This is a genomic window from uncultured Abiotrophia sp., assembly GCF_963520105.1.
In the GTDB taxonomy this organism is placed as follows: domain Bacteria; phylum Bacillota; class Bacilli; order Lactobacillales; family Aerococcaceae; genus Abiotrophia.
The window spans coordinates 519,043-634,385 of record NZ_CAUQPN010000001.1; the positions used below are offsets into that span (position 1 = coordinate 519,043).

Below are 115,343 nucleotides of genomic sequence, written 5' to 3' on the forward strand. Positions count from 1 at the left end.
AACCCAGTTAACCTCTACCTCTCAAGAACAAATGCAGGCCGAACAATTGATTCCAGTAGACCTAGTGACCAGTGTCCGTCATTACGCGCAGTTGACCAAGGAAGCGGGTTTGGATGGAGTCGTAGCCTCAGTACATGAAGCACCCCATATTCGGGAGGTTTGTGGTCAGGACTTTGCCATTGTCACGCCAGGTATACGCTTGGTAGGTGGTCATAGTCAGGATCAAAAGCGAATTGCTACACCGGAAGTTGCCCGACAACTAGGCTCAAGCCATATTGTGGTTGGTCGGCCGATTACGCTGGCTAGTGACCCGGTCGCCGTATATGATGGCATTTGTCAGAGCTTTTTGAAGTAAGAATAGGAGGATTTTCATGTCCAGTGCAAAAGAAATTGCCCAAGAATTATTAGCTATTAAAGCGGTCGCCTTACAGCCCCACCAGTACTTTACATGGACATCAGGTATTCAATCGCCAATCTATTGTGACAATCGCCTGACCATGTCCTATCCGTCAGTCCGTCGTAAGATTGCCCAGTCTTTAAGTCTGGTGATTAAGGAACATTATCCTCAGGTCCAAGTAGTAGCGGGGACAGCAACTGCTGGTATTCCCCACGCGGCTTGGGTCAGCGATTTGCTGGACTTGCCCATGGTTTATGTACGGGACTCTGCTAAAAAGCATGGTAAGACCAACCAGATTGAAGGGCACCTGGAGCCGGGAGTCAAGGTGGTCATCGTGGAAGACTTGATCTCGACTGGCTTATCCTCGCTCAAGGTGGCTCAAGCCCTAAAAGATGCAGGCTGTCAAGTGCTAGGTGTTGTTGCCATCTTTTCTTATGAGTTGACCAAGGCTCAGCAGGCCTTTGCTGAAGCTGGAGTAAGCTACCATACCCTAACCAATTATGACGCCTTAATCGAGGCGGCCCTGGAAGCTCAATATATCGAACAAGAAGACGTGGCTTCGCTCCTTGAATGGCGCCACACATTAGGAAATTAAACTTACATAAAAAGTAGGGTTGCAAAGCAACTCTGCTTTTTGCTTTGCCGAGGGGAAACTATATAAAATTCGTATATTAAGCCTTTAATATTCTAGTGACTAGACAAATTGACGATAAATTATAGTCTGTAAGCGTTGACTATGAAGTTTACCTTTTATTTTTTGGCCAAAATAGGGTATGATAATAGTTAGAGTGTTTTGAATGGAGGAACGTGTATGACACAGTTTGAATACCCCCTGAACCCGGATTGGACGACAGAGGAAATTATCACGGTCGTCGACTTTCTATCAGGGGTAGAGGCGGTCTACCAAAGTGGGGTCAAACTCAATTCTCTGTGGCCACGTTATCAAGCATTCAAGCAAATAGTGACCAGTATTGGCGAAGAAAAGCGACTAGATCGAGCTTTCCAGTCAGCTAGTGGTTATTCTATCTACCAGGTCGTTCGGCAAATGAAGTCTCTCAAGGATTCCTCAGCGAACAACCCCGTAGTGCGTATCAACATAGGAGGTTCAAATGGAAGATTTTAAGACAGTTCATGCCCATGTCTTGGTCTGGCTAGAAGAAGCCGCTGAGAATTTACGGCAATCACTCAAACGATCCCTTCAAGTGGATCAGAAAACAGGCGCCAGCGACTTAGTTACGGAGATGGATAAGGCGACAGAGGCATACTTTGTCGATAAGATTACCAGCCACTTCCCAGACCATCGCATCATTGGTGAGGAAGGCATGAGTCAAGGGACGGAAGATTTGGCCGGCATTGTTTGGGTCATTGACCCAATCGATGGGACCCTTAACTTCGTTAAGCAGAAAAATAACTTTGGCATTTTGATTGGGATATTCCAAGATGGTAAGCCATTAGCTGGCTACATTTACGATGTCATGAAACATGACCTTTATGCGGGGATTGTAGGCCAAGGTGCTACCCTCAACGGCCAGCCACTGGTGCCACTTAAGATTGACCGCCTGCAAGATTCTCTAGCAGTAGGGAACGTGGCCATGTTTACCCAAAACCGTTGCAATAGCCAACGCCTCTTAGAAAATGTCTTAGGCGTTCGGGCGCACGGTTCTGCTGCGCTTGAAGTTATCGAAGTCATTCGTGGTGAAGCGGCAGTTTACTTAAGTTTCAATTTAAGTCCTTGGGACTTTGCAGCTGGATGGGCAATCTGTGAGGCTATGGGCTTCAAGGCAACTAAGCCTGACGGCTCTCAACTATCCATTTTATCAGCCAGTCCTATTATTTTCGCGCATGACACTGTCCATGAAGAAGTCATCCGCGTTTTAGCAGAAAAAAAAGATCAGTTAGGAGAAATTAATGAATACGCGTAAGGATATCCGAAATATTGCTATTATTGCCCACGTCGACCACGGTAAAACAACACTGGTTGACGAGTTGCTCAAACAGTCCAACACCCTCGATGAGCGTGCTAAATTAGATGAGCGTGCCATGGACTCTAACGACATTGAAAAAGAACGTGGGATTACCATCTTGGCCAAAAACACTGCCGTAGATTATAAGGGGACCCGTATCAACATCTTGGACACCCCAGGTCACGCGGACTTCGGTGGCGAAGTAGAACGTATCATGAAAATGGTTGATGGGGTTATTCTGGTGGTGGATGCCTATGAAGGAACCATGCCACAAACTCGCTTTGTCTTGAAGAAAGCCTTAGAACAACACTTAGTACCGATTGTCGTTGTCAACAAGATTGACAAGCCTTCTGCTCGTCCTGAAGAAGTAGTAGATGAAGTCTTAGAGCTCTTCATCGAATTAGGGGCAGACGATGATCAATTGGAATTCCCTGTAGTATATGCTTCAGCCCTTAACGGGACTTCTAGTTTATCTGACAATCCAGCAGATCAAGAGCCATCCATGGATGCTATCTTTGACTCAGTCATTGAACATGTACCTGCTCCAGTTGATAACTCCGACCAACCATTACAATTCCAAGTTTCCCTCTTGGACTATAATGAATATGTGGGGCGTATTGGGATTGGCCGTATCTTCCGTGGGAAGATGAAAGTCGGCGACAATGTGAGCCTTATGAAGGTTGACGGCACTAGCAAGAACTTCCGTATTACCAAGATGTTTGGTTTCTTCGGTTTGGACCGTGTAGAAATTAACGAAGCTAAGGCAGGGGACTTAATTGCCTTATCAGGTATGGAAGATATCTTTGTCGGGGAGACCGTAGCAGATGCAGCGAACCCTGAAGCCCTGCCAATTCTCCACATTGACGAGCCAACCTTACAAATGACTTTCTTAACCAACAATTCACCATTTGCTGGTAAAGAAGGCAAGTACGTAACTTCACGTAACCTCCAAGATCGTCTCATGCAAGAATTGCAAACGGACGTATCCTTGCGCGTGGATCCAACCGACTCACCAGATGCTTTTATCGTGTCTGGTCGTGGGGAATTACACTTGGCTATCTTAATTGAGAACATGCGTCGTCAAGGTTATGAGTTCCAAGTATCACGTCCTAAGGTTATTCTTAAGGAAATCGATGGCAAGACTTGTGAGCCATTCGAACGTGTACAAATTGATACACCAGAAGAATATATGGGGGCGATTATTGAAGCCTTAGGTCAACGTAAGGCTGAAATGGCGGATATGGTAACCACAGGTAATGGTCAAATCCGTATGGTCTTCTCTGTGCCAGCTCGTGGCTTGATTGGTTTCTCTACTGAGTTCTTATCCATGACCCGTGGTTATGGGATTATGAACCATAGCTTCGATGACTATCAACCTGTTATTGATTCCAATATTGGGAACCGTCGTAACGGTGCCTTGGTTGCCCTTGAGGCAGGACAAGCCACCACTTATGGGATTATGAACTTAGAAGATCGTGGGACGATTTTTGTTAACCCAGGGACTGAAGTCTACGGTGGGATGATTATTGGGGAACATAACCGTGAGAACGACTTAACGGTTAATATCACCAAGGCTAAACAATTAACTAACATTCGTTCAGCAACCAAGGACCAAACCGCAGTGATTAAACGTCCACGTATTCTAACTCTAGAAGAATCTTTAGAGTTCATGGATGATGATGAATACTGTGAAGTAACACCTGAGAGCGTTCGTTTACGTAAGCAAATCCTTGACAAGGGTGCGCGTGAACGCGAAACCAAGAAAGCTAAGAAGGCCTAAGAGCTAAGTGCTTCAAGGGCAGCCTCCTAATCTGAGGAAGCTGCCCTGTGCCAATAGGAAAACTAGACTGAGAAGGGGGAGCATCATGTATAATTGGTACCAAGAAGGCTTTGTAGTCTTGCCGCAGGTCTTACTCAGCCATTATCAAGACTTAGGCTTGAGTCCAGAAACCTTTCTCCTAGTGACCACGATATTAGGTCAGAAGGATGGGGATTTGAGTCCTATGGCTGTTGTAGAACTGTGCTCGCAACATTACGGTTGGCAGTCTCATCAAGCCATGTCTCAACTATCTCTCTTAGCAGATCAAGGTTATCTCGTCTTTGAAATGGATGCTTCGGGCCAAGACCGTTTGAGTCTGGCACCACTTTTTGAACGACTAGACTCCTTTAATCCAGCAGCTAGTCAAAAACAGACGACTTCTAGTAATGAGACAGACCCAACAAGTGATCAGAAGCAGACCATGACGGCTAGTCAACTCATTCCTCTGGTGGAAGGGGAGTTTGGCCGTTCCCTGTCAGCACTCGAATATGAGACCTTGAATGGCTGGCTCAAGCAAGATGGCTATGCGCCTGATTTAATTCGTCTAGCAGTTAAGGAAGCCGTTTTGCGTCAAGCCCTCAGCCTTAAGTATATTGATCGCATTCTGATTAATTGGGAGCGCCATGGCTTGACCACTACTACTCAGGTTCAAGCCTATCTAGAAAGCCGCGATAAGGACCAGCCCAACAATCAAGAGGCGGTTTATGATCAGATTGATATTCCACTACTCTAAAGCATTGTAGAAGGAGAGAGAAGTATGGTTGAATCATTGAATAGCCGGGCAGACTTTGTGACAACTGCCAACTGGATGTCTGGTGGTGTTATGGGCCGCCATGGCCGTATTCTAGTTGGTAACAAGGCATTCGAATTCTATAACGACCGCAATCCTGCTGATTTCGTTCAGATTCCTTGGGGCGAAATTCGTCAGGTTCGGGCCATCATGCTGATGAAACGGGGCTTCATTCGTGGCTTCTTCATTGATACTAAGTCTGCTGGCACCTATCACTTTGTCGTCTCTAAGGCCGGCCAGACCCTTAAGGCCATGCGAAACTATTTGACGGAAGAACAACTGGTCAGAAATAAGCCAATCTTCTCCTTGGCCAAGCTTTGGAAAGAATGGCGCCACAAAAAAGAAAAGAAACAATAGGATCTCTAGCCCTCAGCTAAATGCTGAGGGTTTTGTTCATTATTTGAACTTTTTAAGCTAAAACCCTAGACATAAGAGAAGAAGTGGTTTATACTAGACTAAAGTTCAAAAAATGAACACAGAAAGAAGGGCTAAGATGAATGACTTAATGACCTTGCTGTATTACTTGAACCGAGAAGAAGCGGGCAGTCAACGTGATATGGCACAAGCGACTAACCTATCCCTAGGCAAAATTAATCTGATTCTCAAGCGACTTGATGAACAAGGATACATTGAGATTGAGCGTCAGGGGACGCGTAACCACTATCAAGTGACGGACAAGGGCTTGGCTTTGCTAGAGACTGGCTTGAAAGATGCAAATGCCCGTAAGATTCAGTTGGCTCAGGCCAAGGAGCAAATTCATCAGGCAGTCATTCTTGCTGCAGGCCAACCTCGTCATCTGGACCAACCCGTGCCACTCCTATCATTAGGGGACCATACCTTATTGGATCGGACCCTTCAAGTCTTACGAGATCAAGGAGTAGAGCGTTTTGTCTTGGTTGCTGGCTTCCAAGCTGACCTCTTGGCTCAACATGTTGCTGACATGCCTGATGTGACTCTAGTAGTCAATGAGGCTTATGCCCACACAGGAACCATGGCTTCTCTGGCCACGGCAGCTCCTCATATTGATGGCGACTTCTTCCTGATTGAGGGGGATTTACTCTTTGAAGTCCGTGGGATTAAGGGGCTGAATAAGGTCGCTAATGACTCCGCGATGTTGATTACCAGTGTGCGTGAGCAACATGATGAGGCCATGGTGGAATTGCGTGATGGCTATGTTTATAAGATGGGGAAGGATATTCACCAATTCAACCGTATTGACGGTGAAATGATTGGTCTATCAAAATTGTCCTATCCTTTCTACCTTAAGATGTTGGCCATTTATGCTGACAACCTTAATCCTTATGTTAACTATGAATATATTATGTTAGATGTTGCTCAAGACTACCGCTTGGGTTATCTTAAACTGGATGACTTCTTCTGGGGCGAAATTGATGATGCTAGTCAGGTTCATCATGTTCTTAAGCGCGTTTACCCACGTTTGGTTCGCAAGGAAGAACGGGCAGCTAAGCAAGAAGTGGAGCAGTTCTTGGCCGACCAGATGGATGCTAGCCCTGATGATATTGCGACCTTAGAGAGTGCTGGTGGTATGACTAACAAGAACTACAAGGTCACCCTCAAAGGCCAGCCTTATATCATTCGGATTGCCGGCAACGGGACGGAGAAGTTCATTAACCGTCCAGCTGAGAAATCCAATAGCCTATTAGCTCATATTCTGGGCTTAGATGCTGAGACCCTTTACTTTGACGAAGTGACAGGGACCAAGGTGTCAGCCTTCATTCCAGAGGCTGAGACCCTAAATGCTAATACGGCGACTTATCTTAACAATATGCGAATGACAACGGGACTCCTAAGACAGTTACATCAATCAGGATTAGACTTTGATAACCGTTTTGATGTTTTCGAGGAGATTGCCAAGTATGAGAGTTTTGTGGATGAAGTAGGGGCAGACTATTTTGACGGCTATCAGGCGACACGTCAGGAAGTTTTCCAATTACAGGAAGATTTGGCTGACTTACCAGTTCAAATAGTGCCATGTCACATTGACACAGTTCCAGAGAACTTTGTCAAAGGTGGAGACGGAAAGTCCTATCTCATTGACTGGGAGTACTCAGGTATGAATGACTTGGCCTGGGATTTAGCGGCCCATAGTCTAGAATGTGGCTTCAGCCAAGAGCAGGAAGACCGCTTCTTAAGCCTTTACTGTCAAGATAAAGAGGTGCCGGATAGCTTGAAGACCAAGCTCTTAATCTATCAAATTTGCCAAGACTTCCTCTGGTCAGTTTGGACCATCTTCAAGGAAAGTCGAGGCGATGATTTCGGAGACTATGGGATTGAACGTTACCGTCGTGCGCAAGCTAACCTAGCGCGCTACCATGCTCTAAAAAAGGAAGGATGAACTTAGATGAAAAATAAGGAAACAAGTGGCATTATTGCCGGTCTATTGTCAGGCCTTTTGTGGGGGGCAGATACCCATTATAATGGCGTTATTCTGATGATGTTACCCTTCACGCTAGTGGATCCAAGACTGGCTGGAGCCGCTCTCTTATTGGCCCTCTTCCATGATGGTTTTTCTGCCTTAATGATGACGGGGGAGTTGGTTCGTCAAGGGCAACTCAAGCAAACTTTCAAACAATTGACCAGCAAGAGTTCCTTTGTGGTCATGTTAGCCGCTGTTTTAGGTGGTCCTATGGGGATGCGGGCCTATCTCTATGCGGTAGATGCGATTGGGGCAGGCTTAACAGCAAGTATTTCCTCTATGTATCCAGTGGTTGCTGCTTTTTTAGGTATGTTAATTCTTAAGGAAAAGATAACTAAGCCAGTTTGGATTGGCTTGGGCTTGGCCGTGTTAGCGGTCTTAGGCGTGAGTCTGTCTGGTGATATGATGCAATCTAATGCCCAACTGATTGGCTTCTTAGTGGCCTTTCTCAGCGTAGTCGGCTGGTCCTTGGAGAGTGTGATTTGTTCCATTGGGATGAAGGAAGATTTGAATCCTAAGCAAGCTCTTTGGATTCGTCAATGCGTCTCTACTTTAGTTTATTTGGGCTTTATTACCTTCGAATCTGACTTGGTCTTTAGCGTGACGGCTGTTATTAGTCAGCCAGTTCTTTGGTTAATCTTGGGTGTTGCTGTCTTAGGCACATTGTCTTATTTGAATTTTTATCGCGCAATTGATACAATTGGTCCTGTAAAGGCTACTGCACTCAATATCTCATACGCTATTTGGGCCATTGTCTTCTCCATCTTGCTAGGAGGAGCTGAATTTAACCCAATTCTCTTGCTATCGGCGGCTTTGATGATTGTAAGCAGTGTCTTAGTTTCACAACACGAAGGAGCCTAAGCTATGAAAGCAATAATTCTCGCCGCTGGTATGGGAACTCGCTTGCGGCCAATCACCCTTACAACCCCTAAGTCCTTAATTGAAGTCGCTGGTACAAGCTTAATTGAGCGCCAGATTGAATTCTTGCGGGCTAAAGGGATTGAAGACATTATTGTTGTGACAGGGTACTTGGCTGAAAAATTTGATTTTCTGAAGGACCAGTATGGCGTGACCTTGATTCACAATGACCAATATGAAAGCTACAATAACTTCTACACCATGTACTTGGTCCGTCACTACTTGAGTGATGCCTATGTTATTGATGCCGATAACTTCCTAGTTGATAATTTCTTGTTATCGGCACCAGAAAGCTCCCTTTACTTTGGGGTAGCGAAAGAAGGCTTCAAGGATGAATGGGTCTTGCATTACCAGCGAGATGACCTTCGCGTAACGGCTATTACGGTAGAAAGTGGTCAAGGGCGGATTCTGTCTGGCGTCTCTTACTGGAGTGCCAAAGACGGCCAACATCTACAGCAACTGATTGAGCGCTACTACCAAGAAGCAGATTATGCCAATCTCTACTGGGATGATGTGGTCAAGGATAACCTAGCTGATTTAGATGTTCATGTTTATCCAATTGAAGGCCATCGGACCTTTGAAATTGATAGCCTAGAGGATTTAGAAGCGCTACGTTCGCAAATGGAAGCAAAAAATTAGCGAGAAGCCAGACAAGTGTCTGGCTTTTTTGTTTTGGATGTGTGATCATTTCTTAATAAAATGCTTAAGCTAACGACTTTTCCATGCGTGTCGATATAAGATGTGCTATAATAATTAGGATAGAAAGACACTTTACGATAGTGAGAAGGAGAGAGAGGCATGATTTATGCAGGTATTCTAGCAGGGGGCATTGGATCCAGAATGGGGATTCAAGATATGCCTAAGCAATTCCTCATGTTAGGCAATAAGCCCATTATTATTCATACCATCGAAAAATTCTTAGTAGTACCAGACATTGACCAAGTCTATGTAGCCGTTCATCCCAATTGGTTAGTCTACTTTAATGACTTGGTAAGCAAGCACTTGCCAGGCCATGAAGCTAAGATTAAATCCGTTGATGGGGGTGGGGATCGGAATGATAGTATCCTTAATATCATCGCAGACATTAAGGCGGCCGGTCCTGTCTCTGACCAAGCTATTTTAATAACTCATGATGCGGTACGTCCTTTTGTCTCTTACCGTATGATTCAAGACAACATCAAGGTCATGGCTGACTATGATGCGACTGATACAGTGGTCATGGCTAACGATACCATTGTGGAATCCCAAGACGGTAAGTCCATTAGTTCTATTCCTAATCGGGCTCACATGTTCCAAGGTCAGACACCTCAAACCTTCCGTATCAATCAGTTTGATAGACTCTTCGCTAGTCTAAGTCAAGACGAGCGTGAGATTTTAACCGATGCTTGCAAGGTCTTTGTCCTCAAAGGGAAAAGTGTTGGCCTAGTAAAAGGGGAGTACTCTAACTTAAAGATTACGACCGTGACCGATTTGAAGATTGCAGAAGCTATGTTGGGAGAGATCTAAAGTGATTAATCGCGTCTATCAGTTACTTCGCCCATACTTCTTCTCAGTTAAGTATGAAGATGTGTCGACAGACTTGGCTAAGCCAGTCGTGGTGCGTCCTAATTATATGGCCCTCTGCCATGCCGACCAACGCTATTACCAAGGTAAGCGTGCAGCCAAAGTACTCAAGCAAAAACTACCAATGGCCTTGATTCATGAGTGTTGCGGCATCGTCGTACGTGACGAAACCGGCACCTATCAAGTAGGGGATAAGGTCGTCATGATTCCCAATCAGCCACCGCAAGGTTTTGACCATTCAGGTGAGTTCTATGAGAACTATGTGGAAGGAACTCACTTCCTATCCAGTGGTTACGATGGTTTCATGCAGGAATTTGTGCATTTACCATTAGACCGCGTCGTGGGTTATCAAAGCATTCCAGATGTGGTAGCGGCGATGACCGAGTTTGTCTCGGTGGCGGCGCACGGGGCCCGTCGTTTTGACTCTATGGCCTTATCCAAGCGTGACCGAATCGTGGTCTGGGGATCAGGTTCGCTAGCTTTTGTCCAAGCTACTGTCTTAAGAGCTAAGTTTCCAGATGCTACGATTATTGTAGTAGGTAAAAACCACGATAAATTAAGACTTTTCAGCTTTGTAGATGAAGTCTATGAATTGCAAGATATTCCGGAAGATTTCAGCTTCGACCATGCCTTTGAGTGTGTGGGTGGCGATGCCAGTCAAGAAGCCATTCGTGACATTATTAAGTATATTAAACCTCAAGGAACGCTGATTTTAATGGGAGTTTCCGAGACGGAAGTGCCAGTCAATACCCGTGATGTCTTAGAAAAAGGGCTGACCTTAGTTGGTTCTTCTCGCTCGGGACGTGAGGACTTCCAATTGGCGGTGGCCTTAATGGAAAACCCACAAGTATCCTCAAGACTGCGGATGATTATCCACCAAGTAGGTGATTTAGAGGATATCAAGGATATCTATCAATTCTTCGAAGAAGACCGTAAAACACCATTTAAAACGGTGGCTAAGTGGAATATCTAGTGATTAATTAAAAGAAGGAGGGGTTAGATGGAACCCATTCAAGCTAAAAGCCTAGAAATGGCCCAATACTTTGTTGCCTTCTGCCAGAAGCATAATCTCTTATGCTACTTATGTGGTGGTGGCGCGATTGGGGCTTTGCGTCATCAGGGCTTTATTCCATGGGATGATGATTTAGACTTTTTTATGCCAAGGGAAGACTATGAACGTTTGACAGAACTCTGGCCCAAAGAGGCAGATTCGCGTTATTTTCTGTCGCGGTCTCATGAGGGCTATGTCGACCGTAACCTCTTCATCACGATTCGTGACCGCCAGACAACTTGCCTCAAGCCTTATCAAGCTGACTTAGACTTGCCTCATGGCCTAGCCTTAGATGTACTGCCTTTGGACTATGCACCGGCCTCAGCCTGGAAACGTAAGACCCAGAAGGTCTGGGCCTTAATCTATTCGCTCTTCTGCGCTCAAACCGTGCCTGAAAAGCATGGGGGCCTTTTGGCCTGGGGCAGTCGAGTGTTGCTAGGCCTAGTCCCAAGTTCTAAACTACGTTATAAGATCTGGTCATTAGCTCATAAAAAGATGACTAAGACCACTCGCCAAGAGGCGGCTTACCGTATTGAGTTGTGTTCCGGTCCTTACTATATGAGTAAGCTCTATCCAATCGAGGCCTTTGATCAAGCTGTTTTCAAGCCTTTTGAAGGGACGGAAATGCCCATTCCAGCAGGTTATGATGCCTATTTGACTGAGGCATTTGGCGACTATATGACGCCACCTCCTAGTCAGAATCAAAAGCCACATCACGATGCTTTATTGCTGGATTTGGAGCGTCCTTATACGGATTATGACCTCAAGACAGGTCAGCTGAAGTAGGGGGAACTCTCTAACTTAGCTATAGATTAACAGTTTTTAGCCAAATCAAGGCTGGCCAGAGGGTCAGCCTTTTTATGAGAAAGGATAATGTGAGTGTTACGCGATTTTTTTGCCTATTATAAGCCTTATAAGAAGCTCTTCATGATTGACTTTGGCTGCGCCGTAATTTCGGCTATGTTAGAGTTAACTTTTCCATTTGTTGTCAATCGGGTCATTGACACCATCTTACCAACAGGCCATTATCAGACGGTTATTTGGGTCTGCCTCTTGTTACTTGCCTTTTATCTCTTCAACATGGTGATGAAGTACATTGTAGTCTATCTGGGGCATAAGTTGGGTATTACCATTGAGACCGATATGCGACGTCAGCTTTTCCAATACTTCCAAAGTCAGTCCTTTGAGTATTTTGATAATAAGCAGACGGGGGAGCTCATGTCGCGACTAACCAGTGACTTGTTCGAAATCGGGGAGCTAGCCCATCATGGGCCTGAAGATTTATTCATTACCCTGATGAGTTTGGTGGGGGCTTTTTGGCTTATGCTGCAGGTCCATGAGCAATTAGCCATTGGGACAGTGATTCTGGTGCCAATCTTGGGAGTTGCGCTGGCTATCTTTAATAAGAAGATGGGACGTATTAATAGCCAAGTCTATCGTCAATTGGGAGAATTTAATGCCGGCTTATCCAACAGCCTCAGTGGCATCCGAGTTGTCAAGGCATTCGCCAATGAAGCCCATGAAGAAGAACGTTTTGAAGGACTTATTCAAGACTATCGCGAGAATAAACTTAAATTCTATCGAACCATGGCGGCTTCTAGTGCCTTTAACTATGTCTTAATGCGTATTATCACCTTAATTGCCTTGGTATCCGGGGCTTATTTCACCCTCAAAGGGGAGCTAACGACAGGCCAATTGGTAGGTTTTGTTCTTTTAGCTAATACCTTTGTTAAGCCGATTGAAAGTATTAATATCATGATTGAAACCTATCCCAAGGGTTTTGCCGGCTTCAAACGTTTCAGACAAGAGCTAGCTAAACCGGTGGCGGTTCAGGACCTGCCTGATGCCCAGCCAGCCCCACACTTCCAAGGACAAATTGATTATCGTAATGTAGAACTTGCCTATGAAGAGGGGCGTCCCGTTATTTCTCAATTAAACCTGTCCATTGCGCCCGGGGAGAGCGTGGCTTTAGTCGGTCCAAGTGGAGCAGGTAAGTCCAGTATGGTCAATCTCCTGCCGCGTTTTTATGATGTCACGTCGGGTCAAGTCTTGATAGATGGCAAGGACATTCGGGAATACACCTTGTCATCGCTCAGACAGCAGATAGGGATTGTTCAACAGGATGTTTTCTTGTTCGATGGGACTATTCGGGAGAATGTCCTCTATGGTCGTTTAGATGCTAGTGAGGCTGAGGTGGAAGAGGCCATTCGTGCGGCTAAACTAGATCAAGTCATCGAGCAATTACCTGATGGCTTGGATACTGCCATTGGGGAACGAGGTGTTCGCTTATCTGGTGGGCAAAAACAACGTTTGTCGATTGCGAGAATCTTCCTCAAGAATCCTTCCATACTAATCTTAGATGAGGCAACTAGCGCCTTAGATACGAAAACCGAGCAGTATATCCAACAGTCCTTTGATCAATTAGCCAAAGGTCGGACCAGTCTCGTGATTGCCCATCGCTTAGCTACCATTCAGCATGTAGATCGTATTGTGGTGGTGACTGAGGAGGGCGTGGTAGAATCCGGTAGCCACCAAGAACTATTGGCTTTAGATGGTCATTATGCGGCCCTTTATCGGGCCCAGTTCGCCTAAATAATAGGGCTTAGACTTAGTCAGCCAAATTTGCTATAATAAACAGAGTTACAATGAGGGAATGATGACATGAAGACCTTAGCAGTCACAGGATTAGAGAAAACCTATGGGACCAAAACCTTGTTGGCAGGCATCGACTTTGCCATTCGGACAGGGGATAGAATTGGCTTGATTGGACCTAACGGGACCGGTAAAAGTTCCTTCTTGAAGGTGCTAGCTGACCAAACCGACTATGACCAAGGGACGATTGACAAGCCAAAGGGTTATCACATAGCTTATTTGGCGCAGAATCCAGATTTAGATCCCAACCAGACTATTTTAGATACGGTCTTTGCGGGAGATACGCCAGAATTGAAACTCTTGCATGACTATGAGGTGGCCAATCTAGCCTTGTTGTCAGATCCTGACAATAGCCAGCTACAGGAAGCCTTTCAAACCATTACAGAAGCCATGAACCAAGCAGATGCTTGGCAGATTGAAGTCAAAGCTAAGACCGTCCTGACTCAATTAGGCCTTGTCAATCTCAATAAACGAGTGGGAGATTGTTCGGGCGGGGAGCAGAAAAGAATTGGGATTGCCCAGGTCCTCATTGCTGAACCCGATTTGCTTATCTTAGATGAGCCGACTAACCATCTGGATATCAATTCTGTGCAGTGGTTAGAAAAATACCTTGCTTCCTACAAAGGCGCACTACTCTTAGTCACCCATGATCGTTATTTCTTGGAACGAACCGTTAATAAGATTGTCGAGTTAAGACACGGGCGTTTCCGCGAATATAGTGGCAACTACCAAGCTTATTTAGAGAAAAAGGCAACTGAACTCGCGCTTGAAGAAAGAATGCAAGACAAGCAAGACAAGCTCTATCAAGCCGAACTGGCTTGGATGCGAAAGGGCGCCAAGGCTAGAACGACTAAACAGCAAGCCCGAATCGAGCGATTCGACCAATTAAAGGGAGAAATTGCTTCTCGCCAAGATAGCCAAGAGACCTCTGGCTTTGAATTTGATCAACAACGAATTGGCAATCAGGTTATAGAGTTGGAACAGGCGCGTATTGAAGTGGGGCAGCAAGTTGTCGTTCAAGACTATACTAAGCACTTCACCAAAGGCGAACGTATTGGGCTGATTGGTGCTAATGGGGTCGGCAAGACCACTTTCCTTAATACTTTGGCAGGCTATCATAACTTAGCGGCCGGGACTTTGAAGCTAGGCCAGACGGTTCGGCTAGCCTACTATCGCCAATTAGATCAAGATTTGCCGGGAGATATGCGGATTTTAGCCTATCTGACACAAATCGCCGATAACTTTGTCAGTCCTGATGGACGCACCAAAAGTGCAGCTCAGATGTTAGAGCAATTCAATTTCCCTCGGGTTAGTCATGGCTCTAGCATTTCCAGCCTGTCAGGGGGAGAAAAACGTCGGTTATATTTACTATCGCTCTTGATTCAGGAACCCAACGTCCTCTTCTTAGACGAGCCGACTAACGACCTAGATATTGATACCCTAACTGTCCTAGATGATTACTTAGCTCAATTTGAAGGGCTTGTCGTCGTGGTGTCTCACGACCGTTATTTCTTAGATAAGACAGTAGACCAGTACCTGATTTTAGAGGGGCAAGGGGCATATACCACCTATTGGGGCAGTTATTCTGACTACCTTGCCAAGGAGCAGACAGCCCCTGAAAAAGAAAAGGTAGCGCCCGCTCCAAGCATTAAACCAAAACGTGAACAGAAAAAGTTAAGCTATGAAGAGAAGAAGGAATGGGCAGGTATTGAAGCGGCAATTGAAAGCACTGAGAATCGCCTCAATCAGATTCAAGAAGACATGGAGGCCAACAGTCAAGATGCTAGCCAATTAATGAGTCTTCAAGAAGAATTGGAAGCGACCGAAGCCCATCTCTATCATCTTTATGAGCGATATGACTATTTAAGTGAATTGGCGCCATAAGACGCCGTAAGAGAAAAGGCAAGCAAAGGAGAAGCATATGCAACAATATCAAGAATTAGTCAAAAAAATCCTAGCAGAGGGTCATGTTAAAACTGACCGTACTGGGGTTGGGACCAAAAGTATTTTTGGTTATCAGATGCGCTTTGATTTGAGCCAAGGCTTTCCCATGGTAACGACTAAACGCGTTCCCTTTGGCTTGATTAAGAGCGAATTACTCTGGTTTTTACGCGGTGATACCAATGTCCGCTACTTACTAGAACACAATAATCACATTTGGGACGAGTGGGCCTTCAAACGCTATGTGGAGTCTCCTGACTATTATGGCCCTGATATGACTGATTTTGGTTTGCGTGCAGTCGCTGACCCAGACTTTAATGAAATCTACCAGCAGGAATTAGCAGCCTTTAATGAGCGAGTTTTGACTGATGATGACTTTGCTGAACGCTACGGTAATTTAGGCAATGTCTACGGTGCCCAATGGCGCTCTTGGCCTCTTCGAAATGGTGAGGCTTTGGACCAAATTAGCCAGCTCATTGACATGATTAAGCATTCTCCTGATTCTAGACGCCTAATTGTGTCAGCCTGGAACCCTGAGGATGTGCCTAGTATGGCTTTGCCACCTTGTCACACACTCTTCCAGTTTTATGTGCATGATGGCAAGTTATCCTGCCAGCTCTACCAACGTAGTGCTGATGTTTTCTTAGGTGTGCCTTTTAACATTGCTTCCTATGCGCTCTTAACCCATTTGATTGCCAAAGAATGTGGTCTAGAGGTGGGGGACTTTGTGCATACCTTGGGGGATGCTCATCTCTATCTCAATCATTTGGAGGCGGCGGAGACCCTCTTGAGCCGAGAGCCTAAACTACTGCCACAATTGGAAATTGACGATTTCGAGCAATTTGATCAAGTCTCTACTGACCAAATTCGACTACAAGGCTATGAGCCTTGGCCAACCATTAAGGCGCCGATTGCCGTCTAAAATATCCTTACATAGAAAGGAAGAGAAACACCATGCTGACTCTTGTATATGCCCAAGACCAAGCGGGCGGGATTGGTTATCAAAATCAACTGCCTTGGCACTTGCCCAATGATCTCAAGTTTTTTAAGCAAGTGACACTCGGTCATGCTATTTTGATGGGGCGCAAGACCTTTGAATCCATGGGCTGCCGTCTCTTACCAGGGCGGACTAGTTATGTATTGACTCGCCAAGAAGACTATAAGTCCGAAATTGAAGGCCTACACCGTGTTCATGACTTAGAAGAAATCAAAAGCTTGGCGCAAAATCAAGAAGTCATGGTCATCGGAGGCGCAGAAATTTTTGCTGCCATATTGCCTTTAGCAGACCGAGTGATTCGAACGCAGATTAAGGCAACTTTTCCAGCAGATACCTTTGTCACTGACCTAGATCAAGAACAGTGGCAATGTGTAGAAATTCAAGAAGGGCTCGTTGATGATAAAAATCAATATGCTTACCAATTTGAATGGTGGGTCCGTCGCTCCAAGGAGGGAAAATTATGCTAGGTTATCTTAATACATCAGTTTTTGCCAGCCATCATATTCCAGTTGGTTGTGGACATACCTTATATGTGGAAGAAGCAGGCAACCCTCAAGGGTGTCCAGTAGTCTTCTTGCACGGTGGTCCTGGTGGCCAGGTTGGGGAGACATCTCGACGTTTCTTCGACCCCGAATTCTATCGGATTGTTTTAGTAGATCAACGTGGATGTGGCAAAAGTCAGCCTTTCCTCTCGCTAGAAGCAAACACGGTTTTAGATAGCGTTGCGGACTTGGAGATTATTCGACAGACACTCGACATTGAGGACTGGCATGTATTTGGTGGTAGTTATGGCTCGACCTTGGCTTTGACCTATGCCATTCATCATGCAGAGCGGGTTAAGAGCTTGATACTGCGTGGAATTTTCTTGGGGCGCCAAGAAGATTTCGACTGGCTCTTCCAGTTTGGCGCTAGCGAGTTTTATCCTGAAGCCTTTGCCTTGTTTAGAGATTTTATCCCTCATGAAGAACAAGGTGATTTAGTAACAGCCTACTATCGGCGAATGATTGGGGAAGATCATGCCCTAGCAGAAGAAGCCATGAAACGTTGGAGTGCCTGGGAAGGATCCGTTATTACGCTACGACCAAATTTCCCAGCTCCGGATGCAGAGCTAGCGCCTGTTGACCGTTCACTCGGCCTACTTGAAGCCCATTATTTTGCTAACAAGATGTTCTGGGGAGAGGACAACTACATCCTCAATCGTGCCCATTTACTCAAGGATATTCCTATGTCAATCTTTCATGGCCGTTATGACGTCGATTGCCGTCCGAGTGGCGCTTATGCCTTAGCCCAGGCTTGTCCTCATGCTAAGTTCCAAATTGTCGAAGAAGCCGGCCATTCGCCTCAGGATGCACCACTCTTCGAGGCCTTATTGTCAGCTATGGAAGCTATTAAAATTGGGTAAACTTCGTAGAATGTGTAAAACGACCTTATAACAGGTCGTTTTTTTGTATTAGTAGAACTTTATCTTGAGTTTACCTTATTAATTCTTTAGTAGAACTTATTCTCTTTTATTTAGAAAGGGTATTCTTTCATGATACAATAGGGTATGATAGACTTATTAATAAATCTATCGATAAAGGCGGGAAAGTAAATGAAGAAGAATTGGAAGAAGTTAGCAGTCCTCACTCTCTTAGGAGCTCAAGTGGCCACTGTTTCATTAACTAGCTATTCTGTATTAGCTGAGGAGTCAATCTCTGCTCAATCAGTAGATTTAAGTGCTGAAACTGAGGCTTACAAGAAGTTTGTTAGTGCAGAGATTGACCAGCTGCTAAAAGATACTGAAAACTTTGCTAAGCTAATTCAAGAGGGTAAGTTGGATGAAGCTAAGAAAGTTTACCCATTGATTCGTAAGGCCTATGAGCGGTCAGAACCTATTGCTGAGCTTTTTGCAGAATCTGATGTTAAAATTGACTACCGTCTAGCAGACTATGTAGAGGATAATCAAACCGAAGAAGGTTGGTCTGGATTCCACAAAATTGAACAAATCCTGTGGGAAGAGGGCAAGACCGAGCCTGCAGTGTCCTATGCAAAACAGCTAGTAGATGATATTAAGGAGCTTAAGGCCAAAGTCGCGACAGTGGAGGTAACACCTGAAAACATGCTGACAGGCGCCGTGGACTTACTGAATGAAGTGGCTACTAGCAAGATCATCGGCGAAGAAGAAATCTATTCTCATACAGACCTCTATGATTTTGAAGCTAATATTGCGGGAGCAGAAAAGATTTTTAGCATCTTTAAGGACAAAATTTCTGCTAAGGACCCTGAATTGGCCAAGAACCTAACTGAAAAATTCAAGGCAGTCAATGATCTCTTGGCTAGCCACAAAGTGGATGCTGACCACTATAAACTCTACACGGACTTAAGTGAGAAAGAAACCAAAGCCCTAGCTGAAGCAGTCACTAAGTTAGGAGAACCCCTATCTCAAATGGCCGTTATCTTGGAGGCTGATGAGAGTGGTCGATAAATCAGACGAAAAATGGTATGACAAACCCATTTCCCGTCGCGCTTTTATTAAAAAGGCGGGCATGATGGGGGCAGGAGCCATGATGGCTCCGAGCATCATGAAATTACTTTTTGGTGGGACTTCACCCAAGGATGCTCTAGCCCTGGAAGAGGCAAACCAAGCAATTCCATTTTATGGTAAGCGTCAGTCAGGTATCACCACACCCATTCAGCGTCAGGTCTATTTTGCTGTCTTGGATTTGGCGACGGAAGATTTGGAGACGATTCGTGGTATTTTCAAGTCTTGGACAGCCTATATTGCTCGCATGATGCAGGGTGAGCTGGTCGAGGCTTATAAATCTAATACCATGCTACCTCCCACCGATACTGGTGAGGCTGTTGGTATGGGGACTGAGCGCCTTACCATTACAGTAGGGGTCAGCCCTAGTTTCTTAGAAAAACTAAATTTAACTGGCAAAAAATTGCCTGAGCTTGAGGATCTACCTAAGTTTGCCCGGGACCAATTGCAAGAAGCTTTTACAGGCGGAGATATTTGTATCCAGGCTTGTGCTGAAGATGCCCAGGTGGCCTTTCATGCGGTTCGTAATTTGCTACGCAAGGGACGAGAACACCTGACCCTTAAATGGAGCCAGACAGGCTACGCCGCGATTACCAGCCAGGGTTCTACCCCTCGTAATCTCTTTGGCTTTAAGGACGGAACCGCTAATGTAACCAGTCAAGATGATTTTGACCGTGTGATTTGGTGTGACCAAGACAATTGGATGAAAAATGGGACCTATCTGATTGTGAGGCGTGTGCAAATGCATCTTGAAACTTGGGATCGGACTAGCCTTAAGGAACAAGAGAATACCTTTGGACGTCATCGCGACAGTGGGGCGCCTCTTGGGGCAGTTGATGAATTTGATCCGGTAGATTTGGAACTCAAAGACGACAAGGGCAACCTCGTCATTCCAGAAGATTGTCATGTCCGTCTGGCCAAAGAAGTAGGCGAGGAGATATACCGTAGAGCCTTTTCCTATGCCAACGGTATTGATCCGCGTACGGGGCAATTTGATGCGGGTTTGCTCTTTATTTCCTTCCAAAAGGATCCCCAGCAATTCATTAAGGTCCAGAAGAATCTAGGGACCAAAGACAAATTAAATGAATACATTACCCATGTAGGGAGTGGCCTCTTTGCTATCCTCCCGGGAGTAGAAGAGGGTGGCTATCTTGGTCAAAGCCTATTTGAATAGATTCGTTAGCTGCCTAGCCTTGATGGCGATTTTGTTTTTTAGTCCTTTAGTTAGTGCCAAGACGGATTTACAGACCTATTTTATTCAGGTGACAGAAGCGACTCAGGCGCTAGAAGAGGGTGACTCCAGTCTGGCTCAGCAAAAATTGGAGGCTTTAGACAGCTCTTTTGCCAAGGAAAGCCAGGCGACTAGCCCGGCGGGTCAAGCAACTAAGTCAGCCATTGAGGTAGCTAAAGCAGACTTGACTCATGAAAATCTTGTGACTATTTCGCGTGCGCTCTTGGCTTTCGACAAGGAACAGAATCCAGTGGATGAGTCTGCTGCTAAGACTAAGCTTGAGAAAAGAATGACGCCTTTGTTCAATCAATTAGAGAGTGCCATTGCCAAGCAAGATATTGAAGCAGTTAAACTGGCTTATAAGCAGGTCAATAGTGGTTGGACCGCTAATGAAAGCATTGTTCGGTCAACTTCTAGCACCCATTACAATCGAATTGAAACAGCCTTGGCCTTGCTACGGGCTGCGATAGAGTTGGAGCCGGTCGATTACCAAGTTATTGAGGTGAATAGTGGTAGCTTGAAGCAAGCCATTCAAGACTTTCTGACAGGCACAGAGGCTAGTGCTGTTTCAACCACAAATGGGGCTAGCTTGAAAGATGGTTTACAACTTTTAGATAAAGCCAAAGACGCCTTTACTAAAGGACAGACCAACCAAGCTAAGCAGCTCATGCAATCCTTCATTGAACTCTGGCCTAGCATTGAAGGCGAGGTTTCGACTCGCAATTATAGACTCTACACCCGAGTTGAGCAAGAAACGCCCGTCATTATGGTTAAGGGACAGGATCCGATTTACCAAGCCAAGCTAGATGCCCTAATTGACGATCTTAAGCAGATCAATAAGTCTAGCCAGTATTCCTACTGGGATGTTTCACTCATTGTCTTGCGCGAAGGCTTAGAGGCTATGTTAATCGTCTTGGCCCTGGTTGCTAGCCTAAAATCCCTCAAGGCCAAACGCCCCCTAGCTTATGTATATGCAGGGACGGGTGCTGGACTCTTAGCAAGTATTGGCTTGGCTCTGGCATTAACAGCACTTCTGCCAACTATTTTCTCAGGGGTGGCACGTGAATTAATTGAAGCTGTCACGGGATTCTTTGCAGTAGTGACCTTAACTCTAGTAGGGATTTGGCTACATCGGAGCTCAAGCCTTGCCTCTTGGCAAGCCTATATTGATCGCCAACTGGCAGCTTATCAAAGAACTGGTCGCCTTTGGACCTTATTTGGGGTCAGTTTCTTAGCTGTTTTCCGCGAAGGGGCAGAGACGATTCTCTTCCTAGTGGGTATACTGTCTAAGATTTCCTTCTGGGAGATGCTGCTAGGGATTAGCCTAGCTACGCTGATTTTAGCGCTTGTCTGGTTGGTACTCAAGTACCTAGCCAATCGCTTATCACTTCCTTGGCTCTTTAAGATACTGACTATTGGGATTTATGTCTTAGCCTTCAAGATTTTGGGAGTCAGCATCCATACGCTTATCGTCACCCAGTATTTGCCTGCCAATCCAATTGTGTGGGGCAACTTACAGGCCATCGAATGGCTAGGATTTTACCCAACTTGGTGGACGGTGGCTAGCCAGGCTCTATACCTTTTGGGCTTGGTGCTCATCTTCTTCCTAGTGTCGAAAGGGGAGAAGACAGATGGCTGATAGCAAGCATCTCAGTCTAGTAGGCCATTTGGCAGAATTTAGGTCTCGCTTGATTGCTTCTCTCATCTGGTTTGTTCTCTGGTTTTGCCTGGGGGTTTTCTTGGTAGATCCTTTTTATCATTTAGTGACGCAATTTTTGGACCAACCACTCTTGGCCTTGGGACCTAATGAAATTCTCTGGCTCTATGTAAAAGTAGCTAGTTTAGTAGCCTTAAGTGCTAGTCTGCCTTTTGTTAGCTATCAGATTTGGACCTATGTCAAGCCGGCTCTCAAACAAGAGGAGTTGCGTGCCATTTATTGGTACTTGCCAGCTGTCTTTCTTTGCTTTATTATGGGATTAGCTTTTGGCTTTTACTTGGTGGCTCCTGCCTTGTTACAGGTGCTCTTGAATTGGAGTCAAGAGCTCTTCGAAACGCGGCTTACAGTGGGAAACTATTTGGATTTCATCTTTGGCGTGACCTTGCCATTAGGTTTTCTATTTGAGATGCCAGTCTTAGTCGCTTTTTTGACCCATATAGGCTTGCTATCACCTAAGTGGTTGAGCGCCTATCGTCGCTATGCCTACTTTGTGCTCTTGGTATTGGCTGTTGTCTTAACGCCAGCTGATTTTGTCAGCGACCTGGCCATGTTAGTACCTCTGGTGGGACTCTATGAGATTAGTATTTTAATTAGCCATTGGATTTTGTATCGTAAGAGAAGAGGAGGAAAGCAAGATGGGATTACTTCGTGATATTGGGGCGCCAGGTTTAATTTTGATTGTCTTAGGTGCTCTCTTGATTTTTGGTCCTAAGCGATTACCAGAACTTGGAGAGTCGATTGGTAAAATGTTTGTGTCATTCAAACGTACCGTCCATGAACTGACGGATGACGATAAAAAGCAAGAAAAAGATCAATAGTTTGTGATAAGAAGAGAGGAGCCAAGCTCCTCTTTTGTTTTGATACAGATAGTAAAACTGTTTTATTTTATGTGTGGAACAGCCTAGTTTGTCGATATTTGTTGAGCAGAACAGTTGAAAGTAACTGTTCTAGATGCTAGAATGAAATCAAATCTTAAAACCTAGGAGGTTTATTATGGTGAATGTGAAATGGAAGAAACTTGTGGCTGCTGCTAGCCTGATTACTTTAGGGGGAGCTTTATTGGCGCCTGTGCACCAAGTAAGCGCAGCGGATGAGTCTTGGGATCGCATCCAAAAATCAGGTAAAATTGTTGTAGCAACTTCAGGGGCTTACTACCCATCAACTTTCCACTCAGAAGTAGAGGGTAAAGATGTCTTAACAGGTTATGATATTGAAATCTTGCGTAAGGTTGCTGAAAAATTAGACCTTGAACTCGAATTTAAGGAAATGAACACAGATGGCATGTTAACAGCCATTAAGTCAGGTCAAGCGGATATTGTAGCCAACGACTACGACATCACACCTAAACGTGAAAAAGAATTCCTTTTCTCAACACCAATTAAATATAGCTTCGGTTCTATTGTAGTTCGTGAGTCCGATGATTCTGGCATTAAATCCTTAGATGATTTCAAAGGCAAGAAGGCAGCTGGGGAAGCGACTACCAAGTACATGGCTATTGCTGAAGCAAAAGGTGCGGAAGCTGTAACCTATGACAACGGGACCTTGGAACAATACATTGCGGACATTCACAATGGTCGGACTGACTTTATTCCAAATGATTACTATGTCCAAACCATTGCCATTAAGAATGCCAACAAGCTCTTCCCAGACTTCAAGACTAAGGTAGGGAATGTCTTTTACAACCCAAGTAAGGCAGCCTTCGTACTTAACAAGGAATCTGTGACCTTACAAGAAAAAATCAACCAAGTCTTAGAAGAAATGCGTAAAGACGGTTCCTTGGCAGAACTTTCTAAGAAGTTCTATGAAGGGGAAGATGTCTCAACCGAGAAGGAAGAAATCGGGGGCAAGAAGCTTAAAGATTTACCTGTAGTGGAAGTGGATCGTTAAGATGACCCATTTGCTCTTGACTATCAAGTGGCACTATATTTTTAATCCAGAATTGGCGCTCAAAGGCTTGCCAACGGTACTACAAGGTCTAGGCAATACGCTGACTTTGTCTTTAGCTAGTTTTCTCTTAGCCACGCTTGGAGGACTTTGCCTAGCACTCTTGCGTTTAGCGCCTTTGCGTGGCTTACGCGCTATTGCAATTGCCTATATTTCCTTTTTCCGTGGTGTGCCACTTCTAGTTACTTTGTTCTTTATCTATTATGGCTTACCACTAATGGGGATTGTCATGTCGGCATTTACGGCTGCCATTTTGGGTCTGTCCATTACGGCTTCTGCCTACACGGCTGAAATTATTCGTGCCGGTATTGAAGGCGTGGAAAAAGGTCAATGGGAAGCAGCCTTTGCTATCGGCCTGAGCTATCGACAGTCACTTCGCTATGTGGTGATACCTCAGGCTACACGTCTAGCCATTCCCCCCTTATCCAATGTCATGCTAGATTTGGTTAAATCCTCTTCGATTGCCGCCATTATTAGTGTGCCGGAGATATTCCAGAAGGCTAAAGTGGTGGGAGCCTCAGAACATGACTTCATGACCATGTATATCTTGGTAGCAGTCATCTATTGGCTAATTTGTACGGCATATTCCTTGGTTCAAGCCAAGTTAGAACGTCGATTTGCCCTAGATATTTAATGAAATATAGAGAAAGAGTCCCTTAGTTTTAAGGGGCTCTTTTCTATAGATTATGTGGGGGTTGCTTGAATTGAAAAGTCTGATTGAAAGTGCTAGACTTAAAGTAAAGAGGAAAGGGGTAAAGGCAGCTATGGGCAATAGGCAGCAAAAAAAGGCAGTAAGGTTTGGTTGGCCTGTAGACCGCAAAACTCCTCGTAATTCCAGAGAATGGACAATGTTTTGGCTATCAATAGCCTTGACCCTGGTCATAAGTTGGGCTTTCTATCTCAGTCGTTGGCCCGTTCCAGTCAGGAAGGCACATTTTATTTTCCATGACGATGTAAACCGCCTGATGGACTTAAAGATGCTTGAGTCAGAAGCTTTCAGCTATCTATTGACTCTTTTGGCGGTCCTGATTGTTATCTTCATTTTTTATATGGTGACATCCCATCTAATCTATTTAGCCTTTGATATATGGAAGACAATGAAGGGAAAAACTAGAAAGGAGGGCAAGACATGGTAAAACGACCCAACCATAGAAAGAATAAGAATAAAAAGAAGCGAACTCGAATTTCTAGTCGCGAGCGCCACTATCTGAGCTTTAAGGAAAAGTCTGTCCTCCAAATCATCGCCTTATCGATTGTCATAGGTTTTATCGCCATCGCCTATATGATGGATATTCGCTTGATGGCCTCTGCTAGCTCCCCTGGACTTAGCCTTAGAAGAACCTTGTCTTGGGAAAGCGTCCAAATACTAACTAACTTTTCAGATTTTAAGACTTGGCTCTTTGGTATTCAGGCTTTAATTGTCCTCTTGCTGATTTTTGCCTTCTTCGTAACGATTTGCAACTTCTGGGTTCAATGGACCTGGCATGAGTTACGCACCCTCTTTTTCTCCCAAAATAAGGGGCAGGAAGAGGTGGAGGCATGACCTTGATTGTCACAACGGCTATTGACAAAGAGCCAGGCTTAGTAAAGCGCGCCCAGGAGTTGGCCCAACTATATGGTGGAATCTATCAAGACCGTGGTAAGCGTACCATGAAGCAAATCTATCGCCAGGCAGAAGGTGCCTTAGTCCTTAACAAGAATGAGTTAATCTACTATGATGCGGAGGGTCAGAAACTCTTCTTCCATCCCAATACAGCCTGGCTTAGGGCACTTAACGGCCGCGACCCATTGTTGGAAGCCCTAGCTTGTCCAACTGGTGCCAGTGTCCTGGATGCCACTATGGGGATGGCCAGTGACAGCCTGGTAATGCAGTATTTTGGCTACCAGGTCACTGCCTTAGAGTCTAATTCCTTGGTGCATTTGATTGTCAGTGATGGGCTGTCTCGATTTGTTATGGAAGATAGTCGTTTTACTCAGGCGATGAGAGACTTGGTGACTTACTGTCAGAATTATCAAACCTATCTTGCTCAAGCAGAAGATAAGAGTATAGATTGTGTCTACTTTGATCCCATGTTTAAGGTGGGCATTAAAGAATCCAAGAACTTAGATGGTATTCGCCTTTTAGCCAATCGACAGCCCTTGACCGAGGAAGTTTTAGAGCAGGCTAAGCGGGTGGCAAGGCACCGTATCGTTGTCAAAGCCCACTATCAAGACCCTATTTTTGAAGATTTAGGTCTGACACGTATCAAACGACCTAACACCAAATTCCATTATGGCTACTACCAATGTTAGGAGGAGATTTTATGAAACAATTAGTTTTAATTCGCCATGGCGAAAGTGAGTGGAACCGGCTTAACCTCTTTACAGGTTGGACGGATGTAGAACTGACCGACAAAGGTCTGGCTGAAGCACATGAAGCAGGGCGCCAGCTCAAGGCAGCAGGCTTTGACTTTGATTTGGCCTATACGAGTTATCTTAAACGGGCCATTCACACATTGGATGCCGTTCTGACTGAGCTAGACCGATCTTGGATACCCGTTCATAAGGCTTGGCAGTTAAATGAACGCCATTATGGCGCCCTACAAGGCTTGAATAAGGTTGAGACGGCAGAAAAATATGGGGAAGAACAGGTTAAAATCTGGCGCCGTTCGTTTGATGTATTGCCACCAAGCTTGGAAGCTAGTGATGGTCGCAACCCGCGTTCGCAAGACCAATATCGGCGTGTTCCTGCTGAGGATAGCTTGCCATTAGCGGAAAGTCTTGCAACTACCATCGAGCGGGTTGTACCTTACTTTGAGACAGTGATTCGGCCACAAATGGCAGAAGGTCAACGCATCATTATTGCAGCACACGGTAACTCACTTCGTGCACTCGTTAAGTATTTTGATAAACTAAGTGCAGATCAGATTATGGAAGTGAATATTCCAACAGGTGTTCCGCTTGTTTACGAATTTGATGACAACTTCCAAGCAATTAAACATTATTACCTAGGTGACCAAGAGGCCTTGGCAGCTAAAATGTCTGCCGTAGCTAACCAAGGTAAGCTTGCCCATTAAGCAGTTGAAGGATTGGACTTAAGCGCCAATCCTTTTTTTGACTTGCAATCTGGCCGAAAAAGCGTAAACTTGTATTGTGAGAAAAGGAGGATTCATTGTGAAGCTTTATGTCCAGTTCATGATTATTGTTTTATTAGCCTTTATAGGTGAGGGGATTTCGACTTATTTTCAATTACCGATTCCTGGCTCTATTTTGGGCTTAATCCTCCTATTTTTAGCCCTTGAATTCAAGCTGCTACGTTTGCGTCATGTCAATGCAGTAGGTAACTTTCTCTTGGCCAATATGACCATTCTCTTTTTGCCGGCAGCAGTCGGTATTATGGACCGTTATGAGGTCATTGCGCCTTTTCTAGGACCTATTGTGCTCATCATAGTAGGGGCCATTGTGCTTAATATTGTGGTCATTGCCTTAGTGGTTAATTATGTTAAGAACCGATATGAAGGCAACTACGAGGACCGCTTTGTAGATGACTTTACTGAGGAGGTAAACTAGGTGACTGCTAATTTTTGGGAAAATCCCTTATTTGGACTTGGACTATCCATTCTAGCTTACTATCTTGGTATGCGACTCAATCGACGTTGGCCTCACCCATTGACGACGCCACTTCTGATTGCGACAATCTTAATTATTGTAGTGCTCAAGCTAAGCGGCATTCCTTATCACGCTTATTACGTGGGAGGCAGTTATCTTAACACCTTGATTGTGCCTTCAACAGTAGCTTTGGGCATTCCGCTTTATAAAACCTTCCACTTGATGAAACACCATATACGCAGTATTCTCTTAGGGACTTCAATTGCGGTGTTAATTAATACAACATTTACTGCACTCCTTGCTAAACTTTTTGGCATGGATTTCTTCCTAGCGATTTCGCTTTTCCCTAAATCAGTTACGACCGCTATGGCGGTGGGGATTATCGACAAGATGCAAGGCATGACAACCGTGACCTTAGTGGTTGTGGTGGCTACTGGGATTTTGACAAGCGTTCTGGGGCCTGTTGTTTTAAAAGTATTGAAGATTGAAGACCATGTAGCAGTTGGGCTAGCCCTAGGCGGAACGGGACACGCGGTGGGGACCGGGACAGCCTTCAAATATGGTCAAGTCGCAGGCGCCATGGCAGGTCTGGCAATTGGCGTGACGGGTTTACTTTATGTCTTTATCAGCCCATTGATTGCGGCACTTATCTTGTCAAACTAATAGAGAGATTTAAATCCTAGTGCTATAAGTACTAGGATTTAGTTGTTGATGAGAGAGGATTATGATTGACAAACTGAACTTTCTATTTTACAATATGAATGAATACAAAATATATTCACTCAAACAAAAAAGGAGGCACGATAGCTGTGGATAAAAAACAAGCCCTAAAGTTAGCCGCGCATGAAGTCTTTTCTAAAAAGGGATACAAAGCGACAGGAATATCAGAAATTGCCAAGCAGGCCGGTATGGCAGTCGGCTCTTTCTATAATTATTATGACAGCAAAGAAGCTATTTTTTTGGATATCTACATCGATGAGAACAATCGCGCTCGTCAAGCTATGATTGAAGAAATTGATTGGCAGATGGACATGGTTGAACTCGTTAGCCAAATTTTTGGACGATCACGTTCCTTGGTTTCTTCCAACAAAATCCTTAAGGAGTGGTATAATCCTGCAATCGCAGATGAATTACATGGATATTATTCCTCCGAAGAAGGCAAAGTCTCAAATCCTTTCCACAATTTTTTAGTCGAAACTTTTACCAGTCGAATGTTAGCAGAAGGTTACTCTCAAGATAAAATTCAGGATATTTTACGTGTCTACAACTTATTCTATTACATGGATATGCAAATTACAGAACAAGATGTGCCAGATTTAAGTAGAACGCTTGAAATATTGGCAACTAATTTCGTTAAAGGAGTCTTGAAATAAAGAGTAGCTCTTTATTTCGCCGCAAAATGAATGAATATAATATATATTCATTCTGGCGTTAGGAGGATAAAGTCATGAAAAAACAAGAAATGAAAAGAGGTAAAACGATGTTAATCACTATCCTAGCAGTCATTGTAAGTTTAAGCATTATCGCTTGGGGCATTATCGCTTATCTTGGGCGTGGTCAAACGCTATCTGTCCTTTCTATTGATAAACTAGAAGGGGATTTAAGCCTCATCCACTTGGCTAAACCTGACAACATGCAATGGAAAGCAGGTGCTCACGCTAAGATCTCTTTACCAAATAGTATAGATAATCATCAAACCTCTAGCGAGGTTGTAACGGGGGCAAGCAAAAGCCAAGCTAAAGATGGGGAAAGTAGCCGTTGGCTAACGATTGCTTCAAGTTCAAATGATGATGAAATTTTAATTTTGACTCATAATAATGGCAGTCCATACAAAAAAAATCTAACTAATTTGCCGGCGGGAAGCAAAGTAGAGTTAAGTTGGTTGGACTCAACCTTATCCACGGCGGACAGCAATAAAGCCTTCGTATGTTTTGCCTCTGATGTCGGTATTGCAGCCATACGCCCAATTATCAAAGAAGAGCTAGGTAAACGCGCATTGGTCTTGAGTCACTTAAGTAAAGGGGTGATGGTCTTTAACAATGAACTGGAAGATTCAGCTAAAAAACATGCAAATCTAAGCTATGAGAGCAGCTCGAGTCTTTCTCAAAGTCAGGACTATTTAAGTGACGCAGTTGAGCGCTATGGTAATGATGCGATTTATCTATTAGCGGGACAGGCCGATGATGTGAATGCTATGACCAAATTCCTTGAGGATAAGGGAATTGATAAGAAGAAGATAAAAACTAGTCGATTTAGGGGCTTAAAATAGTCTGTAAATTAAAGACTAGACTTTAATAGCTCTTGAGAGTGAAAAAGGGGTGAAAAAAATCCAATGGTTGCCTGACCATTGGATTTTGTTTTTACACATAGTATAGAATGCTATAAAACATAAAGACGGCGCCACCTAATACGAAAAGGTGCCAAATGATATGCATCCATTTGTTGTCTTTCATACGATAAAAAATCGTTCCTAGTGAGTAAGTGACACCGCCCAAAGCTAAGAGCAGAATCCCGGTCAAGGGAATGGATTGAGCTAAGGGATAGATGATGAAGACACTAAGCCAGCCTAATCCAAGGTAGAGGAAGGTGCTGAGTTTTGGCCATCGGCCGATAGCAGAGACTTCGAAGATAATGCCTCCAATAGCCAAGGCCCAGACAAGCGCTAGGAAACCATAGCCCACAAGCCCCCCGATTGAAACCATGAGGTAGGGGGTGTAAGTCCCCGCGATTAAAAGGTAGATAGAAGAATGGTCAATCTTTTGGAAGACATCTTTATAGCGAGTCAGGCTAAAGGAATGATAAAGGGTTGAATTTAAGAATAATAAGAAGAGGCTAGCTCCATAGATCGCATAGGAGACAATCTCTAAGTGTGAACCATGTTGGACGCCTTTGAGTATGAGCGCAACCGTGGCAATAATGCTTAAGAGGGCGCCAATACCATGAGTTGCAGCATTGAGAACTTCAATGAGGACCTGTTTAGTATAGGATAAGTTGAGTGTTTCTTTCATGTTTTCCCTCCTTTTCTATCATTGTACCCTAAAAATACTGAGAAAGAAAGTTAAAGCCTTAGGGACTATGTTTTGCATCTTGTGGCCTTTTTTTGGTAGAATGGGTATATACAGACACGAAGGAGGGCCTAATGGCAAAGAGTTTTTACGATTATATTTCTCGTTCAGTGGACTATGGAGCCAAGGACCCCATGAGTCGCTTGGCGAATGCTATCCACTCAGATCAAGGGTTTCCTAAGCGTAGCGACGAATTTGACGAAATCTCACGTTACATGGAAGACAGCCCTCATTATTCACGTCTATTGTCCATCTTTGATGATGCTTGGCAACAGTATCTTTACCACAAATAGAAAGGATTGAAATTTATGTCGATTCATATTGCAGCCCAAGAAGGCCAAATCGCTGAAGTAGTTTTATTCCCGGGGGATCCATTGCGGGCCCAATATATTGCTGAAACCTTCCTGGAGAATGTGACGCGTTACAATACGGTACGCAACATGTTCGGTTTTACTGGGACCTACAAGGGGGTTCCAGTTTCTGTTCAAGGTTCAGGTATGGGGATTCCGTCAGCTATGATTTACGCTGAAGAACTCTACCAAAGCTATGGCGTTAAGACGATTATCCGCATTGGGACTGCTGGTGGGATGAAAGAATCTGTCAAAGTTCGGGATATCGTCTTTGGTCAAGGGGCGACGACTGACTCTAGCTGCTTAACCAATATCTTTAATGGGCAAGTCTCCTTTGCAGCCTTAGCTGATTTCAAGGTTCTAGATACTGCTTATCATCTAGCAGCAGAAAAATTACCTAAGGAAAATATCCATGTCGGTAATATTTTATCTAGCGATCGTTTCTATAATGAAGAGATGGACAAGGGCAAACTAGCTCGTTATGGGGTTTTAGCTGTGGAAATGGAAGCAGCGGGGCTCTATGCCGTGGCAGCTAAACACAACCGTCAAGCCTTGGCTATGTGTACGATTAGTGACCACTTAATTACAGGTGAAGAAACAACGGCTGAAGAACGCCAAACAACTTTCACACAAATGATGGAAGTTGCCTTAGAAACAGCTTACGCGCTTCAAAGCAAATAAACTCAATATTCTTGGAAAGAAGGGATTCGATGAAGTTAAGCAAAGGATTGAAATGGTTCTCTGCCTTACTTGTAACAACCAGTGTACTTTCAACGACTGTTCCAGTGACAGCTGCACCATTTAGCCTCTTTGGCTCAAAAGAACAGCTTTCAGATGAAGACATTCAGAAAATACAGGAAGTCTATCGTTCTATTCGTGAAGGCTACATTGAAGAAATTGACAAAGAGAAGATTTTAGAAGGGGCCCTGAAAGGTATGGTGTCTGCCACAGAAGACCCCTATTCAGAGTATTTTAACAAGGAAGAATCGACTGCCTTCGATAATGCCATGAGTGATTCCTTTGAAGGGATTGGGGTTCAATTCCAAGTCAAAGGTGGCGAGATGGTTGTCATTAGTGCCCTTGATGATACACCTGCCTCTAAAGCAGGTTTGCAGCCAAATGACGTCATTGTCAGTGTAGATGGGACAGAGCTTAAGGACAAGACGACCCAAGAAGTCATGAAACTTATCCGTGGCCCTAAGGGTTCTGAAGTTAAACTAGTCATTCGTCGCGGTGGTTCAAACTTTGATGTCAAGTTGACTCGCGACACTATTCCAAATTATTCTGTTACTAGTAATTTGGATGAGCAAGACAAGACCATTGCCCACATTAAAATTATCCAATTTGGAGAAAATACCGCCAAGGAATTGGAAAATGCCGTTAAGAAAGCCCGTGAAGACGGTGCTAAGAGCTTTATCTTTGACTTGCGTAATGACCCAGGTGGTCTTTTAAGTCAGGCGCTGGCTATTGGGAATATGTTCTTAAAAGATGGCGATGTCATCCTCCAAACCCAAGAACGTGGCAGTGATCCGACCGTCTTTTCTGCTGATACCAAGCTTTATGGAGACTTTAAAATCACAGAACCTTACGTCTTCTTGGTAGATGGTGGTTCAGCATCTGCTAGTGAAATTTTAGCTGCTGCAATTAAGGAAAACACCAAACATGATTTAGTAGGCGAAAAGACCTTTGGTAAGGGGACGGTTCAACAAGTTCTTAATCAATCAGATCTTGGCGAATTGAAGTTAACGATTGCTAAATGGCTAACGCCAAAAGGTGAGTGGATTCATAAACAAGGGATTGAGCCGACAGTTGCTGTCGAACAAGAACCGGTGGCTAAGGCAGTTAGCCTCAGCTACGATGATACCCTTGCCAAAGGCCAATCTAATGACGGAGTAAAAAATCTGGCCTTAATTCTTAAAGCTTTAGGCTATGAATTAGAGTCTACTGAATACTTTGATGACAAGATGGAAGCTGCTGTTAAGGCCTTCCAAAAGGATAAGGGATTGACTGAAGATGGGCAAGTAACTGGTAAGACAGCAGATGCCCTCAACGAGGCAACCCGTGATTATCTCAAGACTCATGATGCGCAGTACGACAAGGCCAAAGAAGTACTTAAGCAAGGAAATAACTCATGAGATCACTAAGAAAATTAGGCCGTGACTTGGTCAATGTGGTCTTCTATCTCATGATTGCCGTCTTAATCCTAATAGGTATTCGGCAGTACATTCTGCAGCCTTTTCAGGTTGATGGCCATTCTATGGAGGCAACCCTCCATCATGGAGAGCACATGCTGCTCTTTCCTAGTGCTAAGATTAATCGCTTTGATGTAGTGGTATTTCCTGATCCAAAAGGGTCAGGAAATTCCTATGTTAAGCGGGTTATTGGTTTGCCTGGTGATCGGTTAAGAGTGCACAATGACCAACTCTATCTTAATGATTTACCAGTACCTGAACCTTATCTAGAACCAAATAAATCTCAAGCTGACAGCCATCCATTTACCCAAGACTTTTCCTTGTGGGATACCTTGGGAATTGAAACAATTCCGGAGGGTTACTACTTTGTCATGGGGGATAATCGACCAGGATCGGGGGATAGCCGTCAATTCGGTTTGGTACCCATCGCATCGGTTCAGGGCAAAGCTGACCTAGTTTATTGGCCCTTCAACCAAATGAGACGCATGGCGCAGTATCAGCTCCAAGCAGATGGTTCCCTGTCTATTAGCGCACCCTAAACTATATCCTAGGAGGAAAGTTCGTGTCACAACCAATTCAATGGTTTCCTGGCCATATGGCCAAGGCCAAACGTGAAGCCAAGGAAAAACTCAATCTTGTCGATATTGTTATTGAGCTAGTCGACGCTCGCATTCCTGAATCCAGTCGTAATCCCTTGATAGACGAAATTGTAGGCAATAAGCCCCGTATAATGGTCCTCAACAAAGCGGACTTAGCTGATTCTGCCAAGACCCAGGCCTGGATTAATTATTATCAAAGTCAAGGTATTCATGCCTTAGCTATCGATGCTCAGCATGGTAAAGGCCTCAAACAACTTGAGAAGCAGTGTCAGGCACTTATGTCAGATTACTTTGCCAAACAAGCTGCGAAAGGTGTCAAGCCACGTGCCATTCGCCTCATGATTCTGGGGATTCCTAACGTAGGTAAATCCACTTTAATCAATCGCTTTGTGGGTAAGAACCAGGCCATTACCGGGAATAAGCCAGGGGTGACCAAGGCGCAACGTTGGCTAAAAGTAGGGCGTAACTTCGAATTACTTGATACGCCAGGGATTCTGTGGCCTAAGTTTGATGACCCTTTAGTGGGCAAAAAATTGGCTCTAACTGGTGCCATCAAAGACCAACTGGTCCATATGGATGATTTGGCCCTTTATCTATTAGAATTAGCATTAGGCAATAATCCGGATGTGCTTAAACAGCGTTACCGTCTGACTGAACAAGAGTGCCAACTGCCCCTAGTAGAGTTACTTTTAGTTATTACTAAGCGACTGGGCTTTAAGGAGGATTATGATCAGGCTTCTACAAAATTAGTCATTGACTATCGTCAGCACCAATTAGGTAGTTTTACCTTGGATCAAGTGCCTTTAGAAGCCTCATCAGTAGGTGAAAATTAATGTCTAAGTTAACTGTAAGTCAAATTAAGGAGGCTTTGCTAGAAGTAGAGGATGAGTCACATGAATTATTAGCGATACTAGCAAAAGACGAGCGTAAAAGTGTCCATAAATTGCTTGAACAATGCCATAAACGCCTACAAAATCAACAAATCATGTTTCACGACCACCAAAAAAGACTTATACATGAAATGGCAGCCTATGATGCTGGATATCAAGTGATTGCCGGATTAGATGAGGTAGGGCGTGGGCCTTTAGCTGGTCCAGTGGTGGTGGCAGCAGTTGTTCTGCCTAGAGACTGCCAGCATTTACTGGTTGGGGTGACAGACTCTAAGCAACTCTCACACGCAAAACGTCTAGAGTTTGCTCGACAAATTCGTGAGGTCGCCCTTGATCTTAAAATTGTTGCCATTCCTCCGGCCATTATTGACCGGGAAAATATCTATCAAGCCACTCGCCAGGGCATGAAGGCTGCTGTTGAAGCCTTAAATGTAAAACCTGATTATTTGCTACTGGATGCCATCAATATTGATGCTGATTTGCCACAAGAGTCCTTGGTCAAAGGCGATCAACGTTCCTTATCCATTGCGGCAGCTTCAATTATCGCCAAGGTATATCGAGATGAGTTAATGGTCCAATACAGCAAGACCTATCCAGAGTTTGGTTTTGAACGGAATATGGGCTATGGGACTAAGGAACATTTAGAGGCCTTGGATAGAGTAGGTTACACGCCTATTCATCGTCGGAGCTTTGAACCGGTTAAGTCCATGTACAAAACATATGAATCATAAAATTCAATCGGTTCCGCTATGGAGCCGATTTTTCTATAGAGAAGGCAAGATAGGCTTGACAAAGCCCTTAGACATTTGTAGAATTAAAGTGAAAAAGATTGATTTTATCAAACGAAAGGAGATTCCTATGGCAGCAAAAATTAAACGACTAGCTGACGGCGAATTTACTATTTTGAAGGCCATCTGGCAATTGCCACAGCCTACCACTTCTGCTCAGATTATTGAATATCTAGGTGAAGACAATCATTGGAAGCCACAAACCTTGCTTACGGTCTTGGCTCGTCTTACTGAAAAAGGCTATCTCAATAGCGAGCGAGTGGGGCGGGAACGTCACTATATTGCACTAGTTTCAGAAGCAGATTATCTGGAGGTTGAGGCCTCTGACTTTTTGAATCGCTACAAGGGTCACTCTCTCAGTGGTTTTATCAATAACTTGTTCCGCTCAAATTCCTTGTCCGATTCTGACATGGACGAATTGCGTGACTTGCTTAATCAGCATAAATCCTAGTGAGGAGGGGACTAGATGCAAGATTTACTCTTTAACTTCTTTTTGACTAGCTTGTCAGTTTCTTGCTTAATCCCACTTGTCAGTATTTGTTTTATGCTCTTCAAGAATCGGCTGTCAGTCCGTAGTAAATATTATATTTGGATTGGGGTTATCCTGAGCCTCTTGTTACCATTCAGACCAGCCTTTAGTCTAGGCTTAATTGAGGTGCAACCACCCGCACCATTACTTCCGACCTCAGCTCCGGCTCATATGGGGTCGACACCAATAGAAGCTTCAGGAGCATCAGTGCCGACTTCTGCATGGTCTTTTAACATTTTACATGCTATCTTGTTGGTCTGGCTATTAGGTATCTTGATTTATCTTGGGCGTCAGCTCTATAGTTACATCAAGTTCCAGACCATGCTCAAGCGATGGGGCGACCCTGTTGAAGATTTAGCCATCTGGGAAACCTTAGCTGAGATGCAAGCTCTTGTGGGTGTAAAACACGAAATTGGCCTAATTTATTGCCCGTTGGTTCACAGTCCTCTCTTATTTGGCTTCAGAAAACCAACCATTGTACTTCCTGAGCTTGACTATACTGAGGAAGAATTTAGTTTAATCTTCCATCATGAATTAGTCCACTATAAGCACGGAGATGTTTATGTTAGTCTCTTAGCCATGTTTATTAAGAGTCTCTACTGGTACAACCCATTGGTTCGCTTTGCCAGCAAAGAGTTATTGGAAGCAGGGGAAATGTACTGTGATGCTACCGTATTAGCTCAACAAGATGTTAGTTATCGCATCTTCTATGGTGAGACAATCCTGACCATGATTGACCGAAGTAAGAAAAACCAGGTAGCTTTAACCACTTGCTTCTATTCCAATCGTTTCAATTTGAAGCGACGCATATTAGCCATTATGGATAATCGTTATCCAATTCGCTTCTTATCCGTTCTTGCCATTCTAGGAGTGGCTACTTTAGTCTTACTATCGCGTTCTGTCTTTGTCATGGCACAACCACCTGCTAATCAGGTGGCAGATAGTCAGATAAGTGAGCTCGGAGTTTCTAGCAATCAAGCCAGAGATTATGCCTTAGCAGAGGCGGGCTTGACATTGGATCAAGTCCAAGCCTTAGAAATAGAATTGTCTCAGGACCGCTATTTTGTCGCTTTCCAATATCAAAATACCATTTATCAGTACCAAATTAGTGTGATAGATGGGCAAATTTTACGAGTTCATGAGACCAACCAAGTTTTAGTCTCGAATTCTCAACCAAGTGAGAGCGTCGCAAGTTCTGAAAATGTAGCTAGCCAAACTTCTAATGCAGAGTCATCACAGGCACCGTCAGTATTTAGACCTTTACTAAATGTGCAGTCCATCTTGAAAGACAGCGATGACGATGAATCTGATGACAAAGATGACACGGATGATCCGGATGACCCAGACGATCCGGATGTAGATGATTAATAAACAAATATAGATTTGAAGTCTGACGAGAGACTACAGTGCTCTCGTTAGGCTTTTTATATGCGTTTTTTCAAATATAACAATCGTATTACAAATGAAAAATTGACTTGAATTGTAAAAACTACAAGTGTAGAATATAGTTATAAACGACAAATGTAGTATATTCATTAGCTCCTAGAGAGCTTATCTTTATCATCTATATACTACATGTGTAGAATTAGGAGGAGTAAAAATGAAAGAGCATAAAGTTCAAAAGAATTTCCAGCGTATCGAGAGTAAATACTTAGTGGATGCCAAGACCATGGCGGCATTAGAGAAGGAGTTTAGTCAACACCTGGTGCCAGATGACTACCCTGTCTCGACGATAAGTAACTTGTATTTTGATAATGTAGACTATGACTTAGTGGAAGATTCATTAGCTAGATTACATGGACGCGAGAAAGTCCGAATGAGAACCTATGATGCTAAGCCTAAGTCTGATAGTTTTGCCTTCTTAGAGATTAAGAAGAAGATTTTAGAAGTGGGGCATAAGTACCGTTTTGTAGCCGATATGGCAGATATCATTCACTATGTCGCCCATCCTACCAAAGCTCATCCAGATGCTAACCCAGAGTTGCAATTAACTTTGTTAGAGTTACAACGACGCTACGTAGCACTTAAGCCAATGATGTTTATTGGTTATAATCGCCACTCCTATCGTGGAATTGAAGATCCTAAGGTTCGTGTAACCATTGACCGCGAAGTTGTTTATCGAAACTACGACTTAGATTTAACAGCTGGGCGGCATGGAGAACCATTAATCGAGGAAAATCAAGTTATTCTAGAAATCAAGGTCAATGGCGATCAACCTGACTGGATGGTTGAAATTTTGAATCGCTATCAGGTCGAAGAAATTTCTTTCTCTAAATATGGGCGAGCCTATTCTAAAACTTTAGAAGCTTCAGAAGTTCGCTTGGCTTTATAATAGGGAGGTAGGTTTATGAACCAATTATTCAATTCAGTTTATGTGGCAAATGAAGCCAATGCTAAGCCTGAAATGTTAATGATTTCACTGCTAGTTGCCTTACTAACTGGTCTCTGGTTGGCTTGGGTCTATAAGTATAAGACGCTCTATACGAAGGATTTCGTTATTACTTTGGCTCTCTTGCCAACCATTATTGCCATGATTATCTTTTTAGTCAACGGTAATTTGGGCACCAGTGTGGCTGTAGCCGGGACCTTTAGCCTCATTCGTTTTCGTTCAGCGGCAGGGGGCGCCAAGGAGATGCTAGTTATTTTTATGGCGACTGCCATCGGTTTAGCCTGTGGGATGGGCTATGTCTTCCTAGCCTTGGGCTTTACCCTTGTCTTGACTTGTCTGCTCTTGATTTTGGAGCATGTCAATTTTGCTAATACAAGTCAATCACGGCGCTATCTGACTGTGAAAATTTCGGCTGACCAAGATTATGATTTGCTCTTTGAGGGGATTTTTGAAGCGCTTTGTCAGTCTGTAGAACTAGCCTCCATATCTTTTGAAGATGGCGATTCCTTGCTCAAACTAGATTATATCGTAGACCTTAAGCGTGAGGTTAGCGACCATGCCTTTATTAACCAATTCCAGGCCTACAATACTTTAGCTAAAGTTAGCTTGAGTAAGGTAGCCAAGAAGAAGAAGACACTTTAGATAACTCCTAAGCCAGTAGATTTATTTAGTCTGCTGGCTTATTTAGACTTACTTGACAGCTGATTGAAAACGCTTTATGATAGTTATATACTCTATTTTAAAGCAAGGATTCATTTTGCGAAGAAATGCTCATAAGTTAACAAAACGAGTGGTATCATGCCTGGTTTATTCATCAGAAAGGAAGAGTGTTATGAGACCAAGAAAATCTCTAGTGAGGGACTTACTTTTAGCGCTTGATCGTCAGCTGCCCGTTCATTTCGAATTGGAAAACCTATTAGACTTTGTAGAGGCACATTCTTACAGCCATGACCAGGTGATTTCAGCTTTAGAATACCTTAAGCACGAAGGCTATTTGTCAGGTCTTATTCTCTATGATGACCAAGGGCAGCCATATCACTTCATTATTGATGGTATGTCCCGCCAAGGGCTTGACTTGCTAGAAAGCTTATCTAAAGAAAGTACCTTATAAGAACTTTAACTACAATAAGGGAGACTGGGATTGAATCCCAGTCTCCCTTATATATATGCTTTTCTGACTATTTATATAGTCTTGTAACTTGTTATCTTTTATAGACGTGTTTTATTCTCCTTTTGGCCTATATATAGTATGAAGGGGGAATCTTGATGGATTTGTCGATGAAGGAACAACTCATTCTTTTAAGCCTTGAAGGTGCTAACTATCGTGAGATTTGGTATTACCTTAAGCATGCCATTAATAGAGCTTGCCATCGTCATTCACTTAGCCTTGTAGACTGTCAGTCCATGCTGATAGAAGTCCAGAAAGAAGAAGGCGTATTAGAAAATCCAGGCTTGCATTTTTATCTGGATGACCAAAGCTATCTGAGAGTCAAGGATTTGGCTAAGCATACTCTTATGATTGGAGAGCCTACTTATCCTAGGGCTTGGTTAGAGATTCCTAAGCCTCCCTTACTAATCTATTATCAGGGGCATATTGAATGGTTACAAGAGCCACTGATTTCCATTGTTGGGACTCGTGCCATAAGTCTCCAAGGCCAAAAAGATGCGAGTTCTTTAACTCAAGCCTTATGTCAATCAGGCTATGTCTGTGTCTCAGGGATGGCCTTGGGAGTAGATGCCATGGTTCATCGAACGGCTCTGGGTTGCCCTGGCGGCAAAACTATTGCCATCTTACCAGCTGGCTTTGGCACCTGTTATCCACGAAGTCATACAAGCCTTATGGCTGAATTAGGGCAATCCCACTTGCTCTTGTCAGAGTATTTGCCTCATATAGGAATCAAAAAACATCATTTTATTATGCGTAATCGATTAGTGGCGGGGATTGCACCAGCACTGGTTGTTGTGGAAGCAGCCTTGAAGAGCGGAAGCCTCATCACGGCTAATTTTGCCCTACAGTATAATCGAGAGATTTATGTCTGTCCAGGACATTTGAGTGAGACCAATTCAGCCGGATGTAATCAGTTAATTGAAGCGGGAGCTAATGCCATTTATAGTCTGCCAGACTTCTTGGGAGACCTGGAGACTCTCTATCGTCTCCAAGCAATAAAGAATTAAAAGTGTTGACAAGCGATCCGGTTTCGTCTAAGATTGATACGATTTACATTGAAGCAAGCCCCCTTGCTCGAGAAAGGGATGTGTCGATCAGGTGACTTATAAATATCTGGTGATTGTCGAATCACCAACAAAAGCAAAAACTATTGATAAATACTTGGGTAAGAACTATAAAGTAGTTGCCAGCAAAGGACACTTGCGTGATTTGCCTAAGAGTAAAATGGGTGTGGACATCGACAACCATTTTGAACCTAGCTACATTAACATTCGTGGTCGCGGAGATACCATTAAGGAACTGCGCAAATACGCCAAAAAAGCTGAAAAAGTCTATCTAGCAGCCGACCCGGACCGCGAAGGGGAAGCAATTGCTTGGCATCTGTCCTATATTTTAGGTTTAGATCCAAACGACAAGAACCGCGTAGTCTTTAACGAAATTACCAAGGATTCTGTTAAAGAGGCCTTCAAGTATCCGCGCGCCATTGACCAAGAACTAGTCGATGCCCAACAGGCGCGTCGTATCTTGGACCGGGTAGTCGGTTATTCTATTTCACCTATATTATGGAAGAAAGTTAAAAAAGGCTTATCTGCTGGTCGGGTGCAGTCGACAGCATTGAAGCTGATTATTGATCGCGAACTGGAAATCCGAAACTTCAAACCAGAAGAGTATTGGGATATTCCCACAACCTTCCTTAAGGGCAAAACAAAATTTCAGGCTGATTTTTATGCATTGGATGGCAAGAAACGTGAGCTTAAGAGCCACCAAGATGTCCAAACGGTGATGGCGCGAATTGATCAAAAGGCGCCATTCAAGGTAGATGAGATTGAGGAGAAGGAGCGTCGACGCAAGTCTCAAGCGCCATTTACAACTTCAACTCTACAACAAGAAGCGTCTAATCGTCTTGGTTTCCGTACCAGTAAAACCATGATGGTCGCTCAACAGCTCTATGAAGGGATTAGCCTTGGCCGTAACACAGTCGGTTTGATTACCTATATGCGTACTGACTCAACCCGTATTGCGCCAAGTGCCCGTCAAGCTGCCCTGGATTATATTGACGAGACCTTTGGATCTGAATACCTTGGACCTGGCAAGGTAGTCCGTAATAGCCAAAGTGCACAAGATGCCCACGAAGCCATTCGACCATCCAATGTGACACTTACTCCAGAGTCTATCCAAGCATCCTTAACTAAGGACCAATATCGACTCTATAATTTGATTTGGTCACGTTTTGTAGCCAGTCAGATGGCAGATGCAGTCTACGACACCATTCGTTGCGACTTAAGTCAGAATGGCGCGACCTTCCGTGCAAATGGCTCTAAGATTAAATTCCCTGGTTTCCTTAAGGTTTATCCATCTCAAGGAACTAAGGATAACTTCCTGCCAGACTTAAGAGTTGGAGAAGCAGTCAAGGTTGCGGATATGAAGCCAAGTCAGCACTTCACCCAACCACCTGCTCGTTACAACGAAGCTTCCTTGGTTAAGGTCTTAGAAGAAAAGGGGATTGGCCGTCCATCTACCTATTCACCAACTATTGAAACCTTGCGCAAGCGTTACTATGTCAAAATGGTAGCCAAGCGGTTTGAACCAACTGAACTAGGCGAGATTGTCAATAATCTCATGACTAGTTATTTCCCTAATATCGTGAATACCGAGTTTACGGCTGGCTTAGAAACGGAACTAGATGCTATTGAAGAAGGCAAGTTCCAGTGGGTTCAAGTCCTAGAATCCTTCTATGAAGGCTTTAAAGGCAATTTAACCAAGGCCGAAGAAGAAGTAGCTAAGATTGATATCAAGGATGAGCCAGCTGGTTTTGCCTGTCCTGAATGTGGCCACGATATGGTCATTAAGATTGGCCGTTTTGGTAAGTTCTATGCTTGCAGCAATTTCCCAGATTGCCGCCATACAGAAGCAATCGTCAAAACCATTGGGGTGACCTGTCCGCAGTGTCATCAGGGCCAAGTGGTCGAACGCCAATCCAAGAAGAATCGGCTCTTCTTTGGCTGTAATCGATATCCTGACTGTGACTTTGTCTCTTGGGATAAGCCAGTTGGTCGCGACTGCCCAGTCTGCCAACACTATCTAGTAGAAAAAACAAGTCGCAAGGGCAAACAAGTTGCTTGCAGTCACTGTGACTATCAAGAAGATATTCAAAAGTAAGTGAGTCCCTTGCCGGCATGAAAGAGATTAAACCTCGGTTTAATCTCTTTTTGTTTATCAATTCTTAACAAATGAGAGTAAATGAGGCGGGGCAGTCGCTTCAAAAGCAAAAAAGTGATACACTAAAAGACATAGAAAGAATGGAAGTCGGTGGTCTTATGCAAGATGCTATTGCGCGTTTTCTCCAATATATCAGTGTTGAAAGACGCTATTCCCAGAAGACCCTAGTTGCCTATCAACAAGACTTAGTGGCTTTTCAGTCTTTTATTGAGACTAGCGGTGGCGGCGATTTGAAGCAAATTGCCTATCAAGATGTTAGACTCTATTTGGCTTATCTCAATGAACAAGCCTATGCAAAGACTAGTATCCGCCGTAAATTATCCAGTCTACGGTCATTTTTTACCTACTGCCTAAGCCAAGGGTGGATTGAGACTAATCCCATGGAATTGGTTCAGTACCAGGTTAAAAAGAAGACCTTGCCACAATTCTTCTATGAAGAAGAACTGACTCAACTCTTCGACGCCCTTTATAAGCGGGAAGATGATGTGGCTTGGCGTGACCGAATGCTTCTAGAAGTTCTCTATGCGACCGGTATGCGGGTCAGCGAACTGAGCGAATTGAGCTTAGAGCGCCTCAACTTAGAGGTGCAACTTATTCGAGTTCTAGGTAAAGGGAACAAGGAACGCATCGTCCCCTTGGGAGATTCAGCGACCCAAGCCATTCGGAATTATTTGACGCATCTAAGACCAAAAATAGACTCTAAGAAGAGTCAATACCTGCTACTGACTGACAAGGGGGCTCAAATGACACCTAGACAGATTCGGACGCGACTTAACAGTTTGGTTCAAGAACAAGCTATGAACTTGAAGATTTATCCCCACAAATTGCGGCATTCTTTTGCTACGCATTTGCTCAATAAGGGGGCAGACCTAAGAACGGTTCAAGAACTCTTGGGCCACGCCAACCTCAGTTCAACCCAAATTTATACGCATGTAACTAAAGACCAATTGCGCAGCCAATACCTTAAAGCCCATCCTAGGGCCAAACAAGCTAAGCAAGAGAAATAATCACGCTAAAAGGAAGTGACCATCATGACAACAATTTGTGCTGTAAAAAAAGATAATCAACTAGCCATGGCTGGTGATGGCCAAATTACCATGGGCCAACAAGTCATTATGAAAGGCTCTGCCCGTAAGATTCGACGCATTTATCATAACCAAGTTCTAGTTGGCTTTGCAGGTGGTGTAGCGGATGCTATCACCTTATCAGAAATGTTCGAGACCAAGCTCAGCGAGCACCAAGGACAACTAACCAGAGCGGCTGTCGAGCTAGCCAAGTCTTGGCGTTCTGACCGTACTTTACAGAAGTTAGAAGCCCTGCTGATTGTCATGAACAAGGAAAATCTCCTCATGGTCAGTGGGACGGGGGAAGTTATTGAGCCAGATGATGGTATTTTGACCATTGGTTCAGGAGGAAACTATGCTTTAGCTGCAGCCCGTGCTCTCAAGCGTAACGCACCTGAATTAAGCGCTGCAGACATCGCCAAACAAGCCTTGCAAATTGCTAGTGAGATTGATGTCTTCACCAATGACCAAATTCGAGTGGAAGAAGCTTAGTAAGCTTACTTGCCATTATAATAGAAGGGATGAATTGATTATGAGTCAATTAACACCACGTTATGTTGTCAATGAGTTAAATAAATACATTATCGGACAAGATGAAGCCAAACGTGCCATTGCTATTGCTTTGCGCAATCGTCTGCGCCGTCTCAAGCTAGATCCTGCTATGCAGGCTGAAGTAAAGCCAAAGAACATCTTGATGATTGGGCCAACTGGGGTCGGGAAGACCGAGATTGCGCGACGCCTGGCTGAAATCGCCAATGCTCCTTTTGTCAAAGTAGAAGCGACCAAGTATACCGAAATTGGTTATGTTGGTCGTGACGTAGAGGCCATGGTACGTGACTTGGTTGAAGCCAGCATTCGCATGGTCAAGAAGATTAAACATCAAGAAGTGAGAGAAGAGGCCTATGAGCGTGCCTTGACCCGTCTAGCTAAGGCTCTTAAACCAGGTATTAAGCAAGAGAAGAAGCAGCAGGCTCAACCTAATGATTTTATGGCCATGCTGCAACAAATGACTCAAAGCCAGGAGGAACCTCAGGAAGTGGTGACAGATGACATTAAGGTCAGTCGCCGCCAAATCAAGGAGCAATTGCGTCAAGGCTTACTTAATGACAAGGAAGTCACCATTGAGTTAGAAGAGAAGAAACTGCAACTCAACAACTTAAACCCTATGATGGAACAAATGATGGACGTCCAATCCGAGTTCCAAAACTTACGTCCTAAGAAAAAAATCAAACGCAGTGTGACCGTCAAGGAAGCCCTTGAATTACTGACAGAAGAAGAGTCAGATCACCTAGTTAATCAGGATGATATCAACCAACAGGCTTTAGAACTGGCTCAAAACAGCGGGATTATTTTTATCGACGAGATCGATAAGATTGCGACTTCTTCCAACCATGGAGGAGAAGTTAGTCGCCAAGGGGTCCAACGTGACATTCTTCCGATTGTCGAAGGAAGTGACGTTCAGACTAAGCATGGTATTATTTCAACTGATCATATTCTCTTTATTGGATCGGGTGCCTTCCATGTGGCCAAACCTTCTGATTTAATTCCTGAATTACAAGGCCGCTTCCCAATCCGTGTCCAGTTGACCGACCTTAAGGTGGATGATTTCCGCCGTATCCTGCAAGAGCCAGCTCACGCTATTTTGCATCAATATCAAGCCATGCTAGCAACTGAAGGGGTAGAAGTTATCTTCACGGAATCTGCCATTGATAAAATGGCGGAATACGCGGTGCTATTAAATGAGTCAACCGATAATATTGGGGCTCGTCGTCTCCATACTATTGTCGAGACCGTCTTAGAGGAATTACTCTATGAAGCCACGGATATGAACATGGGCCGTATTGAGATTAATGGGGCCTATGTCAGTCAACGTTTAGATAAAATAGTAGAAAGTCCTGATTTAAGCCACTATATCTTATAAGCAACTCGAATAACGAGATTTGAGGAGGTATATCCATGATACAACTAGAGAATGAGCAAGTGATTGTAAAAATTAAGGAGATGGGGGCTGAATTGACCTCTGTCTTGGACCGTGCGTCTGCTTATGAATTCATCTGGCAAGGGGATCCCAACTACTGGGGACGTCAGGCACCCATTCTCTTTCCGATTGTGGGTAGCTTAAAGGAAGGGGCTGTCTCCTATCAAGGGCAAGGCTATCACTTACCGCGTCATGGTTTTGCCAGGGACAGTTATTTCCGGGTCATTGCCCAATCTCAACAAGCGGTCACCTTTGAACTGACATCAAATGATGAGACCAAAGTCCTTTATCCTTTTGACTTTGTGCTTCAAGTCTCCTATATTTTGTCTGGCCCACGTTTGACTGTTTCTTATACGGTCCACAATCCTAATTCTAGCCAGGTATTATACTATAACATTGGGGGACATCCGGCCTTTAATGTCTGCCAAAATGATAAGGACGAGTTTGATGAGGTATATCTTAGCTTCCAACCGCAAGAGATGTTGCGCCATATCCCCCTAGATATAGCCAGTGGCTTAATTGAGCTTAATAAGGCGCGCTACCAAGAGTTGAGTCGAATGGAGCTTAGTCACAAGACATTTAAAAAGGATGCGCTCATCTATCAAATCAAGCCAGAGACTGAGTTGCTTCTAGAAGACGCCCAGGCAAGCATCGGACTCAGCCATCATGGCATGACCTTTGTGGGGATCTGGTCTCCGTATCCTGCTAAAGCACCATTTGTCTGCCTAGAACCATGGGCAGGCATTGCGGATAGCAGTGAGACCAGTGGCCAGTGGCCAGAAAAATACCAGGTCATCGAAGTGGGACCATCCAATGTATCCACCCATGACTACACCTTGACTTTTACTAAGAAAAACTAAGACAAGAAATTTAGGAATTAGCAGAAAGCGAGGCTAGACATATGCATTCCCTTGAAGTGGCGCCCCAAACCAAAAAGGGGGTTCTAGCAGCCTATTATGGGTATGAACATTTTCGCCCAGGCCAAGAAGCCATTATTGATGCCATTCTATCTGGACGGGATGCTATGGCCATTATGCCAACTTCTGCTGGTAAGTCTCTTTGCTTTCAAGTGCCAGCTTTGTTATTGCCAGGGGTTACCTTGGTGATTTCGCCACTTATTTCGCTAATGCAAGACCAGGTTTCTAGCTTGGAAGCCATGGGCATACCTGCAGTTTTGATTAATAGTGGTCAAAGCTTGGAAGAAAACCATCAAGCAGTAACGGCCTTAAGAAGTGGGCGAGTCAAATTAGCCTATATTGCGCCAGAGCGCCTGTCAAATGACTATTTTTTGAACTTAGTCAGCCAATTAGAGGTTAGTTTAGTGGCGGTGGATGAAGCTCATTGTATTTCCCAATGGGGTAATGACTTTCGGCCTTCCTATCAAGCCATTCCTCATTTGCTGGACTATCTAGACAAACGGCCGATTATGGCGGCTTTTACGGCGACAGCCACGCAACAGGTTAGGCAAGACATTGTCCATTATTTAGGGCTGCAAAAGCCCTTTGAAATGGTGACAGGATTTGATCGACCTAATCTTTTCTTTGCCTTGGAAGAACCAAGCGATAAGATGAGAAGACTTAAGGAACTTTTGGCCAGTGGCGAGCCTAGCATTGTCTATTGTGCCACACGCAAAGACGTGGAGTCTGTAGCTAGTAAACTAAATCAGTCCGGTATTAAAGCCAGACCCTACCATGCTGGAATGGACATGTTAGATCGACACGCTGCTCAACGCGCCTTTCAATTTGATGAGATTCAGGTGGTGGTGGCAACTAATGCCTTTGGTATGGGGATTGATAAATCCAATGTGCGTCAGGTCATTCATTATGCTATGCCTAAGGATTTGGAATCCTATTATCAGGAAGCAGGCCGTGCTGGTCGTGATGGCGAAGACTCTCGTTGTACCTTGTTCTATTCAGACCGCGACATTATGACCAATGTCTACCTGATTGAACAAGGTGGCGATCCAATCGGACGCCAGAAACTCAATGAAATGATTGACTATTGCCGAACTACTCAGTGTTTGCGGGGCTTTATGTTACGTTACTTTGGTGAATCGCCACATGAAAGGAACTGTCAGTCCTGTACCAATTGCACGACGACAGTGGAACAGGTTGATATTACGGTGCCTGCACAAAAGATTCTAGCCTGTGTCTATCGTATGGGCCAACGCTATGGTTTGACTAAGGTGGCCGAGGTCCTTAAGGGCAGTCAGAAGGCAGACATCAAAGGAACATATCTGGCTGATCTGCCCACTTATGGTCTCATGAAAGACATACCAGAAGCTCAAATCAAGCGTTATATTAGTGCCTTGGTGGTAGAAGGTTATCTTAAGATGGTGGGCCAAGACTATCCCATTCTCAACCTAACTTCTAAGGCCAAGCCTGTGTTAAAGGGTCAGGAGCAAGTATCTATTAAGCATACCTTAGCCATGAGTATTGCTAAGATGAGTCAAGTCAAGGCTCGTGGTAATGAGAGCCAAGATGCCTATGATCAAGTGCTTTTTGAGCGTTTACGGCAAGTTCGTTATGATTTAGCTCAAAAGCATCAGGTACCACCTTTTATTATTTTTTCCGATGCTACCTTGCGCGCCTTGTGTCGTCATTTCCCGACGACAGAGACAGCCTTCCTGACTATCTCTGGTGTGGGGCAGAAGAAATTATCACAGTATGGCTATGACTTTATGCAAGCCATTGAGGCCTATCTGGCTGAAAAAGATAAGTAAAAAAACACGCTTAACTCTCAGGGGAGCTAAGCGTGTTTGCTTTTATTTTGCTTTGGATGAATCCTTGGATCCATGCTGATTGAGCCAGAGACCGAGCCCAAAGCTGATAGTCTTTTCTTCATGGCGTAGTAGGCGCTCAATGTTCTGCCGGTGACGATATATCATGAAGAGGGCGATAAGGATAAAGGTCACGCCGTAGATTTTATTGGGTTGAGTCAAGAAGAGGTAGCAGGCGGTCAAGCTATAAGAGACCATGGCCGAGAAGCTAACAGTACTGGTTAGATAGAGTAGGGTAAAGAAGCTAATCACCATGACCAAGGCAATCCAGAAATGGAAGCCTAGCAAGACACCGATAGAAGTAGCAACAATCTTGCCGCCCTTGAAGTTGGCCCAGATGGGATAGGCATGGCCAATTAAGGCTGCAAGTGCGACAGCTGAGATCACCCAGGCATTATCTGTGAAGAGCCATTTGGCCAAGAGAACTGGAATCCAGCCTTTTAAGACATCAATCATGGCAACTAAGACGGCTGACTGAAAGCCGTAGGTACGTCCAATGTTAGTCGCGCCACTGTTACCAGAGCCTGTTTGGCGCACGTCTTGACGATAGCGTAGACGCGAATACCAAACCCCAGTAGGGATGGAGCCTAGTAAGTAGGTGGCAATAATCAATAGGATTTTGAGATGCATAGAGAACCTCCTTTAAATTCTCCTTTAGTGTATCACGAATCCCTACTAAAAAAAAGGCTAGGAGACATCTTTCAGTTGCTATTTAGCGGATGATGCGCTAGAATGGGCCAGATGAAAGATTTAATTGAAATCTAGACCTAGTATTTGGTATGATAGAACAGTTGAAACAAAAAGTTGAGGTGACAATAATGGCTGATAAGCAGCAATTATTAACAAATTATGGTGATGATGCCATCCAAATCCTAGAGGGTTTAGAAGCTGTACGTAAGCGTCCGGGTATGTATATCGGCTCTACTGATCAACGTGGCTTGCATCACCTTTTATATGAAATTGTGGACAATGCTGTCGATGAAGCTTTGTCAGGTTTTGCGGACCATATTAAGGTAACCATCTGTCAAGATGGTAGTGTTAAAGTTCAAGATAATGGTCGTGGTTTGCCAGTCGGCTTGCATGCTTCAGGTAAGCCCACCATTGAAGTGGTCTTTACTGTCCTCCATGCCGGCGGTAAATTTGGTCAAGGTGGTTATAAGTCGGCTGGTGGTCTTCACGGGGTAGGGGCTTCAGTGGTCAATGCGCTCTCTACTTGGGTGCAGGTTGAGGTGGACCGTGATGGCTATACCTATCAAATGCGTTTTGAGAATGGGGGCGTGCCGGTTACTAAACTCATTAAGACTAAGAACTCCAACAAGTCTAAACATGGAACTACCGTGCATTTTATGCCGGATAGCAAGATTTTTGGCCATGCTAGCATAAACAGTGAGACCATTGCAGAACGTTTGCGCGAGTCAGCTTTTCTGCTTAAGGACCTAACGATTGAACTAATCGATGAGCGTATTGATTATCATGAGGTCTTCCACTTCAGCCAAGGTCTGATTGACTTCATTACTTATTTAAATGAAGAGAAAGATACCCTTGGAGATATCGCTGGTTTTGCTGGTGAGGTTGAGGGCTTTGAAATTGATTTTGCCTTTCAATATAATGATGGCTATTCTGAGACCATTCTATCCTTCGCCAATAATGTTCGCACAGGTGGCGGGGGTAGCCATGAGGTTGGGATGAAGACCGGCATGACCAAGGCCTTCAATGACTATGCACGTAAGGTGGGGCTGCTCAAAGACAAGGATAAGAACCTAGAGGGGTCAGATGTCAGAGAAGGGCTAACAGCGGTTATTTCGCTACGTATTCCTGAGGAATACCTGCAATTCGAAGGTCAAACCAAGGAAAAACTTGGAACGCCTAAGGCGCGCCCACTGGTAGAAAACTTCGTTAACGAAAAAATGACGGCCTATCTCAATGAGAATGGCAACTTTTCTCAGATGATTCTGCGTAAGGCCATTAAGGCCAGAGAAACGCGCGAAGCGGCGCGTAAGGCTCGTGACGCGGCGCGATCTGGTTCTAAGAAGCAGGCCCAAGAACGAGCAATTTCCGGTAAATTAACTAAGGCTCAATCAAAGGATTCCAGCAAGAACGAACTCTACCTAGTCGAAGGTGACTCTGCTGGTGGTTCAGCTAAGCTTGGCCGAAATCGCCAGTATCAAGCCATCCTGCCACTTCGCGGTAAGGTCATCAACACCGAAAAAGCGTCTATGCAAGATATCCTTAAAAACGAGGAAATCAATACCATGATTTATACCATCGGGGCTGGAGTAGGGGCAGATTTTGACCTAGAGTCGGTTAACTACAACAAAGTCATTATCATGACCGACGCGGACACGGATGGTGCCCACATTCAAGTCTTACTCTTAACTTTCTTCTACCGTTATATGAAGCCCTTGTTAGAAGCGGGCAAGGTCTATTTAGCTATGCCGCCACTCTTCAAAATATCTAAAGGATCAGGTAAGAAGCAAGTGGTGGAATATGCCTGGACAGATGAAGAATTAGCCAGCAAAATTGCCAAAGTTGGCAAAGGCTATGTCCTACAACGCTATAAAGGTCTTGGGGAAATGAATGCCGACCAGCTATGGGATACTACCATGAACCCAGAAACCCGTCTATTGATTCGTGTCACGATTGATGATGGGGCACGCGCGGAACGCCGATTGACTACCCTGATGGGTAATAAAGTAGAACCACGACGTAAGTGGATTGAGCGTCATGTCAGCTTTACGCTAGATACAGAAGACTCAATTCTGGAAATGTCGCAAGGGCAAGAATCCAGTCATGCCCATCATGAAAGTTTAGTCAAACAACAAGATGCGCGTCAAGAGGCCCAAGGGCCTGAGTTAATTGCTCAGGATTCCGGTGAATTTTCACTCTTTAATGATGAGGAGGTCTAAGCATGAGCCAAGAAATGATTCAAGAATTAAGCTTTGCAGATGTGATTGGTGATCGCTTTGGCCGTTATTCCAAGTACATCATTCAAGACCGGGCCTTGCCAGATATTCGAGACGGTCTCAAACCGGTTCAACGCCGGATTCTATACGCTATGTATCGTGACCGGAATACAGCCGACAATCCTTACCGTAAGTCCGCTAAGACGGTCGGTAATGTCATCGGTAACTATCACCCTCATGGGGACTCTTCTGTCTATGAAGCCATGGTCCGCATGAGTCAAGACTGGAAGTTGCGCAATCCTCTGATTGATATGCACGGGAATAATGGTTCCATGGATGGGGACCCAGCCGCGGCTATGCGTTATACCGAAGCCCGCCTGTCACCTATTGCGGCTCAGTTACTGCGTGATATTAAGCAAGAAACTGTTGATTTTATCCTTAACTTCGATGATACGGAAGAGGAGCCAACGGTTCTACCAGCACGTTTCCCAAATCTCCTAGTCAATGGGGCAACAGGGATTTCAGCTGGTTACGCCACTGAAATTCCCCCTCATAATCTAGGTGAAATTATTGATGCCGTCATCTATCTCTTAACCCACAAGCGTCCTAAGTTAGAGGAATTGTTGGAGTTGGTGCCGGGCCCTGACTTCCCTACGGGAGCCATTATTCAAGGTATAGATGCCATTCAACAGGCCTATAAGACAGGCCAAGGTAAGATTACCTTAGTTTCGCAAACTGACATTGAAAGTCTAAAAGGTGGGAAAAGTCAGATTGTGGTGACTGAGCTACCATACGAGGTCAATAAGAGTAAACTCATTCAACGTTTGGACGAAATTCGCATTCAGCGTAAGGTAGAGGGTATCGCAGATGTTCGCGATGAATCTGACCGTAATGGAGTGCGTCTGGTAGTCGAACTTAAGCGTGACGTTGACGCCAAAGGGATTCTGACCTATCTTCTGAAACATACTGACTTGCAAGTGAACTACCATTTTAACATGGTCGCGATTAACAAAAGACGACCTGAACTGGTTAACTTACAAACCATGTTGGAAGCCTATATCAGTCACCAGCAGGAAGTCCTAACCCGTCGCACTCAGTATGATTTGGCTAATGACCAAAAACGTCTACATATTGTAGATGGTTTGATTCGGGTAGTCTCCATTCTGGATGAAGTCATTGCCACTATTCGTCGCTCTGATAATAAGCAGGATGCTAAGGAAAACTTAGTTGCCGAGTTTGATTTTTCTATGGAGCAAGCGGAAGCCATCGTATCCTTACAACTCTATCGCTTAACCAATACTGACATTACGGCCTTGCAACAGGAACGTTTGGAATTGAATGAGCGGATTCTGATGTATCAAAATATCCTATCCAATCCTGAAATCCTCAATAAGGTTCTGATTAATGAACTTAAAGCTATCAAAAAAGATTTTGCAACGCCTCGTCGTAGCCAAATACAAGCAGAGGTTCAAAGCCTAGAAATCGATACTCATATTCTGATTCCAGACGAGCAAGTTATGGTTTCTTTGACCAAGGAAGGCTATATGAAGCGTACTAGTATGCGTTCCTTTGCCTCATCTGATCTAAATAGTTTAGGCTTACGTGACTTTGACTATCCAATCTTTGTTGAGGAACTCAGTACCCATCAAGAATTAGTCATTATCACCTCAAAGGGGAATTATATCCATATTCCGGTGCATGAACTGCCTGAGGTAAAATGGAAGGATCTTGGGGTCCATCTGTCCCAAAATTATCAACTTCAAGATGGTGAACGCTTTGTTAAGGCCTTTGTGGCCAGCCAAGAGGACCATAAACTAATCTTGGCTACTAAGGCGGGTATGATTAAGCAGACGCCATTATCGGCCTTCACAACTTATCGATCCTATAAAACTCGGACGGCAAAGGCTATGAATTTAGTGGACGATCAAGATGAAGTGGTTGCAGCAGAATGCCTTAAGACCGGCCAGAACTATGAAGTGGTCTTGTTGACCAAACGATCTTATTGCTTACGTTACTCAGCTGACTTGGTATCAGAAATGGGCCTGAAAGCCAAAGGGGTAACAGCTATTAAGTTGAAAGAAGAAGACCAGGTGGTTGCCTGCTTAGTGGTTAATCAAGAGGTAAAACGCCCGCAACTCTTTGCCTTGACTCAACGAGGTAATGTGAAACGCAGTGATTTAACTGTCATACCTGAACTGGGCCGTGGCTCGCGTGGCGTCCTCTTACTAAAAGAATTAAAAACCAATCCGCATCAATTATTGAAAGTCCTAGCCCTTGATATAGCCCAGCACCAAGTCTGTCTCTTAGGGGATACAGGCCATAGTGTCGTCTTTGTTGCTAGTGAGATTCCTTTGTCGGATCGTCTTGCTAACGGCTCGCAAGCGCCTGATTTAGCCAAATTGGGTAATGTCTTAGACTGTTATTTAGTCTTGGACATCCAATCTCAGGCTTCAGAAGCAAATTAGTTTTTTTAACCATCGTCTGATTGGACGATGGTTATTTTTTTGCTTTGACTTTGTGCAAGACAATGAGGGTAGGGTAATAAAGTTTGTTCATTTTACTTGTAGAAGAAGATAGATCTGCATCAGACTTACTTGTTATAGATTTTTTGTAAGAAAAAGAAAACGTGTAGGACTAGGGTTAGAGGCAAATGTACTAATACAGATGACAAATTATGGGCAAACAGGATTAGTACAGGATAGATATTTCACAAACTTTTACACAAGCTGCGCGACTTTGTGAAACCGGTGTAAACCTTGATATAACAAGATATTTTACTTGGTGTTTCTGAACTAAAGGGCTTGCATTTTAAAATATGAGTGTTATAATGAACATATAAAAGTTGTTGTACTAGATAATTTACAGTTCAATTAAGGAGGATATCTATGGAACAATGGCAAGGCTTTAAAGGTAAAAAATGGCAGGAAGAAATCGACGTGCGCGATTTCATCCAACAAAACTATACGCTCTATGAAGGAGACGATAGTTTCTTAGCAGGTCCTACCCAAGCAACCAAAGACTTATGGGCGCAAGTAATGGACTTAAACAAGCAAGAACGTGAAGCAGGCGGTGTCTTAGATACTGACTCATCTATTGTATCTACCATCACGTCTCACGGTCCTGGTTACTTAGATAAAGACAAGGAACAAGTGGTTGGGTTCCAAACTGACAAACCATTCAAACGTGGTTTACAACCATTTGGTGGGATTCGTATGTCTGAAAAGTCTGCAGAAGCTTACGGCTTCCATGTAGACCCAGAAGTTTCTCACATCTTTACTGAATACCGTAAAACCCATAACCAAGGGGTATTTGATGTTTATACACCAGAAATGCGTGCAGCTCGTAAGTCAGGGATCATCACTGGTCTGCCAGATGCTTATGGTCGTGGCCGTATCATCGGTGACTACCGTCGTGTTGCCCTCTACGGTGTTGACCGTTTGATGGAAGAAAAACTCAAAGACTACAACAACATCGGTTGCGATGTTATGACTAATGACATCTTACAATTACGTGAAGAATTGTCAGAACAATATCGTTCATTGAAAGACCTTAAGAAATTAGGGGAAATCTACGGCTTCGATATTTCTAAACCAGCAACTACCGCTAAAGAAGCTTTCCAATGGCTCTACTTAGCATACTTAGCTGCTATCAAAGAACAAAACGGGGCAGCTATGTCCTTGGGTCGTACTTCTACCTTCTTAGATATCTACGTTGAACGTGACTTACGCAATGGTACTTTGACAGAAGAAGAAGCGCAAGAATTAGTTGACCACTTCATCATGAAGTTACGTTTAGTTAAATTCATGCGTACACCTGAATATAACGAACTCTTCTCTGGGGACCCAACCTGGGTAACTGAATCCATTGCAGGGGTTGGTTTAGATGGTCGTCCGTTGGTAACTAAGAACTCCTTCCGTTACCTCCACACCTTATCTAACTTAGGTCCAGCACCAGAACCAAACTTAACGGTTCTCTGGTCACCACAGTTAACTGATGGCTTCAAGACCTTTGCGGCTAAGATGTCTATCGAATCTTCAGCTATTCAATACGAAAACGACGAAGTAATGCGTCCACAATATGGTGATGACTATGCTATTGCCTGCTGTGTATCTGCAATGCGTGTTGGTAAACAAATGCAATTCTTCGGCGCTCGTGCTAACTTAGCTAAGTGCTTGCTCTACGCAATCAACGGTGGTATCGATGAAAAATCTAAGGCCCAAGTAGGTCCTAAGTTCCAACCAGTCACTTCTGAATACCTAGACTTCGATGAAGTAATGGAAAAATATGACGATATGATGGAATGGTTGGCAGGTCTTTATGTCAATGCCCTCAACTGTATCCACTACATGCACGACAAGTACAGCTACGAACGCATTCAAATGGCGGTTCAAGATACCTACATTCACCGTACAATGGCGACTGGTATCGCTGGTTTCTCTGTAGCAGCTGACTCCTTGTCTGCAATCAAATACGGTAAAGTTAAGACAATCCGTGATGAAAACGGTGTTGTAGTTGACTTCGAAGTAGAAGGCGACTTCCCTAAATATGGGAACAACGATGACCGCGTAGATACATTAGCGGTTGATCTCTTGAAACGCTTCATGACTAAGGTTAAGAAGCACCCAACCTACCGCAATGCGCAACACACTACTTCTATCTTAACCATCACTTCTAACGTTGTGTATGGTAAGAAGACTGGTAACACTCCTGACGGTCGTCGTGCAGGTCAACCATTCGCACCAGGTGCTAACCCAATGCACGGTCGTGACACTCACGGGGCTTTGGCTTCCTTATCATCTGTTGCTAAAGTACCATACTCTTACGCATTAGACGGTATTTCTAACACCTTCTCCATCATCCCACGTGCCTTAGGGAAGGAAGAAGATGTGCAACAAGAAAACTTATCCAACATGTTGGATGGTTACTCTAAAAAAGGTGGTCACCACCTCAACATCAACGTATTCAACCGCGACACCTTAGTGGATGCGATGGAGCACCCAGAAAACTACCCACAATTAACCATCCGGGTATCTGGTTACGCCGTTAACTTCATTAAGTTGACCCGTGAACAACAATTAGACGTTATCAACCGGACTATGCATAGCCAAATGTAATAGTCGAGTCTTGACTGGGAAAAGTGACGGGGCAACTCGTCGCTTTTGCCCTTTATATAGAGATAGGTAAGGAGATAAATGTAATGCAATTTGGGAACACAGCCACAACACAAGTAATTGGTCATGTCCATTCAACCGAAAGTTTTGGGTCCGTGGATGGCCCAGGCATTCGATTTATTACCTTCATGCAGGGCTGCCGCCTACGTTGCGAATTTTGCCACAACCCTGATACTTGGGCGACGCGTGGGGGACATGACTATACGCCGCAACAACTCTTTGACGAGGCCGTTCAATACCAAGATTTCTGGGGTAAGAAGGGTGGCGTTACGGTCAGTGGGGGAGAACCTCTCTTACAGATTGACTTCATTATTGAATACTTTAAAATCTGTAAAGCCAATGGTGTCCACACTACTTTAGACTCTTGTGGGGGGCCATTCACCCGCAAGGAGCCATTCTTTAGTAAATTCAATGAGCTACTTCAGTATACGGATTTAATTCTGTTGGACCTTAAGCATATTGATTCAGATGGCCACCGTAAGTTGACTGGTCAGCCAAATGAGAACATTCTGGATTTGGCTCACTATTTATCGGATATTGGTCAACCAGTATGGATTCGCCATGTCTTGGTACCTGAACGGACTGACTTTGATGAATATTTAATTCGGCTCAGTGCCTTCGTTAAGACGCTTAAGAACGTCTTGAAATTTGAAGTCTTACCTTATCATAAGTTAGGGGTTTACAAGTACGAAGCCCTGGGGATTAAGTACCGGTTGGCGGGGATTGAACCGCCGACACCTGATCGGGTAGAGAACGCCAAACGTATTCTAGAAACCGCCTCTTATCGCGGGTATCTAACAGCCTAAGGATTAAAAATAGCCTTTAGTGATTTTCTATCACTAGAGGCTATTTATTTTTGTGCACAAGTCATAGGCGGGAAAGTTGCCAATCAGTGTGTGAAAGCGTAAAATAAAAGGGTATGAGGGACTTTGCCTGGACCTCTTTGGGGCTATAATTTTTCCCAGCTACATGTTAAAATAAGGGCAGTAATTATCTTATAGGAGGATCCACTGACATGACCCAATATTTAGTTTTCGGACATAAAAATCCAGACACTGACACCATTGCATCTGCTATTGCTTTTGCCTACTATCTAAACCAAAAAGGCCACCAAGCTGAGGCGGTGGCACTAGGCACACCTAATGAAGAAACGGCTTTTGCTCTTGACTACTTCAAGGCTCAAGCGCCTCGTGTGATTGAATCTGCAGCTGGGACGGGCGCCCATGTGGCTTTGGTTGACCATAATGAAGCTAGCCAGTCCATCGATGATTTAGCTGATTTAACAGTAGACTATGTCATTGACCACCACCGTATTGGCTTTGAGTCTGCACAGCCTTTGTACTATCGTTGTGAGCCAATCGGCTGTACTGCTACTGTCCTTTACAAGATGTTTGGCGAAGCAGGGATTGAAATTCCTGGTCAAATTGCTGGTCTCATGTTGTCTGCTATTATCTCTGATAGCTTACTCTTCAAATCACCAACTTGCACACCAGAAGACGTAGATGCGGCACAAGCCTTAGCAAAACTGGCGGGTATTGACGCACAGGTTTACGGTTTGGACTTGTTGAAGGCAGGGACAAACTTAGCTAGCAAGTCTGAAGAAACCTTACTCAACTTAGATGCTAAGAGCTTTGACATGAATGGCCATCAAGTACGGATTGCTCAAGTCAATGCCATTGGCTTTGCTGATCTCTTGGCTCGTAAAGAAGCCTTATTAAAGGCTATGCAAGCGGAAGTTGAGGCAAATGGCTATGAACTCTTCCTCTTAGTAGTCACAGACGTCTTAGATAGTAACTCCTTTGGGTTAGTTGTAGGCCAAGATGTATCTGCTTTGGAAGCCGCTTTTGGTCAGAAGGTAGTGGACCAACAACTAGAACTGCCAGGGGTAGTATCACGCAAAAAACAAATTGTACCACCATTAACTGATAGCTATGCAGCTCGCTAGTTATCTGCCGAAAGGGATCTTTTATGAACAAAATTAAGAAATTACTTTATCCAGTATTACTTGTTTTAGGTTTAATAGTGGTTGGGGCTAGTATCTGGCTAGCCAACCAATCGAATCAGGAACCTGCTTCAGTAGCGGTGTCTACTAACTCATCTGAGGAATCCAGCTCACAAGTTGCTAAGGCGGATTCTTCCTCTAGTGAGGCTGCTAGTTCTGCGACTTCTAGTAGTCAAGCTGTGCGTGGAGTTAATAAACCTGAACGTAAGGGACCATCTGCCCCTGATACTAAGTTGTTAGATGAACTAGGCAATACCATTGCTTTGTCATCAAAATTTGGCAAACCAACTATTATCAATATTTGGGCTTCTTGGTGTCCGCCTTGTCGCGAGGAGATGCCTTATTTTCTAGAAGCCTACCGTCAATACGGCGATAAAGTAAATTTCGTTATGATTAATGCAACCGGTAGTCATCCGGACGAAACAGCAGAGAAGGCACAAGCCTATCTGAAAGAAGCTGGCTTGACTGACCTACCAATCTATTATGACGATCAACGTCAGAACCAAATTGCTTTTAATGCTGTCAGCCTACCAACAACCTATATTCTCAACGCCAAAGGCGAAATTATCAAGCGCGGGCAAGGTTCTGTTCCTCGCGAAGAACTCTTCAAGGTGCTAGAGCAAATGGTGGCTGAGCAGTAGTTTAAGTGACTCACACTAAGAACAGTGCTTAAGGCGCTGTTCTTTTATTCAAGATTTATGGAAGGATGTGATTGAATGAGTTTTGATGGTTTTTTGACTCATGCCTTGGTTAAGGAGCTAGGTACTCACTTGATAGGAGGGAAAGTTGCTAAAATCTATCAACCTTTTGAGCAAGAGCTGCAGCTAGTCATTCGATCACAACGCCAAAATTTCCGCCTACTCATCTCCATTCATCCTCAATACTATCGACTTCATCTGACAGACGAACGTCCTTCTAACCCTGAACACGCGCCAATGTTCTGCATGCTCTTGCGTAAACATCTGGAGCAAGCCGTTCTACTAGATATTCAACAGGTTGAGAATGATCGGATTGTTGAGCTGCATTTTACGGGACGAGATGAGTTGGGGGATAGCCAGGTCTATCGCTTGATTATTGAACTAATGGGGCGACATTCTAATGTGATTCTGGTTAATGGGCAGGGTCGTATCATTGACTGTCTTAAGCATGTCCCAATGGCCTTAAATTCCTATCGTTTGTTGCAGCCCGGCGCTGACTATCGTCGGCCACCACAAGATGAGCATCAAGTTAACTTGTTTAAGCTAAGCCAGGTGGATAGAGCAGAACTAGCTGAGCGATTAGCTAGTGCGACTAGCCCAGGTCAGGTTCAAGCCCACATTCAGGGCCTAGGCCGACTAGCCAGTCAATCCTTCTTGTCCCAAGTCCAAGAAGGGGCAAGTTGGGATAAGCTACTAGCTGATTTCTGCCAGGCTGTGGATGCCGGTGGCGCCTATTTCTTAGAGGCCGATAAACCTGATTTTTATATGACGCCTTTAGTAGGTGTGACCGGCCAGTGGGTGGCCCATGAGACATTGTCAGGCTTGATTGCTTTCTATTATGCAGAGCGTGTTCGACTAGACCGTATTAAACAAATGACGGGAGATTTAAACCAGCGTTTGCAGCATTTAATTGAGCGTAACCAACTTAAGCTAGCCAATTTGGATCGAGATCAAGCTGTGGCTTCTCAATCAGAAAGCTATCGCATCAAAGGTGAATTGCTCTCTGCCTACGCCTATCAAATCCAAAAGGGGCAGAGTCAAGTTTCTTTACCAAATTATTATGACAATGACCAAATGATAGAGATTGACTTGGACCCGCGTAAGACGGCAATTGAAAATAGCCAAGCTTATTTCAAGCGCTATACCAAGTACCGCGATGCCCTCAAGCATATCGAACTCCAAAGGCAGCTTGCACAAGAAGAAATTGCTTATTTGGAGTCTGTCCAGGTACAACTTAGTCGGGCTGACCTTCAGGATGTGGCCCAAATTCGCCTAGAACTAGCGGAGCAAGGCTACTTGGGTGCCAAGCAACAAAATCTCAAAAAACGCCGCCAGGAAAAGGGCTTGGGTCCACGTCTTTATCAAGCAAGTGATGGGACACGAATCTTAGTAGGGCGCAATAATCTTCAGAATGATCAGCTCAGCTTGAAACAGGCCAATAAGAATTTCTGGTGGCTACATGCTAAGAATATTCCTGGTTCACATGTCATTATTGAATCTGACCAGCCTTCAGATACAACCCTGACAGAAGCGGCCATGCTAGCAGCTTATTATTCTAAATTTCAGCAGTCAGCCAATGTTCCAGTAGACTATTTACAGGTTAAGTTTCTAAGAAAACCAAATGGGGCCAAACCTGGCTATGTTATCTACGAAGGACAGAAAACGCTAAGTGTAACGCCAAGTCCGGAGCTTATCGAAGCCATGGAAGTTAAAGAATAAAAATTTTCCACATTAGTCTTGACACTGTTTGCAAACAAGGTTAAACTAGGATTATAAAATAATGAAAGGTTGAGGCAAATGTTTCAAAGTCAAACACAAGCAACAAAATACTGGCAATTCTGGCATAGATAGGTTGTAGACTTGGAACATTTCCAATGGATACAGCCCAGTTTAACATACTGCTGTATCTATGTAGCCTAACACCTCTGTTTACTGCATAGACACTGAGTCAAGACTATGCGTAGATGATCCAGAGGTTTTTAGATAGGACTTCTAATCCGACGCATAGCTGGCGTCGGATTTTTTGTTGCTAACTAATTCTTATCAGAAAAAAGGAGATTTATTATGAAAAAAGTAGTTAAATTTGTCGCACTATTCTTTGCTTTAATTCTTATTGCAGGCCAAGGCCTAGTGGCGCATGCAGCACCTGCCAAATTAAAAGTTGCCATCGTCCAACTTGTGACTCATCCATCCTTGGATGAAATTACCAGTGGGATTAAGGAATCCCTTGCTAGCCATGGCTACAAAGAAGGGGATAACCTAGAAATTGATTTCCAAAATGCGGAAGGGGATATGAATCTACTTCATAACATTTCAGAAGAAGTAGTAGCTAAAGAGCCGGATTTAATCTTTGCCATCACCACTCCAGTGGCGCAATCCTTACAACAAGCTACCAACAAAATTCCTATTGTTTTAGCTGGTATTACGGACCCTGTCAGCGCCAAATTAGTGACAGCCTTAGACAAGACAGACGGCAATATTACTGGGGTCAGTGACTTTGCACCTTTAGAAGATCTCTTCAAGCAATTTAAGGCCCTTGACTTAGATGTTAAAACCATCGGGATGATGTACACCACTAGCGAAGACAATGCTAAAGCTGAAGTTGAAAAAGCTAAAGCTATTGCTGAAAAATTAGGTTACAAGGTGGAAGTCAAGACCATTGACTCAACCAATGATATGGCTTTAGTTGCTGAGGAATTGGCAAGCAAGAGCCAGGCCATCTTCATTCCAACGGATAACACCATTGCGAGTTCGATTAGCACACTTTTAGATGTTACCGACAAGGCCAAGATTCCTGTTCTTCCAACTTACGAGAAGGCAGTCAAAGAAGGGGCCCTCTTGTCAGTCGCTATCAGCCAAACTAATATTGGTAAGCAGTCAGCAGATTTAGGTCTCAAAATTATTGACGGCACAAAAATTTCTGATTTACCAATCGAATTTGCCAAAGAAACAGTCAAAGTCTATAACGGACAAACAGCAGAGAAGCTAGGCATTAAATTACCAAGTGACCTAAGCTCTCAATTTAAGGACTTAAGTAAGGAGTAATTTCTATATGGGAATTTATTATAGTGCCATCGCTCAGGGGCTGCTTTACAGCCTCATGGGGATTGGGCTTTACATTACCTTTCGTATTCTGAACTTTGCCGATCTGACCAGTGAAGCTTCCTTCTCGGTTGGGGCGGCAGTCGCAGTCAAAACCTTAACCCTAGGCTTGCACCCTGTCTTGTCCCTGATTACCGCTTTTGTGGCAGGGATGCTGACAGGTTTGGTCACTGGGCTTTTGATGACCTATTTCGAAATTCCATCCCTCTTAGCGGGAATTATTACCTTAACGGCCTTTTATTCTATCAACCTACGTATTATGGAGCGGGCCAACTTGAGTTTGCGCCAGGTTAAGACTCTCTATGATTTATTAACTAACCTATTAGCAGATTCTACCAGTCGAATTTTCCTGGTGGGTATTATTCTGACCTTGATTGTTATTCTATTGCTGGGCTACTTCTTTAAGACTGATTTGGGCCAATCAATGGTTGCCTCCGGCGATAATGAAGTCATGGCACATAGTTTAGGGATCTCGGTTAAGTTAATGAAATGCTTAGCCCTCATGGCTTCCAATGGAATCATTGCTGTAAGTGGGGCGCTGATTGCCCAACAGAATGGTTATGCTGATGTGGATATGGGGACCGGGACGGTGATTATCGCACTTTCTTCCATTATTATTGGGGAGATGCTCTTCAAGCAGCTGACCCTCACCATGCGCCTTGGTGCCATTGTTTTGGGTTCTGTCCTATATCGCTTGCTCTTGGTGGCCGTACTCAAGCTAGGCTTCTTGCCATCTGACTTCCGCTTGATTTCGGCCTTAGTCTTAGCCATCTTCTTGGCCTTGCCAGCTATGCGTAAGAAAATTCAAGCTAAAAAATTAAGATAGGAGGATAGGATAATGACCATACAACTGGATGTACAATCTATTAGCAAGACCTTCTATCGTATGCAGGATAGTCCCTTACAGGTACTAAGTGATATTTCTTTCCAAGTCCAAAAGGGTGAAATTCTGGGGATTATTGGAACTAACGGGGCAGGCAAGTCTACCTTGCTCAACTGCTTGACTGGTCATACACCTGTGACCTCAGGTAGTATTCTACTAAATGGGCAAGTTATTAGTAACCAAACTGAAAGTAAAAATGCAGCCCTGATTAGCCGTATTTTCCAAGATCCTCGTATGGGGACTGCCCCACGTATGACGGTCTTCGAGAATCTTATGTTAGCCTCTAGGCGCGGGCAAAAACCTGGCTTTAAGCGATCACTTACTAAGGATAACTATGAGGCTATGAGAAATTTACTGAGTCAGTTCCATTTGGAATTGGAAGATCGCTTAAATGTGCCGATTGAAGCCCTGTCTGGTGGCCAACGCCAAGCTATCGCTTTAATCATGGCAACACTTAAAAGACCAGAACTCTTACTCTTAGATGAGCATACTGCCGCTTTAGATCCGCGTACTTCTCGTCAGGTTATGCAAATGACCTCTGACCTGATTGAGAAAGAAGGGCTGACGGCGCTCATGATTACTCACCAGTTGCCAGATGCCATTGAATATTGCGACCGTATTCTGCTTATGCATAAGGGGCAGATTCAGCATATCTATGACCAGGAAGAAGTCAAGAACTTGTCGGCTCCTGTCCTTTATCGCCATCTGGAAGACTTGATTGAAGCTGAAGCCCAAGCGCCATTGTAATGAAAGGAGTCGCATATGACACTTTTACAAGCTAGCCATGTCGTGCTACTAGGGTGCTCAAATGGCAAGACCAAGACCACTCAAGCTCAAGATAATCTGGATGCTTTGGTGAAGCTCCTGACCAGTCAATATGGTGCCAAGGTTACGATTAAGCCTAGTATTTGGCTAAATCAGGAAACGGGTGGTCACTGTCCAGCAGAGCTTAGGGCAGACTATTTGGCTAAAGCCTTAGCTGATTCTGAGGTCGACTGGATAATGGATTTGACAGGTGGAGACCTGGCTAATCAAACCTTAGCAGACTTACCGCAAAAATTCTTCCAGCAGCTAAATCGTCAAAAGCCCGTCTACTATATGGGTTACAGTGATAATAGTGTGATTCTTAATGCCTGTTTGGCTCATGACATGATTCTGCCAGTGAATTTCTTTCCCCTGGCCTTGGTCTTAGATCCTACTTCGCGTGCTAAATTTGAGGCTTTCTTGCAAAATAAGCCTGAAAACGATTTGGGAGCTTTTGGCGGAAACATTCGTTGTTTTCTCAAACTAGCTGGCACTAGTTTCTGGCCACAAGATATAGTAGGGCGTCGCTTATACCTAGAAGCTAGTTCGGGTTCCTTAGAGCGAATTCAGTCCATGCTAGTCCAGCTTAGTCAGTTAATTAATTTAGATGATTTAAGCGAAATTTGTCTGGGACAATTCAATGAATTAGACGATAAGGGACAGCGACCAATTTTAGTGGACTATCTTAGTAGTTTGACGGAGACAGCCATCACTGAAAATTTCTATTTGGGGCATCGTTTCCCCCTTGCGCCCTTTATGTATCATAGTATTAGTGATGCAACTCTTCCGGAAAACTAAAAAAGACAGAAAACTCATCCAAAAAATAGTGAACTTTGGCTGGAGAGATGCAACTTAACGTTCGTGAAGCGGCACTATATGTAGTAGGTAAAATTTGTTAAACCAAAAATTTTTACTATATATAGATTGCCTTTTCCTTCGAAACAGGGTATGATAGTAAAGTAAATTCGAAGGAGGGATTCGAACGATGAAGAAAATAACGGTATACTCAAAACCAAACTGTATGCAGTGTGATTTTACTAAGCGTTTCTTAGATCAGCACAATCTGGAATATACAGCTGTAGACGTTATGCAAGATAGCGATGCCCTAGCTCGTGTACAAGCTCTAGGCTTCCAATCGCTACCTGTAGTCGTAGCGGACGGTGTTGAACCATTTTTTGGTTTCCGTCCAGATATGCTTGAACAATTAGCATAAAAAGAAAAAACCCGGTTTACGCCTTATAGAGTAAACCGGGCTCTTTTATTTTAGAAGTTGTTTTGCATAGTGTGAAGGACTCATGCCGTATTCTTGGGTGAAGACTCGTGAAAAGTACTGTAGGGACCCGTATCCCAAGGTTTCAGCAATCTCAGATAGGGTTAATTTAGATTCTTTGATTAGAAGCTTACTACGCTTTAGGCGAAGTTGGTTGATGTAGTTTTTAGGTGTCATGTTGGCATATTTCTTAAATAGCAACTGTAGGGTTGAGCGCGATAAACTGAAGTGATTAACCAAATCATTTACCTGATTCTCAGCTTCCACATGATGATGTAGATAATCGACAATGGACTGGAAGAGTTCGTTCTCGTAATTTTCTCGCATAGAAGTACTTGGTTCATCATAGAAGGCTTGATCACTCTTAAGCATCTGGATAATGACCGATTTGAAGAGTGTAATCATTTCATCAGCGTAAAAGGGGGCACTTGGACGATTAGATAATTCCACCATTTTTTCGATAACTTGGGTGTAGTGATTGCTGAGATGTACAATTTTATTTTTTAGTTCAGGGCTAATGCCACTTGCTTGGAACATAATGGATAGATAGGTAGATACGCCATCTTTCTTAACCATTTGGCTGTGTCGCTGATTAGGATAATAGAGCATGCAATCATGCCGCTTGGCAACATGCTTCAGGCCTTCTACTTCATGAATAAGTTCACCTTGGTCAACAATGGTCATTTCAAAGTAGTCATGTTGATCGTTGACGAAACGGTAAGGAGCAGTCTTGACTTGATAGAAGAAACCGTAGACTTTTTCAATTTTGATTTCTTCTACAAAGTCTCTGACTTTAAGAGCTTGCTTAGCAGCCACTAATTCTGGACGATGGTTAAAGCGGGGTTCTAAAAGAATGCTACATTCATCTGTAATAGATAAGATGTTAAAGCAAATATTAGCATGTAACTCAATCGAGCCTTGTAAAACAAACTCTTGGTAAGTGTCCACTAGATAGGGATTGTGGGTCATAATGATCAGCGCAATACCACTGTGAGCGGTGATCGTAACAGTATCAGGAAATTTAAGAAAACTATCTGACTTCTGGCGATTGATGGTGAGGGCTTTTTTTGTATGCTTATGACTATCAAATTCAAAATTAGTGAGGGTATCAAAATAGTCAGCATGAGCAAAAGCGGATGTCTTAATGTACATGGGATCACCCCTAATATTTATAACATATTTACCTTTTTAGTATACCTCAATTTTGGATAATAATCACTAAAAATGTCCTAAAAATTAAAAAGGATAAATTAAAATGTCTAAGATTCCATCAATACAGTTGTATCTAGCCTTAAATAGCATTATACTATTGTTTGTAGAAAGTATTTAGTCATGAGAGGAAGGAAATCTCAATGCCAACAATCGAAATGGCCAGAGTTGATAATCGACTCATTCATGGCCAGATTTCAGTTCGATGGTGCAGTAAACTCGAAATCAATACAATCATTGTCGTCAACGATGCGGTTGCACAAAACAAGGTACAACAAGGCTTGCTAGATATGGCTGTTCCAGATGACTACCATACACGCTACTACACCTTACAACAAGCCATTGACAAGCTGCCTAATCTGTCTTCAGATAAAAAAATGTTACTCATTTTTGAGAATATCCAAGACCTACGTAGCTTGGTAGCTGCGGGAGTTAAAATCCCATATATCAATATCGGTAACTTGGATATGTCACCTGGCAAACGTCATATTGCAGCCTCAACTTCCTTAAGCCAAGAGGAAATGGATTGGCTGGATAGTCAGGCTCAAGCAGGGACTAAGGTTGAAGTAAGACGAATTCCGTCCGAAGAAGCAACCTATGTATTTTAAGCTTTAGAACAAGTCCAGGCCCTTGGTTTGGGCTTGTTTTTCAATTTTTGTAAATGTTAGGAAGTGCCCTATGATACGCCCAGCCCAGGCCAGTGATGTGCCTGCTCTCTATGATTTGATGGTCATAATCTGGCAGGATATGGAGTTTGAACCATTTGTGACTTTAGATTCTCAGACTTTTAAACAGGCTATGATTCAACATCTCTTAGATACTAAGCAAAAGTATAATTACCAAAATTGTTGGGTCTATCAAGCTAGACATACAGGCCAGATTCAGGGTCTAGTCTTAGGTTACCCTGGTAACTTAGAATCCACTTATGACCGTCTCATAGAGCAACATTTTGGTGATCACACAGAGTTAGGAGATTTCTCTTTGACTCGTGAAAGTCGAGACGATGAATGGTACATTGATATGCTAGTCGTAGCTCCTCAAGCTCGAGGATTTGGCATTGCGAGCTCCCTTATCAAGCATCTAGAAACTATTCACAAACCAGGAACTGTTTTGGGCCTTAATTGCGACTTAGTCAATCCCAGAGCCAAGGCCCTTTACCGTCGCTTGGGCTTTGAGGTCAGAGACCTAGTCACTTTCTCAGGCCATGACTACCACCATATGCAAAAAATCGTAAGCCCCTAGGAGGATGTATGAACTTTAAAGACTACACAGCTAAAGATTGGATTCGCTTAGTCATTGGTCTCTTAATTCTGGTGCTAATCTGGTATTTCCGTCCGGGTGGCCAGGATAGCCCTAAGGACAAGAATCACAACCCTGAGTCTAGCCAACGAGCGCAAAATTCTGGCTCTACTAGTGACCAGATTGATATCAAGGCTTTTACTGGGACCAACTATCAAGTCCTACCAAAAGGCCAGAAAATACCAGTTAACTTTGTTCGCATTGTAGATGGGGATACGGTCGTTCTTTCATTAAATGGCCACGAATTTCGGACCCGTTATCTGATGATTGATACGCCAGAATCGGTTAAGGAAGGTCTCAAGCCTCAACCATATGGTAAAGATGCAGCCCATCGCAACCAAGAATTACTGACCAATGCTAAGCAGGTCAGCCTTGAGTTCGACAAGGGGCCTTATGCCGATGATTATGACCGGGCGCTTGCCTATGTCTATGCCGATGACAAATTAGTTTCCCTAGAATTAGTCAAGGAAGGTTTGGCTTCAGTTTCCTATGTCAATCCTCCTAACAACAGTCAAGAAAAGACCCTGAGACAGGCCCAAAAGCAAGCAAAGAATGCCAAAAAGGGTATCTGGTCCATGCCCAACTATGTCAATGATAAGGGGAAATTTACTATCCAAGAATAAGAGAGGAATCGCCTATGCAGCTAAGAAATAAGCAAGCCCAGCAAGTATTCAAATTCAAGTTGAAGCGCAAACTTCTTTTAGTTATGAGTCTATTGACTTTGTGGACGCCTCTGTCATTGGTTCAGGCTCAAATGACCATTGATAAAAATGAGTCAGCCATGCAGTCCGTAGGCCAAAGCAGTGAGTCGAGCCAAGAGGGATCAACAGTCCGCGTGCGCGCCATTGGCGATATTCTCTTGCATGACTTTGTCTATGAACGGGCGCGAACTGCCAATGGCTATAATTTTGATAGCATGTTAGCCCCAGTCAAATCCTATTTAGAAAATGCCGATATTACCGTCGCTAATATGGAAACCATTGTAGCAGGGGAGTCCGTTGGCTTAGGGACCTATCCCTTCTTCAATGCACCGTCACAGATTGTTGACACCCTTAAAAATGTTGGGGTAGATATCGTCAACAATGTGTCCAACCATACCATGGATATGGGGGCACAAGGGGTATTAGCTTCCATTAAAGCCCTCAAACAAAGGGACATGATGTACGTGGGTTCTTATGAGAGCTGGGAGGACTATAATACGCCTCGCATCATTGAACGAAACGGCATTAAGGTTGGTTTTCTGGCCTATGCTTATGGCCTCAATGGCTTGGAGCGCCCTCAGAATCAACAGTATCTGGCAACACTGATTGACAAGCAGCTCATTCCACTTGAGATTAAAGACTTGAATAGCAAGGTCGATGTTTCCGTAGTTATTATTCAAAATGGTGAAGAGTATGAGACCATGCCGACGGCAGACCAAATAGCTACTCATCAAATGGCTCGTGATGCTGGTGCTAACTTCGTTTTAGGTGGTCATCCACACGTTTTAGAGCCTTTTATCTACTATAATGAATCTCAAGCGGGACTCTTCTCACATGGTAACTTCCTGACTGGTCAATATGAGACAGCAACCAAGGTAGGGGGGATCACAGAATTTACCTACCGTAAGCTAAATGATGGTAAGGTTATTCTGGATAGCATGCGTTTTATGCCAACTTATAATATTGGCCTACCAGAGTCTAATGAATACCTGGTTGTGCCACTGGCTGACTGGCAGAAATACAATATTGCCAATGGACAAGCCCTTATGGACGAAATCCGTCAGCGTATGACGCGCTTTACTAACAAGGTTCAAGTCGTTGACTACCTGGATTAATCATACATATTTTATATAAAAGAAAAGCCTGATGGGATGGGCTTTTCTTTTTTTATGGCGATTTTTCGGATATATTTAGCCTATTTTGGGTATTTATATATAAGGAGGGGAGTAGTATGAAAGTAAAATTTAAGGGCATCTTGACAACTGGCTCCATACTAGTTGTCATGGTGGCTAGTCAGGTAGGGGCACAATCAGCCTATGTTTTATCTCAGTCTGTTAATAAGATACCAGTTGAGGCCTCAACTTGTGTCAGCCTTATTCGACAAATGACCCAAGCAGATGCAAACGACACTAGCAGTTCCCAGGACTTAGCTAGTCAGATGCGGGAGCAAGAAGCTAGTCTAGCCAGCCTAGAAGAGCAAGCCAAGCAAGTACAAGCTGAGCTAGCTAGCTTAGACGATAAAATTAAATCCCTACACGACCAGTTAGATCAAGCCCTAGATAGTGCTTATCAAGCCTTAGTAAAAGAAAATCCTGAATTAGCTCAAGCTAGTGAAGACCAGCAGGCCGCAGCTTTAGCCAATCAGCCTCAAGTGGCTAGTCTGCAAGAAGCCTTAACGAGTGCCCAGACTGAGCAACAAGAAAAGCAGGCCGCCCTAGAGCAAATCAAATCAGAGATGGCCAATTTGGATTATGATCACCACCATAAAGAAGACCAATTGGAACAATCCAAATCCAACAAGACGGCACTTAATGCCTGTTTGCTTTATCCTTACTCTAGTCACTATCTCAGTGCCGACAGTCTACCACTCAATCCTGCTAGTGAGACCTTGGCTGACTATTTGGTTGAGGTCAATCAAGTGCTCAAGCAGATTGTACCCTTAGCCTATCAAAAGCTTAAGTACCAAGAAATTGAGACGCTATTTTCACCGGAAACTAGCAATATGGACGAGGTTAACAAGCTATTGGAGGGCAAACAGGACTTGCAACTGTCGCCAGAAGGGGAGACCTATTATCAGTATGCGCAGGAACTATCGCTCTTTGACGTAGAAATTTTGGCTAATCTAGCCCTGCGTCACTACTACCAATCAGGTGATAAGGCGACTTTGCAAGCAAAGTTCGATCAGGTCTACCAACTCAAAATCGGCCAGTATCGTTATCTGACATCTATTAACAAAGAGGTTTTTCAAGCCCTTAAACAAGGTTTAGCCGACTATCTTAACGCCCACAACTATAGTGCTGAAGCCCAAGGAAAATTACAAGCCTTGGTAGACCGTTATCAATTACATTTGGTTAATTATAATGAGACTAATCAAAAGTGGCAAGTAGTTGAAGAAGAGGAGGAAAGCTTCCTGACCATACCGGATTTGATGTCAGTACATCCTGAGGCTAACGGTTCAGAAAGTGAGTTGGGTGATAGCAACTATCATCATTCTACTAGAGATTGGACACCGTCCGACCAAGATAGACAGACAAGAGACTCTAGCAGTCAAGGGCATCAAGAAACTTCAAGCTCGAGTCAAAACCAGACAGAGTCTAGCTCTGAATCGTCAGCGGATAATAATCCCGAGACTCTAAAGCGACTTAAGGAACGACTCAATAAACGGAAAGCTAAGAACTCGCATCATCAGAGTAAGTCCAAGCATCAAAGCACGTCTGGCCAATCTAAAAAGGAAGCCAAAGCAAAAGCCAATTCAGATCAAGCCAATGAGAGCAGTCAAGAGAAGGGCAAGGGCAGTGTCAAATTACCTGATACAGGCGAGCAAGCCTTTTACATGACATTAGCCTTGGCGCTTTGTGGCTTAGCAGCTGTTATTGTAGCAATCTATCTCTACCGGCGTTACCGTGAACGCAAGAAACTCAAAGACATTCATTTTGACTAAGCAAAGCATTTTGTGATAGGCCGGAAAAATCGTATAATAAAAGGGTAAAATGCAAAGGAGTGATTAATTCATGAATGAAGTAGCAAACTACCTAGAACAAGTCAAAGTATTCCAAGCTGTCAGCCCTGAAGAAGCCAAGGCATTGATGGACGCCAAAGATGGTGGCATCCTCTTTATTGGCCGTGAAAGCTGCCCATACTGCCGCCGTTTTGTGGCTAAACTTAGCCCATTGGCACAAGAAGCTGGCTTAAAAGTGGCTTATCTGCACTCTCAAAATCCAGAAACTTTGAACCAAGTGCAACAATTACGCGATCAATGGCAAGTTCCAACTGTGCCAGGTTTCCTCTTTTCAGACAAAGAAGGCGTTCATGTTAAGTGTGACAGCTCCCTAAGCCCAGAAGAGATTCTAGCCTTTGTTAAGCGCTAGTTACTAAAATATTCTTGATTCCTCTTAGCTGATTCTGCTATACTGAGACTAAGCAAAAAGGAGGAAGAAGATGTCTAAATTACCAAATTGCCCGCAATGTGATTCTGAATATACCTACGAAGATGGCCAGCTCTTTGTCTGCCCAATGTGTGCCCATGAATGGACCCAGGAAGACGAAGTGGCTCGTGCTGAGGCCGGGATTATTCGCGATGCCAATGGCAATCAACTTGAGAATGGTGACAGTGTCACGGTCATTAAGGACCTTAAGTTGAATGCGACGACAACGATTAAACAAGGGACCAAGGCTAAAAACATCCGTTTAATTGATGAGCCAGTTGATGGTCACGACATTGCATGTAAGATTGATGGCATTGGTAGCCTTTATCTCAAATCAATTTACGTCAAGAAATAACTAGCGTCTTAGGACCCGTTCTTACGTCAAGAACGGGTTTTTTGCCGGTTAAATCGGCCTGTGGACTGATGGGTTTAGGCTGATTCTAGGTTACAATAGGAAGTGCATAAGGAATCATGGAGAGGAGGGAAGAATATGCAGCAGACCATGCGACACTCATTGAAGCAACTATTTTTGCTCTTATTTCGACATTTGCTGAGTTTTGTGACCATTGCAGCCCTCCTCCAAATAGCCATTACCTATGTGGGGGGCTATCTTCTCAAGCTGATTTTTCGCTTAGCTCTCCTTCTGGGCAACCAGACCCATTTAGATATTAATAATTTTTCTTATCTATTGAGGCAACCCGACAGTCTATTAGCTTTTCTCTTATTTGCCCTCTGTTTTGCGGCACTTTTCTTTATCGAGTTGTCGGTTTTGATTTATGTCATTTATGCTCGTCAACTTAAAAAGGAAATCTCCTACGGAGCGGTCATTCGTCAAGCCTTAGGCCGACTGCGCCATTTATTTGGCTTGAGCTTCTTCTATTTTCTTGGCTATATCGCCATCACGATTCCCATATCCGGCCTAGTCATGCAGTCTTCACTGACCAACGGCCTCAGGATACCTGATTTCATCACAGGTGAGTTTCTTAAAACTTGGCAGGGAACCGTCCTTGTGGTCATCCTAGCCATTCTGCTCTTCTATCTCAACCTTCGCTTGATTTACGCTATGCCCCTTATGATGATTAAGGACCAAAGTTTTGTCATATCGCTAAGGGAAAGTTGGCAAATGACCCAAGTTAAGAAGTGGAAACTTTTATTGACTTTCGCTATTTTCGGTTTTATCCTGGGCTTAATTAGTATGGGGCTGATTAGCTTTTTCATTGAAGGGGCTATGTTCTTAGATCCCTCCGGTAATAGTTTTATAGTCGAAGCGCTGCTCTTGTCAATTCTCAAGTTTATTGCCTTCACGGTGATTATCCTATCCAAAGTCGGGACCTTAATCATTTTAGTGGATCAGGTAGTGGCGCCTGAAGTGACCAATTCTCTGCTCTTAATTGAGCCGAGTCATCGTCGCCACCGTCGCCGCATCTTCCTATTAGTCTTCAGTCTCATATTCTTCAAAATAGGAGAGAATGCCTTTTTACTAGCTAGCCAAACCTATCAAACTCAGCAAGCCATTATTGGCCACCGCGGCTATGTAGAAAAGGGCGTAGAAAATACCATCCAATCTCTTGAAGCAGCCGCTCAAAATGGCGCCACCATGGTAGAACTAGATGTTCAAATGACTAAAGATCAAAGGCTAGTTGTTATGCACGACAGCAACTTACAGCGTTTAGCGGGCATCAATAGAGAAGTTTGGGATATGACTTATGATGAATTAGTGGGGCTGACGCTCAGTCAGGGAGACTATAAAAGCCAACTGCCATCCTTTGAGGAATTTGTTAAGCGAGCTCAGGAGCTAGATATTGATCTTCTCATTGAGCTCAAACCCCATGGCAAAGAGCCGGATAATTATGCTCAACTGATCGTGGATAAACTCCAAGAATTAGGTATTACTAACCGCTATCCAGTCATGTCTCTCAATCATGAAGCTATTGACGCCATTGAGTCTCTCAATTCTGATATTAGAACTGGCTATGTGATTCCATTGCAATTTGGTGCTTTTGCCAAAAATGAGGTTGATTTCTATGTCTTAGAGGCATTCTCCTATACTAGTGAGCTTGCCAATCAAGCTCATAAAGAGGGCAAAGAAATCTATGTCTGGACCATTAATGATGAAGAGGAAATACAAAACTTTCTCTATCGACCTGTTGATGGTATTATTACCGACAAATTGGAAACACTCAAGGAAATCCAATACGGCATCTCAGACAATCAAACTTACTTCGAACGTGTAGGACAACTTATGGCGCCACAGTTCTGAAAGGATTAGGTTATGACATTTCTATTTTTACTACTACTTGTCTTGGTCAGCTCGCCATTCTTTTGGGTTTACTGGCATGATAAGCGAACCTTATGGTTGGGATTTTGGTTCTTGGTTTCGGGCTCATTAGCTGGTATTATTGGAATTTACTTGACCTTCGTACTAGAATGGCAATTCTTTGCTGTCATCTTAGTCGTCTTGGGAGCCCTTTTCATTTTGACATTGATGTTGGCGCCTTTGATTAGCCTAATAGCTCTCTTGTATTCAGGCCTTACCTTGATTCGGCGGGAAGGCTTCAATCTGGTTAATTCACTAGCGCTCATGCTAGCATTTGGCATGATTGGTTATATGGTCATCTGGCCTATTCTAGCAAGTCGTTTATCACTCAACTGGCCATTCTTTAATGTCATCTATGGGCTCATGGGTAGCACTATTTTCTATTTTGCCGTCTTAGTCGGCATCTTTTTCGTGACCAATATTCTCAACTTTATCCATTTTGTACGGCCGCGCTATTCTTATATCGTAGTACTAGGGGCTGGGCTGAATGGGACAGAAGTGACGCCCTTGCTTGCCAGTCGAATTGATAAGGCCATCAAACTCTGGCGCCGTCGCCCTCAAGAAGTGACTTTGATTATGTCGGGTGGCCAAGGTCCAGATGAAGTCATCGCAGAAGGGGAGGCGATGAAAGCTTATGCCCTTCGACAAGGCGTACCCCAATCCGCCATTCTGGTCGACAATCAGTCTCGTAATACCCATGAAAATCTTCAATTCTCCTATAAGCTAATGGAAAAGGGGAGAGAGGACTTTGTCATTGTCACTAACTATTATCATTTATTGCGTGCCCTTATTCTGGCGCGGCGCCTAGGACTTAAGTGTCAAGGTTATGGCGCTAAAACCAAGCTCTATTTCTCAATTAATGCTTTTTTACGCGAATTTATTGGCTATTTGACCTTAGCCTGGCGCCTACATTTGAGCTTGATAGGGGGCTTGTGGGGGCTGACACTAGTTTTATATCTATTACATGGTTTATTTAACTAAGAAAGGAAGGCTCTATGCAAAAGAAAAAGTTGATTTATCTCTTACTTGCCTGCAGCATGTTCTTGCAAGCTTCATTAGCTGCGCAGGCTAAAACAAACTACAAATTGCCTAGTTTAGAAGAAATACAAACAATCAATAAAGATTTAAAAGTGGATGCTTTAATTGAAAAACTACCCGTGACCGCACATAGTGATGATCCACTGCTTAAGCTAGTTAATAAGAATAATCCTAATGATGATAAAAAAGAACCAGAACTGGCTTGGGATAGCTACGGTAATATCTATCATCAAGACTTAGTCAAGCCCTTAGAAGACCTAATGGAAGCTGCTGCCAAGGATGGTTTCTATTATCGGGTTGTATCAGGTTATCGGTCTGTTGAAGAACAAGAAAATAATCGCAATCGCAGCATTCAAAACTATCTTGCTGAAGGCTTAAGTCAAGCCGATGCAGAGTCCGTTACCAATCAATATTTTGCGCCAGCAGACGCCTCAGAACATACGACAGGCTTAGCCATTGATCTCTTAGGCACTGAATGGCTAGATAACGGTGGTGAGCTGGAAGCTAGCTATTCAGAGACAGATTCAGCCAAATGGTTGGCCAATAACGCCCATCGATTCGGATTTATCCTACGTTATCAGCAAAACAAGGAATCCATTACAGGATATAACTTTGAACCCTGGCATTTTCGTTATGTCGGTAAGGTCCATGCGGGCTTTATCTATGAGAATGAGTTGACCTTAGAAGAATATCTGGCTTTATTGGCTAAGAAGGAGTCTAACTAGATTCCTTAACCGATTATCCTATAATGTATATTATGTTAACTCACGGATATTTTTAAAAAATGAGTTAACTAGTAACACCCTACTCAATAATTAAGTAGCATATTACTTCGCTCAGATCTTAAATCTTTGATTTAAGGTCTTCTTGGCGTTTCTTCAATCGCTCGATTGCAAACGGCTTTCGTGCCTGCTTTGTCGTGGCGATTGAAATAGCTGTTGTCTTTACAGCTTAGCACCAGGTTCTCCTGGATAGCCCGATTCCTCCGACTGCATTTATTTATGGTAGGTCTGCTCGACCTTTTCTGCGCCTTGCCTAACGCTATCTTGCTAAAGTTTTCTAGTGGCAGGAAAGTAGTCCTAATACCTTAATGGGATTAGGCCTCGTGCTTCCAGGGTAAACCGAAAAATAGAGACAGTTTGCAATTTCAATGTGCAATGGGAAGTTACCTCTTCCCTAACTGTCTCTATTATATCACGATTAATGTTTCTTTGCAATACCTTTTTTAGTTTTTTATATGAGGATTGTATTTTTTCTTGCTGCTGCGATATTTTTCGAGTTCTTCCTGTGTCACGTCGGTGGAATTTACAACCTTCTTTCGACTCTCGCGGTAATCAAATAATCGTTTTGCGTAATCTTCATATTCTGTTATCGGGAAAATCTTGTGCGCTTGAGATTTTTCGTATCTATACTCATGAATAGGTGTTATAATACCGTTCCTAATAGCATTATTAAGTTGAGCGATAGAAATAGAGAGACGGTGTGTAATTGTAGTCTGGTTAATAGTATATTTTGCTAATACTTCTTTAATTAAACTACGCCGATCTTCCTCGTTTAAATTATCAATTCGTTTCAGGAGACTCTCGACTTTCTTAATCATTTAGGTAACTCTCCCCTTTCCTTTGTAATGTAACGTTGCGCTTGACTAATCGCTTTTTTTGAATAGCATCTATATCTGTATAAGTGCTTTAATGATTTAGTGCCCATATATGCAGCGATGTATATTTCGTCAATTCCAGAGTCCATACAGTCGACTATGAACTGGTTTCGCAACTTTGTCACCGTAAATTTGGTGTTGTATAAAGAATTAATACGGGCTAATATGTATGCAATGTAACGGTTGTCAATTCTCTTTCCCGTTTTACCAATAAATAAGGCATCGCTAGTGGTGTGGACGATAGCTCTTGATTGAATATGCCTTAATAAAAGGCAAGATTGATCATAGCTAAGACTTAAATGTATATCAGGCATCGATTTACGAGATATTATTAATACCTGAGGAGATAAGACATTCTTCATATCTAATGCTACTATATCTTTGCTAGAAAGGCCATGGTTTATAACTAGTTCAATCGCAAGTCTTTGTTGATCGTTCAGGTTTCCGTGTTTAAGTATTAGAGGTAAGAGGTTTAAATCTCTAGTGGACGGAATTATTGGCAACCTTGAATATCTCTTATATGCGAATACCATGTTACAGTTAAGCCCTAACTTTTCTTTAAGCATGTAGGCAAAGTGTTTGATTGCTGTTTTTTTTAAATTTAGTGTTGCACAGCTATCACGTTCGCTTTCCTTAAAAAAGGAATAATACGGCGCCTTTTTAGTTAAATCATCAATGCGCCGGCAATGCATAGTAAACCTTTTGACGATGTTAGTATACCTGGTAATGCTAGAAGAGGATAGGCCCTTAGAATTTAAGTAGTTGCGGTAAGCGCACAGTAAATAGTTAACATTCATATTGGCCGGGTTAACTTCTTGCCAATTTGGCAAGAAGTTACTTTTTATCTCTTGAGTCTGTTCTAGCTAGTCTATACTTATGCCGATATCGTCTAAAGGTTTCGCGATTAATGCCTGTGACTTCCTCTATCTCTTTATCCGATAACCCTTTTTTATGTAAATCGAAAGCGTGTTGCAGACGCTTATCATTTTCTTCAAACATAGGCTTGCGGCCACTATAGCGCCCCTTCTTTTTCGCAATTTCAATTCCCTGAGACTGTCGTTCGCGTATTCTTTGTCTCTCGCTCTCAGCCTGATACTTGTATATCTCAAGCATGAGGTTTGTTATAAGACGCCTGAGATTGTCATCTTGGATTCCTGCCGTGGAAGGCAAGCTTAAAACTTCTAGCGTAGCAGCCTTACTTTGTATGAGGTTCATAATTCTGGTTAAGTCTTGGCTATCCCGCCCTAGACGATCTAGCTCTGTAACTACTACGACATCCCCTTCTCTGATGAAGTCTAGCATCTCAGTTAAGGCCGGCCGCTTTGTAGTCTTACCACTTATCTTATCTACAAACACCTTCTCGGTGCTTTCCAAGGCGGCGAGCTGCCTATCTATGTTCTGTTCCTTGGTACTGACTCGAATATATCCGATTCTCCCCATAACCTCCCCTCCCTGAGTTTTAATTTTGAGCAACCCTATTGTGGTTCTCGTAATCCTATTATACCACAGACAAATACCCCCACAATAGGGTATACCCTATTGTGGGGGTATATTGGAACGGATATAAAAAGAGCGCTGACTAGATATTTCTACGCCTGCGGCGCAAACGGTAGGCTTCTGACGAAGCCATTGGGCGCTCCCTACGGTCGCTAGCAGAGCAAAAATCCCGCGTCAAGGGCAAGCCTGACGGTGGTAGGATCTAGGCAGCTAAAGCGGCGAGACCTACCACCCTTGACGCGGGATTTCCGCCCTGCTCTTTTTGAAGTAAGCCCGGCTTCACCGGGTGAATTATTCAAAAGGAGTTGGTAGTTATGTTTAACCCAATTGTAGACGATAGAATTAAGGTTCTTGTTAAAGAGCTGACTGGAAAGGAACTGAATGAAGATATCGAACCTTACGATTTGAAGAACATGTCTGAAGAATCGATGGTTTACAGAGGTTTCACCAAAAGACAAGCGAAGATATTAAAATTGAGTATGGAACTTGGAAAAGAGCTATACTGCTACAGAATGCCTAAACGATTTACGACCACTTCAATGGTTCAGGCAGGTCGCTATTTTCAAGACCAACTACAAGACCTTCAACAAGAAGTCTTGCGGGTGCTCTGTTTATCATCGAAAAATACCGTTATTAAAGAGTTTGAAGTTTTCAAAGGTTCAGTAAATGCGAGTGTGGCTCATCCAAGGGAAATCTTCAAAGTTGCCGTACAATATCCTACTGCTCGAATCATAGTCGCTCATAACCACCCTTCAGGCGACCCGGAACCGTCTCAAGCTGACCTGAACTTCACCAGTCGGCTCATACATTGTGGCGATTTAATGGGAATCGAACTACTTGACCATTTTATCGTAGGGCATGAGACTTATGTTAGCTTGAGGGAGTCTACTAGGCTATTTAACTAATAGGGCTACATGCCCTATTTTTATTGTGGCAAGGTCTGTCCCTCTCCTGCCGCCAAGAGTCCGTAAATGATATTTCCCAGGAAAATCACGGCCTCTAGTCCCCAGGAGAGGGCCAGACCTTGCTGCGCCTGCGGCGCAAACGGTAGGCTTCTGACGAAGCCATTGGGCGCTCCCTACGGTCGCTAGCAGAGCAAAAATCCCGCGTCAAGGGCAAGCCTGACGGTGGTAGGATCTAGGCAGCTAAAGCGGCGAGACCTACCACCCTTGACGCGGGATTTCCGCCCTGCTCTTTTTGAAGTAAGCCCGGCTTCACCGGGTGAATTAATCAAAAGGAGTTGGTAACTATGAGTACCACAATAAATGAGATGTTAAGTAAGGTAGCCAAACTCATGAATGATGATTATGAGTCATTCGTCAAAGCGCTGATTAAATATGAATTGGAGCTTAGGTATACAGATGAAGTTGACGATAATAGGTTGGATGCTATCTATCAGAAATACCTTAAGAGTGATGAGCCATTACTGAATGAGATGATTTTATACGGAATCCCAGAACTTGATTTTTAGGCCTTGACCTCTTGCCAAATTGGCAAGAGGTTCAGTAAACCCTAAGAGCCCCTAGTAGCTTATGGCTACTAGGGGCTCTTATCATAGATTAAGTGTTTGGTTCAGTTTGGATAAGTTGGGGGTGTTTGTGGTAATGGAGTAGAACTTCTGAAGGTCTTTTCCGATTTCTAGCACTTTATAATGGTTGAAGTTTGAAAGGTCTCTGTTCCACGATGCAGATATTGGTGCATAACTGTCAATCGCTAATTGCGTTAGAGCTGACATCCCTACGATAATAGATAAGCTATCACTCAATGAATAGCTATCTTTACTATGAGTCCTACAATCAATCACTTTCTGAATATCGCTTTGCTGTGCGTACGCCTGTACTTTCCGTGCGATATATCTCTCATCTTGATTGTCGCAAATAGCCACATAGTTCTTTTGATTAGGGTGTAAATCTAGATAAGCTAAAGACTCCTGAGGCGAAGAAAAGACTCTCACTTCCTCAGGATGCCCCACTGTGTAAATGAAGCTCTCACGTTGATGAGTCGATTTATCTAATTCGACAACTCTTGTTGGGCTACTGTATTGACTGATTATTTCACCGCCGACTACATTACCATTCCGACTCCACAATATATATAGTTCACCAGATTTAATATCTTTGCGAAGCCATCCTTTGTCGTTAAAGGATTCAATTACGCGCCTATTAAGCCCGCTATCCTCCATAAATAGCACGATATCCTTATCGGTTAACCGGCGGGTATTAGCTTGAATATACTTCTCAAATCCCTCTAAGGTCGGCCTGCTATTCTCACTATTTAATTTTACATTCTCCCTATTTTCAGTTAAAGAGGGCTCTTTGGTGCTTGAGCCGTATAAAAGGTAGTCGTTCCAATCCTTGCGGATTTCCTCAACTATAGGATAATTGGTGTTATAGTAATAATCCGAAAACCGTTTCTCGCGTTCTAGAAACTTGTTATAGAGGGGGTGTTCTTTATCGAATCCCCAAAGCTTGTCGGCCGTTCCCTCTTTAATCGCATAGTATCGTTCGACCAATTCTGGATATCGAATGGGATTACTAATGAAGAGCGCATCCCTTTCTTGAACATCGTCAAGTTTAGCAAGCTCATAGGGTCGTTCGGCTAAGTAGACAGCTGTAACAAATGAGACAGGTAACCTTAGTTCAGAGGCTAGTCTCTGAAGCCGGCTCTCTTCATCTCTCGTGACACTTCTTTGATAAGGGACATTTTCTGTATAAGTCATTTTCGATGAATCTGTTGGCCTCATTACATTATCTAGAAATCGATGCCCCGCCAGGTCATTATCTACGCAAAATTGTACGTCTAGGTCGTAGTCCGGTTGTTGGCTCTCAGAGCTATTTAACATGCCGGCTTCGGTCAAAAAGTTATGAAGCGTTTGTTCCTTTAGGCCTTCCATTTCGATTAGCCAAGCGTCTTGCAATTGATTTCGATGCAAATCAAGATAGGACAGTAGGTCAATGGCCGCCTCGAAAACATAGATTTTTCTGGGATGTGGCCCTGTACGGATATTGAATCCCCAGTTCCCCTTTGAATTGGCCATAATCCATTTTTTTAATTGCCCTTCTTTGGGTTGTGTCAAAGCAATGGTGGCTCCTACAATCTTGTCTGGATCGTCTTTAGGAGGAAGCCCGTCCTCAGTCCAGTTAAAGACTACGTTATTCCGGGTATCTTGTGTTAAGTACCCTTCTTCAAATAATCGCTTCACTAGCTGTTTGCTTAACCCACGGCCTTTAGTGAGATAGGTATAGGCGCGACTATTATATTTTGCTTTCACTACGTCATATTTGAAGCGCTCTTTCTCTATAACGCTAGGAATATACTCTCTGTTTTCACCGAATGCCAAAAGTTTTTCGACAGCCTCCTGGAAAGTGCAATCCTCAAAGTAGCGAATAAAATTGATAGCATTACCCTTTGCGAGCTTCTCATAAGGATTTGAATTATGGACAAAGTAGTTATTCTGCTTGTCAATGACAATTGAGTCATGCTCCTTAATAGAGACTTTAACGTACCGCGGACCTTCATTTACTACCTGCCCAATACCTTGATTTGAAAAGTAATCCATAATGCTGACTGCGGAAGCCTGGTTAATTTCTGCCGTAGTAAGTTTTTTCTTTACGTGATGTGATTTCCGGCGTTCGTTCACGAGTAATTCCTCCTTTAAAAAATCCACCATTTGCGAGTCAGGCAAGTGGTGGATAAATTCTAGTTTGAAAGATCTAATCCTTGTTGGTATTCTAATTGACGATGCTTTTCTTTGTTTAAAAAGTCTTGCTTAGTTTCTCGGAGACTATATTTTAAGTCGCTTATAAGTTTTGATTTCACCAAAATTTTTTGAGGATGATAATAGCCATGCCCCTTTTCACGAGGATTATATTTTGGAAACTCCTTCTTTAAGTTGGTTAACAACACGTTACCTAACGATGCTTTAAGCGTGGACAATTGTTTCTCAGCATAGTTGTTGGTGCCACCATATAATCTCTTTCGAAAAGATTCTTCTTGTCGGTATAACAACTTTAATTCACTGAGGGCCGTTGCATATTTTTGGTCTACTAGCCGCTCAGTAATTGCATCAATTTGCTTCCTAAAAGGCGCCATCGCATTCATATTGTATCGCCATAGGCGTCGATCATCTGGTAATTGCCGAACTAGCTCTTTAATCTGTCCACGCACGCTGACCTGGCGTTTTAATTTAAGTTGCTTAAAGGGTTCTCGTATTTGATTACGTGCAAGATTGCTAGCACGGGTTAGTTCCTGGCTACGATCGACTAGGGTATTAGTAAAGGTGCTACGCGTTTTCTTAAAGGTTCCCTTCGGCGCCTTTGCTTTTCGTTGACCTTTATACTTTCCTGACTCAATAATTTCGCGACTACTTTCAGCCTCGACTAGCGCAACATGGACATGTATATTATCTGTGTTGTAATGGATAGCTCCCACCCAACGAGCGGTATCATTAAACCCCATTTCTTCCATAAATACAGTCATAGCATTTTCCGTTGCGTGCTTGATGGGCACATCGTTCAGTTTACCGTCTTCTGATAAATACCCTTGTTGTTTTAAAAAAGCATTATCAAAACTAAAAACTGTTTGCCATAGCGGAGATCCATTTTCTTGAGCGCGCGCAAAGTAGCCTTTCATACTTTCAATATCCGCCATCGATAACGAAGGGGTACCTTTCGTGAAGGTATTGTTTGTTTTCTGAGGGTCTCCTAAATAGGTGAGGGTTTTATTTCCAGACCAGTGTGTTTCGCGACTGTTTGAGTGTTTCTCCAAATCGTACTCGGATATTTCTTTAGCGTCTTGCCGATCCATATAGTTGACGTATTTATCATAGTTGATTACCTGCCAACCAGACGCAGAGGGTTGTTTGGCATTCGGAGTTTTAAACTTAGACATCATCACGATTGCAGGTTTAACCATTTAATTCACCTAGTAATCTTTCTTCTCTCGGTACTCACTAATTTTTCGACCATACGCCTTTTCTGCTTCACGAATGATTAATGATTTTTCGACATCCACTAATTTTGCTTCCTCTCCAAAAGTCATATCTAAATCGTTCGTGATTAGGTAATGATTCATGGCATCTAACATAATCCGCATGTACTTTTCTGTGTACCCAGTGCGCAAACGTAGGACATCATATAGTGGCTTGAGTTCCTTCATCAATTGGGTGACGATTTGGTGATTTTCTTGACTAGTTTTTTCAGCGATTAAGAACGCGATGGCAGCACTGATAGAAGGCAAACGCTCTTTCTTTTTAATTTCGAGTAATGCCTCGTGGTCTGATTCAGATAATACTATGTGCTTTCTAATTGTCATTCGTGTTCCTCCATTTCTTCTGTTAGCAATGCTAAGACTTCGGTATTCTCTTTAATCACGCGATTAAGTTCATATTCCTCTTGGTTTACAGCGGATAGGTATTGATTAAGTTTGTCTGGTTGCATCGGTTGGCTAATCAAATGCAGCAATAATTCTTGCAAAGACACGCCCTCTTTACTTGCTAGTTCAGTCAGCTGAGTGTGCAAAGACTTAGGGACGTTTCTTATCAAAACATCTGGCATTATTCTCCCTCCATTTTGTTTAGGCAATCAATAGCTTTCAAAATCGCCTCAGTATTTTTTTGAATATGCGTAGCTACTTCAGAATGTCGTTTATAGATCTCTTTTTCTAATGGTAACATCCCGTCTGATTCAGCCAATTCTGTTAATACAGAAACTAAATACTGATTAAACGACTTATGATATGACCGTTTCGATATTTCTTGTAGCCTAGAGATTACATGGCTCTCTAGGCCTCTGATTCTGATTTCCTTCATATAGCCCTCCTATATAGTTTGTTTCGGCGCAAACGGTAGGCTTCTGACGAAGCCATTGGGCGCTCCCTACGGTCGCTAGCAGAGCAAAAATCCCGCGTCAAGGGCAAGCCTGACGGTGGTAGGATCTAGGCAGCTAAAGCGGCGAGACCTACCACCCTTGACGCGGGATTTCCGCCCTGCTCTTTTTGAAGTAAGCCCGGCTTCACCGGGTGAATTATTCAAAAGGAGTTGGTAGTTATGCCACTTGTAAAATGGAACATCGATAAACTCGATATGATATATTCTAAAGTCATCCGAATAGTAGATAATTTAGTTGGAAAATCAAATCTCCATGTTGTGGTTTGGTCTTCTGGTTCAATTAGTTTGATTGATGGAAGTCTGATAGAGGAACATGAAATATTGGACTCGAATCCATTGAGTTATCCTAAGAATGATTGGGAGCATAAAATTAAAGCTGTGCGTATCGAAAATGCTACTGATGTCGTATCAGAGGTTTACCTTTTGCCGGATGGAAATCTAGGATTTCTCGTGATAGGTTCCTGGCCTCTTAGCCTGGAATATTGGCAAGAGCAGATTCAAATGGACAGTATGGAACTGGTGCTCAATGATAATTGGCAATACAGTTGGCAAGCTCCAGGAAAAGCGGAAGATGTCAGCTTAGAAAAGGCGAAGAAGTTGATACCGTTGTTTGTCGGGGAAGACTTCATGTACATGGTTTAAGCCCCTAAAACACGTCGATATATCGGCGTGTTTTAATATGCCCGGAGGGCCATTCTCCAAAACGAACCACCCACCACCAGGTGGGTGGTTCAAAAATTTAGGGCGGATGCCCCTAAATTTTTGTAAGAGCATAAGGGGTTTTGTTCCCACGTTACGTGTGAACCCTTGCAGTGCAAGGGAAACCGATGATATCAATATTGAGTAAATTGCCCACTAAATGCCCACTTTATTCAAGCCAAATGCATCACCTAATAGGTGATTTTGCCCACTAAATGCCCACTCATTGGATGACTGCTTCATCGGGGTTCATGTTATTTTTTTGCGTGTATTCTTTGAGTTTTTCAGATAACAAAGCAAGCTTTTCTGTCACCTCCTCTTTCCTTTTTTCTTGAACTAATCGATCTGATTCAGCTTTTGTTTTTCTAGATTCCAGGACGGCAATATCCGTTTCTGTTTGCTCTTTTTCTTTCGCCGTTTCATATTTCATTTTGTTTTTTAGCCCTTCGATTTGGACTTCAGCGGCTCGTATATCTTCGTCTAACTCTGTCATTTTTTCTGGAATTTCTTTATTCAAAATATCGGATTGTTTCGTAATCTCATTTTGGATTGATCGAGTAGATGCATATCCTTCTCCGACCTTTACGTCATCTGGAAGAAGCATAAATTCCTGATTATTTGGATGTCTATGTAGGATTAGATCAACAGACTGGTTAGTAGATTGATCTGTTAATACGAGCATCATTGATGCCCATTTATCAGGGAGGTTATCGACTTCGATTTCATAGTAATTGCTATCTCCTTTGAAGACAGAGGTCACCGTATTTTTTGACGAATCTCCTTTAATTTTTGTTTGGATATTCAGCTTCACTTCGGACTGAACACCACGATTATTACCTGTTAAATATGCCATTAACAACATTCGTTTTTGATCTCTATTGAGATATTTTTGCTCCACCTTTAGTGAATATGATCCTAGATTCAGCGAAGTATTCAGAGCATATTCCTTAGCGCTCAAGGCCGGTTTATAGAGCATTCCTACAACCAGAATAAACAGCAATGTTAAAGTTGCAAATATAGCGAATGATTTGTATCTAAGCGTAATTGATTGGTGATAACCATGCATCATTCTATCGAAAATACTATGTTTTTTGTCTTTGTTTCTTTCGCTCATATGCATCCTCCTTAACGAAAAATAGCTGGCTTCTCTGACGATTTTTCTTTGAGCGCTAGGAGATAATTAATCATTAAGTATTCTTTAGATGTCATTGTTTACTGTCCTTTCTTTTTGGATATATCGGGCCGCACAGCAAAATCAAAGTCTCGCATTGGATGAATCCCAACAGGATTTCCTGGAGTGCTTGACTCAATTAATTCGTTATTTCCGATGTACATAGCAACATGATAGGTGGCTCCAGGAGGCCCCCAAAATAAGAGATCACCAACTTCTAAAGCATCCTTGCTAACCCTCTTTCCGGAACTTTCTTGTGGTACAGTCCAGTCCCCAATATCGACTCCGTAGGTTTGCCAATAGATGTACTGCATGAAACCTGAACAGTCGAATCCGACGATATTAGTTGCATCTTGTACTGAGGGGTCATAGATACCCGTTGATGGGCCTTCTTTGCCACCTCCACCCCAAGAATACGGCAATCCAATTTGAGATTTTGCAACTTCTACGAGGTCTCCGTTGGCACCATTAGAAGATGTCTTTTTATACGACTCTTCTACGAATTTGTTGAAGAGATATCGCTTCTTTTTCGCGGCTTTCTTGGTTCCTAAAGGGCCATCACCGCCCTGTTCCGCCACCTTTTTAATCTCATCCGTATCAAACCCTAAGTACCACATAGCTTTTGGGACATAGTGGAAATTTCCTCCGTTTCGATACATGTAAGGTATTCCTAACGCGGTAGAAAGCTCGTTAACATAAGGCAGTGTCTCGCGTGAAGTATTGCCAAGACTGGGAGCTACAACGGTAGCTGAATACTCCTCCGCCACTTTAATAGTCCAGTCAAGATTGTTTTTGTTAAGGTAGTCTAGAAAGGCGTGTCCAAAGTTATAGCCTGCTAGCACCGCCCATATACTCTTGCCATATGTATTAGCTTTTTCAAGTGTGTTCTTGAAGTGGGTAATACCCTGAATAATGGATTCCTCCGTAGATAAGGTATTAGGAGGCAACCCCTTTGATTCAGAGGATTGAAAGATGTCTGCAACGCCCCCTCCTCCTGACTCTACAGCAACAATCGCTAGTACATATGGAAGGTATTCCTCAGAGACACCCTGGGCGCTCATTTCCTGTGCAATTCGGTCTTTCCACTTCAATACCCCCTCAGGTAATCGCGTATTCTCTAAATCAATTTTTGATGTGATTCCACCACTATTGGTGCTAGTAGATCTAGAACTAGCTGAATTATTTGAAACTACACGCCCATCGATTTTCCCGTCTACGGTCTCTGATTTTGAGGCATGGTTCGTTTTCCGTGTAGTATCCGCTATGTCATAACCAAAAGACTTCAACATCCCCCACATAAGGCTCTTAAAGCTCGAGTGATCGTTGCCGTCACTCGCAGGTGAATATTTGTCGAGATAGTCCTTATAAACTGATTGGCCAGTGTCAATATAATTATTTCTAACAAGGTGAAAGTAGGACTCAATCCCTGTCTCAATGTCTTGTATATCTTGGAATTTTCCATACGCAGTATCTACCGCTCCAAATTTTGAGCCTTCATACCAACGGATACACCCAATATTATATCGCCCACCACATGAAGCACGACCAAAGGTTGTCTCCTTGGCAATCTGACCCATGAAGGCCCCAACCGCGACTCCGTAATGATCTGCATAACGCTTAATAGTATCGCCATAGCCAATTAACGGTGAATCCGGATAGTTAGCACGTAGCCAATTATCAATGTATCTACCTGTTACAAAGGGAGGATCAGCAGCATCTAGGCGGAACTTATTCACCCAAGTAAGATCAGCCCCATTCGTTTGAATTGGGATTGTTTTATCGGCCTTCGAAGCATCGTAAATCTGAGCTTCTTTTTGATCGCTTGAGCTCTGTTGGTAGGTTTCTGGTGTATTAGTAATCAGACCTAATGCCAACGTAGAAATGATAATCGCAGTGATAATCAACGATAAACAGCCGCTACAGCCAAAGAACACTGCCAACTTTCCAAATCGCTTAATCATTTATTCTTGTAACTGAACAAATGATACAATCGCGTCTTTTGAATCATCAAATGTTACTTGATAGACCACTTGTTCCTTTTTGTTATTTTTGTTGCCGATAATCGTATAGTTAACTGTGAATGGTGACTCTGACGTGATAGTATAAGTTGTTAAAGATTCTTGGCGTTGCACCTGGTTGTCTACCAAAGCTTTATATTGGTCGTATAAGGCTGTCGCCATACTTTCCGTTTTGAAATATTTTCGAAAGAACGATGGATCCGGGTTGACATCAGGTTTCACGTTATAAAACCCAATGGCTAACTCTCGCCCTTTCAGAATAACAGTTTCATTATCATACGCAACTTGGATATTACTACTGAACTCTTGAGGTGGTGACGGATCAGGAGTATGTTTAGCTATAGGTGTTTCACTCACATTAGATGCATCACTCGAGGAGTGCTCAGACCCAATAATCGTTGTTAACGTGGTAGATGTCTGTTGGTCTGCTTTTCCCGTTAGCCAACCCCTCAGACTGTTACCTGCAAAAACAAAAATACCAGTTAATATCACTAGAACAATCATTAAGACCAATCGCTTATTTTCATCAAATATTTTTTTCATTATCCAATCCTCCTATAAATCTTCCGCCTTACGGCCACCACCTCGGAATAGCGTTAGCTCGCGACTACTTGCTTCGACATCAAATTCAAGACTGTGACTACCTGATATACTCATCAAGCACCGCCCCTGAGGATAACGAGGGACACTTTCAATTTGTCCTTCAGCGATATCAAAGGAAGTCAGATCTTTTAGGTGATCCACATCAGAAGAATCGATTCGAAAGAAGAAGCGGTATTGACTAAATTTGTATATTTCTCTCAGTAGTTCGGACATATGGTCATCGTTTTGTTTTGGAACTAATGAAGTTGGTGATTGAGTCGCTAATCCGACACCAATGAAATACTTTCGTCCCTCACGCTGCATCGTGTTAATGTACTCTGTAATATAAGGGTTGTGCCAATTGATTAAATTATGACATTCATCGATTAACATGAGACTTCTCTTGATAAAATCAAATGCTATTTCTCCACGTTCATATAATCGCGCCTGTTTCTTGCCGTGATTCAGCAGAGTTGCCCAACAGAGACTTAACGCATTAAACAACTGAGCAGTTTGAATATTCTTGTTGTTCAATGCCATTAGGCCATCGATGTTGAAGAATAAAATCTGTTCTTCAAGCAGATTTGAGATGCTTGTATATCCATTGAAAATGTGCCCGAATGACTCTAGGTATTGAGTTAAGTTAATAACGAGTTTTTCATATAGTGTGCGCTCAAAACTTCCTTTTTCGGACTGGCTGAGTCGCTCCTCAAGATGCGCCACTACTTCGCTTAAAATAGGATAGGATTCTGGATGCTGAGTCGTATAATTACCAGTCAGCTTATCACCATGGAATCCTTTTTTCTTATAAAGAGCGGACAGTGATGTCCGAAATAAAGATACTTCCTCTTCGCTTGCTTTAGGGTTTAAAGCTTGATACCAGATTCCTAGCTTTGAAAGATGCTGTTCAAATGAGGCTTGTTCGTTAACCTGATGAGTCTCATCGTTTACAATAGTTGGGAATACCTGAAAGATATTAATTTTCCCTTCTGTCCCATCCAATGAAATCTCCTTCCCATCGAGGTACTTAATTAACTGAGAATATTCACCAGATTTATCAAACCCTCTGATAACGTACCCTTTAGCTGCCATGTTATACATAATCTTTTTTAAGAACGTCGATTTCCCGGATCCCATGTGCCCAATTAACAAAAAGTTATAATGCATCCGATACACGCCATCAAGTTCATACATATCTAGGATGATATTTCCGCCAGTTCTAGAATAGCCAACTTGTTGACCTCGCTTGTCATGCATAAATACATGATTAGCCGGGAATGTAAGCGCCGCTTTGTCTGATGGCACATCTAGGCCGATACGGTGGTTCGGCAACTTACGTTGTTCTACGTGGTCTAAGAAGAATGATTGATATTCATATTCTTGTTCCATTGCTAATGGGGTGGCGAGAAACTGGTCTTTTTGTAGAGTTCGCCGCACTTCTTCGATCCTCTTTTCCAAATCATACCGAGAATCTGCATAAACAATAATTCGATTAGTCATGTATTTCATCGTATTGTTATTGCGCCGAATATCTTTGGCAAGCTGATTTAGGAAGTGATATTCTTCAGCAGCGATGTCACGTTGATATTCCTCGCGTTCCATAACCGCCTGAGAATACTGTTCGCGAATTGCGCGCTGAACCTTATTCATTACTTCATCAGACTCTTGATTGGAGATATCTGTAATCACGTATGTATTGGGAATATTATGTAAGTTACTCTGCCAAAAACCTTCGATATCAGTGGGATATCGATAAATATATAGGCTAGTCATGAAAGTATTCCCTACTTGAATCATAGTATCAAGAAATACAAGATTCCCCATAGGTTGCGTATCAGTTAAAAATTCAAGATTGCGATTTTTTTTGAGCTGTTTCAAATCCATCCATTTTCTCCTTTCTAATAATCAAAAAAAGCGGAAGATGTCGGGTTGTTTAGCCGGAAGTAGAGTTCTCGTTTTTGCTTAAGCGGTACTGGCAATAGTTTAATGGAACCCGCAAAGTTGATAAAATCTTTCCGGCATTCTCTGAGATCTTGTACCGTTTCACCTGAAAGGAGCACAAAAAACTCCTTATTGAGTTTATGTTCCGAGAGCCATTTCATTTCAAAATAATTTTCCATCAAGATTTCTTTATGCTTTGGTGTCTCGGTCAAACTCGCAAGTTCTGCATAATAATGCTGTGTAGCGCTAGTTTCTAAAGGTGTGTAAATTGTGATGACCTTAAAAGGCATCACATAGAGCTTCAGAAGGGCTTCATACTGATAAACAATATCCCATAAGGCCCGTTGACTCAACCCATTAAAGTTAACCCCCACTATTCGCAATAAGTCATAGAACTTATTCTTCCCAACAATAAAATGCTCCTTAGATCCGATGGTACCTTTGTAAGGCATAATATCTAACGTTGTTTTTCGGAGGGAAGAAGTGGGCCCCTTTTTCTGAAAAAATGGCCATAGTCCTTTCTTATTTGAAGGCTTGCCCTTTTCCTGCTTAATAATTTTTGCTTTGACTAAAGCCTTTTCTTGCTTATTTAAATCAAGGTGCATCTAAGGTATCCTCCTCTAACTGATTAAGATCGATATACCGACTATCGGCCTCACGTTGTTTTAAATCCTCATATAGGAATCCAATTTCAGATCGCGTAATTGTATGATAGACAGACTTATCACGGATAAATGCGTATCGCAACACTTGGTAATTCCGCCGACGTGGATTTCTGCGTGGCTGATAAATTGCGAAAAATGTGACGATAAGCAATGCCACCAAATAAATGGCATTCACCCAGATCGAAGCAATCCAATCTTTTGTCACATTCCAGAAGATTATTGCACCACCGAGGATGGCAACGTCAATTACATATAGGAAACTATTTAATTTCATCTCGGTCGCTAACGACGAATTTAGGCGTCCATTATATTGACTCATGATAATTCCTCCTTTAAAAATCCACCTTTTGCCAAATTGGCAAAAGGTGGTCTACGTAAATTATAGTTTTGGTCGTTCTGAATTTTTTGATGATTCATTCAGATTCGTTGGCTTAGGGATTGCTGACTTCGTTTGTTGATTACCGCTATTGTATATAGTTGCTTGACTGCCCTTTTGTGTCTCACTATTTGGGTTCTTTGTATGAGATAAATGTTGATAGGATAGTTTCTGTGAGTCAACCTCACTAGATCTAGCACCTTCAGTATTGCTCGAAAGATTAGTCTGACTAGTTTGTAGAGAACTGCTGTTCTCGCGACCTACTTCAGGTGATTGTCCAGATGTGCCGGCTACTGATTTAGCGATAGATTCTTGCACGTATTCGCTACGCTTATCGGCTTCATTCTCATTTGAATTCAATTCAGCACCACTATTACCAGCAAAGCCAAGTTTTTCCCGTGCCCACTCTGCGGCTCCTTTCCCCGCATTAAATCCACCTTTTACGCCACGTACTGCATTTTTAACCAGACTCGCAGCACCTCTGGCTCCGGTATATAGACCGCCCGCGAACCCTAATAAAGCTCCTGAGGTTGATTTTAGCCCTGCATCAATACCTGTTAGTTTATCAATAATTGTGGGACCGTCCATCACTGCAAGTCCAAGACCGACCTGCAGAAAGACACTAACGTAGGTTTCGAGGTCTTTATTCTGAATATAGGCGACCAAGGTGATATATATCTTGACGGATATCGCCGAGAATACAAGTGCTAAACAGATGTTTTTGAAATTGTTCAGAATCATTTTGAGTGAGGTCGCTTTTTCAAAATTAAGAAAGTTGAAAATCGGCAAGATAATACGCATAATAACAATTTCAAAGGAGAGTTTAATGATTTTTATAGTACTTACAGTTAGTACGATAATCATAAAGATGGTGAAGATAAATACCGCTAAGTAATTGAAGTTGAATCGATAGTAGCGCTGTGGGATATTCAACCATGTTCCTTGATCCACCTTAATAAGTTCTAACTGTCCCTTACGATCCATCCCCAGTTTGTACCCATAGATTTGCGATGAAATAGAGTCAAAATCTATTTCACGCGCCGGATGGTGGCTTTCCCAAAGTTCCTTCTCAGCCTGCTCTTCCCATTCTGGCAGCACTTCATTGGCACTAGCCCCTTTTTGTTCTAGAATCTTATTTAAAAAATTCCGATATTCTGATGGGTGATCATCTGCATATACTTTCATGTTCGCAGGGGTTGCTTCCTCAGACTCTTGATTTCGAATCTGTTCTTTGACTTCTTCCGCAGTATTAATTACTTCAGCATAATCGAAAAATTTAACGCTTCTGCTATCAAGATGGAGCATCCTTTTGGGAGTACCATCATCATAGGCTATCTGAAAGTTTGAGTCGACTAATTGTGGTAGGTCTGTGCCCGTTTTGTTGATTAGGTCATACACATAATCTCCAGACGCGACCGAGTTTTCCCAAATACCTTGTGTTATCTCTTTAGTATAAGTTAATACATTCATCATCACCGTTGTACTGCAGATAAACACAATGAATCCCAAGCAGGCATTTTCTACTACCTGAGAAATATCGTGTTTGGGGTTAATAATTTTCCGAATGCACAAAACAATAACTGCGATAGTCGCAATAGCCCACCCAAGTCGTTCAAACCACGGTAGCATTTCTTGAATTTCTGGATTCTCCAAAAATCCGGTAATAAAACCAATTGCAAGATATAAGGACTTCTGAAGGACTTGCAGGATTCCTATTAACCACTTGATGATAGCCCACCCCACCCATCTCGCCATAGTGGTAAACATATTGTCCAATTGAAAGTATTCGCTATGATTGAGCAGAGTGTCAAAGATTTGTTGTTGTTCCGGTGTCATAGATTCCCCCCTCTCTTACACAAGATCTTCAAAGGCGTTAATGTGCCTTCTAATAAATGAATTCAAATCTGACTCCGTCACTACTTGGTTAAGTTCATCCATTAATTCAGGATAATCCTTCACTACAGCTTCGCTAATTAAGATGTACAATGGCGATGCATAGACTGTTTCATCGGTCAACGTTTGGTCTGTCAATCCTTCAATCGTAGCAACATCACTCTCTGTGCCGTAGCGGTCATTATAGGGTTCTAGTTGTTTCATTTGATCATCACGCTCCTTGTGTACTTGTGTGAGTTTAACGCTAGCTTCGGTTGGCGCTTCAATAATTCGGGCATCAAGCATATCCACAAATCGAGTTAACATCGATTCATCCCAATCCTGATTTCCGTGGTATTGTAGGCCAAGACTATCAAACGGTTGCCGAGTAAATACATCGGATAGATACTGGTAGGCAAACATAAATCTGTGCGGCCCTGTGTTAAAAATTGGATAAGGAATAGCATCCTCAAATTGATCGCTTTTCCGTTTGGATCTCATGATTACATTCTCGCCTTCAAGTAACCTAGAGAGTTCATCAGGTGTTAGTAAAGGTCTTGAATCTGTCTTTTCGCTAACGTTTTTGTTAAAGCTCCATGGATTCCCTGACCGAGTTCTTTCTGTAACTTCTTTTTTACCAAGCGATTCTGAAAATTTCTTCCGAGTTGCTAACGAAGAAGAGGCAATAAAGCCAATATTCATCACTTGATCTCGAATGAAATCAGCCGTATCTTTACCGTATTTAATCGTTAGCTGTTCATCGGCCTGTAAGAACATCTCGAATAACATTCCTCGTCCTGCCCCAACCGATAGCATTGACTGAATACTCTTAAAAGCGGGTAAATTTCCAAATTCGTTTAAGTAAAAACGAACTCGCTTTGGTAATCTGTCACCATGCAGCGTAGCGTAGCGAGACAGATAAAAGTAGCACTGCTCAATCCAAGTGGTTGCTATAGTGTAGTTATTATCCGTATAATCAGGCAAGACTATCATTACAAAATAAGGGGTTCCTGATTGCGTTAAATTTGCGAAATCAAAAGTTGTGCGACGAGTCATGCGATTCAATTTTGGTGTCAAAAAATCCAAAAGTGCAAGGCCTGTTGAGGCCATGATGGATGAGCGCATCTGGCCTCCACTTAACCCTACCCCTGAGAACTGTTGGCGAGCCACGCTTGTTAAAGGGAGTGACTCGAAATATTTGTCGGCCTTATATTGAATTGAATTATCGTCTCCAACCGTCTTACCTGAAAGTTGAATCATCATATTCGCAATTCCGTAAATACTAATGGTTTCTTTCATATCTGAGAGAAGAGGTTCTTTAAATATAATTTCGCACAGCCCTAGAATGTTTGCGTTGGTTAACCCTCTACTACCATTTTGCCAAACTTTTTCATGTGCGTTTGGTTCGTGGAACTGGGAATGCGTAAAGGTTTTACATAATTCGACAGCATCGTCAATGTCTCCTTGGTCGTAGGCCTCAACTGCTAAACTAAGCGGGTTAAATCCAAATGATTTATCCGGGTCCACAAGATTTAAACATTCTACTCGATAACCACGACTAATCATTTCTGCTTTAACTTTTTCGATGGTTTCGTATTTAGTTGTTGTACAAACGATATGCGGTTGTTCTTCGCTTCGTGACGCTAATTCAATTTCCGGTAACAATATTGACTCATCCTTACCTGATCGCGTACGACCATACCAGAGAACATGTAAATCCGACACATCGATGTAGGCAATGCCTTCGAACCTTGAGATCAGTACGCCGCTATCTCCTTTATACTTAACAATATGCCCATATTCATCTTCCTCTGTTGGAAAATACGGTACACTTTTATAGGTATGCTTAATTTCTTTATAAGATGAAAACCGACTCGTCGCCTTATTCCCGACGCGTAAATCACCATACAGTGCATGCCATTTGATGTATAAGCCAAAACAGATAGCCCATACGATTTTGAACATTAATAAATATACCAACCATAAATTGAATGATGGTCTAAGTGCCACCCAACTAAAAGGTCGCTTTTGAGTAAATATCTCTTTAAAATGGAACGTGATATTCAGCATGATGTTAGTAATAATAAAGCTAGGACCTAAGGCGATTAAGGCAGTAATCCCAAACCAAATTCGATCTGCTCTTTTTTTTAACATAGACATCCTTCCTTTCTGAGGTATCGAAATTAATAACCTTTTGCCAATTTGGCAAAAGGTTATCCCCTTAACTCTATCTCTGGTTCTTTAGTAATACTTAGGTGGTTGCTCTTTTCTTTAGCTTGTTCCTTGATTGTGCTTAGAAACTTTCCGTCAACCTGCTGATCAACAAACTCTGTGTAGTCTTGTACCATATCAAGCGTTCCCTGTATGAGTTCAAGTCGCTTTTCAGATGATAGTTTTTTTGAGTAGCTTGATAGATAGGCGTAACTAACATCCATTTCTTCTACACCGTAATAAGCCATTGTCAGGGCAGCCACCCCTTCTGCTTGCACTTCTTTTGCGGCCGTCTCGAGTTTTGAATAACGATGCAGTTGACTATGTGCTAGCTCGTGGGTCAGGATAGAAAAATATCGGTCGTTTTCTGCATGAGCGTTCATCACAATTCGGTGATCTGCCGGGTAATAAGAACCACCGTGGCCAGGGGCTAACTCTTTATCTGTGACCACCACTCCCTTTTCCCAAGCGTAAGCCTTGGCTGCTTCAATTAATGGGCTGTAGTCCTTAACGGTTCCTGATTGATAATTTCGTCTAATGAATTCTGGATATCGTTCTTTCGGGAAAGTCGTTTGAGTGACATCAAAGACGTAACTTTGTTGATATCCCACTATGTGATCCCTTGAAGCAATGGCACCGGTTTTTACCTGGGTTTTGATTGCATCTGAAGCATCCCTGAGGTTTTCCCATTTGCCTGAATTATCTCTGTATTGTTTGACAATCACAGGACGAAGTACAGCAATTCCCTTTTCTCCCTTTTTTATACTAGCTCCCTTCTGCTTCCAATGAGAGAAACTCGCAACTGCTATCGCTCTAGGGTTTTGACTTCTTATTAGCATCTGATTTCGGATGGAGTATTCATAGAACTGTTTTCTGAAAGCAATGAAATCAAGCGCTAACTTGGGGTCTACAACATATTTGTCGACCTCTGAGTCAATCATTGAGGTTAGTTTTTTAAGCTCTCGTTGTCTTTCTTCAATAGTTTTTTTCTTAAAAGCCATTAATCTACCTCCTTATCCAGTTTTTCAAGAATGTACATACCTGAACCTTGATCGTTTAAGTATAAGCGTCTTTCTTCGGTGTCAATGTATAATAGGTGGTCAAACTGAATACACTCGTCAAAAGCACCCTTATCTTGATTAGTAAAAGGTTCTTGAACAGTTGCTCGGTATACCGAATCTTGTGTTACAAGCGTTAGTGTTTTATTTTGCCGTTCGATGCAGAAACATAGTTTCATCTGCACACCTCCTAGGAGTATTTTTGATGGTTTAAGACCATTTCTATAGAAGCCTAATACTTTTTATCAGACTTCCATAGAATGGGCTCAAATAGCCTTATTTTTGTGCGTTCTGCGTAGGCTCTACTGGTGGCTCAACAGGAACCGAGTATGCTAATGGCGCAGGTGTTTTACTTTCTTTGTGATAAACTGACTGGTTATCTTCTTGGCCAACGTATTTATACCCGTTGGCTAGAAATCCTTCGTGCGTAGCGCGTTGGTCTTCACTGACACCTTCTGGCAATGGTTGATTCTCTTCTTTAGTCACAGGTGCTTGTTGTTCTGATTCAGCAACTGCTTCTGTAACTGATTGCTCTTCGGTAGTGGAATCAATCGTTTTTTCAACAGGCTTCACTTCTTCACCATTAACTGTCACGTTAACATCAACTTTATTATTTACAGTTACGTTTACCTCTGGTTTAGTCGCCTCTGGTTCCTTAAATGTCACATCAAAATAAACTCGACCATTACTGTCTGTTTTCTGTGTGACTTCATGTTCTCCCGGCTGACCTTTATGGTACTCTTTAGCAAACGCTTCTGCTTGTTCTTTAGAGGTAAAGTACTCTGCTTTTTCGTACTTTGCCTCCTTTACAGGAGGTTTAGATGCCTTATCTTTAGGGTTGGTTCCAACTGACATTTCCGTACCGTTTGTTACACCGTCGCCATCATCATCTGCTAATGGATCTAATTGAGGTTGTTGATTGTGGTGCCGAACGATCCCATAGTAAGGAACCCCGTTCGGCAAATAACCTGCAATATAGGTATCAAAAGGTGTATCTCCTTGAGATTGACCTGTTGCAATTGCCTCTGCTTCTGACGCAAAGAATCCGGCAGGAACTGGATAGTATGGAGTGACTGGCTCTTCTGGCACCACTGGCTGAATTGGCTCCTCTACAGTCGGTGGCGTTACAGGTGGTTCAGGAGCAGAAGGCACTTCTTCTTTCGGTTTTTCAGGTTTCACAACAGTAATTTGGTTGTTGTTTTCAATAGGTTTATTTACCTCTTGAGTAGCTTGTTGATCGGCGATTGCCACAACATTCGTTACTGTTGGTTTAGAAGGTTTTTCTTGGCTCAACTCAACAACCTTTTCAACGGATTCAGTTGTCGACTCACTAAACGAAACGATTTCATCAATCCGCTTCTGTTTTGTATCTTCCGTAGCAACATTCTGGTCTTTTTTGTAGACTAGTGCGAATTTGTTGAGTTGGTCTGTTTGAAAGACGGTCTTATCATCTTTGGTAGATACTGGTAAAGTTTTATATTCACCATCTGGTGTTAGAAACAATACTTTTTCTAGCTCGCCACGCAAGTTCTGTTTTTTAACTGAGATTTCTGCGGGGGTGTTTTGAAGCGGCTTGCCGTCTTTATCCAAAAGCTCTACCAACAGCAAATCATACAATTCGCCATCTAATTCAACGGGTAGATGTTGTACTAGCTTTTGAATTTGAGCGGAATCCCGTACTAACTCAATCTTAGCTTCTGAAACATCACTGCGGTTCAACTTATCATGAGCAATTTTAACAGTCACACCAAATGCTTCGTTTTCAAATAAGCTAGACTGCGCCATGGTTTGTACTTCTCCAGATTCAGTCGCATGAACAACAACTCCAATAGGGGCACTTGACAACGCTAATACCGCAAAAGCTACTAGCGACTTCTTTAAATTCATATTGGTTCCTCTCTTTCTGTTTAGTTCTCTTTATAATTTATTAAGAGCCTATTTTAAATTATCGTTAAGTTGTTTTAACGAATCTTCGTTCTGTGTTTTGGCTGATTCCACAGCCGCCTTACTTTCATCACTTAAATCGCTACTTTCTAATGTGGACTGCCCTTCAGCAATCGCACTTGATAAAGCATCGTACTGTTCGAAGTAAGACTTCAATTTTTCAGAATTAATCTGCTCTTGAATGGCCCTAGCTTCATCAACGCTGCCTTTCTTAATTAATTCGATAGCTTGATTTTCTTTTGCTAGGAAAATTAATTTTGAAATAGCTTCTGACTTCAAAGAATCATTAAGTTTTTCAGCTTCACCTAATTGATTGGTCTTAATAAAAGCTACCGCCAATTGCGCGAGTCGATCATCTGAATCTGCTTCATCCTTTAAATCAATCACTGTTTGGTAATCGCGCTTGAGATAAGCCAAATCAAATCTACCTTTCACGTAATCTTGTGTCTTAAGAAATTCCTCAAGATAGGGAATACCTTCGGTTCCAAGGTAGAAAATTGATCGTTCTATTCGAGCGTACTCCTTTGGATATAGGGTTAGCGCCTCATTAAACCGTTTGTCCTCTAGCAGGGTGGTAAGTCTTTCGTTAGAAGCAACAGATGTTGCTTCAGCCTGAATTTCACTTTTTGTTGTCGACGGATTACCTACAGGGATGTGTTGTAACAAGTAATATCCAAAAGATGCAGTAATGATTACAGCTCCGGCCACTACCAATGGTCGCCTATAATTTTTGATAAGAGTACGGCAAAATTCTAAATAATCTTGCCAACCCTTTTTGGTTTGATCTAATGGGCGATGATAGTTAGATACCTTTTCGCCATGTTCACGTTTCATTGACTGCTGTTGATACTCTTGTTTGAGTCGAGTAATTAGTGACTCCAAAAATTGATATTGTGGATTTTCTTCAACATCATTTTCGGTCAATAGGCGATACTTGTTTTCTAAATAGGACGGATAGAAAACGACATCGCCGTGGCCAAGCTCGACAGTATAATCTAATACAGATTTATTGTCGCCATCTTCGAATACCTGGATTTTGAGTTTTGCGGAAATACTATTCGTTTTGCAGTACTTATCTAGCTTGCTGATTAAGTTTACCCCTCCAATAACGGAGTACTCGGCCGCATCTTTGACCATCGATTTCAGACGACGATTTCTTGTCCTGAATTTAAAAAACATTGACTGCCTCCTTTAATTACTGATAACCACTGCCACCCGCTAATGAAGCGACATAAGAAATAATACCCGTAACAGATGCGACGATAAATACCTTAACTAAGATACCCATAATTCTCTCTTTCGATTCAGCGGAAGCCCGGCTGCTTACAAACCCCATTATACATGCGACAATAACAGCAATTACGGCACAGGCATAGGCTAATGATTGTAAGCTAGGCGTTAGACTGGTTAATGCGCTTGTTATTTTATCAATGGGGTTACTCGCCTGAAGTAGAATTTTCTGCATCTTTTTTCTCCTCCTTACTCTTTAGCGTCCTAACGATGAACTTAGCATTTTCTGATACGAACGCTAAGTCTTGCTGATAACGAACAGTCACTGGGTCAAGTCCTTTTGCTTTCATGATGGCTTCCGCCATCTCACGCATTTGGGTTGCCTCCTGCTTGCTAATTTTCTGTGACATATAAAACCTCCTCGAAATATCACCTCTTGCCAAATTGGCAAGAGGTTAGTTTAGCTATTAATCTTCAATTGGTTTAGCCAGGATGAACACTCCGACAATAACCATCGAAATGCTCATTACCATAATGAACCAACTGTTTTCCTCACCAGTTTTTGGCAATTCTGGGCCAGTTGGCGGTGTTGGTGGAGTGCTAGGTGGTGTTGTAGGACGGAAGTTCACAGTTTGGCCATGGTCTTTGTAATCCTTATGTTCCGCCACCGTCTCACCTTTTGCATTTTCTAACTCATTCTCGGATGGTGTTTTGCTTACCAACAGACGCTCCGCTTCCTCCAAAATAACAGCATACTTACCTGATAAGTGGTCGGTATTTTCAAAGTGAATTGGAACGACGATTTCTCCATTCTCAGCCTCAGCTTTGAATACTACTACACCAGTTGGGACAGCGCCGTTAAGTTTAATTAGCTCCTGAGTGTCAGGATAAGCAGCTAATCCTGTTAGGCGATAATACTTACCTGGGCTAAAATCTTCGTAGTGAACCTTATCTTCCACTGTGTAAGGCTGACCGGCTTCAACTTCCTTCTTGCCATTTACAGTGGCGGTAGTGTGAATTTTAGGATTGCGGATTCGGACGGTTTGACTAGGGTTTTCTAACTTAGCCTCGCTCGCAACGCGCCGACCGTCAGTATAAAGATCTTCAAATGCAACTACTTTTCGACCTATTAAGCTACGGGCGTCAAAGGTAAAGAAAAGCTCTGCTAAAAACTCTGGAGCTGTTGCTTGAACTCTTGTTGAAGAGGTTACCTTGTTGCCGTTATAAAGTAAATCCTCGCCTGTTTCTACGATTTTTAATGTTCCGTTTAAGTCATACCACTTACCGATGGTTGCGCCTGACACCCTCACAACATCTTTTAACACAACTTTTTGCAGAGGATCCACTTGTTTTTCGCCCTCTGTATCAGTGAGTGTTGTTCCAACAGTTGGAAGGATATTCAGGTTTAAAACTGCTGAGACAGGATCTCTGAAGAACAAAGTCGCGAACGTTTGAGCGCCTGGACGCTTATATAAAAGCGAAACAGGATTAGTCAACGTGTCAGCGTCTTGTTTTAGCAAAAATTCACCCGTCTGAGCGCTTTTAGTGGCTGTGAGGGTTAGAAGGTTGCCTTTCCTTTCAAATCGCACCCCGCGCGTGTGTGATGGTAAAGCGAGTTTTTCAAACACGCCATTCGTATCTTTTAAGGTTAAGCTTTCTCCTACTCGCAAGTCAAAGCTTTGGTTGTTCCAACTTGGTGTATTTTTCCATGCTGCAATCTTAGCATTGACTTTTTCTTTGAAAGCGTCATACGCTTTTTGATTTTCAGCGATATAGCCTTCATTAAGCAGTTGGAAGCCCATGTTTTCCCAGAGTAACGCTTGAGTAAATCCGGCATTCTGCCGTGATGGTAACTCATAGTACCCGTATTGAACAATTTGTTCAAGTTTTAAACGAGTTTCTTTATCGATGGTTACCTTTCCTCCGTCAAGCCCTGGAGTGAAGGTTGCCTTATTTTCTAAAGAAATATGTTCTGGCATAGCCTCTGCTACGTACTGTGTGCCTGCGGCCCATTGTGTCATAGGTTCTAAACAGAAGACGATTTTGCCATTAATTTTCGTGACATAGATATCATCGTAGTAACGACCAACTTCGCCACGGGCATAATAGATTGTACCTAGTTTGCTTCCTTCAACCTTCAACTCGCCGTCTTCGGTAGGTAACGCTGCTCTAAATCCGGAGTGGTTGCTCCCGGCCAACACACGGGCCTCCTGATCAGTTAATTCTACCTGCCCTTTTTCAGATAGCTCTCCCTTAAGGCGAGTTTCAATAGACTCTACTTCGGACTTCTCCTCAGATGACGCTTTTGACTCTGGAAAGTCAGATGATGTTTCAGATGACAGGGGTTCTGAGGACGATAATTCACTCCGTTCGTTAGAAACCATCGACTCTGAACTTTCTCCCTGGTTAGTCTGGTTGACATTGTTATCTGCAACCTTTGGGGTGGCCGCCAATACGCTAGCACTGGTCAGAGCAACCAAAGATAATAGGACAATCGCGAAGAGCACTAGTGCTCTCTTAACATTTCGCATACTATAAATTCCTTTCTGTTAATTTAGCTGTTGTGTTAAATAAATTGTGGAGGCTCTCGCGAACCGTATAATGGATTATTTACCATCTTTTAATCACTCCTTCTATGTTTAGTGTATAGAAAAAGCCTCTTAGAAGAGGCTTAAATTAGTTATTCGAAGACCAAAAGTCAACGCCATAATACGGCGTGCCGTTTGGTAGATAACCTGCTAAATAGACTTGACAACTTGCTTTGTCTTTTCCATTTAACTGTGAGTATCCATAGGATTCGGCTTCGGCAAAACTTCCAAAATAACCAGGTGGTATAGAATAAAACTCTTGCCTTTGAAAATCAGATTGTGAAGTTTGGACTGAAGCATGTTGCTGATAATCATTTAAGTTTCGATTATCTTTTGAATCCGCAAGCACCTGTTCATCAACTTGATCGTTTGTTTCGGTAGATGCAGATACTGATGAAGCCGCAGCCATTATGTGAGGCTCTAAATTTCCAACAATTGGCAGTTTTGGTGTTATTGTAAGTAAAAGAGTTAGTATAGTGATTAGGGATATGATATATTCCATTACTTTCCTCCTGTTCTTAATTCATCTCATAGTTATAGCTAAGGTGTTCAACAACCGCTTTCTCGATGCTTGTTGCGTAGTAAGCAGTTTTGTTCCAAATTTCTTGGTGTTTGGTATGCTTATACGCTCTTACCAAGGCGTGTCGCGTAACTTCAGCGATTTCGTAGCCTCGGTAAAAGTCTAATTGTTCTAATAAATCACTGATACGAGCGCTAAATTGACGCGCATCTGGGTAATAATGATATACGCCGTATATCATATCCTCAATAGCTTTGCTTAGTGACATATGAAGAGTTCCTAAATCTTCGCTCTTCGAAAGCACTTTTAGCGTAGCGATAATAATTGGGTGGTATTCTTTATTATTTTCCAAATCGAATAGGTACTGTTCTCGCATTAGGCTTTGTAATTCATCGTCAGTAGATAATTCATAATTTTTACTCACCTGTTCAGATAGAATTTTTTTCTGGGAATGGTCAGGTAGTGATCTATATTCATCTATAGGTAATCTTGTATTTACTAAGTCAGTCTTACTAGTGCGCAAAAAACGACGGCTCTGAGTCGCAAAATTTGCGACCCGTTCTCTTTTGTAGCGCCAAGATTGCCTATATAAAGGCTTTTTTGAGACGAGTCGCAAAATTTGCGACTCGTCTTCTTTGGCCCGATGAAGTATCTTTTTATTGAAACTCAATATTTTAACTTTAGGCCCTCTAGATACATTCCTATTTGACATTGTTTTCGACAATTTCTTTATTGACTCTTCAGACCACTTCGTCTGATCTTCGTCAGGAGCTTCAAAGATTTCTAGTTGATCACTTTGAATATTAGAGTAGTTTAGTTCTCTGACATACATCTGTTGAGCACGCCCGGTATTTATGATATCGAGTAACCCGAATGACACTAGCTCTTTTTTTATAGCAGTAACTTTCCGTTCGCTGCATCCTAACATCTTCGCCAATGATTCGTTTGAAAAAAAGAAGTACGGTTCATTATCCTTATTTCGAAACCCTCGAACATCACTTAATCTTGCCCTGTCCATAAAAAAAGAATACGTGACCTTCGCCGTTAAAGACAAGTCAGCGTATTCTTCGCTTACGAAAAGTATTTTCTGAAGTTGGTAATATTGTGTTCGTGCAAAATCACCACTCTTTATACGTGGCATCTTTCCCATATTTTCCTCCTATACTAGTGACTCAACCGATTTTAGTTTAAAGAGGTCGATTCCTTTTTTGCCCCGTTGTGTTAAAAGTCCGATTGCCATTAATTCACGTAGTGCGCGTTTATATTTATATGGTGTAATGCGCAAATAGTTAGGAATTTTCTTTCCCAGAATACCTTGTAGCTCTTCGTTTGGGCTATGCTGTTGCAGATCCCATAATACTGAATATACGACAACGGCCGTCGTAGACAGCCGTTGATGTGTATCGTGTTCGAAAAGAATGGAAGGCATTTGAAAATGTCTTGTATATTCTGTCATTTATAACGCTCCTCGTGCTCTTGTGCTGCAAGCTTGTGGTTTTTACACGCTTGATAGTATTTTTGAAGATATCGATTATAGGCCTGAGATGTTAGTGCTCTGTCTTCAGAATAACCATTTAGAATCTGCGCTTCTCTTTCAGCTAAATCCTTATAGCCACTCTTTATTAGCGTGTATCCAAGTTGCTTCAGGCTATTCGCAAGGATAATTGGGCCAATAACTATAACCGCTACTACAACTAGCTTCCAGAAATTATCTCGGAAACCACCTAATACACAAGCGATGGATAAAATAATGATCGCTAATCCACCTATCCCCATCCATAGCCATTCAAAGAAGATGAATAATCCTCTGAATATGTCAGAGATAATAGATAACGCAACGAGTATATTTCCAATGATAATTTTAGTCCTTGACAACATCGTTGGCAGCCTCCCACTCTGAATATTCGGTTTGCTCTGAATGGGCTGTGGTCTCTTGGCATTTGAAGCAATACAAATGCTTAATATGATCTTCTTTGTGACGCCACCCGCTGTTTCGCCACATTGGATATACACTACCACATTTGGTGCATTTGAGTTTAGTCTGAGTCATGGTTGGCATTTGAATCACTCCTTTCGGATAGTATAGCAGATTATGTTATTGAAGTGAATAATTCACTGAGGGTAAGCTACTTCAGAATACCCTTTTCTTTTAGAAATTCGATAACTGAAAGAAACACATCCTCATTCACATCTTTTTTTCTCTGATTATAGTCGGCATAGAGGCCTACATAGTCAGTGGAGGGAACTCCTTTTGAAGGATGCTCTAATGCTTTTTTCAGCCCCTCACCCGTAAGTGTCTTTTGTTCCAAGATATTTTTGGCAAGTTTGTCTGTTAAACGCTTGTTGCTGACTTCCAAATAGTCATCCACCAACTGTTGAGCTTCTGGCTCTAAAACTGTCAATTTTTCCGCTACCGACAATGATAGTTTCCCTTCATCGAATCGTTCAAATAATCCTGGGATGAGGTTGTTTACGCGAATATAACGAGCGATAGTCCTACCAGAATCCGCAGACTCCTCAGATAGCTTATCTAAAGAATTTCCTGCTCCTTTCACGCCCTGGGATTTAATAGCATCATGACGCATTTTGTACGCCTTGGCTTTTTCACCAGGAGTTATCTCCTGGCGTTGATTTAAGTTGCTGTTAACTAAAGCAATGGCTGCCGCTTGGTCATCCATCTCTTTGATGATAGCAGGAATCATAGATTCGCCGTTTGAAATAAAGGCATTTACCCGGTTGTGTCCGGCGATTATTTGATATCTACCTTTTCCATATGGTCGTACGATAATCGGATTTAATAGTCCGTTCACCTTGATGTCTTCAGCCAGTTCTTTAAGTTTGCTATCTGAGTATAATTTGAACGGTTGGTTTTGATAGGGGTCAAGTCTAGTTAAAGCAATCTCCTTGATTTCTGGTTTTGCTTCGGAACCAGGAGAGAAGAATTCATCTGTTGTCAAATTTCTAAACATGATAGATACCTTCTTTCTCTAGGATTTCGTCAGCTAAATCAGAATAGTTAGCTGCTAATTTGCTCCTTTTCATTTCGTTTAAAGGAACACGATCCGCGTATGACTTGCGCGCCTCTACTAGCTCTTTAATCTCTGCCTTTAGCAGCAACCCAGGGTAATTTTCCAAAAGACGTTCTCGGATTTCTTTGGCTAGGTTGTTATTTGGCACCTTTGTAAACAAGATACCTTCTACTTCAAGTTCCTTGTTCAGGCGCCGTTTTACATTTTCAATGTGGGCAAATAATTGTCCAAGGCCTTCGAAAGCACCATGCGATGCTTCTACAGGTACGATAACGGAGTCGGATGCTGTTAAGGCGTTGATCAGCAAGATATTTAACGCAGGCATTGAGTCTGCGATGATGTAATCGTAGACTTCCCTAGCATTGATTTTTTCCAAAATTTCGCTTAGGTAATACTCGCGTGCGCTAGCGACGACAAGTTTCATATCAATTACTGATAGGTTCAGAGATGTTGGAATATAATCCAAATTATCTGAGTGATTTCTAACTAGTCGGTCTACATAACTTTCGTCGCCTTCTAGCTCCATCAAGAAAGCTTCGGCGATTGTTAGTGAAAAGTCCCGGCAGTCTAGATAGTTACTTAGGTTGTGTTGTGGGTCTAAATCAATCAATAAAACCTTATACCCTTTTTTAGCAAGTGCTGCTGCCAAATTCATGGCAGTGGCGGTCTTACCCACTCCACCTTTTTGATTTGCAATTGAAATTACTCTTCCCTGTTTCATAGTACCAACTCCTTTTTAAAGTAATACATCTTGCCAATTTGGCAAGAGGTTGAGCGTCATTTACAAACATATTCGTGTATCAGAAGCAACAACGCTAATATGACGTAAGGAATCACAAAAAGTAATACTTTCAAATCTTCTTTCTTTCTTGTCTTCCACCACAGATACAAGCTTGGGAAAAACAGTAAAAGTAGTAGAATTACTGCTATCCACAATAAGTATTTCTGCAAAGTCATTAATTTCCCTCCACTATATCGGGCAATTTACCATCATTATAGGCAATTACCTCTTGCCAATTTGGCAAGAGGTGTAATGTTATCTGTACTGCTGACCTTCAGTGCCCTTTCTTTAATCATAAATACCATCTCCTTGTTGGTTATTTGTAATATAAAAGAAATAGAAGTTTACCGGTTTTTGTGGTAAACTTCTATTTGCAGTTTTTCGTGAAAGCCTTTGTAGTTGCTCGATTAATCAATGAGTGCCTGCAAAGGTTTTTGCCTTTGAGAGAGTGTATATTATGTTAACTCATGGATATCTGAAAATATCTAGGTCTCTGCTGACCCATCTCCCTTCCACTAGAAAGGATTTCTAATATGAATTTTGAATTTATCAATCAAGCAATCGACTTTATCCAACAAGCGCTGTCTCAGCATGATAGCAAATCTTACCGCATCCTTATGGATTATGTGGATGGCAATAGTCCTTATAATGACGACCCAGTTGGCTGTCACTGTAATGTTATGGGCAAGTATCGTCTGCTCATAGTAGCCGACAATGACCCCAAAGTGCCATTTGACCTCTATTCAAGCAAGTTTGAGACTAATTTTGAGCCCATCTATCTCAATCCTCTCTATGACATGATGTTTGATCACCAACATAAGATTGGCTTTGATCCGGCTTATCCAGCCTTGACCTTATCAAGTGATGCAGGTCAGATTACACCCAAATTACCTTTAGTTCTTGCCCTGCCGGCTTCGTGAAAACGATGACAAGTGGCCACTATCATGCTATAATAGAGTCACTTATAAGCGCAATATTTAGGAGGTTTCCTCTATGGATATTCAGTTATTTATTCAACGGCGCAAGTCATTAGGAATTTCACAGTCTGAATTGTGCCAAGGAATCTGTACCCAAGCCACCCTGAGTCGTTTTGAAAATCAAGGTCAAGTTCCTTCTGTTAAGATTTTACTGGATTTGTGTCAACGATTAGATATGAGTTTAGGCGAGCTCTTCCCACGTCAAGATGTCCAATCGACTAAACTTTATCAACATATTGAAGCGGCTGAAAATGCCTTTGTAAGAGCTGATTATAAGTTGGCCAATCAGGAATTAGCTGCTGTGGATGCCAAGCATGTCAGTCCCCTTTCGCTCAAGAAACGCTATCTTTACCTTAAGGGCTTTTTGGCTGCCTTGGCCAAAGCTTCAATCAATGATAGTTTTTTCTACTTAAATCAATTAATGACCGATTTACATGCTGATTTCGAGCCACTCTACAGTTCTTTAGCTGCAGCTGGCTTAGGACTAGCCTATGCCAATGCAGGTGAATCCGAACGTGCCCATCACTACTTTGAGAAAGCTCAAGACGGGCTGCTAGATTATGAACCGGCTAATAGCCAGGAATTATGGCGTATACTTAATATTGTTTTGCATTCAGCTAATTTCTATGCGACAGCCCAGGAATATGACCAGTCTGATCGCCTCTTGCTACATGGCATTAATCTTTCTAGCCAAGCTGCAGTATCCCATTACGTGGATCGACTCTATTTCCGACTTGCTCAGAATGCGGAAGCGCAGGGCTTAGAAGCGGACCAAATCAAGCAATATAGTGCAGACGCTTTGGCCTTTGCTAAATTTAATGGCAATAGTCAGTTGCTGGCGCGTATTAAGCAATTCCAATCTCATATCTAAAGCAAAAATCCCATTATATCATATATGATATAATGGGATTTTTTTGTAGTCATAGGTTTTTACTGAAGGCTTTTTGGGTTTTGTAACAATCATAGCCAATAGACTGATAAAAGGCGTGTGCCCCAGTGCGATGGCTACCAGAATTGAGGCGAATGTGGTGGATGCCCTTTGAAATAGCTTGGGCCTCCAAAGCTTGCATCAAAAGCCGACCTATTCCTTGGTGATGATAGGCCTGATCGACCGCTAGCGCCATGACATTATAGGCGGGATCGCCATAAAAGGAATAATAGTAGCTAGCGTGGACAATGCCCAAGACCTGTTTAGGCGCTTCTTGAATGCAAGCCACTAGAAGAATCTGCTGGTCGTCCGCCAAGAGAGCCTGTAGGCGTTTCTGGCAGGCTTCTAGGGGATAATCATAGCCTAATTCTTGGCTGGCTAGCTTTTGAAGGGCTGCCGCATCTTCAACTTGGGCTGGTCGAATTTCAATAGTTCTGGTCATCTTATCACCCTTCTTGACTTGCTAAATTTTCAGCTGGCGATAAGGCTTGATCGGCCCAGGCCAGTTTGATGTGACAGTAGCCACTAGGATGTTTATCTAGGTAATCTTGGTGATAGTCTTCAGCTGGCACAAAATGAGCCAAAGGCACCACTTCAACAGCCGTTGGCCGCCCTGCTCTTTGCTCAAAAGTAGCCACTAGGGCCTTAACAGCCGCTTCTTGACTGGCACTGGTGGTGTAGATTCCTGTGCGGTATTGACGACCAACGTCACCGCCCTGTTTATTGAGGCTAAAAGGATCAATAACACGGAAGAAATGGCTAATTAAAGTCGCCAAATCGACCTGGTTAGGATCATAATGAATGGCTAGAGTTTCTGCATGATCTGAGCTTTTAAGGCCTTGGTAGCTGGCCCGTGGGCTGTTGCCGTTGGCATAGCCAACTTCCGTATCCACCACACCTGTCAGGCGCTTGTAATAGCCTTCCATGCCCCAAAAGCAGCCTCCTGCTAAATAAAGTGTTTCTGTCATCGTTATACCCCTCTCTCTCGACTCTTGATACTTCTATTATAACATAAGCCCAAAATAGACGTCCTCAAAAAAGCACCAAGTGCCAGGCACCTGGTGCTAGAATAGTTAGCTACTTGCTATTATTTGATACGTCCTGGACGTTCCTTGTAACCATAGTAAGCGTCTTGGAGGATTTCCACCATGTCAGCTACCATAGGTAAGCGAGGGTTAGCTGGTGAACATTGGTCTTCGTATGCTAAGTAAGCAATCTCTTCAACTGTGTCCATGTATTCTTTCTCATCCACGCCTTGACCCTTAATACTCATGTCGATTCCGACACGAACACCTAGGTCATAGACTGCTTTTGCTAAAGCATCAACTGCTTCTTCAGGTGTTGATGCTGGCAAGCCTAACATCTTAGCAATGTCTTGGAATTTAACATCGGCCTTGTAGTAGTTGTATTTTGGCCAAGTTGCAGCCTTAGCTGGACGAGTCCCATTGTAACGGATAACGTATGGCAAGAGGATAGCGTTGGTACGGCCGTGAACTGTGTGGAAGAAACCACCAATCTTATGAGCCATAGAGTGAGACATCCCTAAGAAGGCGTTAGCAAAGGCCATACCTGCCATGGTCGAGGCGTTATGCATCTTCTCACGTGACTCAAAGTCAGCATTCTTAACAGAGCTTTCCAAGTTTTCGAAGACTAACTTGATTGCTTGGAGAGCCAAACCATCTGTATAGTCGTTAGCCAAGGTAGAAGTATAAGCTTCCACTGCGTGAGTCAAGACGTCCATACCAGTATCAGCAGTAACGGATGCAGGAACTGTCAAGACAAAGGCTGGGTCCACGATGGCGATGGTTGGGGTCAAGGAGTAGTCAGCCAATGGGTATTTACGGTTATTCTTCTTATCAGAGATAACGGCAAATGGTGTTACTTCAGACCCGGTACCAGAAGTGGTTGGAATCCCAACGTACTTAGCCTTTTTACCTAATTCTGGGAAGCGGAAGGCACGTTTACGGATATCCATGAATTTCTGTACTAAGTCACGGAAGTCAACTTGAGGTTGTTCGTAGAACATCCACATTACTTTAGCCGCGTCCATTACAGACCCCCCACCTAGAGCGATGATGGTATCTGGTTGGAATTCACGCATGAGGGCTGCCCCGCGTTCAACCGTTGTAATATCTGGATCTGGTTCAACATCTGAGAAGATGGTGTAGGTAACTTTCTTAGGACGGAGGGAGAGTTGTTCGATGACACGGTGAACAAAACCTAATTTGAACATGGCATCGTCCGTCACAATCATAACTTTCTCTACATCCTTCATCTTTTGCAGATATTGGATGGAGTCACGTTCGAAGTAGATTTTTGAAGGTACTTTAAACCATTGCATATTATTTCTACGTCTCCCCACTTTTTTGATGTTTAACAAGTTAACGGCGCTGACGTTGTTGCCGACAGAGTTGCGACCATAAGTCCCACAACCCAAGGTTAAGGAAGGCAAGAAGGCGTTATATACGTCACCAATCCCCCCGAAAGTAGATGGTGCGTTCCAGATAACACGAATTGCCTTAACTTCACGACCAAAGTCTTTAGCCAGTTGCTCGTTACGTGTATGGATAGCAGCAGAGTGACCCAAACCATGGAATTCAACCATTTGACGAGACTTAGCAATCCCATCTTCCGTATTTTCTGATTTCAATACAGCAATGATTGGAGAAAGTTTCTCGCGAGTTAATGGTTCTTTTGGACCTACTTCAGCCACTTCGGCAGCTAGGATATTAGTGCCTTCAGGTACGCTGAAGCCAGCTTGTTCAGCAATCCAAGCAGCTGGTTTACCGACGATATCAGCGTTCAATTTACCTTCTGCGCAGTTCTTGCTGTTGGCTTTTACGCCGAAGCAGTAGTTTTCTAACAAGGCTTTTTCTTTCTTGTTAACGAAGTATACATGGTAAGACTCAAGTTCTTTCTTGAATTCATCGTAAACTTCTTTATCCACGATGGCAGCTTGCTCTGAAGCACAGACCATCCCGTTGTCGAAAGACTTAGACATGATAATGTCGTGTGCAGCTTGTTGGATGTTAGCTGTTTTTTCTACGTAAGCAGGTACGTTACCAGCCCCTACCCCTAAAGCAGGCTTACCGCATGAGTAAGCGGCACGAACCATGGCGTTACCACCAGTTGCTAAGATTGTTGCGATCCCTGGGTGATTCATAAGCGCGGAAGTTGCTTCCATCGATGGTAAAGTAATCCATTGGATACAGTTCTTAGGTGCCCCTGCTGCTACTGCCGCATCGTAAACCACTTTGGCTGCGTGAGCAGAAGATTCTTGTGCAGATGGGTGGAAGGCAAAGACGATTGGGTTACGCGTCTTCAATGAAATCAAAGATTTGAAAATCGCGGTAGAAGTTGGGTTGGTGGTTGGGGTAATCCCAGCTACAACCCCTACAGGTTCAGCAATCAAGGTTAAACCAGTCACATCGTCTTCTGAGATGATGCCAACTGTTTTGGTGTGACGCATGTTGTTAACCACGTGCTCGCAGGCGAAGAGGTTTTTAGTTGCTTTATCTTCGAATACCCCACGACCCGTTTCGTCTAGCGCGTGTTTAGCCAAGACCCCGTGTTGGTCTAAGGCTGCAACTGAGGCTTTAGCCACAATGTAGTCTACTTGTTCTTGGTCTAAGAGACGGAACTCGTCAAGAGCGACTAAGCCTTTTTGGACAAGCTCATCAACATGGGCTTGAGCCTCTAACTTCTTATCTTCTTTTTCAACCATGGATGTTCCTCCTAAGTTCTTTTTATTTACATCTTCATCATACGCTTTTGTTTTCAAAAAGTAAAGCACTTGTTCAAGTTCAAACGATAAAAATTTTATATTGCCGGTCTTTTTTTGTAAATGAGCATGTATGAAAACAAGGCACAATGTGAAGGTTATTTTCAAAACGTTTACAAATATTGACCTATCAGTATTTTAACTAAATGCTTATGTGAATAGAAAACCTTATCATTTTAAATAAAATACTCGAGTTATATATATAATATATTATATATTCTCTATTCGTTTTTTAGATTCACAAACACTTTGTGAAAATGAGTTTATAAAATAATCTTGATATATCGGCATTAAGACATGAAAAAAAGCCAAAGTGAACAAACTTTGGCTTTGGCTTGTTAAAATTGGTTGAAGTCCCAAATTTGGTCGACCCAACCTTGATAAAATTCAGGTTCGTGGCAAACCATGAGGATACTGCCCTTGTATTCTTTGAGGGCACGAGCCAATTCTTCCTTGGCATCAACGTCCAAGTGGTTGGTCGGCTCGTCCAAGATCAAGACATTATGCGGAGCATTCATAAGTAGGCAAAGACGGACCTTGGCCTGCTCTCCCCCGCTTAAAACTTGAATTTGGCTTTCAATGTGCTTAGAAGTCAGGCCACAACGTGCTAAGGCAGCGCGTACTTCAGCCTGGTTCATAGCTGGGAAAGCATTCCATACAGCTTCTAGTGGCGTCTGACGGTTACCTGAAGCAACTTCTTGTTCGAAGTAACCAATTTCTAAGTAATCTCCCTGCTCTACTTGGCCAGCTAAGGCCGGAATAAGCCCCATGAGGCTCTTGAGTAAAGTGGTCTTACCAATCCCGTTGGCACCGATAATGGCAACCTTCTGGTTACGTTCAAAGACTAGGTCCAACGGCTTGGTTAGTGGCTGGCTATAACCAATTTCTAACTGATTAGCTTCAAAGATGAAACGGCCAGGGGTCCGTGCAGACTGGAAGTCAAATTTTGGCTTAGGTTTCTCGCCTTGTAGCTCAATGACTTCCATCTTATCTAATTTCTTCTGACGGGACATGGCCATATTGCGCGTTGCTACTCTGGCCTTGTTACGATTGACGAAGTCCTTGAGGTCCGCTATTTCCTTCTGTTGGCGTTCATAGGCCGCTTCTAGCTGGGCACGCTTCATGGCGTGGACCGCTTGGAAGTTCTCATAGTCGCCAACATAACGGCTGAGCTTGAGGTTTTCCACATGATAGATAATGTTAATGACACTATTAAGGAATGGAATATCATGGGAAATTAAGATAAAGGCATTTTCGTAGTTTTGCAAGTAACGTTTAAGCCACTCGATATGTTCGGCATCCAAGTAGTTGGTCGGCTCGTCCAAGAGCAAGATGTCGGGCTTTTCTAAGAGTAACTTAGCCAATAAGACCTTGGTCCGCTGTCCCCCACTCAGTGAGGTGACGTCTGTGTCTAAACCAAAGGCGGTAATACCTAGGGCACGAGCCACTTCTTCGATTTTAGCATCCAAGGTATAGAAATCGTGGACTTCCAGGCGTTCTTGTAGCTCCCCTACTTCCTCTAATAGGTCTGCCATGGTTTGGTCATCAGCGGTCGCCATCTCTTCATAGGCCTCGCCAATGCGCGCTTCAATGGCAAATAAATCATCGAAGGCCATGCGCAAGACATCGCGAATGGTTTGACCAGGCTTAAGGACGCTGTGTTGGTCTAGGTAGCCAGTTGTAACATACTTGGCCCACTCTACCTTGCCTTCATCTGGCAATTGCTTACCTGTTACAATGTTCATGAAGGTTGATTTTCCTTCACCATTGGCCCCAATTAGGCCGATATGTTCCCCTTTGAGTAGGCGGAAGGAGACATCTTCGAAGATGGCCCGATCGCCGAATCCATGGGTAAGATTTGATACGCTTAAGATACTCATGTCTTTCCTCCAAATTGACAGTTCCTTCCTATTATAGTCTATTCTGTCATCTTTGAATAGGGTTTATTGCTCTGGTAGCACTAATTGACTGAAAACTTGCCCAATAGGGGCATGAATGACTAAGTCAGCCCAGTCATCCTGAGGGATGGCCTGCTTATTGATGACCACCAAATGTTTGCCCTTAAAATATTGCAGTAGACCTGCAGCCGGATAGACGACTAAAGAAGTGCCTCCTACAATCAAGGTATCGGCTTGCTGAATGGCTGAGATAGCCTGGTCGAAAACCTCCATATTAAGTGATTCTTCGTAGAGGGTGACGTCTGGTTTAAGCACGCCGCCACAATGGGGACAGCGCGGGATGCCCTGACTATCATAAGCGTCAAGAAAGATCTTAAGGTCATAGACTCTGCCACATTCCTGACAAATATTTCGGTCAACCGTCCCATGTAGTTTAAGAACGCATTGACTACCAGCGGCTTCATGTAGGGTGTCAATATTCTGGGTAATGACAGCGTCCAAGTGGCCACTGGCCTCTAACTGTGCTAGAAAGATATGGGCAGCATTTGGCTTAGCATGAGGATAAATCAAATGCTTACGGTAAAAATCATAGAAAAGCTGGGGATATTTACGATACATGCTATGACTAATCAGTTGTTCGGCTGAAAAGTTTCTACCTAAATCTTGACTAT

The 115,343-nt window shown here is 43.0% G+C and carries 115 protein-coding genes (2 of these 115 only partly in view); 78 read left to right on the top strand and 37 right to left on the bottom strand.

Annotation, left to right across the window (positions count from 1 at the left end; translation table 11 throughout):
• The 33 genes from pyrF to RWO08_RS02540 form a co-directional block, all read left to right on the top strand.
• Positions 1-355, top strand: partial view of an orotidine-5'-phosphate decarboxylase gene (pyrF, locus tag RWO08_RS02380; protein WP_314211137.1) — the final stretch only. The gene continues 359 nt to the left of window position 1, outside the view; 355 of the gene's 714 nt are visible here — the last part of the coding sequence; its start codon lies off the left edge, out of view; its stop codon occupies positions 353-355.
• Positions 356-371: 16 nt separating this feature from the next.
• On the top strand, positions 372-992 hold the full coding sequence (gene pyrE, locus RWO08_RS02385) for an orotate phosphoribosyltransferase (protein ID WP_314211138.1): 621 nt from the start codon (positions 372-374) through the stop codon (positions 990-992).
• Between the two features lie 216 nt (positions 993-1,208).
• Positions 1,209-1,520, top strand: coding sequence for a UPF0223 family protein (locus RWO08_RS02390; RefSeq protein WP_070755533.1), 312 nt, complete (start codon positions 1,209-1,211; stop codon positions 1,518-1,520).
• Positions 1,507-2,319, top strand: a complete 813-nt coding sequence (locus tag RWO08_RS02395; protein WP_291430813.1) for an inositol monophosphatase family protein — start codon at positions 1,507-1,509, stop codon at positions 2,317-2,319. Before RWO08_RS02390 ends, RWO08_RS02395 begins: the two co-directional genes overlap by 14 nt.
• Positions 2,306-4,141: a translational GTPase TypA gene (gene typA, locus RWO08_RS02400; protein WP_306487047.1), complete on the top strand. Its 1,836-nt coding sequence runs from the start codon at positions 2,306-2,308 to the stop codon at positions 4,139-4,141. The genes RWO08_RS02395 and typA overlap by 14 nt, the downstream gene beginning before the upstream one ends.
• Positions 4,142-4,226: 85 nt before the next feature.
• Positions 4,227-4,913, top strand: a complete 687-nt coding sequence (locus RWO08_RS02405; protein WP_314062036.1) for a DnaD domain protein — start codon at positions 4,227-4,229, stop codon at positions 4,911-4,913.
• A 24-nt stretch (positions 4,914-4,937) separates the two neighbouring features.
• The gene (locus RWO08_RS02410) at positions 4,938-5,327 is read left to right on the top strand and encodes a DUF956 family protein (protein WP_314062038.1); all 390 of its coding nucleotides are present in this window, start codon (positions 4,938-4,940) and stop codon (positions 5,325-5,327) included.
• A 136-nt stretch (positions 5,328-5,463) separates the two neighbouring features.
• Complete coding sequence (locus tag RWO08_RS02415; protein WP_314211139.1) at positions 5,464-7,326, top strand: NTP transferase domain-containing protein; 1,863 nt, start codon at positions 5,464-5,466, stop codon at positions 7,324-7,326.
• A 6-nt stretch (positions 7,327-7,332) separates the two neighbouring features.
• Positions 7,333-8,268 carry a DMT family transporter gene (locus RWO08_RS02420; protein ID WP_070755539.1) on the top strand — a complete coding sequence of 312 codons (936 nt, stop codon included), beginning with the start codon at positions 7,333-7,335 and terminating at the stop codon, positions 8,266-8,268.
• Between the two features lie 3 nt (positions 8,269-8,271).
• Positions 8,272-8,964: a sugar phosphate nucleotidyltransferase gene (locus tag RWO08_RS02425; RefSeq protein ID WP_311468329.1), complete on the top strand. Its 693-nt coding sequence runs from the start codon at positions 8,272-8,274 to the stop codon at positions 8,962-8,964.
• A 159-nt stretch (positions 8,965-9,123) separates the two neighbouring features.
• Positions 9,124-9,831 carry a 2-C-methyl-D-erythritol 4-phosphate cytidylyltransferase gene (locus RWO08_RS02430; protein WP_314211140.1) on the top strand — a complete coding sequence of 236 codons (708 nt, stop codon included), beginning with the start codon at positions 9,124-9,126 and terminating at the stop codon, positions 9,829-9,831.
• A gap of 1 nt (position 9,832) precedes the next feature.
• A complete protein-coding gene (locus RWO08_RS02435) occupies positions 9,833-10,861 on the top strand; it encodes a zinc-binding dehydrogenase (RefSeq protein ID WP_311465478.1) in 1,029 nt (342 codons plus the stop codon).
• Between the two features lie 27 nt (positions 10,862-10,888).
• Positions 10,889-11,725, top strand: a complete 837-nt coding sequence (locus RWO08_RS02440) for a phosphorylcholine transferase LicD (RefSeq protein ID WP_311465480.1) — start codon at positions 10,889-10,891, stop codon at positions 11,723-11,725.
• A gap of 93 nt (positions 11,726-11,818) precedes the next feature.
• Positions 11,819-13,531: an ABC transporter ATP-binding protein gene (locus RWO08_RS02445; RefSeq protein ID WP_070755544.1), complete on the top strand. Its 1,713-nt coding sequence runs from the start codon at positions 11,819-11,821 to the stop codon at positions 13,529-13,531.
• A gap of 69 nt (positions 13,532-13,600) precedes the next feature.
• The gene (locus RWO08_RS02450; protein ID WP_314211141.1) at positions 13,601-15,475 is read left to right on the top strand and encodes an ABC-F family ATP-binding cassette domain-containing protein; all 1,875 of its coding nucleotides are present in this window, start codon (positions 13,601-13,603) and stop codon (positions 15,473-15,475) included.
• Positions 15,476-15,512: 37 nt separating this feature from the next.
• The gene (locus tag RWO08_RS02455) at positions 15,513-16,454 is read left to right on the top strand and encodes a thymidylate synthase (RefSeq protein WP_314211142.1); all 942 of its coding nucleotides are present in this window, start codon (positions 15,513-15,515) and stop codon (positions 16,452-16,454) included.
• A 32-nt stretch (positions 16,455-16,486) separates the two neighbouring features.
• Complete coding sequence (locus tag RWO08_RS02460; RefSeq protein ID WP_314211143.1) at positions 16,487-16,996, top strand: dihydrofolate reductase; 510 nt, start codon at positions 16,487-16,489, stop codon at positions 16,994-16,996.
• Positions 16,990-17,931, top strand: coding sequence for a prolyl aminopeptidase (pip, locus tag RWO08_RS02465; protein ID WP_314211144.1), 942 nt, complete (start codon positions 16,990-16,992; stop codon positions 17,929-17,931). Before RWO08_RS02460 ends, pip begins: the two co-directional genes overlap by 7 nt.
• Positions 17,932-18,120: 189 nt before the next feature.
• Positions 18,121-18,993, top strand: a complete 873-nt coding sequence (locus RWO08_RS02470) for an EfeM/EfeO family lipoprotein (RefSeq protein WP_314211145.1) — start codon at positions 18,121-18,123, stop codon at positions 18,991-18,993.
• Between the two features lie 61 nt (positions 18,994-19,054).
• Positions 19,055-20,224, top strand: coding sequence for an iron uptake transporter deferrochelatase/peroxidase subunit (efeB, locus tag RWO08_RS02475; protein WP_314211214.1), 1,170 nt, complete (start codon positions 19,055-19,057; stop codon positions 20,222-20,224).
• Complete coding sequence (locus RWO08_RS02480) at positions 20,217-21,920, top strand: FTR1 family protein (RefSeq protein ID WP_314211146.1); 1,704 nt, start codon at positions 20,217-20,219, stop codon at positions 21,918-21,920. The genes efeB and RWO08_RS02480 overlap by 8 nt, the downstream gene beginning before the upstream one ends.
• A complete protein-coding gene (gene tatC, locus RWO08_RS02485; RefSeq protein WP_314211147.1) occupies positions 21,913-22,650 on the top strand; it encodes a twin-arginine translocase subunit TatC in 738 nt (245 codons plus the stop codon). The genes RWO08_RS02480 and tatC overlap by 8 nt, the downstream gene beginning before the upstream one ends.
• On the top strand, positions 22,634-22,816 hold the full coding sequence (locus RWO08_RS02490; protein WP_023390673.1) for a twin-arginine translocase TatA/TatE family subunit: 183 nt from the start codon (positions 22,634-22,636) through the stop codon (positions 22,814-22,816). Before tatC ends, RWO08_RS02490 begins: the two co-directional genes overlap by 17 nt.
• 175 nt (positions 22,817-22,991) lie before the next feature.
• Positions 22,992-23,885: a transporter substrate-binding domain-containing protein gene (locus RWO08_RS02495; protein ID WP_314211148.1), complete on the top strand. Its 894-nt coding sequence runs from the start codon at positions 22,992-22,994 to the stop codon at positions 23,883-23,885.
• A 1-nt stretch (position 23,886) separates the two neighbouring features.
• Positions 23,887-24,576 (top strand): amino acid ABC transporter permease, encoded by a 690-nt coding sequence (locus RWO08_RS02500; protein ID WP_314211149.1) that lies wholly within the window; start codon positions 23,887-23,889, stop codon positions 24,574-24,576.
• A 52-nt stretch (positions 24,577-24,628) separates the two neighbouring features.
• On the top strand, positions 24,629-25,078 hold the full coding sequence (locus RWO08_RS02505) for a hypothetical protein (RefSeq protein ID WP_314211150.1): 450 nt from the start codon (positions 24,629-24,631) through the stop codon (positions 25,076-25,078).
• Positions 25,072-25,485 carry a hypothetical protein gene (locus RWO08_RS02510; protein ID WP_314211151.1) on the top strand — a complete coding sequence of 138 codons (414 nt, stop codon included), beginning with the start codon at positions 25,072-25,074 and terminating at the stop codon, positions 25,483-25,485. The genes RWO08_RS02505 and RWO08_RS02510 overlap by 7 nt, the downstream gene beginning before the upstream one ends.
• Positions 25,482-26,234, top strand: coding sequence for a class I SAM-dependent methyltransferase (locus RWO08_RS02515; protein WP_314211152.1), 753 nt, complete (start codon positions 25,482-25,484; stop codon positions 26,232-26,234). The genes RWO08_RS02510 and RWO08_RS02515 overlap by 4 nt, the downstream gene beginning before the upstream one ends.
• A gap of 11 nt (positions 26,235-26,245) precedes the next feature.
• Positions 26,246-26,998: a 2,3-diphosphoglycerate-dependent phosphoglycerate mutase gene (gpmA, locus tag RWO08_RS02520; protein WP_303825100.1), complete on the top strand. Its 753-nt coding sequence runs from the start codon at positions 26,246-26,248 to the stop codon at positions 26,996-26,998.
• A gap of 97 nt (positions 26,999-27,095) precedes the next feature.
• Positions 27,096-27,491 carry a CidA/LrgA family protein gene (locus RWO08_RS02525; RefSeq protein WP_035363777.1) on the top strand — a complete coding sequence of 132 codons (396 nt, stop codon included), beginning with the start codon at positions 27,096-27,098 and terminating at the stop codon, positions 27,489-27,491.
• Positions 27,492-28,193, top strand: a complete 702-nt coding sequence (locus RWO08_RS02530; RefSeq protein ID WP_303764869.1) for an LrgB family protein — start codon at positions 27,492-27,494, stop codon at positions 28,191-28,193.
• Positions 28,194-28,339: 146 nt separating this feature from the next.
• Positions 28,340-28,903 carry a helix-turn-helix domain-containing protein gene (locus RWO08_RS02535; RefSeq protein ID WP_314211153.1) on the top strand — a complete coding sequence of 188 codons (564 nt, stop codon included), beginning with the start codon at positions 28,340-28,342 and terminating at the stop codon, positions 28,901-28,903.
• A gap of 89 nt (positions 28,904-28,992) precedes the next feature.
• Entirely contained in the window at positions 28,993-29,799 is an 807-nt protein-coding gene (locus RWO08_RS02540) for a ferredoxin reductase (protein WP_314211215.1), read from the top strand.
• Positions 29,800-29,890: 91 nt separating this feature from the next.
• Here the strand turns inward: RWO08_RS02540 and RWO08_RS02545 are convergent, their stop codons facing one another.
• On the bottom strand, positions 29,891-30,538 hold the full coding sequence (locus RWO08_RS02545) for a hemolysin III family protein (protein WP_311465504.1): 648 nt from the start codon (positions 30,536-30,538) through the stop codon (positions 29,891-29,893).
• Between the two features lie 131 nt (positions 30,539-30,669).
• Between RWO08_RS02545 and RWO08_RS02550 the strand changes: the two genes are divergently transcribed.
• The 18 genes from RWO08_RS02550 (at position 30,670) to recQ (ending at position 48,483) form a co-directional block, all read left to right on the top strand.
• The gene (locus tag RWO08_RS02550) at positions 30,670-30,888 is read left to right on the top strand and encodes a YozE family protein (protein ID WP_035364330.1); all 219 of its coding nucleotides are present in this window, start codon (positions 30,670-30,672) and stop codon (positions 30,886-30,888) included.
• A 15-nt stretch (positions 30,889-30,903) separates the two neighbouring features.
• On the top strand, positions 30,904-31,626 hold the full coding sequence (deoD, locus tag RWO08_RS02555; RefSeq protein WP_070755562.1) for a purine-nucleoside phosphorylase: 723 nt from the start codon (positions 30,904-30,906) through the stop codon (positions 31,624-31,626).
• Between the two features lie 29 nt (positions 31,627-31,655).
• Positions 31,656-33,080 (top strand): S41 family peptidase, encoded by a 1,425-nt coding sequence (locus tag RWO08_RS02560; protein ID WP_314211154.1) that lies wholly within the window; start codon positions 31,656-31,658, stop codon positions 33,078-33,080.
• Entirely contained in the window at positions 33,077-33,676 is a 600-nt protein-coding gene (lepB, locus tag RWO08_RS02565) for a signal peptidase I (RefSeq protein WP_314211155.1), read from the top strand. The genes RWO08_RS02560 and lepB overlap by 4 nt, the downstream gene beginning before the upstream one ends.
• 23 nt (positions 33,677-33,699) lie before the next feature.
• Entirely contained in the window at positions 33,700-34,569 is an 870-nt protein-coding gene (ylqF, locus tag RWO08_RS02570; protein ID WP_314211156.1) for a ribosome biogenesis GTPase YlqF, read from the top strand.
• Entirely contained in the window at positions 34,569-35,357 is a 789-nt protein-coding gene (locus RWO08_RS02575) for a ribonuclease HII (protein WP_314211157.1), read from the top strand. The genes ylqF and RWO08_RS02575 overlap by 1 nt, the downstream gene beginning before the upstream one ends.
• Positions 35,358-35,484: 127 nt before the next feature.
• Complete coding sequence (locus tag RWO08_RS02580) at positions 35,485-35,865, top strand: BlaI/MecI/CopY family transcriptional regulator (protein ID WP_306486620.1); 381 nt, start codon at positions 35,485-35,487, stop codon at positions 35,863-35,865.
• A 15-nt stretch (positions 35,866-35,880) separates the two neighbouring features.
• Positions 35,881-37,311 (top strand): M56 family metallopeptidase, encoded by a 1,431-nt coding sequence (locus RWO08_RS02585; protein ID WP_314211158.1) that lies wholly within the window; start codon positions 35,881-35,883, stop codon positions 37,309-37,311.
• A gap of 232 nt (positions 37,312-37,543) precedes the next feature.
• The gene (locus RWO08_RS02590) at positions 37,544-38,275 is read left to right on the top strand and encodes a polyphosphate polymerase domain-containing protein (protein WP_314211159.1); all 732 of its coding nucleotides are present in this window, start codon (positions 37,544-37,546) and stop codon (positions 38,273-38,275) included.
• A gap of 15 nt (positions 38,276-38,290) precedes the next feature.
• A complete protein-coding gene (locus RWO08_RS02595; protein ID WP_314211160.1) occupies positions 38,291-38,974 on the top strand; it encodes a DUF4956 domain-containing protein in 684 nt (227 codons plus the stop codon).
• A 190-nt stretch (positions 38,975-39,164) separates the two neighbouring features.
• Entirely contained in the window at positions 39,165-39,443 is a 279-nt protein-coding gene (locus tag RWO08_RS02600; protein WP_306486613.1) for a hypothetical protein, read from the top strand.
• A gap of 155 nt (positions 39,444-39,598) precedes the next feature.
• Positions 39,599-40,507, top strand: coding sequence for a DNA-processing protein DprA (gene dprA, locus RWO08_RS02605; RefSeq protein ID WP_314196476.1), 909 nt, complete (start codon positions 39,599-39,601; stop codon positions 40,505-40,507).
• 91 nt (positions 40,508-40,598) lie between these two features.
• Positions 40,599-42,659: a type I DNA topoisomerase gene (gene topA / locus RWO08_RS02610; RefSeq protein ID WP_314211161.1), complete on the top strand. Its 2,061-nt coding sequence runs from the start codon at positions 40,599-40,601 to the stop codon at positions 42,657-42,659.
• Between the two features lie 140 nt (positions 42,660-42,799).
• Positions 42,800-43,726, top strand: coding sequence for a tyrosine recombinase XerC (gene xerC, locus RWO08_RS02615; RefSeq protein WP_314211162.1), 927 nt, complete (start codon positions 42,800-42,802; stop codon positions 43,724-43,726).
• 24 nt (positions 43,727-43,750) lie between these two features.
• Entirely contained in the window at positions 43,751-44,275 is a 525-nt protein-coding gene (gene hslV, locus RWO08_RS02620) for an ATP-dependent protease subunit HslV (protein ID WP_306486607.1), read from the top strand.
• A gap of 40 nt (positions 44,276-44,315) precedes the next feature.
• Positions 44,316-45,704 (top strand): ATP-dependent protease ATPase subunit HslU, encoded by a 1,389-nt coding sequence (hslU, locus tag RWO08_RS02625; RefSeq protein WP_314211163.1) that lies wholly within the window; start codon positions 44,316-44,318, stop codon positions 45,702-45,704.
• A gap of 35 nt (positions 45,705-45,739) precedes the next feature.
• Positions 45,740-46,621, top strand: a complete 882-nt coding sequence (locus RWO08_RS02630) for an aldose 1-epimerase family protein (RefSeq protein ID WP_314211164.1) — start codon at positions 45,740-45,742, stop codon at positions 46,619-46,621.
• A gap of 41 nt (positions 46,622-46,662) precedes the next feature.
• Entirely contained in the window at positions 46,663-48,483 is a 1,821-nt protein-coding gene (gene recQ, locus RWO08_RS02635; protein WP_314211165.1) for a DNA helicase RecQ, read from the top strand.
• A gap of 42 nt (positions 48,484-48,525) precedes the next feature.
• On the opposite strand, the gene plsY is transcribed toward recQ, so the two are convergent.
• Positions 48,526-49,170, bottom strand: a complete 645-nt coding sequence (gene plsY / locus RWO08_RS02640; RefSeq protein WP_291427953.1) for a glycerol-3-phosphate 1-O-acyltransferase PlsY — start codon at positions 49,168-49,170, stop codon at positions 48,526-48,528.
• A gap of 188 nt (positions 49,171-49,358) precedes the next feature.
• Here plsY and parE point away from each other — a divergent pair, with 188 nt between their 5' ends.
• The 12 genes from parE (at position 49,359) to nrdH (ending at position 65,316) form a co-directional block, all read left to right on the top strand.
• Positions 49,359-51,446 carry a DNA topoisomerase IV subunit B gene (parE, locus tag RWO08_RS02645; protein ID WP_306486600.1) on the top strand — a complete coding sequence of 696 codons (2,088 nt, stop codon included), beginning with the start codon at positions 49,359-49,361 and terminating at the stop codon, positions 51,444-51,446.
• Positions 51,447-51,448: 2 nt separating this feature from the next.
• Positions 51,449-53,908, top strand: coding sequence for a DNA topoisomerase IV subunit A (gene parC, locus RWO08_RS02650; RefSeq protein WP_314211166.1), 2,460 nt, complete (start codon positions 51,449-51,451; stop codon positions 53,906-53,908).
• Positions 53,909-54,328: 420 nt separating this feature from the next.
• Positions 54,329-56,557, top strand: a complete 2,229-nt coding sequence (pflB, locus tag RWO08_RS02655) for a formate C-acetyltransferase (protein ID WP_314211167.1) — start codon at positions 54,329-54,331, stop codon at positions 56,555-56,557.
• A gap of 83 nt (positions 56,558-56,640) precedes the next feature.
• Entirely contained in the window at positions 56,641-57,420 is a 780-nt protein-coding gene (gene pflA, locus RWO08_RS02660) for a pyruvate formate-lyase-activating protein (protein ID WP_314211168.1), read from the top strand.
• 209 nt (positions 57,421-57,629) lie between these two features.
• The gene (locus tag RWO08_RS02665) at positions 57,630-58,559 is read left to right on the top strand and encodes a manganese-dependent inorganic pyrophosphatase (RefSeq protein ID WP_314211169.1); all 930 of its coding nucleotides are present in this window, start codon (positions 57,630-57,632) and stop codon (positions 58,557-58,559) included.
• Between the two features lie 23 nt (positions 58,560-58,582).
• Positions 58,583-59,257 (top strand): TlpA disulfide reductase family protein, encoded by a 675-nt coding sequence (locus tag RWO08_RS02670; protein WP_306486597.1) that lies wholly within the window; start codon positions 58,583-58,585, stop codon positions 59,255-59,257.
• A 75-nt stretch (positions 59,258-59,332) separates the two neighbouring features.
• Positions 59,333-61,033, top strand: a complete 1,701-nt coding sequence (locus RWO08_RS02675; protein WP_314211170.1) for an NFACT family protein — start codon at positions 59,333-59,335, stop codon at positions 61,031-61,033.
• A 345-nt stretch (positions 61,034-61,378) separates the two neighbouring features.
• The gene (locus tag RWO08_RS02680; protein ID WP_311465535.1) at positions 61,379-62,359 is read left to right on the top strand and encodes an ABC transporter substrate-binding protein; all 981 of its coding nucleotides are present in this window, start codon (positions 61,379-61,381) and stop codon (positions 62,357-62,359) included.
• 7 nt (positions 62,360-62,366) lie between these two features.
• Complete coding sequence (locus RWO08_RS02685) at positions 62,367-63,242, top strand: ABC transporter permease subunit (protein ID WP_311465537.1); 876 nt, start codon at positions 62,367-62,369, stop codon at positions 63,240-63,242.
• A gap of 12 nt (positions 63,243-63,254) precedes the next feature.
• Positions 63,255-64,046, top strand: coding sequence for an ABC transporter ATP-binding protein (locus RWO08_RS02690; protein ID WP_291454476.1), 792 nt, complete (start codon positions 63,255-63,257; stop codon positions 64,044-64,046).
• A 15-nt stretch (positions 64,047-64,061) separates the two neighbouring features.
• A complete protein-coding gene (locus RWO08_RS02695) occupies positions 64,062-64,901 on the top strand; it encodes an LD-carboxypeptidase (protein WP_291454475.1) in 840 nt (279 codons plus the stop codon).
• 187 nt (positions 64,902-65,088) lie between these two features.
• On the top strand, positions 65,089-65,316 hold the full coding sequence (gene nrdH / locus RWO08_RS02700) for a glutaredoxin-like protein NrdH (RefSeq protein ID WP_070755589.1): 228 nt from the start codon (positions 65,089-65,091) through the stop codon (positions 65,314-65,316).
• Between the two features lie 45 nt (positions 65,317-65,361).
• Here the strand turns inward: nrdH and RWO08_RS02705 are convergent, their stop codons facing one another.
• On the bottom strand, positions 65,362-66,525 hold the full coding sequence (locus RWO08_RS02705; RefSeq protein WP_314211171.1) for a helix-turn-helix transcriptional regulator: 1,164 nt from the start codon (positions 66,523-66,525) through the stop codon (positions 65,362-65,364).
• Positions 66,526-66,725: 200 nt separating this feature from the next.
• Between RWO08_RS02705 and RWO08_RS02710 the strand changes: the two genes are divergently transcribed.
• The 10 genes from RWO08_RS02710 to RWO08_RS02755 all read left to right on the top strand — a co-directional run bounded on the left by RWO08_RS02710 (position 66,726) and on the right by RWO08_RS02755 (position 76,087).
• A complete protein-coding gene (locus RWO08_RS02710) occupies positions 66,726-67,190 on the top strand; it encodes a PTS sugar transporter subunit IIB (protein ID WP_070755591.1) in 465 nt (154 codons plus the stop codon).
• Positions 67,191-67,260: 70 nt separating this feature from the next.
• Positions 67,261-67,824 carry an N-acetyltransferase gene (locus tag RWO08_RS02715; protein WP_291432365.1) on the top strand — a complete coding sequence of 188 codons (564 nt, stop codon included), beginning with the start codon at positions 67,261-67,263 and terminating at the stop codon, positions 67,822-67,824.
• Positions 67,825-67,832: 8 nt separating this feature from the next.
• Positions 67,833-68,504 carry a thermonuclease family protein gene (locus RWO08_RS02720; protein WP_314211172.1) on the top strand — a complete coding sequence of 224 codons (672 nt, stop codon included), beginning with the start codon at positions 67,833-67,835 and terminating at the stop codon, positions 68,502-68,504.
• Positions 68,505-68,518: 14 nt separating this feature from the next.
• Positions 68,519-69,697 (top strand): CapA family protein, encoded by a 1,179-nt coding sequence (locus RWO08_RS02725; RefSeq protein ID WP_291427923.1) that lies wholly within the window; start codon positions 68,519-68,521, stop codon positions 69,695-69,697.
• Between the two features lie 116 nt (positions 69,698-69,813).
• Positions 69,814-71,523 (top strand): hypothetical protein, encoded by a 1,710-nt coding sequence (locus tag RWO08_RS02730; RefSeq protein WP_314211173.1) that lies wholly within the window; start codon positions 69,814-69,816, stop codon positions 71,521-71,523.
• A 70-nt stretch (positions 71,524-71,593) separates the two neighbouring features.
• A complete protein-coding gene (gene traF / locus RWO08_RS02735) occupies positions 71,594-71,950 on the top strand; it encodes a conjugal transfer protein TraF (RefSeq protein ID WP_314211174.1) in 357 nt (118 codons plus the stop codon).
• 70 nt (positions 71,951-72,020) lie between these two features.
• Positions 72,021-72,362 carry a zinc ribbon domain-containing protein YjdM gene (locus tag RWO08_RS02740; RefSeq protein ID WP_035364310.1) on the top strand — a complete coding sequence of 114 codons (342 nt, stop codon included), beginning with the start codon at positions 72,021-72,023 and terminating at the stop codon, positions 72,360-72,362.
• Positions 72,363-72,497: 135 nt separating this feature from the next.
• On the top strand, positions 72,498-74,267 hold the full coding sequence (locus tag RWO08_RS02745; protein ID WP_314211175.1) for a glycerophosphodiester phosphodiesterase: 1,770 nt from the start codon (positions 72,498-72,500) through the stop codon (positions 74,265-74,267).
• Between the two features lie 12 nt (positions 74,268-74,279).
• Positions 74,280-75,305 (top strand): YdcF family protein, encoded by a 1,026-nt coding sequence (locus RWO08_RS02750; RefSeq protein WP_314211176.1) that lies wholly within the window; start codon positions 74,280-74,282, stop codon positions 75,303-75,305.
• A gap of 14 nt (positions 75,306-75,319) precedes the next feature.
• On the top strand, positions 75,320-76,087 hold the full coding sequence (locus RWO08_RS02755; protein ID WP_314211177.1) for a M15 family metallopeptidase: 768 nt from the start codon (positions 75,320-75,322) through the stop codon (positions 76,085-76,087).
• Between the two features lie 500 nt (positions 76,088-76,587).
• On the opposite strand, the gene RWO08_RS02760 is transcribed toward RWO08_RS02755, so the two are convergent.
• The 3 genes from RWO08_RS02760 to RWO08_RS02770 are packed head-to-tail and all read right to left on the bottom strand — an operon-like array spanning position 76,588 to position 78,459.
• Positions 76,588-76,962 (bottom strand): hypothetical protein, encoded by a 375-nt coding sequence (locus RWO08_RS02760; RefSeq protein ID WP_314062118.1) that lies wholly within the window; start codon positions 76,960-76,962, stop codon positions 76,588-76,590.
• Positions 76,959-77,849, bottom strand: coding sequence for a tyrosine-type recombinase/integrase (locus RWO08_RS02765; RefSeq protein WP_314211178.1), 891 nt, complete (start codon positions 77,847-77,849; stop codon positions 76,959-76,961). Before RWO08_RS02765 ends, RWO08_RS02760 begins: the two co-directional genes overlap by 4 nt.
• Before the next feature lie 4 nt (positions 77,850-77,853).
• Entirely contained in the window at positions 77,854-78,459 is a 606-nt protein-coding gene (locus RWO08_RS02770; RefSeq protein ID WP_314062123.1) for a recombinase family protein, read from the bottom strand.
• A 371-nt stretch (positions 78,460-78,830) separates the two neighbouring features.
• On the opposite strand from RWO08_RS02770, the gene RWO08_RS02775 reads away from it, so the two are divergent.
• Both RWO08_RS02775 and RWO08_RS02780 read left to right on the top strand, forming a co-directional pair.
• Complete coding sequence (locus tag RWO08_RS02775; protein ID WP_314062131.1) at positions 78,831-79,421, top strand: DNA repair protein RadC; 591 nt, start codon at positions 78,831-78,833, stop codon at positions 79,419-79,421.
• Positions 79,422-79,765: 344 nt separating this feature from the next.
• Entirely contained in the window at positions 79,766-79,987 is a 222-nt protein-coding gene (locus tag RWO08_RS02780; protein ID WP_314062133.1) for a hypothetical protein, read from the top strand.
• Positions 79,988-80,068: 81 nt separating this feature from the next.
• Here RWO08_RS02780 and RWO08_RS02785 read toward each other — a convergent pair whose 3' ends face one another.
• The 5 genes from RWO08_RS02785 to RWO08_RS02805 are packed head-to-tail and all read right to left on the bottom strand — an operon-like array spanning position 80,069 to position 84,325.
• Positions 80,069-82,156, bottom strand: a complete 2,088-nt coding sequence (locus tag RWO08_RS02785) for a DUF3991 domain-containing protein (protein WP_314211179.1) — start codon at positions 82,154-82,156, stop codon at positions 80,069-80,071.
• Between the two features lie 59 nt (positions 82,157-82,215).
• Positions 82,216-83,430 carry a MobP2 family relaxase gene (gene mobP2, locus RWO08_RS02790; RefSeq protein ID WP_314062137.1) on the bottom strand — a complete coding sequence of 405 codons (1,215 nt, stop codon included), beginning with the start codon at positions 83,428-83,430 and terminating at the stop codon, positions 82,216-82,218.
• A gap of 9 nt (positions 83,431-83,439) precedes the next feature.
• Positions 83,440-83,829: a hypothetical protein gene (locus tag RWO08_RS02795; protein ID WP_314062139.1), complete on the bottom strand. Its 390-nt coding sequence runs from the start codon at positions 83,827-83,829 to the stop codon at positions 83,440-83,442.
• Entirely contained in the window at positions 83,826-84,071 is a 246-nt protein-coding gene (locus RWO08_RS02800; protein ID WP_314211180.1) for a hypothetical protein, read from the bottom strand. The genes RWO08_RS02795 and RWO08_RS02800 overlap by 4 nt, the downstream gene beginning before the upstream one ends.
• A complete protein-coding gene (locus tag RWO08_RS02805) occupies positions 84,071-84,325 on the bottom strand; it encodes a hypothetical protein (RefSeq protein ID WP_314062143.1) in 255 nt (84 codons plus the stop codon). The genes RWO08_RS02800 and RWO08_RS02805 overlap by 1 nt, the downstream gene beginning before the upstream one ends.
• Positions 84,326-84,562: 237 nt before the next feature.
• Between RWO08_RS02805 and RWO08_RS02810 the strand changes: the two genes are divergently transcribed.
• Positions 84,563-85,045, top strand: coding sequence for a hypothetical protein (locus RWO08_RS02810; RefSeq protein WP_314211181.1), 483 nt, complete (start codon positions 84,563-84,565; stop codon positions 85,043-85,045).
• A gap of 280 nt (positions 85,046-85,325) precedes the next feature.
• On the opposite strand, the gene RWO08_RS02815 is transcribed toward RWO08_RS02810, so the two are convergent.
• From RWO08_RS02815 to RWO08_RS02915, 21 genes are all read right to left on the bottom strand, one after another.
• Positions 85,326-86,216, bottom strand: coding sequence for a hypothetical protein (locus RWO08_RS02815; RefSeq protein WP_314062148.1), 891 nt, complete (start codon positions 86,214-86,216; stop codon positions 85,326-85,328).
• Positions 86,217-86,314: 98 nt separating this feature from the next.
• The gene (locus tag RWO08_RS02820) at positions 86,315-88,234 is read right to left on the bottom strand and encodes a lysozyme family protein (protein ID WP_314062150.1); all 1,920 of its coding nucleotides are present in this window, start codon (positions 88,232-88,234) and stop codon (positions 86,315-86,317) included.
• Positions 88,235-88,834: a hypothetical protein gene (locus RWO08_RS02825; protein WP_314062152.1), complete on the bottom strand. Its 600-nt coding sequence runs from the start codon at positions 88,832-88,834 to the stop codon at positions 88,235-88,237.
• Between the two features lie 12 nt (positions 88,835-88,846).
• Entirely contained in the window at positions 88,847-90,757 is a 1,911-nt protein-coding gene (locus RWO08_RS02830; RefSeq protein WP_314062154.1) for a hypothetical protein, read from the bottom strand.
• 14 nt (positions 90,758-90,771) lie between these two features.
• Entirely contained in the window at positions 90,772-91,419 is a 648-nt protein-coding gene (locus RWO08_RS02835; RefSeq protein WP_314211182.1) for a hypothetical protein, read from the bottom strand.
• The gene (locus RWO08_RS02840) at positions 91,409-91,798 is read right to left on the bottom strand and encodes a DUF5592 family protein (RefSeq protein ID WP_314062157.1); all 390 of its coding nucleotides are present in this window, start codon (positions 91,796-91,798) and stop codon (positions 91,409-91,411) included. Before RWO08_RS02840 ends, RWO08_RS02835 begins: the two co-directional genes overlap by 11 nt.
• Before the next feature lie 60 nt (positions 91,799-91,858).
• Positions 91,859-93,691 (bottom strand): hypothetical protein, encoded by a 1,833-nt coding sequence (locus tag RWO08_RS02845; protein WP_314211183.1) that lies wholly within the window; start codon positions 93,689-93,691, stop codon positions 91,859-91,861.
• Between the two features lie 15 nt (positions 93,692-93,706).
• Entirely contained in the window at positions 93,707-95,881 is a 2,175-nt protein-coding gene (locus tag RWO08_RS02850) for a type IV secretory system conjugative DNA transfer family protein (protein ID WP_314211184.1), read from the bottom strand.
• A 59-nt stretch (positions 95,882-95,940) separates the two neighbouring features.
• Positions 95,941-96,939, bottom strand: a complete 999-nt coding sequence (locus RWO08_RS02855) for an ArdC-like ssDNA-binding domain-containing protein (protein WP_314211185.1) — start codon at positions 96,937-96,939, stop codon at positions 95,941-95,943.
• Positions 96,939-97,175, bottom strand: a complete 237-nt coding sequence (locus tag RWO08_RS02860; protein ID WP_314211186.1) for a hypothetical protein — start codon at positions 97,173-97,175, stop codon at positions 96,939-96,941. The genes RWO08_RS02855 and RWO08_RS02860 overlap by 1 nt, the downstream gene beginning before the upstream one ends.
• Positions 97,176-97,272: 97 nt before the next feature.
• The gene (locus RWO08_RS02865) at positions 97,273-98,883 is read right to left on the bottom strand and encodes a thrombospondin type 3 repeat-containing protein (protein ID WP_314211187.1); all 1,611 of its coding nucleotides are present in this window, start codon (positions 98,881-98,883) and stop codon (positions 97,273-97,275) included.
• A 48-nt stretch (positions 98,884-98,931) separates the two neighbouring features.
• Positions 98,932-100,119, bottom strand: coding sequence for a hypothetical protein (locus RWO08_RS02870; RefSeq protein WP_314211188.1), 1,188 nt, complete (start codon positions 100,117-100,119; stop codon positions 98,932-98,934).
• A 16-nt stretch (positions 100,120-100,135) separates the two neighbouring features.
• Positions 100,136-100,405, bottom strand: a complete 270-nt coding sequence (locus RWO08_RS02875; protein WP_314211189.1) for a hypothetical protein — start codon at positions 100,403-100,405, stop codon at positions 100,136-100,138.
• A complete protein-coding gene (locus RWO08_RS02880) occupies positions 100,377-100,580 on the bottom strand; it encodes a hypothetical protein (protein ID WP_314211190.1) in 204 nt (67 codons plus the stop codon). The genes RWO08_RS02875 and RWO08_RS02880 overlap by 29 nt, the downstream gene beginning before the upstream one ends.
• Positions 100,581-100,637: 57 nt before the next feature.
• Positions 100,638-102,701 (bottom strand): VaFE repeat-containing surface-anchored protein, encoded by a 2,064-nt coding sequence (locus RWO08_RS02885; RefSeq protein ID WP_314211191.1) that lies wholly within the window; start codon positions 102,699-102,701, stop codon positions 100,638-100,640.
• 145 nt (positions 102,702-102,846) lie between these two features.
• Positions 102,847-103,260, bottom strand: coding sequence for a hypothetical protein (locus RWO08_RS02890; protein ID WP_314211192.1), 414 nt, complete (start codon positions 103,258-103,260; stop codon positions 102,847-102,849).
• Positions 103,261-103,276: 16 nt separating this feature from the next.
• Positions 103,277-104,428, bottom strand: a complete 1,152-nt coding sequence (locus RWO08_RS02895) for a replication initiator protein A (RefSeq protein ID WP_314211193.1) — start codon at positions 104,426-104,428, stop codon at positions 103,277-103,279.
• Positions 104,429-104,437: 9 nt separating this feature from the next.
• A complete protein-coding gene (locus RWO08_RS02900; RefSeq protein WP_314211194.1) occupies positions 104,438-104,734 on the bottom strand; it encodes a hypothetical protein in 297 nt (98 codons plus the stop codon).
• Positions 104,731-105,156, bottom strand: a complete 426-nt coding sequence (locus tag RWO08_RS02905) for a hypothetical protein (RefSeq protein WP_314211195.1) — start codon at positions 105,154-105,156, stop codon at positions 104,731-104,733. The genes RWO08_RS02900 and RWO08_RS02905 overlap by 4 nt, the downstream gene beginning before the upstream one ends.
• A 248-nt stretch (positions 105,157-105,404) precedes the next feature.
• A complete protein-coding gene (locus RWO08_RS02910) occupies positions 105,405-106,247 on the bottom strand; it encodes a ParB/RepB/Spo0J family partition protein (RefSeq protein ID WP_314062180.1) in 843 nt (280 codons plus the stop codon).
• Positions 106,240-107,028, bottom strand: a complete 789-nt coding sequence (locus RWO08_RS02915; protein ID WP_314062182.1) for an AAA family ATPase — start codon at positions 107,026-107,028, stop codon at positions 106,240-106,242. The genes RWO08_RS02910 and RWO08_RS02915 overlap by 8 nt, the downstream gene beginning before the upstream one ends.
• A gap of 593 nt (positions 107,029-107,621) precedes the next feature.
• Here RWO08_RS02915 and RWO08_RS02920 point away from each other — a divergent pair.
• Entirely contained in the window at positions 107,622-108,008 is a 387-nt protein-coding gene (locus RWO08_RS02920) for an iron-sulfur cluster biosynthesis family protein (RefSeq protein WP_314211196.1), read from the top strand.
• A gap of 73 nt (positions 108,009-108,081) precedes the next feature.
• The gene (locus tag RWO08_RS02925) at positions 108,082-108,936 is read left to right on the top strand and encodes a helix-turn-helix transcriptional regulator (RefSeq protein WP_314211197.1); all 855 of its coding nucleotides are present in this window, start codon (positions 108,082-108,084) and stop codon (positions 108,934-108,936) included.
• Positions 108,937-108,985: 49 nt separating this feature from the next.
• Here RWO08_RS02925 and RWO08_RS02930 read toward each other — a convergent pair whose 3' ends face one another.
• The 5 genes from RWO08_RS02930 to RWO08_RS02950 all read right to left on the bottom strand — a co-directional run.
• Complete coding sequence (locus RWO08_RS02930) at positions 108,986-109,435, bottom strand: GNAT family N-acetyltransferase (protein ID WP_314211198.1); 450 nt, start codon at positions 109,433-109,435, stop codon at positions 108,986-108,988.
• A 4-nt stretch (positions 109,436-109,439) separates the two neighbouring features.
• Positions 109,440-109,961, bottom strand: a complete 522-nt coding sequence (gene msrA / locus RWO08_RS02935) for a peptide-methionine (S)-S-oxide reductase MsrA (protein WP_314211199.1) — start codon at positions 109,959-109,961, stop codon at positions 109,440-109,442.
• Positions 109,962-110,080: 119 nt separating this feature from the next.
• Entirely contained in the window at positions 110,081-112,717 is a 2,637-nt protein-coding gene (adhE, locus tag RWO08_RS02940) for a bifunctional acetaldehyde-CoA/alcohol dehydrogenase (protein WP_070755604.1), read from the bottom strand.
• Positions 112,718-113,112: 395 nt separating this feature from the next.
• On the bottom strand, positions 113,113-114,654 hold the full coding sequence (locus tag RWO08_RS02945; RefSeq protein ID WP_291427903.1) for an ABC-F family ATP-binding cassette domain-containing protein: 1,542 nt from the start codon (positions 114,652-114,654) through the stop codon (positions 113,113-113,115).
• 63 nt (positions 114,655-114,717) lie between these two features.
• Positions 114,718-115,343 carry the 3' portion of an NAD-dependent protein deacylase gene (locus RWO08_RS02950; RefSeq protein WP_291427901.1) on the bottom strand. It continues 124 nt past the right edge of the window, so only the last 626 of its 750 coding nucleotides appear in the window; its start codon lies beyond the right edge, outside the window; its stop codon occupies positions 114,718-114,720.

Bases quoted from the DNA above. Each gene is read 5' to 3' on its own strand.
- pyrE (WP_314211138.1), top strand. From the start codon at position 372: ATGTCCAGTGCAAAAGAAATTGCCCAAGAATTATTAGCTATTAAAGCG.
- RWO08_RS02390 (WP_070755533.1), top strand. From the start codon at position 1,209: ATGACACAGTTTGAATACCCCCTGAACCCGGATTGGACGACAGAGGAA.
- RWO08_RS02395 (WP_291430813.1), top strand. From the start codon at position 1,507: ATGGAAGATTTTAAGACAGTTCATGCCCATGTCTTGGTCTGGCTAGAA.
- typA (WP_306487047.1), top strand. From the start codon at position 2,306: ATGAATACGCGTAAGGATATCCGAAATATTGCTATTATTGCCCACGTC.
- RWO08_RS02405 (WP_314062036.1), top strand. From the start codon at position 4,227: ATGTATAATTGGTACCAAGAAGGCTTTGTAGTCTTGCCGCAGGTCTTA.
- RWO08_RS02410 (WP_314062038.1), top strand. From the start codon at position 4,938: ATGGTTGAATCATTGAATAGCCGGGCAGACTTTGTGACAACTGCCAAC.
- RWO08_RS02415 (WP_314211139.1), top strand. From the start codon at position 5,464: ATGAATGACTTAATGACCTTGCTGTATTACTTGAACCGAGAAGAAGCG.
- RWO08_RS02420 (WP_070755539.1), top strand. From the start codon at position 7,333: ATGAAAAATAAGGAAACAAGTGGCATTATTGCCGGTCTATTGTCAGGC.
- RWO08_RS02425 (WP_311468329.1), top strand. From the start codon at position 8,272: ATGAAAGCAATAATTCTCGCCGCTGGTATGGGAACTCGCTTGCGGCCA.
- RWO08_RS02430 (WP_314211140.1), top strand. From the start codon at position 9,124: ATGATTTATGCAGGTATTCTAGCAGGGGGCATTGGATCCAGAATGGGG.
- RWO08_RS02440 (WP_311465480.1), top strand. From the start codon at position 10,889: ATGGAACCCATTCAAGCTAAAAGCCTAGAAATGGCCCAATACTTTGTT.
- RWO08_RS02450 (WP_314211141.1), top strand. From the start codon at position 13,601: ATGAAGACCTTAGCAGTCACAGGATTAGAGAAAACCTATGGGACCAAA.
- RWO08_RS02455 (WP_314211142.1), top strand. From the start codon at position 15,513: ATGCAACAATATCAAGAATTAGTCAAAAAAATCCTAGCAGAGGGTCAT.
- RWO08_RS02460 (WP_314211143.1), top strand. From the start codon at position 16,487: ATGCTGACTCTTGTATATGCCCAAGACCAAGCGGGCGGGATTGGTTAT.
- pip (WP_314211144.1), top strand. From the start codon at position 16,990: ATGCTAGGTTATCTTAATACATCAGTTTTTGCCAGCCATCATATTCCA.
- RWO08_RS02470 (WP_314211145.1), top strand. From the start codon at position 18,121: ATGAAGAAGAATTGGAAGAAGTTAGCAGTCCTCACTCTCTTAGGAGCT.
- efeB (WP_314211214.1), top strand. From the start codon at position 19,055: ATGATGGGGGCAGGAGCCATGATGGCTCCGAGCATCATGAAATTACTT.
- tatC (WP_314211147.1), top strand. From the start codon at position 21,913: ATGGCTGATAGCAAGCATCTCAGTCTAGTAGGCCATTTGGCAGAATTT.
- RWO08_RS02490 (WP_023390673.1), top strand. From the start codon at position 22,634: ATGGGATTACTTCGTGATATTGGGGCGCCAGGTTTAATTTTGATTGTC.
- RWO08_RS02495 (WP_314211148.1), top strand. From the start codon at position 22,992: ATGGTGAATGTGAAATGGAAGAAACTTGTGGCTGCTGCTAGCCTGATT.
- RWO08_RS02500 (WP_314211149.1), top strand. From the start codon at position 23,887: ATGACCCATTTGCTCTTGACTATCAAGTGGCACTATATTTTTAATCCA.
- RWO08_RS02505 (WP_314211150.1), top strand. From the start codon at position 24,629: ATGTGGGGGTTGCTTGAATTGAAAAGTCTGATTGAAAGTGCTAGACTT.
- RWO08_RS02510 (WP_314211151.1), top strand. From the start codon at position 25,072: ATGGTAAAACGACCCAACCATAGAAAGAATAAGAATAAAAAGAAGCGA.
- RWO08_RS02515 (WP_314211152.1), top strand. From the start codon at position 25,482: ATGACCTTGATTGTCACAACGGCTATTGACAAAGAGCCAGGCTTAGTA.
- gpmA (WP_303825100.1), top strand. From the start codon at position 26,246: ATGAAACAATTAGTTTTAATTCGCCATGGCGAAAGTGAGTGGAACCGG.
- RWO08_RS02540 (WP_314211215.1), top strand. From the start codon at position 28,993: ATGAAAAGAGGTAAAACGATGTTAATCACTATCCTAGCAGTCATTGTA.
- RWO08_RS02545 (WP_311465504.1), bottom strand. From the start codon at position 30,538: ATGAAAGAAACACTCAACTTATCCTATACTAAACAGGTCCTCATTGAA.
- RWO08_RS02550 (WP_035364330.1), top strand. From the start codon at position 30,670: ATGGCAAAGAGTTTTTACGATTATATTTCTCGTTCAGTGGACTATGGA.
- deoD (WP_070755562.1), top strand. From the start codon at position 30,904: ATGTCGATTCATATTGCAGCCCAAGAAGGCCAAATCGCTGAAGTAGTT.
- RWO08_RS02560 (WP_314211154.1), top strand. From the start codon at position 31,656: ATGAAGTTAAGCAAAGGATTGAAATGGTTCTCTGCCTTACTTGTAACA.
- lepB (WP_314211155.1), top strand. From the start codon at position 33,077: ATGAGATCACTAAGAAAATTAGGCCGTGACTTGGTCAATGTGGTCTTC.
- RWO08_RS02575 (WP_314211157.1), top strand. From the start codon at position 34,569: ATGTCTAAGTTAACTGTAAGTCAAATTAAGGAGGCTTTGCTAGAAGTA.
- RWO08_RS02580 (WP_306486620.1), top strand. From the start codon at position 35,485: ATGGCAGCAAAAATTAAACGACTAGCTGACGGCGAATTTACTATTTTG.
- RWO08_RS02585 (WP_314211158.1), top strand. From the start codon at position 35,881: ATGCAAGATTTACTCTTTAACTTCTTTTTGACTAGCTTGTCAGTTTCT.
- RWO08_RS02590 (WP_314211159.1), top strand. From the start codon at position 37,544: ATGAAAGAGCATAAAGTTCAAAAGAATTTCCAGCGTATCGAGAGTAAA.
- RWO08_RS02595 (WP_314211160.1), top strand. From the start codon at position 38,291: ATGAACCAATTATTCAATTCAGTTTATGTGGCAAATGAAGCCAATGCT.
- RWO08_RS02600 (WP_306486613.1), top strand. From the start codon at position 39,165: ATGAGACCAAGAAAATCTCTAGTGAGGGACTTACTTTTAGCGCTTGAT.
- dprA (WP_314196476.1), top strand. From the start codon at position 39,599: ATGGATTTGTCGATGAAGGAACAACTCATTCTTTTAAGCCTTGAAGGT.
- xerC (WP_314211162.1), top strand. From the start codon at position 42,800: ATGGAAGTCGGTGGTCTTATGCAAGATGCTATTGCGCGTTTTCTCCAA.
- hslV (WP_306486607.1), top strand. From the start codon at position 43,751: ATGACAACAATTTGTGCTGTAAAAAAAGATAATCAACTAGCCATGGCT.
- hslU (WP_314211163.1), top strand. From the start codon at position 44,316: ATGAGTCAATTAACACCACGTTATGTTGTCAATGAGTTAAATAAATAC.
- RWO08_RS02630 (WP_314211164.1), top strand. From the start codon at position 45,740: ATGATACAACTAGAGAATGAGCAAGTGATTGTAAAAATTAAGGAGATG.
- recQ (WP_314211165.1), top strand. From the start codon at position 46,663: ATGCATTCCCTTGAAGTGGCGCCCCAAACCAAAAAGGGGGTTCTAGCA.
- plsY (WP_291427953.1), bottom strand. From the start codon at position 49,170: ATGCATCTCAAAATCCTATTGATTATTGCCACCTACTTACTAGGCTCC.
- parE (WP_306486600.1), top strand. From the start codon at position 49,359: ATGGCTGATAAGCAGCAATTATTAACAAATTATGGTGATGATGCCATC.
- parC (WP_314211166.1), top strand. From the start codon at position 51,449: ATGAGCCAAGAAATGATTCAAGAATTAAGCTTTGCAGATGTGATTGGT.
- pflB (WP_314211167.1), top strand. From the start codon at position 54,329: ATGGAACAATGGCAAGGCTTTAAAGGTAAAAAATGGCAGGAAGAAATC.
- pflA (WP_314211168.1), top strand. From the start codon at position 56,641: ATGCAATTTGGGAACACAGCCACAACACAAGTAATTGGTCATGTCCAT.
- RWO08_RS02665 (WP_314211169.1), top strand. From the start codon at position 57,630: ATGACCCAATATTTAGTTTTCGGACATAAAAATCCAGACACTGACACC.
- RWO08_RS02670 (WP_306486597.1), top strand. From the start codon at position 58,583: ATGAACAAAATTAAGAAATTACTTTATCCAGTATTACTTGTTTTAGGT.
- RWO08_RS02675 (WP_314211170.1), top strand. From the start codon at position 59,333: ATGAGTTTTGATGGTTTTTTGACTCATGCCTTGGTTAAGGAGCTAGGT.
- RWO08_RS02680 (WP_311465535.1), top strand. From the start codon at position 61,379: ATGAAAAAAGTAGTTAAATTTGTCGCACTATTCTTTGCTTTAATTCTT.
- RWO08_RS02685 (WP_311465537.1), top strand. From the start codon at position 62,367: ATGGGAATTTATTATAGTGCCATCGCTCAGGGGCTGCTTTACAGCCTC.
- RWO08_RS02690 (WP_291454476.1), top strand. From the start codon at position 63,255: ATGACCATACAACTGGATGTACAATCTATTAGCAAGACCTTCTATCGT.
- RWO08_RS02695 (WP_291454475.1), top strand. From the start codon at position 64,062: ATGACACTTTTACAAGCTAGCCATGTCGTGCTACTAGGGTGCTCAAAT.
- nrdH (WP_070755589.1), top strand. From the start codon at position 65,089: ATGAAGAAAATAACGGTATACTCAAAACCAAACTGTATGCAGTGTGAT.
- RWO08_RS02705 (WP_314211171.1), bottom strand. From the start codon at position 66,525: ATGTACATTAAGACATCCGCTTTTGCTCATGCTGACTATTTTGATACC.
- RWO08_RS02710 (WP_070755591.1), top strand. From the start codon at position 66,726: ATGCCAACAATCGAAATGGCCAGAGTTGATAATCGACTCATTCATGGC.
- RWO08_RS02715 (WP_291432365.1), top strand. From the start codon at position 67,261: ATGATACGCCCAGCCCAGGCCAGTGATGTGCCTGCTCTCTATGATTTG.
- RWO08_RS02720 (WP_314211172.1), top strand. From the start codon at position 67,833: ATGAACTTTAAAGACTACACAGCTAAAGATTGGATTCGCTTAGTCATT.
- RWO08_RS02725 (WP_291427923.1), top strand. From the start codon at position 68,519: ATGCAGCTAAGAAATAAGCAAGCCCAGCAAGTATTCAAATTCAAGTTG.
- RWO08_RS02730 (WP_314211173.1), top strand. From the start codon at position 69,814: ATGAAAGTAAAATTTAAGGGCATCTTGACAACTGGCTCCATACTAGTT.
- traF (WP_314211174.1), top strand. From the start codon at position 71,594: ATGAATGAAGTAGCAAACTACCTAGAACAAGTCAAAGTATTCCAAGCT.
- RWO08_RS02740 (WP_035364310.1), top strand. From the start codon at position 72,021: ATGTCTAAATTACCAAATTGCCCGCAATGTGATTCTGAATATACCTAC.
- RWO08_RS02745 (WP_314211175.1), top strand. From the start codon at position 72,498: ATGCAGCAGACCATGCGACACTCATTGAAGCAACTATTTTTGCTCTTA.
- RWO08_RS02750 (WP_314211176.1), top strand. From the start codon at position 74,280: ATGACATTTCTATTTTTACTACTACTTGTCTTGGTCAGCTCGCCATTC.
- RWO08_RS02755 (WP_314211177.1), top strand. From the start codon at position 75,320: ATGCAAAAGAAAAAGTTGATTTATCTCTTACTTGCCTGCAGCATGTTC.
- RWO08_RS02760 (WP_314062118.1), bottom strand. From the start codon at position 76,962: ATGATTAAGAAAGTCGAGAGTCTCCTGAAACGAATTGATAATTTAAAC.
- RWO08_RS02770 (WP_314062123.1), bottom strand. From the start codon at position 78,459: ATGGGGAGAATCGGATATATTCGAGTCAGTACCAAGGAACAGAACATA.
- RWO08_RS02775 (WP_314062131.1), top strand. From the start codon at position 78,831: ATGTTTAACCCAATTGTAGACGATAGAATTAAGGTTCTTGTTAAAGAG.
- RWO08_RS02780 (WP_314062133.1), top strand. From the start codon at position 79,766: ATGAGTACCACAATAAATGAGATGTTAAGTAAGGTAGCCAAACTCATG.
- mobP2 (WP_314062137.1), bottom strand. From the start codon at position 83,430: ATGGTTAAACCTGCAATCGTGATGATGTCTAAGTTTAAAACTCCGAAT.
- RWO08_RS02795 (WP_314062139.1), bottom strand. From the start codon at position 83,829: ATGACAATTAGAAAGCACATAGTATTATCTGAATCAGACCACGAGGCA.
- RWO08_RS02800 (WP_314211180.1), bottom strand. From the start codon at position 84,071: ATGCCAGATGTTTTGATAAGAAACGTCCCTAAGTCTTTGCACACTCAG.
- RWO08_RS02805 (WP_314062143.1), bottom strand. From the start codon at position 84,325: ATGAAGGAAATCAGAATCAGAGGCCTAGAGAGCCATGTAATCTCTAGG.
- RWO08_RS02810 (WP_314211181.1), top strand. From the start codon at position 84,563: ATGCCACTTGTAAAATGGAACATCGATAAACTCGATATGATATATTCT.
- RWO08_RS02815 (WP_314062148.1), bottom strand. From the start codon at position 86,216: ATGAGCGAAAGAAACAAAGACAAAAAACATAGTATTTTCGATAGAATG.
- RWO08_RS02820 (WP_314062150.1), bottom strand. From the start codon at position 88,234: ATGATTAAGCGATTTGGAAAGTTGGCAGTGTTCTTTGGCTGTAGCGGC.
- RWO08_RS02825 (WP_314062152.1), bottom strand. From the start codon at position 88,834: ATGAAAAAAATATTTGATGAAAATAAGCGATTGGTCTTAATGATTGTT.
- RWO08_RS02830 (WP_314062154.1), bottom strand. From the start codon at position 90,757: ATGGATTTGAAACAGCTCAAAAAAAATCGCAATCTTGAATTTTTAACT.
- RWO08_RS02835 (WP_314211182.1), bottom strand. From the start codon at position 91,419: ATGCACCTTGATTTAAATAAGCAAGAAAAGGCTTTAGTCAAAGCAAAA.
- RWO08_RS02840 (WP_314062157.1), bottom strand. From the start codon at position 91,798: ATGAGTCAATATAATGGACGCCTAAATTCGTCGTTAGCGACCGAGATG.
- RWO08_RS02845 (WP_314211183.1), bottom strand. From the start codon at position 93,691: ATGACACCGGAACAACAACAAATCTTTGACACTCTGCTCAATCATAGC.
- RWO08_RS02850 (WP_314211184.1), bottom strand. From the start codon at position 95,881: ATGTTAAAAAAAAGAGCAGATCGAATTTGGTTTGGGATTACTGCCTTA.
- RWO08_RS02855 (WP_314211185.1), bottom strand. From the start codon at position 96,939: ATGGCTTTTAAGAAAAAAACTATTGAAGAAAGACAACGAGAGCTTAAA.
- RWO08_RS02860 (WP_314211186.1), bottom strand. From the start codon at position 97,175: ATGAAACTATGTTTCTGCATCGAACGGCAAAATAAAACACTAACGCTT.
- RWO08_RS02865 (WP_314211187.1), bottom strand. From the start codon at position 98,883: ATGAATTTAAAGAAGTCGCTAGTAGCTTTTGCGGTATTAGCGTTGTCA.
- RWO08_RS02870 (WP_314211188.1), bottom strand. From the start codon at position 100,119: ATGTTTTTTAAATTCAGGACAAGAAATCGTCGTCTGAAATCGATGGTC.
- RWO08_RS02875 (WP_314211189.1), bottom strand. From the start codon at position 100,405: ATGCAGAAAATTCTACTTCAGGCGAGTAACCCCATTGATAAAATAACA.
- RWO08_RS02880 (WP_314211190.1), bottom strand. From the start codon at position 100,580: ATGTCACAGAAAATTAGCAAGCAGGAGGCAACCCAAATGCGTGAGATG.
- RWO08_RS02885 (WP_314211191.1), bottom strand. From the start codon at position 102,701: ATGCGAAATGTTAAGAGAGCACTAGTGCTCTTCGCGATTGTCCTATTA.
- RWO08_RS02890 (WP_314211192.1), bottom strand. From the start codon at position 103,260: ATGGAATATATCATATCCCTAATCACTATACTAACTCTTTTACTTACA.
- RWO08_RS02895 (WP_314211193.1), bottom strand. From the start codon at position 104,428: ATGGGAAAGATGCCACGTATAAAGAGTGGTGATTTTGCACGAACACAA.
- RWO08_RS02900 (WP_314211194.1), bottom strand. From the start codon at position 104,734: ATGACAGAATATACAAGACATTTTCAAATGCCTTCCATTCTTTTCGAA.
- RWO08_RS02905 (WP_314211195.1), bottom strand. From the start codon at position 105,156: ATGTTGTCAAGGACTAAAATTATCATTGGAAATATACTCGTTGCGTTA.
- RWO08_RS02910 (WP_314062180.1), bottom strand. From the start codon at position 106,247: ATGTTTAGAAATTTGACAACAGATGAATTCTTCTCTCCTGGTTCCGAA.
- RWO08_RS02915 (WP_314062182.1), bottom strand. From the start codon at position 107,028: ATGAAACAGGGAAGAGTAATTTCAATTGCAAATCAAAAAGGTGGAGTG.
- RWO08_RS02920 (WP_314211196.1), top strand. From the start codon at position 107,622: ATGAATTTTGAATTTATCAATCAAGCAATCGACTTTATCCAACAAGCG.
- RWO08_RS02925 (WP_314211197.1), top strand. From the start codon at position 108,082: ATGGATATTCAGTTATTTATTCAACGGCGCAAGTCATTAGGAATTTCA.
- RWO08_RS02930 (WP_314211198.1), bottom strand. From the start codon at position 109,435: ATGACCAGAACTATTGAAATTCGACCAGCCCAAGTTGAAGATGCGGCA.
- msrA (WP_314211199.1), bottom strand. From the start codon at position 109,961: ATGACAGAAACACTTTATTTAGCAGGAGGCTGCTTTTGGGGCATGGAA.
- adhE (WP_070755604.1), bottom strand. From the start codon at position 112,717: ATGGTTGAAAAAGAAGATAAGAAGTTAGAGGCTCAAGCCCATGTTGAT.
- RWO08_RS02945 (WP_291427903.1), bottom strand. From the start codon at position 114,654: ATGAGTATCTTAAGCGTATCAAATCTTACCCATGGATTCGGCGATCGG.